Source organism: Herbaspirillum autotrophicum, assembly GCF_001189915.1.
Classification (GTDB): Bacteria; Pseudomonadota; Gammaproteobacteria; order Burkholderiales; family Burkholderiaceae_D; genus Herbaspirillum; species Herbaspirillum autotrophicum.
In genome coordinates this window covers 57,672-173,014 of sequence record NZ_LFLS01000003.1, presented here as the reverse complement: position 1 = coordinate 173,014, position 115,343 = coordinate 57,672, and the positions used below count along the sequence as shown (strand labels likewise).

At 57.7% G+C, this 115,343-nt stretch carries 103 protein-coding genes and 1 pseudogene (2 of these 104 cut by a window edge); 63 read left to right on the top strand and 41 right to left on the bottom strand.

The window, feature by feature from the left end; translation table 11 throughout:
* Together AKL27_RS03465 and AKL27_RS03460 are read left to right on the top strand one after the other, a co-directional pair.
* Positions 1-244: the 3' end of an SDR family NAD(P)-dependent oxidoreductase gene (locus tag AKL27_RS03465; protein WP_050461368.1), read on the top strand. The gene continues 554 nt to the left of window position 1, outside the view; the window shows 244 of its 798 coding nt (coding positions 555-798); the start codon falls outside the window, past its left edge; the stop codon is at positions 242-244.
* Between the two features lie 55 nt (positions 245-299).
* Positions 300-1,313 (top strand): TRAP transporter substrate-binding protein, encoded by a 1,014-nt coding sequence (locus AKL27_RS03460; RefSeq protein ID WP_050461367.1) that lies wholly within the window; start codon positions 300-302, stop codon positions 1,311-1,313.
* A gap of 94 nt (positions 1,314-1,407) precedes the next feature.
* On the opposite strand, the gene dmpH is transcribed toward AKL27_RS03460, so the two are convergent.
* The 4 genes from dmpH to AKL27_RS03440 all read right to left on the bottom strand — a co-directional run bounded on the left by dmpH (position 1,408) and on the right by AKL27_RS03440 (position 4,516).
* Complete coding sequence (dmpH, locus tag AKL27_RS03455) at positions 1,408-2,196, bottom strand: 2-oxo-3-hexenedioate decarboxylase (protein WP_050461366.1); 789 nt, start codon at positions 2,194-2,196, stop codon at positions 1,408-1,410.
* A 68-nt stretch (positions 2,197-2,264) separates the two neighbouring features.
* On the bottom strand, positions 2,265-3,050 hold the full coding sequence (gene dmpE / locus AKL27_RS03450; RefSeq protein WP_232310889.1) for a 2-oxopent-4-enoate hydratase: 786 nt from the start codon (positions 3,048-3,050) through the stop codon (positions 2,265-2,267).
* Positions 3,051-3,114: 64 nt separating this feature from the next.
* The gene (locus tag AKL27_RS03445) at positions 3,115-3,315 is read right to left on the bottom strand and encodes a tautomerase family protein (protein WP_050461364.1); all 201 of its coding nucleotides are present in this window, start codon (positions 3,313-3,315) and stop codon (positions 3,115-3,117) included.
* A gap of 61 nt (positions 3,316-3,376) precedes the next feature.
* The gene (locus AKL27_RS03440) at positions 3,377-4,516 is read right to left on the bottom strand and encodes an MFS transporter (RefSeq protein WP_232310888.1); all 1,140 of its coding nucleotides are present in this window, start codon (positions 4,514-4,516) and stop codon (positions 3,377-3,379) included.
* A 426-nt stretch (positions 4,517-4,942) separates the two neighbouring features.
* On the opposite strand from AKL27_RS03440, the gene AKL27_RS03435 reads away from it, so the two are divergent.
* The 3 genes from AKL27_RS03435 (at position 4,943) to AKL27_RS03425 (ending at position 7,597) form a co-directional block, all read left to right on the top strand.
* Positions 4,943-5,614, top strand: coding sequence for a hypothetical protein (locus AKL27_RS03435; RefSeq protein WP_050461362.1), 672 nt, complete (start codon positions 4,943-4,945; stop codon positions 5,612-5,614).
* A 244-nt stretch (positions 5,615-5,858) separates the two neighbouring features.
* Entirely contained in the window at positions 5,859-6,665 is an 807-nt protein-coding gene (locus AKL27_RS03430; RefSeq protein WP_050461361.1) for an IclR family transcriptional regulator, read from the top strand.
* A gap of 56 nt (positions 6,666-6,721) precedes the next feature.
* Positions 6,722-7,597 (top strand): serine hydrolase domain-containing protein, encoded by an 876-nt coding sequence (locus AKL27_RS03425; RefSeq protein ID WP_050461360.1) that lies wholly within the window; start codon positions 6,722-6,724, stop codon positions 7,595-7,597.
* Between the two features lie 2 nt (positions 7,598-7,599).
* On the opposite strand, the gene AKL27_RS03420 is transcribed toward AKL27_RS03425, so the two are convergent.
* Complete coding sequence (locus AKL27_RS03420; protein WP_050461359.1) at positions 7,600-7,815, bottom strand: DUF3820 family protein; 216 nt, start codon at positions 7,813-7,815, stop codon at positions 7,600-7,602.
* An 80-nt stretch (positions 7,816-7,895) separates the two neighbouring features.
* Complete coding sequence (locus tag AKL27_RS03415) at positions 7,896-9,443, bottom strand: sensor domain-containing diguanylate cyclase (RefSeq protein WP_232310887.1); 1,548 nt, start codon at positions 9,441-9,443, stop codon at positions 7,896-7,898.
* 266 nt (positions 9,444-9,709) lie between these two features.
* On the opposite strand from AKL27_RS03415, the gene AKL27_RS03410 reads away from it, so the two are divergent.
* Both AKL27_RS03410 and ppk2 read left to right on the top strand, forming a co-directional pair.
* Entirely contained in the window at positions 9,710-9,892 is a 183-nt protein-coding gene (locus tag AKL27_RS03410) for an oxidoreductase-like domain-containing protein (protein WP_050461357.1), read from the top strand.
* A gap of 98 nt (positions 9,893-9,990) precedes the next feature.
* Positions 9,991-10,881, top strand: a complete 891-nt coding sequence (ppk2, locus tag AKL27_RS03405; RefSeq protein WP_050461356.1) for a polyphosphate kinase 2 — start codon at positions 9,991-9,993, stop codon at positions 10,879-10,881.
* 57 nt (positions 10,882-10,938) lie between these two features.
* Here ppk2 and AKL27_RS03400 read toward each other — a convergent pair whose 3' ends face one another.
* The 3 genes from AKL27_RS03400 to AKL27_RS28090 all read right to left on the bottom strand — a co-directional run bounded on the left by AKL27_RS03400 (position 10,939) and on the right by AKL27_RS28090 (position 12,659).
* Positions 10,939-11,403 (bottom strand): hypothetical protein, encoded by a 465-nt coding sequence (locus AKL27_RS03400; RefSeq protein WP_332308324.1) that lies wholly within the window; start codon positions 11,401-11,403, stop codon positions 10,939-10,941.
* Between the two features lie 363 nt (positions 11,404-11,766).
* Positions 11,767-12,171 carry a cupin-like domain-containing protein gene (locus AKL27_RS27015; protein WP_232310891.1) on the bottom strand — a complete coding sequence of 135 codons (405 nt, stop codon included), beginning with the start codon at positions 12,169-12,171 and terminating at the stop codon, positions 11,767-11,769.
* Between the two features lie 122 nt (positions 12,172-12,293).
* A complete protein-coding gene (locus AKL27_RS28090) occupies positions 12,294-12,659 on the bottom strand; it encodes a hypothetical protein (protein ID WP_050461353.1) in 366 nt (121 codons plus the stop codon).
* Positions 12,660-12,683: 24 nt separating this feature from the next.
* Here AKL27_RS28090 and AKL27_RS03385 point away from each other — a divergent pair, with 24 nt between their 5' ends.
* Positions 12,684-13,817: a metallophosphoesterase gene (locus AKL27_RS03385; RefSeq protein ID WP_050461352.1), complete on the top strand. Its 1,134-nt coding sequence runs from the start codon at positions 12,684-12,686 to the stop codon at positions 13,815-13,817.
* Positions 13,818-13,820: 3 nt separating this feature from the next.
* Here the strand turns inward: AKL27_RS03385 and AKL27_RS03380 are convergent, their stop codons facing one another.
* A complete protein-coding gene (locus AKL27_RS03380; RefSeq protein ID WP_050461351.1) occupies positions 13,821-14,771 on the bottom strand; it encodes a GlxA family transcriptional regulator in 951 nt (316 codons plus the stop codon).
* Between the two features lie 85 nt (positions 14,772-14,856).
* Here AKL27_RS03380 and AKL27_RS03375 point away from each other — a divergent pair, with 85 nt between their 5' ends.
* The 11 genes from AKL27_RS03375 to AKL27_RS03325 all read left to right on the top strand — a co-directional run bounded on the left by AKL27_RS03375 (position 14,857) and on the right by AKL27_RS03325 (position 30,256).
* On the top strand, positions 14,857-16,128 hold the full coding sequence (locus AKL27_RS03375) for an MFS transporter (RefSeq protein ID WP_050461350.1): 1,272 nt from the start codon (positions 14,857-14,859) through the stop codon (positions 16,126-16,128).
* 105 nt (positions 16,129-16,233) lie between these two features.
* The gene (locus AKL27_RS03370) at positions 16,234-16,824 is read left to right on the top strand and encodes a TetR/AcrR family transcriptional regulator (protein WP_050461472.1); all 591 of its coding nucleotides are present in this window, start codon (positions 16,234-16,236) and stop codon (positions 16,822-16,824) included.
* A 65-nt stretch (positions 16,825-16,889) separates the two neighbouring features.
* The gene (locus tag AKL27_RS03365) at positions 16,890-17,954 is read left to right on the top strand and encodes an NADP-dependent oxidoreductase (RefSeq protein WP_050461349.1); all 1,065 of its coding nucleotides are present in this window, start codon (positions 16,890-16,892) and stop codon (positions 17,952-17,954) included.
* A 132-nt stretch (positions 17,955-18,086) separates the two neighbouring features.
* Positions 18,087-19,094 carry an LLM class flavin-dependent oxidoreductase gene (locus AKL27_RS03360; RefSeq protein ID WP_050461348.1) on the top strand — a complete coding sequence of 336 codons (1,008 nt, stop codon included), beginning with the start codon at positions 18,087-18,089 and terminating at the stop codon, positions 19,092-19,094.
* Between the two features lie 185 nt (positions 19,095-19,279).
* Positions 19,280-21,421, top strand: coding sequence for a diguanylate cyclase domain-containing protein (locus tag AKL27_RS03355; RefSeq protein ID WP_232310886.1), 2,142 nt, complete (start codon positions 19,280-19,282; stop codon positions 21,419-21,421).
* A gap of 335 nt (positions 21,422-21,756) precedes the next feature.
* Positions 21,757-21,846, top strand: coding sequence for a K(+)-transporting ATPase subunit F (gene kdpF, locus AKL27_RS03350; protein ID WP_050461347.1), 90 nt, complete (start codon positions 21,757-21,759; stop codon positions 21,844-21,846).
* Positions 21,846-23,630, top strand: coding sequence for a potassium-transporting ATPase subunit KdpA (kdpA, locus tag AKL27_RS03345; protein WP_050461346.1), 1,785 nt, complete (start codon positions 21,846-21,848; stop codon positions 23,628-23,630). The genes kdpF and kdpA overlap by 1 nt, the downstream gene beginning before the upstream one ends.
* A gap of 21 nt (positions 23,631-23,651) precedes the next feature.
* Positions 23,652-25,733: a potassium-transporting ATPase subunit KdpB gene (kdpB, locus tag AKL27_RS03340; RefSeq protein WP_050461345.1), complete on the top strand. Its 2,082-nt coding sequence runs from the start codon at positions 23,652-23,654 to the stop codon at positions 25,731-25,733.
* 79 nt (positions 25,734-25,812) lie between these two features.
* The gene (kdpC, locus tag AKL27_RS03335) at positions 25,813-26,388 is read left to right on the top strand and encodes a potassium-transporting ATPase subunit KdpC (protein ID WP_050461344.1); all 576 of its coding nucleotides are present in this window, start codon (positions 25,813-25,815) and stop codon (positions 26,386-26,388) included.
* Positions 26,389-26,805: 417 nt separating this feature from the next.
* Positions 26,806-29,550, top strand: a complete 2,745-nt coding sequence (locus AKL27_RS03330) for a DUF4118 domain-containing protein (RefSeq protein ID WP_083438844.1) — start codon at positions 26,806-26,808, stop codon at positions 29,548-29,550.
* Between the two features lie 4 nt (positions 29,551-29,554).
* A complete protein-coding gene (locus tag AKL27_RS03325; protein ID WP_050461342.1) occupies positions 29,555-30,256 on the top strand; it encodes a response regulator in 702 nt (233 codons plus the stop codon).
* Positions 30,257-30,313: 57 nt separating this feature from the next.
* Here the strand turns inward: AKL27_RS03325 and AKL27_RS03320 are convergent, their stop codons facing one another.
* Positions 30,314-31,084, bottom strand: coding sequence for a TorF family putative porin (locus AKL27_RS03320; RefSeq protein ID WP_050461341.1), 771 nt, complete (start codon positions 31,082-31,084; stop codon positions 30,314-30,316).
* A gap of 286 nt (positions 31,085-31,370) precedes the next feature.
* Here AKL27_RS03320 and AKL27_RS03315 point away from each other — a divergent pair, with 286 nt between their 5' ends.
* The 3 genes and pseudogenes from AKL27_RS03315 to AKL27_RS03305 form a co-directional block, all read left to right on the top strand.
* Complete coding sequence (locus tag AKL27_RS03315; protein ID WP_083438843.1) at positions 31,371-32,075, top strand: hypothetical protein; 705 nt, start codon at positions 31,371-31,373, stop codon at positions 32,073-32,075.
* Between the two features lie 169 nt (positions 32,076-32,244).
* On the top strand, positions 32,245-33,558 hold the full coding sequence (locus tag AKL27_RS03310) for a hemolysin family protein (protein ID WP_050461340.1): 1,314 nt from the start codon (positions 32,245-32,247) through the stop codon (positions 33,556-33,558).
* 449 nt (positions 33,559-34,007) lie between these two features.
* Positions 34,008-35,783, top strand: a pseudogene (locus AKL27_RS03305) (methyl-accepting chemotaxis protein); the annotation flags it as partial.
* A 23-nt stretch (positions 35,784-35,806) separates the two neighbouring features.
* Here the strand turns inward: AKL27_RS03305 and AKL27_RS03300 are convergent.
* Positions 35,807-36,589: a 3-hydroxybutyrate dehydrogenase gene (locus AKL27_RS03300; protein ID WP_050461337.1), complete on the bottom strand. Its 783-nt coding sequence runs from the start codon at positions 36,587-36,589 to the stop codon at positions 35,807-35,809.
* Between the two features lie 273 nt (positions 36,590-36,862).
* Here AKL27_RS03300 and AKL27_RS03295 point away from each other — a divergent pair, with 273 nt between their 5' ends.
* From AKL27_RS03295 to AKL27_RS28590, 5 genes are all read left to right on the top strand, one after another.
* A complete protein-coding gene (locus tag AKL27_RS03295) occupies positions 36,863-37,630 on the top strand; it encodes a GNAT family N-acetyltransferase (RefSeq protein ID WP_050461335.1) in 768 nt (255 codons plus the stop codon).
* Positions 37,627-38,487 (top strand): UDP-2,3-diacylglucosamine diphosphatase, encoded by an 861-nt coding sequence (locus AKL27_RS03290; protein WP_050461334.1) that lies wholly within the window; start codon positions 37,627-37,629, stop codon positions 38,485-38,487. The genes AKL27_RS03295 and AKL27_RS03290 overlap by 4 nt, the downstream gene beginning before the upstream one ends.
* Positions 38,469-39,512 carry a glycosyltransferase family 4 protein gene (locus AKL27_RS03285; protein WP_050461333.1) on the top strand — a complete coding sequence of 348 codons (1,044 nt, stop codon included), beginning with the start codon at positions 38,469-38,471 and terminating at the stop codon, positions 39,510-39,512. Before AKL27_RS03290 ends, AKL27_RS03285 begins: the two co-directional genes overlap by 19 nt.
* 103 nt (positions 39,513-39,615) lie before the next feature.
* Complete coding sequence (locus tag AKL27_RS27535; protein WP_157056774.1) at positions 39,616-39,768, top strand: hypothetical protein; 153 nt, start codon at positions 39,616-39,618, stop codon at positions 39,766-39,768.
* A gap of 17 nt (positions 39,769-39,785) precedes the next feature.
* A complete protein-coding gene (locus tag AKL27_RS28590; protein ID WP_408609751.1) occupies positions 39,786-41,915 on the top strand; it encodes a methyl-accepting chemotaxis protein in 2,130 nt (709 codons plus the stop codon).
* 105 nt (positions 41,916-42,020) lie between these two features.
* Here the strand turns inward: AKL27_RS28590 and AKL27_RS27530 are convergent, their stop codons facing one another.
* A complete protein-coding gene (locus AKL27_RS27530) occupies positions 42,021-42,260 on the bottom strand; it encodes a hypothetical protein (protein ID WP_157056773.1) in 240 nt (79 codons plus the stop codon).
* A gap of 25 nt (positions 42,261-42,285) precedes the next feature.
* Here AKL27_RS27530 and AKL27_RS03275 point away from each other — a divergent pair, with 25 nt between their 5' ends.
* From AKL27_RS03275 to AKL27_RS03260, 4 genes are read left to right on the top strand one after another with little or no spacing between them, the layout of a single operon-like run.
* Complete coding sequence (locus tag AKL27_RS03275) at positions 42,286-42,771, top strand: DUF2165 family protein (protein ID WP_050461332.1); 486 nt, start codon at positions 42,286-42,288, stop codon at positions 42,769-42,771.
* Positions 42,772-42,806: 35 nt separating this feature from the next.
* Positions 42,807-43,934, top strand: coding sequence for an efflux RND transporter periplasmic adaptor subunit (locus tag AKL27_RS03270; protein ID WP_050461331.1), 1,128 nt, complete (start codon positions 42,807-42,809; stop codon positions 43,932-43,934).
* Positions 43,935-43,956: 22 nt separating this feature from the next.
* Complete coding sequence (locus AKL27_RS03265) at positions 43,957-47,067, top strand: MexW/MexI family multidrug efflux RND transporter permease subunit (RefSeq protein ID WP_050461330.1); 3,111 nt, start codon at positions 43,957-43,959, stop codon at positions 47,065-47,067.
* A 9-nt stretch (positions 47,068-47,076) separates the two neighbouring features.
* Entirely contained in the window at positions 47,077-48,504 is a 1,428-nt protein-coding gene (locus AKL27_RS03260) for an efflux transporter outer membrane subunit (RefSeq protein ID WP_050461329.1), read from the top strand.
* A 31-nt stretch (positions 48,505-48,535) separates the two neighbouring features.
* On the opposite strand, the gene AKL27_RS03255 is transcribed toward AKL27_RS03260, so the two are convergent.
* Both AKL27_RS03255 and ppk1 read right to left on the bottom strand, forming a co-directional pair.
* Positions 48,536-48,994 carry a SixA phosphatase family protein gene (locus AKL27_RS03255; RefSeq protein WP_050461328.1) on the bottom strand — a complete coding sequence of 153 codons (459 nt, stop codon included), beginning with the start codon at positions 48,992-48,994 and terminating at the stop codon, positions 48,536-48,538.
* A gap of 56 nt (positions 48,995-49,050) precedes the next feature.
* Positions 49,051-51,162 (bottom strand): polyphosphate kinase 1, encoded by a 2,112-nt coding sequence (ppk1, locus tag AKL27_RS03250; protein WP_050461327.1) that lies wholly within the window; start codon positions 51,160-51,162, stop codon positions 49,051-49,053.
* 375 nt (positions 51,163-51,537) lie between these two features.
* On the opposite strand from ppk1, the gene pstS reads away from it, so the two are divergent.
* The 8 genes from pstS to AKL27_RS03210 all read left to right on the top strand — a co-directional run bounded on the left by pstS (position 51,538) and on the right by AKL27_RS03210 (position 58,869).
* On the top strand, positions 51,538-52,599 hold the full coding sequence (pstS, locus tag AKL27_RS03245; RefSeq protein ID WP_050461326.1) for a phosphate ABC transporter substrate-binding protein PstS: 1,062 nt from the start codon (positions 51,538-51,540) through the stop codon (positions 52,597-52,599).
* A gap of 111 nt (positions 52,600-52,710) precedes the next feature.
* Positions 52,711-53,712 carry a phosphate ABC transporter permease subunit PstC gene (pstC, locus tag AKL27_RS03240; protein ID WP_050461325.1) on the top strand — a complete coding sequence of 334 codons (1,002 nt, stop codon included), beginning with the start codon at positions 52,711-52,713 and terminating at the stop codon, positions 53,710-53,712.
* Entirely contained in the window at positions 53,709-54,596 is an 888-nt protein-coding gene (gene pstA / locus AKL27_RS03235; RefSeq protein WP_050461324.1) for a phosphate ABC transporter permease PstA, read from the top strand. The genes pstC and pstA overlap by 4 nt, the downstream gene beginning before the upstream one ends.
* Positions 54,597-54,613: 17 nt before the next feature.
* Positions 54,614-55,399 (top strand): phosphate ABC transporter ATP-binding protein PstB, encoded by a 786-nt coding sequence (gene pstB, locus AKL27_RS03230; RefSeq protein WP_050461323.1) that lies wholly within the window; start codon positions 54,614-54,616, stop codon positions 55,397-55,399.
* Positions 55,400-55,557: 158 nt separating this feature from the next.
* Positions 55,558-56,271, top strand: coding sequence for a phosphate signaling complex protein PhoU (phoU, locus tag AKL27_RS03225; RefSeq protein WP_050461322.1), 714 nt, complete (start codon positions 55,558-55,560; stop codon positions 56,269-56,271).
* 68 nt (positions 56,272-56,339) lie between these two features.
* Entirely contained in the window at positions 56,340-57,017 is a 678-nt protein-coding gene (locus AKL27_RS03220; RefSeq protein ID WP_050461321.1) for a response regulator, read from the top strand.
* 14 nt (positions 57,018-57,031) lie between these two features.
* Complete coding sequence (gene phoR, locus AKL27_RS03215; RefSeq protein WP_050461320.1) at positions 57,032-58,357, top strand: phosphate regulon sensor histidine kinase PhoR; 1,326 nt, start codon at positions 57,032-57,034, stop codon at positions 58,355-58,357.
* A 68-nt stretch (positions 58,358-58,425) separates the two neighbouring features.
* Complete coding sequence (locus AKL27_RS03210) at positions 58,426-58,869, top strand: hypothetical protein (protein WP_050461319.1); 444 nt, start codon at positions 58,426-58,428, stop codon at positions 58,867-58,869.
* A gap of 17 nt (positions 58,870-58,886) precedes the next feature.
* On the opposite strand, the gene AKL27_RS03205 is transcribed toward AKL27_RS03210, so the two are convergent.
* Positions 58,887-59,759, bottom strand: a complete 873-nt coding sequence (locus AKL27_RS03205; RefSeq protein ID WP_050461318.1) for a LysR family transcriptional regulator — start codon at positions 59,757-59,759, stop codon at positions 58,887-58,889.
* A 95-nt stretch (positions 59,760-59,854) separates the two neighbouring features.
* Here AKL27_RS03205 and AKL27_RS03200 point away from each other — a divergent pair, with 95 nt between their 5' ends.
* A complete protein-coding gene (locus AKL27_RS03200; protein WP_050461317.1) occupies positions 59,855-60,289 on the top strand; it encodes a multidrug/biocide efflux PACE transporter in 435 nt (144 codons plus the stop codon).
* Positions 60,290-60,407: 118 nt separating this feature from the next.
* Here AKL27_RS03200 and AKL27_RS03195 read toward each other — a convergent pair whose 3' ends face one another.
* The 4 genes from AKL27_RS03195 to AKL27_RS27525 all read right to left on the bottom strand — a co-directional run bounded on the left by AKL27_RS03195 (position 60,408) and on the right by AKL27_RS27525 (position 64,147).
* Positions 60,408-61,724: an MFS transporter gene (locus AKL27_RS03195; protein WP_050461316.1), complete on the bottom strand. Its 1,317-nt coding sequence runs from the start codon at positions 61,722-61,724 to the stop codon at positions 60,408-60,410.
* Positions 61,725-61,912: 188 nt separating this feature from the next.
* Positions 61,913-62,665 carry an SDR family oxidoreductase gene (locus AKL27_RS03190; protein ID WP_050461315.1) on the bottom strand — a complete coding sequence of 251 codons (753 nt, stop codon included), beginning with the start codon at positions 62,663-62,665 and terminating at the stop codon, positions 61,913-61,915.
* 81 nt (positions 62,666-62,746) lie between these two features.
* The gene (locus AKL27_RS03185) at positions 62,747-63,592 is read right to left on the bottom strand and encodes an ureidoglycolate lyase (protein ID WP_050461314.1); all 846 of its coding nucleotides are present in this window, start codon (positions 63,590-63,592) and stop codon (positions 62,747-62,749) included.
* A gap of 324 nt (positions 63,593-63,916) precedes the next feature.
* Complete coding sequence (locus AKL27_RS27525) at positions 63,917-64,147, bottom strand: hypothetical protein (protein WP_157056772.1); 231 nt, start codon at positions 64,145-64,147, stop codon at positions 63,917-63,919.
* 20 nt (positions 64,148-64,167) lie between these two features.
* Here AKL27_RS27525 and AKL27_RS03180 point away from each other — a divergent pair, with 20 nt between their 5' ends.
* Positions 64,168-65,064 carry a DUF5655 domain-containing protein gene (locus AKL27_RS03180; protein ID WP_050461313.1) on the top strand — a complete coding sequence of 299 codons (897 nt, stop codon included), beginning with the start codon at positions 64,168-64,170 and terminating at the stop codon, positions 65,062-65,064.
* A 199-nt stretch (positions 65,065-65,263) separates the two neighbouring features.
* Positions 65,264-66,178 carry a patatin-like phospholipase family protein gene (locus tag AKL27_RS03175; protein WP_050461469.1) on the top strand — a complete coding sequence of 305 codons (915 nt, stop codon included), beginning with the start codon at positions 65,264-65,266 and terminating at the stop codon, positions 66,176-66,178.
* A gap of 100 nt (positions 66,179-66,278) precedes the next feature.
* On the opposite strand, the gene AKL27_RS03170 is transcribed toward AKL27_RS03175, so the two are convergent.
* On the bottom strand, positions 66,279-66,836 hold the full coding sequence (locus tag AKL27_RS03170) for a C40 family peptidase (protein ID WP_050461311.1): 558 nt from the start codon (positions 66,834-66,836) through the stop codon (positions 66,279-66,281).
* 199 nt (positions 66,837-67,035) lie between these two features.
* Between AKL27_RS03170 and AKL27_RS03165 the strand changes: the two genes are divergently transcribed.
* The 4 genes from AKL27_RS03165 (at position 67,036) to greA (ending at position 72,675) form a co-directional block, all read left to right on the top strand.
* Entirely contained in the window at positions 67,036-67,443 is a 408-nt protein-coding gene (locus AKL27_RS03165) for a GlcG/HbpS family heme-binding protein (RefSeq protein WP_050461310.1), read from the top strand.
* A 295-nt stretch (positions 67,444-67,738) separates the two neighbouring features.
* Positions 67,739-68,902, top strand: a complete 1,164-nt coding sequence (carA, locus tag AKL27_RS03160) for a glutamine-hydrolyzing carbamoyl-phosphate synthase small subunit (RefSeq protein ID WP_050461308.1) — start codon at positions 67,739-67,741, stop codon at positions 68,900-68,902.
* Positions 68,895-72,116, top strand: coding sequence for a carbamoyl-phosphate synthase large subunit (carB, locus tag AKL27_RS03155; protein ID WP_050461307.1), 3,222 nt, complete (start codon positions 68,895-68,897; stop codon positions 72,114-72,116). Before carA ends, carB begins: the two co-directional genes overlap by 8 nt.
* Positions 72,117-72,198: 82 nt before the next feature.
* Entirely contained in the window at positions 72,199-72,675 is a 477-nt protein-coding gene (gene greA, locus AKL27_RS03150) for a transcription elongation factor GreA (protein ID WP_050461306.1), read from the top strand.
* A gap of 158 nt (positions 72,676-72,833) precedes the next feature.
* On the opposite strand, the gene yhbY is transcribed toward greA, so the two are convergent.
* Complete coding sequence (gene yhbY / locus AKL27_RS03145) at positions 72,834-73,304, bottom strand: ribosome assembly RNA-binding protein YhbY (RefSeq protein WP_050461304.1); 471 nt, start codon at positions 73,302-73,304, stop codon at positions 72,834-72,836.
* Between the two features lie 74 nt (positions 73,305-73,378).
* Between yhbY and AKL27_RS03140 the strand changes: the two genes are divergently transcribed.
* The 5 genes from AKL27_RS03140 to AKL27_RS03120 all read left to right on the top strand — a co-directional run bounded on the left by AKL27_RS03140 (position 73,379) and on the right by AKL27_RS03120 (position 79,202).
* A complete protein-coding gene (locus AKL27_RS03140) occupies positions 73,379-74,023 on the top strand; it encodes an RlmE family RNA methyltransferase (protein ID WP_050461303.1) in 645 nt (214 codons plus the stop codon).
* A gap of 228 nt (positions 74,024-74,251) precedes the next feature.
* Positions 74,252-76,141, top strand: coding sequence for an ATP-dependent zinc metalloprotease FtsH (gene ftsH / locus AKL27_RS03135; protein ID WP_050461302.1), 1,890 nt, complete (start codon positions 74,252-74,254; stop codon positions 76,139-76,141).
* A 137-nt stretch (positions 76,142-76,278) separates the two neighbouring features.
* Complete coding sequence (gene folP / locus AKL27_RS03130; RefSeq protein WP_050461301.1) at positions 76,279-77,127, top strand: dihydropteroate synthase; 849 nt, start codon at positions 76,279-76,281, stop codon at positions 77,125-77,127.
* Positions 77,128-77,157: 30 nt separating this feature from the next.
* Positions 77,158-78,498, top strand: a complete 1,341-nt coding sequence (gene glmM, locus AKL27_RS03125) for a phosphoglucosamine mutase (protein WP_050461300.1) — start codon at positions 77,158-77,160, stop codon at positions 78,496-78,498.
* Between the two features lie 5 nt (positions 78,499-78,503).
* A complete protein-coding gene (locus tag AKL27_RS03120; RefSeq protein ID WP_050461299.1) occupies positions 78,504-79,202 on the top strand; it encodes a winged helix-turn-helix domain-containing protein in 699 nt (232 codons plus the stop codon).
* A gap of 55 nt (positions 79,203-79,257) precedes the next feature.
* Here the strand turns inward: AKL27_RS03120 and AKL27_RS03115 are convergent, their stop codons facing one another.
* Positions 79,258-80,544, bottom strand: coding sequence for a c-type cytochrome (locus tag AKL27_RS03115; RefSeq protein WP_050461298.1), 1,287 nt, complete (start codon positions 80,542-80,544; stop codon positions 79,258-79,260).
* A gap of 13 nt (positions 80,545-80,557) precedes the next feature.
* The gene (locus AKL27_RS03110) at positions 80,558-81,301 is read right to left on the bottom strand and encodes a c-type cytochrome (RefSeq protein WP_232310884.1); all 744 of its coding nucleotides are present in this window, start codon (positions 81,299-81,301) and stop codon (positions 80,558-80,560) included.
* 234 nt (positions 81,302-81,535) lie between these two features.
* Between AKL27_RS03110 and AKL27_RS03105 the strand changes: the two genes are divergently transcribed.
* Positions 81,536-82,123, top strand: coding sequence for a sigma-70 family RNA polymerase sigma factor (locus AKL27_RS03105; protein WP_083438840.1), 588 nt, complete (start codon positions 81,536-81,538; stop codon positions 82,121-82,123).
* A gap of 21 nt (positions 82,124-82,144) precedes the next feature.
* On the opposite strand, the gene AKL27_RS03100 is transcribed toward AKL27_RS03105, so the two are convergent.
* Positions 82,145-82,939, bottom strand: a complete 795-nt coding sequence (locus tag AKL27_RS03100; protein ID WP_198155874.1) for a type VI secretion system accessory protein TagJ — start codon at positions 82,937-82,939, stop codon at positions 82,145-82,147.
* A gap of 6 nt (positions 82,940-82,945) precedes the next feature.
* On the opposite strand from AKL27_RS03100, the gene AKL27_RS28085 reads away from it, so the two are divergent.
* Positions 82,946-83,383, top strand: coding sequence for a hypothetical protein (locus AKL27_RS28085; protein ID WP_198155873.1), 438 nt, complete (start codon positions 82,946-82,948; stop codon positions 83,381-83,383).
* Positions 83,384-83,386: 3 nt separating this feature from the next.
* Positions 83,387-84,067: a type VI secretion system contractile sheath small subunit gene (locus tag AKL27_RS03090; protein WP_083438839.1), complete on the top strand. Its 681-nt coding sequence runs from the start codon at positions 83,387-83,389 to the stop codon at positions 84,065-84,067.
* Between the two features lie 454 nt (positions 84,068-84,521).
* Here the strand turns inward: AKL27_RS03090 and AKL27_RS03085 are convergent, their stop codons facing one another.
* Positions 84,522-86,924 (bottom strand): penicillin-binding protein 1A, encoded by a 2,403-nt coding sequence (locus AKL27_RS03085; protein WP_050461294.1) that lies wholly within the window; start codon positions 86,922-86,924, stop codon positions 84,522-84,524.
* A 271-nt stretch (positions 86,925-87,195) separates the two neighbouring features.
* On the opposite strand from AKL27_RS03085, the gene AKL27_RS03080 reads away from it, so the two are divergent.
* On the top strand, positions 87,196-89,097 hold the full coding sequence (locus tag AKL27_RS03080) for an ATP-binding cassette domain-containing protein (protein ID WP_050461466.1): 1,902 nt from the start codon (positions 87,196-87,198) through the stop codon (positions 89,095-89,097).
* Between the two features lie 32 nt (positions 89,098-89,129).
* Here AKL27_RS03080 and AKL27_RS03075 read toward each other — a convergent pair whose 3' ends face one another.
* Both AKL27_RS03075 and murJ read right to left on the bottom strand, forming a co-directional pair.
* Positions 89,130-89,969: a SirB1 family protein gene (locus AKL27_RS03075; RefSeq protein WP_050461291.1), complete on the bottom strand. Its 840-nt coding sequence runs from the start codon at positions 89,967-89,969 to the stop codon at positions 89,130-89,132.
* A 92-nt stretch (positions 89,970-90,061) separates the two neighbouring features.
* Positions 90,062-91,612 carry a murein biosynthesis integral membrane protein MurJ gene (murJ, locus tag AKL27_RS03070; protein WP_050461290.1) on the bottom strand — a complete coding sequence of 517 codons (1,551 nt, stop codon included), beginning with the start codon at positions 91,610-91,612 and terminating at the stop codon, positions 90,062-90,064.
* Between the two features lie 267 nt (positions 91,613-91,879).
* Here murJ and rpsT point away from each other — a divergent pair, with 267 nt between their 5' ends.
* Positions 91,880-92,146, top strand: a complete 267-nt coding sequence (gene rpsT / locus AKL27_RS03065) for a 30S ribosomal protein S20 (RefSeq protein WP_050461288.1) — start codon at positions 91,880-91,882, stop codon at positions 92,144-92,146.
* A 231-nt stretch (positions 92,147-92,377) separates the two neighbouring features.
* Here rpsT and AKL27_RS03060 read toward each other — a convergent pair whose 3' ends face one another.
* The 3 genes from AKL27_RS03060 to AKL27_RS03050 form a co-directional block, all read right to left on the bottom strand.
* A complete protein-coding gene (locus AKL27_RS03060; RefSeq protein ID WP_050461287.1) occupies positions 92,378-92,824 on the bottom strand; it encodes a DUF192 domain-containing protein in 447 nt (148 codons plus the stop codon).
* 92 nt (positions 92,825-92,916) lie between these two features.
* Positions 92,917-93,108 carry a hypothetical protein gene (locus AKL27_RS03055; protein WP_050461465.1) on the bottom strand — a complete coding sequence of 64 codons (192 nt, stop codon included), beginning with the start codon at positions 93,106-93,108 and terminating at the stop codon, positions 92,917-92,919.
* A 138-nt stretch (positions 93,109-93,246) separates the two neighbouring features.
* Entirely contained in the window at positions 93,247-93,813 is a 567-nt protein-coding gene (locus AKL27_RS03050; protein ID WP_050461286.1) for a pseudouridine synthase, read from the bottom strand.
* A gap of 273 nt (positions 93,814-94,086) precedes the next feature.
* Here AKL27_RS03050 and icd point away from each other — a divergent pair, with 273 nt between their 5' ends.
* On the top strand, positions 94,087-95,340 hold the full coding sequence (icd, locus tag AKL27_RS03045) for an NADP-dependent isocitrate dehydrogenase (protein WP_050461284.1): 1,254 nt from the start codon (positions 94,087-94,089) through the stop codon (positions 95,338-95,340).
* Positions 95,341-95,747: 407 nt separating this feature from the next.
* On the opposite strand, the gene cspE is transcribed toward icd, so the two are convergent.
* The gene (cspE, locus tag AKL27_RS03040; RefSeq protein WP_050461283.1) at positions 95,748-95,954 is read right to left on the bottom strand and encodes a transcription antiterminator/RNA stability regulator CspE; all 207 of its coding nucleotides are present in this window, start codon (positions 95,952-95,954) and stop codon (positions 95,748-95,750) included.
* Positions 95,955-96,279: 325 nt separating this feature from the next.
* Between cspE and clpS the strand changes: the two genes are divergently transcribed.
* Together clpS and clpA are read left to right on the top strand one after the other, a co-directional pair.
* Positions 96,280-96,594 (top strand): ATP-dependent Clp protease adapter ClpS, encoded by a 315-nt coding sequence (gene clpS, locus AKL27_RS03035; RefSeq protein ID WP_050461282.1) that lies wholly within the window; start codon positions 96,280-96,282, stop codon positions 96,592-96,594.
* Positions 96,591-98,897 carry an ATP-dependent Clp protease ATP-binding subunit ClpA gene (gene clpA / locus AKL27_RS03030; protein WP_050461278.1) on the top strand — a complete coding sequence of 769 codons (2,307 nt, stop codon included), beginning with the start codon at positions 96,591-96,593 and terminating at the stop codon, positions 98,895-98,897. The genes clpS and clpA overlap by 4 nt, the downstream gene beginning before the upstream one ends.
* Positions 98,898-99,032: 135 nt before the next feature.
* On the opposite strand, the gene AKL27_RS03025 is transcribed toward clpA, so the two are convergent.
* The 8 genes from AKL27_RS03025 to AKL27_RS02990 form a co-directional block, all read right to left on the bottom strand.
* The gene (locus AKL27_RS03025; protein WP_232310883.1) at positions 99,033-100,115 is read right to left on the bottom strand and encodes a M48 family metallopeptidase; all 1,083 of its coding nucleotides are present in this window, start codon (positions 100,113-100,115) and stop codon (positions 99,033-99,035) included.
* An 11-nt stretch (positions 100,116-100,126) separates the two neighbouring features.
* Entirely contained in the window at positions 100,127-100,576 is a 450-nt protein-coding gene (gene dut / locus AKL27_RS03020; RefSeq protein WP_050461274.1) for a dUTP diphosphatase, read from the bottom strand.
* 48 nt (positions 100,577-100,624) lie between these two features.
* The gene (gene coaBC / locus AKL27_RS03015; RefSeq protein WP_050461272.1) at positions 100,625-101,824 is read right to left on the bottom strand and encodes a bifunctional phosphopantothenoylcysteine decarboxylase/phosphopantothenate--cysteine ligase CoaBC; all 1,200 of its coding nucleotides are present in this window, start codon (positions 101,822-101,824) and stop codon (positions 100,625-100,627) included.
* A 79-nt stretch (positions 101,825-101,903) separates the two neighbouring features.
* Entirely contained in the window at positions 101,904-102,404 is a 501-nt protein-coding gene (lspA, locus tag AKL27_RS03010; protein WP_050461271.1) for a signal peptidase II, read from the bottom strand.
* A 64-nt stretch (positions 102,405-102,468) separates the two neighbouring features.
* Entirely contained in the window at positions 102,469-105,360 is a 2,892-nt protein-coding gene (ileS, locus tag AKL27_RS03005) for an isoleucine--tRNA ligase (protein ID WP_050461270.1), read from the bottom strand.
* Positions 105,361-105,449: 89 nt separating this feature from the next.
* Entirely contained in the window at positions 105,450-106,427 is a 978-nt protein-coding gene (locus tag AKL27_RS03000; RefSeq protein WP_050461268.1) for a bifunctional riboflavin kinase/FAD synthetase, read from the bottom strand.
* Between the two features lie 218 nt (positions 106,428-106,645).
* Positions 106,646-107,065, bottom strand: coding sequence for a YidB family protein (locus tag AKL27_RS02995; protein ID WP_050461265.1), 420 nt, complete (start codon positions 107,063-107,065; stop codon positions 106,646-106,648).
* Between the two features lie 226 nt (positions 107,066-107,291).
* Entirely contained in the window at positions 107,292-108,017 is a 726-nt protein-coding gene (locus AKL27_RS02990; RefSeq protein WP_050461264.1) for a 16S rRNA (uracil(1498)-N(3))-methyltransferase, read from the bottom strand.
* A 226-nt stretch (positions 108,018-108,243) separates the two neighbouring features.
* On the opposite strand from AKL27_RS02990, the gene tkt reads away from it, so the two are divergent.
* From tkt to AKL27_RS02970, 4 genes are all read left to right on the top strand, one after another.
* Positions 108,244-110,238, top strand: coding sequence for a transketolase (gene tkt / locus AKL27_RS02985; protein WP_050461261.1), 1,995 nt, complete (start codon positions 108,244-108,246; stop codon positions 110,236-110,238).
* A 57-nt stretch (positions 110,239-110,295) separates the two neighbouring features.
* On the top strand, positions 110,296-111,306 hold the full coding sequence (gene gap / locus AKL27_RS02980; RefSeq protein ID WP_050461260.1) for a type I glyceraldehyde-3-phosphate dehydrogenase: 1,011 nt from the start codon (positions 110,296-110,298) through the stop codon (positions 111,304-111,306).
* Positions 111,307-111,492: 186 nt separating this feature from the next.
* Entirely contained in the window at positions 111,493-112,068 is a 576-nt protein-coding gene (locus tag AKL27_RS02975; protein ID WP_050461259.1) for a hypothetical protein, read from the top strand.
* Between the two features lie 259 nt (positions 112,069-112,327).
* Positions 112,328-113,074 carry a class I SAM-dependent methyltransferase gene (locus tag AKL27_RS02970; protein WP_050461258.1) on the top strand — a complete coding sequence of 249 codons (747 nt, stop codon included), beginning with the start codon at positions 112,328-112,330 and terminating at the stop codon, positions 113,072-113,074.
* A gap of 17 nt (positions 113,075-113,091) precedes the next feature.
* On the opposite strand, the gene glnE is transcribed toward AKL27_RS02970, so the two are convergent.
* A protein-coding gene (glnE, locus tag AKL27_RS02965; protein ID WP_050461257.1) for a bifunctional [glutamate--ammonia ligase]-adenylyl-L-tyrosine phosphorylase/[glutamate--ammonia-ligase] adenylyltransferase crosses the window boundary here: on the bottom strand, positions 113,092-115,343 show its 3' portion. The gene runs 463 nt beyond the window's last position; the window shows 2,252 of its 2,715 coding nt (coding positions 464-2,715); its start codon lies off the right edge, out of view; the stop codon is at positions 113,092-113,094.

Sequence of the window (115,343 nt, the reverse complement as noted above, 5' to 3'; positions counted from 1 at the left end):
CCGAGCCAATTGCGTGTTGCCGGGTTTGATGAATACGCCGCTGATTCGTGCACCGCTGACCAAGACCTATGGCGGCAATGTCGATTCAATGATTGCCCAGCGCGACAAGATTTCTCCCACCGGCAAGATGGGAGATGCCTGGGATACCGCTTACGCCGCCTTGTTTCTGGCATCCGACGAAGCCCGCTATGTGAACGGCACCAGCATCATCGTCGATGGCGGCCTGACGGCGCGTTGCGCGTAATACGAGCGCTGACCGAATTATCACGCTGCACCCAATAAAAATCATGGAGACAAACATGCAACTCACTCGCCGTACCGTTTTGAAAGCCGCCGCCTCGGCGGTCGGCATCGCCGCCGTCGGCACCACCGGCGTGCGCGCCCAGACTGCCGTGTTCAACTACAAGGTGGCCACCAATGTGCCGGTGACGCATCCGATATACATCCGCCTCAGCGAAGCGGCCGAAAAAACCAAGGCGGAAACCGGTGGCAAGGTCGACATCAAGGTATTCCCGAATGGCCAGTTGGGTTCGGATACCGATTTGCTCAGCCAGGTACGCTCCGGCAGCGTCGAATTCCTGACCTTGCCCGGCGTGATCCTGGCCAATCTGGTGCCGATGGCTTCCCTCAACAGCGTCGGCTTTGCCTTTCACGATTACCCCTCGGTATGGAAAGCAATGGATGGCAATCTTGGTAAATACATTCGCGCCCACATCGAGAAAACCAATCTGCATGTATTCGACAAGGTATGGGATAACGGCTTCCGTCACATTACGTCGAACAAGCCGATCAACACCCCGGCCGAACTGACGAACATGAAAATCCGGGTGCCGGTCAGCCCCTTGCTGTTGTCATTGTTCAAATCGCTGAAGGCGGCGCCGACGCCGATCAATTTCAATGAGTTGTACAGCGCCTTGCAGACCCGCATCGTGGACGGCCAGGAAAATCCCTTCCCGATCATCACCACCGCCAAACTGTATGAAGTACAAAAATACTGTGCAATGACCAGTCATGCCTGGGATGGTTACTGGCTGCTGGCCAACAAACGTTCGTTCGCTGCATTGCCGGTGCCGCTGCAAGATATCGTCACCAAAAATTTCAATGCGGCAGGTGTCAATCAGCGTGCCGACAGCGAAAAAATGGCCGCCGATCTGCAACAGGAACTGGCCGCCAAAGGGTTGATCTTTTCCAAACCGGCCACCGCGCAATTCCGTCAGGCACTGCAACAAAGCGGCTTCTATAAGGAATGGAAAACCAAGTTTGGCGATGAAGCCTGGGCGCAACTGGAGGCAGCGGTCGGCAAGCTGGTTTGAGCGTGCTGGTAATCAATCCCGTTTGCTGAAACGAAAAGCCCCGCTGATGATGAGCGGGGCTTTTTTCTTTCGCCGAGATGGCGGCGATCCGGGCTCAGACGAAGCGGGTGGTAACGCCGCCGAGATGTTGTATCTGCAATGAAATGCTGTCACCGGCTTGCACCGGGATGGCTTCAGTGATGCCGCCGGACAAGATGATCGAGCCCGCCGGAATTTCTTCACCGCAGGCTGCCAGATGATTGGCCAGCATCGCCACGGCCGTCGCCGGATGACCAACCACTGCGGCGCCGGCGCCGACCATTTCGATCCGGCCATTCTTTTCCAGCACCACGCCCAATGCCGCCAGATCGAGATTGGTCACCGGTGTGGCTTTGCCACCGACGATGAAGCGCGTGGCGGAGGTGTTGTCGGCCACTACGCTGACCAGATCGAACTTGAAATCGCGATAGCGCGAATCGATTACTTCAATCGCCGGCATCACGAAATCGGTGGCTGCCAGCACCGTCGCAATATTGCAGCCCGGTCCACGGATCGCTGCCTTGGTGAAGAACGCGATTTCCGGTTCGACCTTGGGATGGATCAACGTTGCCATCGGTATCTCGCTGGCATCCTGTATCACGCAGGTATCGGTCATGAAGCCGAAGATCGGCGTTTCGACCCCCATTTGCTTCATCTTGGCGTACGAAGTCAGGCCGACTTTCAGGCCGACGATTTGCTCGCCTCGCGCCAGCTTGCGTTGTTTGATCTGGTTCTGGATGGCATAGGCATCCTCCATGCCGATATCGGGATAGCGATCAGTAATCTTTACGACTTCCCGTCGTTCCAGTTGTGCCGATTCGAGATATTCAGCCAGTTCGGCGATTTGTGCTGCGGTCAATTTCATGGGGTTTCCTTGGTGTGCGCGCGGCGTGATACGCCGCCGCAATATGCTTGCTCAATCCTGTCGATGCCTCAGTTGAAGCGAACCGTAACCGAACCGATACCGCCGATGCGCATGCGCATGTGGTCGCCGCCCTGCACCGGTACCAGCGCGCTCAAGGCACCGGACAAAATTACTTCGCCGGCTTTCAGGCCCATGCCAAGACGACCCAGCGTATTGGCCAGCCATGCCACTGCGGCTACCGGCGAACCGAGCGCGGCAGCGCCGGCACCGGTGCCGACGATCACGCCGTTTTTTTCGACCACCATGCCGCAATGGATGAAATCGACCTGGTCCGGCGCAATGGCGGTATGGCCAAGGACGAATGCTGCCGATGACGCGTTGTCGGCGACCGTATCCTGAATGCGAATCTTCCAGTCCTGGATGCGCGAATCGACGATTTCAAAACACGGCAGCACGCATTCGGTGGCGGCCAGTACATCGACATTGGTGATGCCGGGACCGGCCAGGTCGCGTTTCAGCACAAAGGCGATTTCTCCTTCGGCGCGCGGGGCGATCATGCGCGAGGCGGCAACGGTGTCGCCGCTGTCGAAGGCCATCGAAGAGGTCAGATGCCCGAAGTCGGGCTGATCGACGCCGAGCATGGTTTGCACGGCGGCTGAAGTGAGGCCGATTTTCTTGCCGACGATGCGTTCACCGGCTGCCAGATGGCGGTCGATCATGCGCAGTTGAATCTGGTAGGCATCGGCAATCGACAGTTCCGGAAAACGGCTACTGAGCGGCGCCACCGGACTGCAATTGATGAGTGCCTGATACAGCTCGTCGCCGAGCGTTGCGGCCATAGTTGAAGAGTTCATGAATGGAGTTCCAAAATACCTGCAAAGAAATTGCGCGCCGCAGCGCACGGGTAACGGCGGGTGCTCAAGTGTTGCCCGGCGCGGGATCGCTCTTGAGCCGGTCGCCGACGGCGAACCGCGCTGCCGGCACTTCGTTGACCATGACCCGGATGGTGTCGAGCGGGGCATCCAGCGTATCGGCAACGGTACGCGCCACCTCGCGGATGCAACGCTCGACTTTGGCGTTGTCTCGGCCTGCTACCAGCGTGATATGAATGATCGGCATATGCACTCCTTTCAGAAAAATTGAGAATGGCTATCCAGGCCGCGATTGCACCGGAAGCACGTCATTCCAGTTCGACACCCTTGGTTTCCGGCAAGAAGAAAAACACCAGCAGCGCCGCCAGCAGGAAAAAGCCGGAGGTCATGGCAAGCGCACTGCCGACACCATAATTACCCGACAGGAAACCCACCATTGCCGGTGCCAGCGCACTGGCTGCGCGGCCTGTGTTATAGATGAAGCCTTGTGCCGTGGCGCGGATCGCGGTCGGGAACAATTCGGCGAAGGTGGGGGCGAAGCCGCTGTAGAAGCCGGTGCCGAAATAGGCCACGATGGGGCCGAGAATCAACAGCATCTCAGGCGATTTCACTTTGGTATACAGCGGCACCAACAGGGCAGCGCCGACGAAGAAGAACATGAAGGCTTTCTTGCGGCCGATCTTGTCGGCGATATAGCCGAAGGTAATGAAACCGATGGCAGCGCCGACTTGCATGATCACCACCCAGGTGGTCGATTGCATCAGGTTGAAACCGGCGCCGCCTTCGCTGACCGGCGTGCTCAGATAGCTCGGAATCCAGGTGAACAAGCCCCAGTAGCCGCACATTGCTGCCGCCGTGAAGGACAGGCCGATGATGGTGTGCTTGCGATAAGAACCGAACAATTCACCGATGGTTTCAGAAAACGTCAGACGTTTCTTCTGGTTCAGCCAGATTTCCGGTTCCGCCACGTGGCGCCGCACCCACAAGCCGAACAGTGCCGGCAGCAAACCGACTGCGAACACCCAACGCCAGCCGAGGGTCGGCAATACGATGGCGGCGACGATAGCGGCCAGTGCATAACCGGAAGCAAATGCGCTCTGTACCCACGCCATGACCTTGCCGCGATGTTGCGCCGGCCAGGTTTCGGTAATCAATGCAGCGCCGGCCGACCATTCGCCGCCGACGCCGAGTCCGACCAATACCCGGAACGCGATCAGTTGTGCCAGCGAGTCTGAAAAACCGCACAAGGCGGTGCCGACCGAATAACAAAGAATACTGAGCACCATCGATTTGGCGCGGCCGATGCGGTCGGCCAGGAAACCGAAGATCAGGCCGCCGAAGGCGGTGGCAATCAAGGTCGCCGAGGCTACCATGCCGGACATGCCCTTGCTGAAGCCGAGGTCCTTGCCGACATACACGATGATCATGGCAAACAACATCAGATCCATGATGTCGAGCATCCATCCAATGTAAGAAGACCAAAAGGAACGCCACTGATTCTTCGATGCGCCCCGGTACCAAGGGGCCGGCTTTAGCTGCTGCGCAAGCGGTGCTGGGTGATTCATGATGTTGTCTCTCTCCATACGTTTCTTCCCGTGAGGCCGGGATCGGGTACGACTTACCTCGTTAATTTTGTATCGATAATCAATATATCTGTATCGACCACGGAATATTAAGCCACTGATTAACAAATCTCAAGCTTTTTGTATCGATTAAAGATATTTATGTATCGATCATCGATACATGTTTACAATGAGCCGCTGTGGCGAGGAGCCGGTCCGATTTATTCGGGGACCCGATCAGCGCACCTGCCGCCGGCGCGATTACGACAGTCGCGATTTCATTTTTCAGATCGCTATACAAGGAGTCAGGTTATGAGCAGTTATCTTTTGCGTCTTTATCAAGACAGTTTGCCGGCCAACAATGCGCCGATCTATCTGAATGCGGTACCGCGCTCGATCTATGTGGTCGAAGGCGACGTCAGTATCGACATGCCCGTCGCTGCGCAACATCATGCCCAAGGTTCGGCGTGGGTCGGACAAGAACCGCTGGTGCTGAGCGCGGGGCAGCATGGCGCCCGTCTGTGGCGCTGGGAATTGCTGGCCGCAAACGACAAGAGCGACGGCGCCTTGCGGGTTGCACCGGGTACCGAATCCACTTGCAAACTGGCAGCGGAAATCGAACTTGAAGAGGGGTTTGCGTGGTTGATGCGTATCGACCGCGTCGGCTTTCCGCAGGGCGGCGTCGCCTTGACGCATGTGCACCAGGGCCCCGGCATCCGTTGCTGCCTGAATGGCGAAATCACGATCGAAGCCGAAGGGCAGAAGAATACCTATCAGCCCGGTCAGGCCTGGCTGGAGCGTGGCCGTTTTCCGGTTTATGCGCCCACCACCGACGCCAGCGAAACGGAATTCATCCGCTGTCTGATCCTGCCGCGCGCCAGCAAGGGCAGCAGTTCAATTCGCTACGTGCTGCCGGAAGATGCCGGCAAGCCCAAGCGTCAGCGTTATCACGTGTTTGGCGAACGATTTATCGAATTGCCCTGAGGCAGCAGCGGGTTAGTGCCAGGCAGCGTCAAATGCATCGCGGCCGTCGCGGATCTCAATTCCACGACGGCCGCGTCGCATGGGCAGGTCGCGGTGCTAAAATCCACGCTGCAAACAACCTGTCCCCGCGCCCTGTTTTTGCCTTGCAACAGCAGCCAGCCGCGCAGGACAGCAGCGTCGGGCAGACGGCACATCGTGCAGATAAGCGCCATTACCTCACTTAACGCTACCAATAGGTCGTATCTTGAACCAAGAAACAGAAACCGCAGACAATGACGCCGATGCCGGATTGCCGACTGCCGTCATCTCGCTGCGCATCATGGAAATGCTGGCGGCCACGGACGAAGAGTTCGGCATCACCAATCTCGCACAAGCGCTCGGCATGCCCAAAGCGCGCGTGCACCGGCATCTGTCATCCTTGAAAAGTCATGGTTACGTGACACAGAATCCGGCCACCAACCGTTACAGCATCGGCTGGCGTTTGTATCTGCTGGGACAAAATCTGGTGAAACGGTTTCCGGTGGTGTCGTTGTCGCGGAAAATCCGCGAAGAATTGCGCGACAAGGTCGGGTTGACGGTTGTCATCACGACCCATGCCAACGATCACGTGATCGTGCTGGATTTCCTGCTCGGTAACAGCCCGCTGGAAATCATGCTGCGCGCCGGTTCGCGTTTCAATCTCAATGCCGCCGCGCAGGGCAAGGTGGTGCTGGCGTTCGGGTCGCCGGTGTTGCTGGAGCAGACGCTGAACGGCAATCTGAAACCGGACACCAGTCACACGATTACCGATCCGGCACGTTTGCAAACCGAAATAGAAAAAGTAAGAAAACAGGGATGGGCTGACGCTCCCGAAGAATTGTTTTTGGGCGTGAACGCGATTGCCGCCCCCATCTTCCTCGAAGACGGCAGTCTGTTCGGTGCACTCGCGGTGGTCGGATCGATTCATTATCTGCCGGCACAACCCGCCACGGAAACAATCGACGCGCTGTTGCTTGCGGCTGCCAATATTTCCGCGTTGCTGGGATATGGCACGGTGCCGCAGCCAAGCTGATACCGAATGACGTGCGGCGAGGGCTGACATCGCCAATCATCCATCAGGACCAACTCATGTCGTTACCGCTCAACTCCACCGCCATCGTCTGCGACGGCAAGCTTGTACAGGACGCTGTCACCCGCCCGGTACCCTGGTGGAGTTTCGGCAAGACCGTGCTGGCTGCTGCGGCAATGGTACTGGTGCGTGACGGCAAACTGGCGCTGGATATTCCGCTCGCGAACCAGCCTTACACGCTGCGGCAATTGCTGCAACATACAGCCGGCGTGCCGAATTATTCCGATCTCGACATTTACACCAAAGAGGTGGAGTGCGGTGCGCAGCCGTGGCCGATGGCTGACATGCTTGATCGAGTGCAAAGCGGGCAACTGCTGTTCCAGCCGGGGCAGGGATGGCGCTACTCAAACACGGGTTACCTGCTGGTGCGTCAGTTGATCGAGACCGCGCTCGGTACCGACCTTCAGCACGCGCTGCAACAACTGGTTTTCTCTCCGCTCGCGATTGCTGGCGTCACGGTCGCTGCGGCGCCTGCCGATTTGCTGACCACCGCGTGGGGCAATCCCGGTGGCTATCATCCGGACTGGGTCTATCACGGTTTGCTGGTCGGGTCGCCGGCATCGGCGGCCTTGCTACTGGACCGGTTACTGACAGGGCAGTTGTTGCCGGCCTCGCTGCTGGCAGAAATGATGGCGCGGGTCACACTGGGAAATGAATTGCCGGGCCGGCCGTGGTTCAATTTCGGCTATGGCTTGGGATGCATGATGGCACAGGCGGGGCCGGCAGGAAAATCATGCGGACATACCGGCGCCGGACCGGGCAGTGTCGCTGCGGTATACCACTTTCCGGATCACCGGCGCACGGTGGCGGCGTTCGCGCCAGCGGCAGATCAGTCCGTGGTTGAATGGGCCGTGGTTGAAGCGGCTGCCGGGTGAGGCTATTTGCGTTCGCGCAGCGGATCGAGCAAATGACGCAAGGCGTTGTGATCGAGTTCATACATGAGCGCCAGCAGCGCGCCCAGTTCGCCTTGCGGAAAACCGGCGCGCGCAAACCAGCCCAGATAGTGGCCGGGCAAATCGGCCAGCAGCCGGCCCTTGTATTTGCCATAGGGCATTTCGCGCGTCAACAGCAGTTGCAGATGTTCAGGAGTCATGCGAGCTTGGGCGGCGGAAATCAGACAATGGCGACATTGTAAGCGTTTGCCGGTAGCGACGGACTGTGCCCGGCCACGGTTCAGATGCTGTCGGCGATGGCGTTGATATCCGAAAATCTGGCGACCCGGTTGCGGCCGCGCGCCTTCGCGGTATACAGGGCAAGGTCGGCATCCTTGATCAATTGTGCCGGAACGTCTTCGGGCAAGACGGGAATGATGGACGCTACGCCGATACTGACGGTCACGATGCCGAACGGGCTGCCCTCATGGCGGATGGCCTGGGCATGGATTGCTTCGCGCAGGTTTTCCGCGAAGGCGGTCGCGGCATCCATTCCGGTTTGCGGCAACACCACCACCAATTCTTCGCCGCCATAACGGGCCGCCAGATCACCCGAACGATGAGTGGCCTGCAACAGCAGGACGCTGATGCGACGCAGACATTCATCACCGCCGACATGTCCATAGATATCGTTGAATTGCTTGAACCAGTCGACATCAATCATGATCAGCGCCAGCGGCGTCGCGTTGCGCAACGCGCGCCCGAATTCTTCTTTGAAGGCGAGATCGAAATGACGGCGATTGGCGAGCCCGGTCAGACCGTCTTCGAGCGCCATGTTATGCAGATGCTGATTCAGGTTGTGCAGCGAATCGCGCACCACCAGTAACTGGGCTTCCGCCTCCAGACGCAGCTTGACTTGTCTCAGCAGCCAGTTGCCGAGCAGCGCCAGCGGTATCAGCATGAAGATGATGCCCACGGTGTGTATCAGGGTGTCGTCGACCCAGCCTTCCAATGCTTCTTCCTTGGACAGCGCTACCGCAACAAACAGCGGATAGTGGGTGAGATGGCGATAGGCGTTGATGCGGTCTTTGCCATCGACAGTCGATGGCGCGGTATGCACACCGCTGTGATTGCGGGTCACATAGTCACGGAAGATCGGAACCTGCCTCAGGTCGGCACCGACATATTTGTCGAAGAATGGCCGTCTTACCAGCAGCGTGCCTTGATTCAGACCCAGAATGATCAGCCCGTTTTTGCCGATATCGAAGGTGCTGTAAAAATCCTTGAAATACTCGATATCAATGCCGGCCAGTACCACGCCGCTGAAACTGCCGTCGGCGCGGTTGATGCGCCGGCTTACCGTCAGCCGCCAGTTACCGGTCGAATTCTTGACCAGCGGACCGATGTGCGCGTTGCGTTCGTCGCTTTGACGATGGAACTGGAAATAGCTGCGATCGGCAACGTTTCTCGAAAATGGTTTGTTGTTGGAATCGGCCACCAGATCGCCGCGCTCATCGAAGATGTAAATCCCGCTGAGTTGCGGTAACTCTTCAACCCGTTTGCTGAGCATGTTGTGCAGGCGCGCTTTGGCGCGGTCGCCGGTGCCATCGTATTCGACCCGTTCCACCAGTCCGCTCAATATCAGATCGGCCGCCCGGATGGTATCGTCGGCATGTTGCGCCAGCGCCAGCGCCATGTTGGTGATATTGATTTCGGTATCGCGTAGTTGCTCGGTGCGTGCTTTCCAGGCTTGCCAGACATCGACGAAGGTCAGCGACAGACAGACCAGCAGAAAAAACACCCAGGCCGCAACGACGATATGCGTGCGGCGATCAGTGGGAAATGTCACTGCCTCTTTTATGCGCTGTAAGGCATTCATGGGTAGCGAGGTCTGTGGGTGCCGAGATACGAAGGGATATCTGACCAATGACACTTTGGTGGCAAAGTGTCATTTAAGCAATCCTACTCGCAATGGTGTAAAAATGTGAACATTTGCAGGCTTCGGGCGCAAATAACATTCCATCAGGAAATGTTTTGTGCTGGTCGCGGCGCCGGTGACGCTTGCCAGCAACACTCTATAATCAGATTTTCAACCCTGCTCTGGAGTCACCGCTCGTGCCTGTCAATGCCGATCCCCGTCCTGCACCGCCGCCGCAACCGGCATTGGAAGATTGCTGTCAAAGCGGATGCAACCCATGCATTTTTGATATCTATCAGGATGCATTGGAGCGGTATCAGACGGCGCTGGCGCAGTGGGAGCAACGGCAATTGAAAAGCAAACCGGCCAAACGGCGCTGACTGCCGGGCGGGTCATGGCGGGGTCATAATCCTGCGGTAGGGTGGCATCTGGATGTTGCCGTCCTGGCTATGCCGGGAATGACCTCGATGGAGAGAAGATGAACGAAGAAGAATTGGTACGCCGGATTCAGCGCGAACTGGCTGACAGCTACGACGAAGAACTGGAACTGGAAATCGAAGATCGCGATTACGGTGCCAACGCCGCCAGCACCGACAAGGAAGAGCGCCAGTTGTATTTCCGTGAATTGTTCCGCTTGCAAGCCGAGCTGGTCAAATTGCAGGATTGGGTGGTCAGCACCGGTCACAAGGTGGTGATTCTGTTTGAGGGGCGCGATGCTGCCGGCAAGGGTGGTGTCATCAAGCGCATCACGCAACGCTTGAATCCGCGTGTGTGCCGGGTGGCGGCATTGCCGGCGCCGAACGACCGCGAGCGTACCCAGTGGTATTTTCAGCGTTATGTGTCACACCTGCCGGCGGCCGGTGAAATCGTCCTGTTTGATCGCAGCTGGTATAACCGCGCCGGCGTCGAACGCGTCATGGGTTTTTGCAGTGACGATCAGTACGAAGAATTCTTCCGTTCCGCACCCGAGTTCGAACGCATGCTGGTACGTTCAGGCATTCAATTGATCAAGTACTGGTTTTCGATCACCGACGACGAACAGCATCTGCGCTTCCTGAGCCGGATTCACGATCCGCTCAAGCAATGGAAATTAAGCCCGATGGATCTGGAGTCGCGCCGGCGCTGGGAAGAATACACGCGCGCCAAGGAAGTCATGCTGGAACGCACGCACATTGCGGAAGCGCCGTGGTGGGTGGTGCAGGCGGTGGACAAGAAAAAGGCGCGTCTCAATTGCATTCATCACTTGCTGAGCCAGATGCCTTATGGCGAAGTCGAACATCCGCCAATTTCATTGCCGGAGCGGGTACGTCATGACGATTATGTACGGCGTGAAGTATCGGAGGAAATTCTGGTGCCGGAGATTTACTGATCCGCCATCGGCGGATCGGGGCGCGCTTGCCGGCACATCAGTGCCGGCAATGCGTGATCAGAAGTGACGTTTCAGGACTTCCGAAAATGCCGCTTCGGCAGACATGCCGCCGCGCATCAGCGTGGTGATTTCGTTGGAGTGTTCACCGATTTCGGCCGGCAGCATCGAACGGTTGTTCTTGAAGTACTCGTACTTTTCGGTATCGACCAGATCCTTGGCCTTGGTCGCTGCACTCGGACCACGGCTGCCAACGCCGGTAGCGCGCACTGCGCGCACGGTGCCGGTGCTTTTCGGGGCGCCGCCGGCCATCGCCAGTCTGATCTGATCCATGGTCATGACGCCGGTAGCATTGCTGCCGGTAAATTCTTCGCCTTCCGGGCGATACAGATGGTGGTTGCCGTCAAAGGCCATTTTCTTGCCATCGGCATTGATCACCTGATACAGCGGTTTTTGTCCTGGCCCGTTCAGTGCAAACTGCACGCGATCGCCATAGGCATCCATCTGTCCGATGACGCCGCTCAAATAGTCTGCTTTCAGGGTTTCCAGCCTGCCGTTCCAACGTTTGTTTCTAGTCGTGTTCAAAATTTGTGCTTCCAGTAATGATGGCGGGAGTCGGTCATACAGCGCGCGCGGCGCGGTCGCGACATTCGCCGATTAAATCAGCTGCCGGGGAGTATTGCGTGACCCGGAGTCAGCCCGACCTCGCATTATCCCCCGGAAGAACCCCGAAAGCGGATTTGCGGCAAAAAAAAATGGCAGCGGCGGTGCTTGTTTTTGCCGGAAGGAAACTCCGCGACTGCCGGCGGCGATATGCAAGGCCGGCCAGCGCAGTTTTAAAACGTGCGGTTTAGCCGGTAAAGCGGGGAGTTGGCGTAAGTTGTTGTATTACTTTGCGTGGCAGGTGCAATTGCCCCAACGGTAAAGATGGAGTTTGTGCAACAGGCTCCTGACCGAGCTGGGGCCGCCATCGAGCAGGATTTCCGGCGCGGTCAGTCCGAACACGCCAAGACTGATTGACGGTTCCAGCGCCAACACGGCGTGCCAGGTGCGTTTGGGAATGAACAGCGCATCCCCGGTCTCGACCCGGGCGTACAGGCCGCGGGTTTTCTCGAATGCTGCCAACTGCTGTGGTTGTTCCGGCAGCCGCGAAATATTGATGTCGCTCAGTGTGGCGCCCCAATCGTATTTTTCGCTGATGCACATGTTCGGCGTCTGTTCGGGGGGAAACAGGATGAATTCCTTGCTGCCCTGAATCTGACAAAACCAGTTGTGCGGGAAGTCGTAGTGCAGGCCGGTGACGGTATTGGCCGGTCCGACAAAAACATATTCCCAGGTCCAGCGCCGGACCGGCCATAAGTCGCGCCTTGTTCCACCAGGCCGTTTTGAAACTGGATGACAGGTTGCGTACCGTCCTAGTACCGCAGCGCGGCCATTTGTTCGAACGACCAGTTGTGGCGCGCCGGCCAGCGGTTGAGTGCACCTTTTACCAGCAAGGGCCGGGTGCGGGCGCCGAAGCCGCCGATCGTGTGCCGTTGTCCGGCGTCGACTTCTTCAACAAATTGGAATACAGGTCCGGTAACGGTGGTCATGGCAGGCAGGAAGAGGGGTAAGCAGCCCGCATGGTAGCGCAGGACAAGATTGCCGGCTGGCAGCATCGCGCTTGCCGGTTTGCCATTGAAAAAAGCAAATCCGCACTTACATGCGATGGCAGCAGGCGCCACATTGATCAGCGTGACTTTCAGACGCCTGCGCCGATGTCTTTTCCGGCGTCGTTCCAACGCTGCACTTTTTGCAGGAATTCCATGCCCTCACGTCTCTCCATTTTCATTGTGCTGTCGCTGCTGGCAGCGCTGCACGCATTCATCGGCTGGCGCATTTTGCCGGCGCTCGATATCGGCCATTTCCAATGGCTCGGTGCCTTGCTGTTGCTGGCTTCGCTAGTCTTGATTCCCGGTGGTCTGGCGGCTACCGGCATTCGCCGGCAGCCGTTGTCGGACCGGCTGGCCTGGGCCGGCATGCTGGCCATGGGCTGGTTTTCGTCGCTGTTGCTGTTGACCCTGTTGCGCGAAGTGCTGGTGCCGGTATTGGCATTGACCGGCGTACCGGCGACCACGCTGGCGCTGCCCACCGCGTGGCTGGTGGTGGCCGGCTCGGCAGTCTTGACGCTGATCGGATTTTTCAATGCCCGGCGGCTGGCGGCGGTGGTGGAAGTCGAGATTCCGATTGCCGGTTTGCCGGTTTCGCTGCACGGTTTCAGCATCGTGCAAATCAGTGACATCCACGTCGGCCCGACCATCAAACGCCGCTATCTGCAAGCAATCGTTGACCGGGTCAATGGCCTCACGCCTGACGTCGTTGCGGTCACCGGCGATCTGGTCGATGGCAGCGTGCAGCAACTGGCCAATCACACCGCACCGCTGGCGCAATTGCAATCGCGCCATGGCGCCTATTTCGTGACCGGCAACCATGAGTACTATTCCAATGCGCCGGCCTGGATCAACGAAGTGCGCCGGCTCGGATTGACGGTGCTGATGAATGAACATGTGGTGCTGGATCATGATGGCGGCGCATTGATGCTGGCCGGCGTCACCGATTACGGTGCCCACCATTTTGATGAAAGTCATCGCAGCGATCCGCATGCGGCCATCGCCGATGCGCGGGTGGCGACAGCGGTCAAAGTGTTGCTGGCACATCAGCCGCGTTCGGCCGCCGCTGCTGCCGACGCCGGTTTCGATTTGCAATTGTCGGGACACACGCACGGCGGTCAATTCTTCCCGTGGAATTTTTTCGTGCCGCTGCAACAACCCTATGTCGCCGGTCTCAACCGCTTGCGTAATCTGTGGATCTATACCAGCCGTGGCACCGGTTATTGGGGGCCGCCAAAACGGTTGCTGGCGCCGTCCGAAATTACCCGCTTGCGGCTGGTGCCGGCGTAACTGTCAGCCATTGCGGCTGGCGCGTCGCAGCGCCTGCGGCGGCTGACCGAACATGCGCAGAAACGCCCGCCGCATGCGTTCGGGATCGGCAAAGCCGACCATGCGCGCAATGCCTTCCAGTGATTCGTCACCGTTTTCCACGCGCACGCGTGCCGCTTCCGCCCGTAATCGTTCGATTGCCTTGGCCGGGGTTTGTCCGGTCTCGGCGCTGAAGGCGCGGTCAAACTGACGCCGGCTGAGGCAGGCAATTTCTGCCAGCCGTTCTGCCGACAATGCTTCATGCAGATGTTCGCGTGCATAGCGCAAGGCCTGGCGGATGCGACCGGACGGTGGTTCCATTTCCAGCAGACTGGAAAATTGAGATTGGCCACCGGGGCGGCGGTAATAGACGACCATTTCGCGCGCCACCGCATGCGCCAGTTCCTGTCCCAAATCCTGTTCGATCAGCGCCAGCGCCAGGTCAATGCCGGCCGAGATGCCGGCCGAGGTCCACAGCGCGCCATCCTGAATGAAAATCTTGTCGCTATCCACCAGCACCTGCGGATGCAGTCGTTGCAGCAATGCCGCCATGCGCCAGTGGGTAGTGGCGCGGCGGCCATCAAGCAAACCGGCAGCGGCCAGCACGAACGCGCCGGTGCACACGCTCGCAGTACGCCGGGCGCGCGCGGCGGCATGCCGGGTGTACGCCACCAGCGCCGCCGATAAATTGCCTGCGCGCGGACCGCTGCCGCCCGCCACGATCAAGGTATCAAGCACCGTCCGATCCAGCGCATGCGTCAGTATTTCGGTGCCGGAGGCACTGCGCAACACGCCGCCATGTTCCGACATTACTTGCAATTGATACGGCCGGCTGCTGCCTGGCGAAAGCCGGTTGGCGACTTCGAACACGGTCAGTGCGCCGCTGAAATCGAGCAGGCTGCAATCTGGAAAGATCAAAAACGCGATTTTTTGCATGATGTCTAAAAAGAAGGGAATGATGTCTTTTTAGTCGGATGCTGACATGCCAGACTGCACTTGTCAATTTACCGCCGAGGGTCTTATGCATACCGTTGTGAACAGTTCCGATCCGATCTTGCCAAGTCTTGCCGCGCCTGCTCATCGCTGGAAAGTATTGGCGACCGGTTTCATCGCCAATGCCAGTTTTGCCGTAGCGTTCGCCGGGATTCCGATGACCGGCATTCTGATGCGCACCGATTACCGGCTGGATAACGGCGATCTGGGCATGGTGCTGGGTTTGCTGGGACTCGGCGCGGCGCTCAGCGAATTGCCATGGGGCTGGCTGACGGATCGCTGGGGCGACCGCCGCGTGTTGTTGTGCGGCTTGAGTGCGACTGCGCTGAGTTTGCTGTTGATGGCATGGCTCGCGGTGCCGCATGCCGGCCATCTGCCGCATCCGTGGTGGTTGTGGGCCGGCATGCTGGCAGTTGGCCTGTTCGGCGGCAGTGTCAACGGCGCCAGCGGACGTGCTGTCATGGCATGGTTTGGTCCGGGCGAGCGCGGCCTGGCAATGAGCATTCGCCAGACCGCCGTGCCGGCCGGTGGTGCCCTCGGCGCCCTGGCATTACCGGCGCTGGCTGCGGGTCCCGGCTTTGCATGGGTGTACGGATTGCTGGCCTTGTTCTGCGCTGGCAGTGCTTTGCTCACCTGGTGCTGGTTGTATGAACCGGCATCAACATGGTCGGCCGGCAACGGTCAGCAGGCGGCAGGCGGGGCGATGCCGTTGCGTGCCTGGTCGGTATGGCGCGTGGCGCTGGCGATTGGCATTTTGTGTCTGCCGCAATTTGCGGTGCTGACGTTTGCCAGCATCTTTTTGCATGATGTCGGCGCGGTCGGTCTGATTGCGATCAGTGTCAGTATGGCGCTGGTGCAAATCGGCGCCGCAGTGACTCGCATCTGGAGCGGTCGCTGGACTGACCGTCATGGCAATCGTCGCCATTATCTGCGGCTGTGCAGCATGCTCAGCGTGGTGATGTTTGTCGTGCTGGCGTTGCTCACTGCGGTGGTCACACTGTTGGCGCCGGATCTGTCATTCATGCGTTCGCTGCTGTTGATGCTGGTAGTGGCCGCAGGCATCGTCGTCTCAGCCTGGCACGGTGTCGCCTATGCCGAGCTGGCAACCATGGCCGGCCCGCGCCACGTCGGTACGGTGCTCGGTCTGGGCAACACGTGCGTGTTCGTGATTTTCTTTTTGACGGCGCAAATGATCCCGTTTCTGGCGCGTCAATCGTGGAGTCTGGTATGGCTGGCCGCTGCCGTGGCAGCGCTGCTGGCATGGGGCTTGTTTCTCAAACCGGCAGCCGCGCACAACTGAGACAGTGCGAAATGAGGACGGCATGGCGGGTACAAGAAAAAGCAGAAATTCCCGCTTTTTGGCGATCTTAGACGACCGGTCTAATTTGCGGGTAGAATGCCCGACATGCGAGAAAACTATAGCGAAGTGAAGCTTCACATCATGCTGGCCGGGCGCGGCATCATTGCGCGCAAAGGCTTTGTCGGCGTCGGCCTGAGCGAGATACTGAGTGCCGCCGATATCCCCAAGGGTTCGTTCTATCACTACTTCGGTTCCAAGGAACAATACGGCCGCGAGTTGATCGAGCATTACGCCGCCGGTTATCTTGACATGCTGGAGCAAGTGCTGGGCAGCGGCGAGCAATCGGCGCGCGAACGGTTATTGTCCTACTGGGGCCACTGGATCGAAACCCAATGCTGCGAAGCGGCGGAACATAAATGCCTGGTGGTCAAACTGAGTGCCGAAGTGGCGGATCTGTCGGACGACATGCGCATTGCCTTGCATCAGGGTACCGAGCGCATCATTGCCCGCATCGCCGCCTGTATTGATGAAGGCCGGCAGGAAGCCTCGCTGCATACCGTACTTGAACCATTGCCGACGGCGCAGATGCTGTATCAATTGTGGCTGGGCGCGAGCCTGCTGAGCAAACTCAGCCGCGACCGGCTGCCGCTGGAAAATGCCATGGAAGTCACCCGCCGGGTATTGGTGGGGCCCTGAAGGCGGGCGCATTCAGTTGCGCCGCCTGACCATCAATGCCATCACCGTCATTACAAGGAAAAGCTATGTCCCAATCTGTCACGCAATCCTCCACGCAGTCGTCCACAATCAACCGCCGCATCGTGCTGGCTTCGCGTCCGTCGGCTGCGCCGACCACCGAAAATTTCCGTCTGGAACAGGCACCGGTGCCCGCACCCGGTGCCGGCCAGATCTTGCTGCGCGCCACCTATTTGTCACTTGATCCCTACATGCGCGGTCGCATGAGCGACGCGCCGTCGTATGCGCCATCGGTCGAAATCGGCGGCGTCATGACCGGCGGCACCGTGTCGCGGGTGGTGGCATCGCAGCATCCCGATTACCGCGAGGGCGATCTGGTGATGGCCTACACCGGCTGGCAGGATTACGCACTGAGCGATGGCACCGGCGTCACCAAACTGCCGCCCGCTATGGCCAGGCCGTCGTATGCGCTGGGTATTCTCGGCATGCCGGGCTTTACTGCCTACGCCGGTCTGCTCGACATCGGTCAGCCGCAAGCGGGCGAGACCGTGGTGGTGGCCGCAGCCACCGGTGCCGTCGGTTCGGTGGTGGGACAAATTGCCAAGCTGAAAGGCTGTCGCGTAGTCGGTATCGCCGGCGGTGAAAAGAAATGCCGGCATGCCATCGAGCGGCTCGGTTTCGATGCCTGCATCGACCATCATGCACAAGACTTTGCCCAACAATTGGCGGCGGCCTGTCCGCGCGGTATCGACGTGTATTTCGAAAATGTCGGCGGCCGGGTCTTCGATGCCGTCTTGCCCTTGCTCAATGTATTGGCGCGCATGCCGGTATGCGGTTTGATTGCGCAGTACAGCGGCGCTGTTGCCAGCGATGGTCCTGACCGTTCGCCGCAACTGATGCGAACCCTGCTGACCCGGCGTATCCGCATGCAGGGTTTCATCATTTTCGATTATTACCAAAAGCAGGAATTTCTGGCGGCATTTATCAAGGACATGAGTGCGTGGCTGGCTGCCGGCAAGATTTTCTATCAGGAAGATATTGTCGACGGTCTGGAAAATGCGCCGACAGCCTTCATCGGATTGCTGCAAGGAAAAAATTTCGGCAAGCTGATTGTGCGGGTGGCAGAAAGCTGAGCCCACTGGCGCCAGCGTGCAGGTCAAGGTGACGACCCTGCATGGGCAGGACCACCGTAATCAACTCAACCCACCCAGGCCGGCAGGTGTACATTGGCATCGCCGCCCGGGCATTGCATATCAGGACCAGGCATGATTCCGTTTTCCGTTCTCGATCTTTCCCCGATCAATCAAGGCAGCGATGCTGCGCAGGCGTTCCAGAACAGCAAGGAGCTGGCGCAGCATGCCGAGCGTCTCGGTTACCAGCGCTACTGGCTGGCAGAGCATCACAACATGCCGGGTATCGCCAGTGCTGCCACCTCGGTGGTGATCGGTCATATTGCGGCGCACACTTCAACCATCCGGGTCGGCGCCGGCGGCATCATGTTGCCGAATCATTCACCGCTGGTGATTGCCGAACAGTTCGGTACGCTGGAATCCTTGTTTCCGGGACGTATTGATCTCGGTCTGGGTCGTGCGCCGGGATCCGACCAGCGTACTGCGCGCGCGCTGCGCCGCAATATGGGCGACAGCGCCGACAGCTTTCCGCAGGACGTGGTGGAGTTGCTGGATTATTTCAAGGAAGCCATTCCCTATCAGGCCGTGCGGGCGGTGCCGGGTGCCGGACTGAAAGTGCCGGTGTGGCTGCTCGGTTCCAGTTTGTATAGCGCGCAAATGGCCGCCGAACTGGGTTTGCCGTTTGCCTTTGCCTCGCATTTTGCACCCGGCTTCATGCAGTCGGCGATCGAGATTTACCGCACCCGCTTCAAGCCATCGGAAACGCTGGCGCGTCCGCATGTCATGCTGGGCCTCAATGTATTCGCGGCTGACAGCGACGACGAAGCCCGCCGTTTGTTTACTTCCCTGCAGCAACAATTCGTCAATCTGGTGCGCGGCGTACCGGGACAATTGGCACCGCCGCTGGATCACATCGATGATTTCTGGCGTCCGGATGAAAAGGCGCATATCGAAAGGTCATTGTCGTGCTCGGTAGTCGGCTCTCCCGATACCGTGGCGCGCGGCTTGCAGGTGTTCATCGATGACACCGGCGCCGATGAACTAATGATTACGGCGCAGATGTATGACCATGCAGCACGCCTGCGCTCGTTCGGCATCGTGTCCGAGGTGCGGGCCTCGCTGCGCAACAACGTCAAGCTCTGAGGCTGCGGCCAGCGGTTTTCCGCCATGGAAATCCGCGCTTGACAAGGTGTCGTCGTCTTCCTGACAACGGCACCGGCAAATCAGCGACAAATTGCTGAAAAAAAGGCAATGCGCTGACGGTATCTGGCAAGATACGTTCTGTGACCTGTCGCCACGCAGGTTGGACAGGAGTTGCCGGAGCCATATTGAAAATCAAGAAAACCTCAACCCCGCTGAGCCTGTCGTCATGGGTGACAATCGCGATCGTGGTCACGGTTCTGGTCACCACTATTGCGATGCTGGTGCTGGTGAGCCAATACTCCCGGGATTACGCGCGCGGCGAAGCCGAGGCGCGTCTTGGTCAGCTGGCCTGGCAGGTGCAAGATACGATTGACCGCAGCATGACGGAGCGTTTCATCGACTTGCGCATGCTGGCCGAGCGGGTGCCGGTGCGCAGCGGCAGCGGTGCTGCGCGTGCGCGTACCGTATTCGAGGATTTGCAGCGCAAGGTCGGCAGCTACAGCGCCATCGTATTGGCCGGGCCGGATGGTCGCATCATCGCTGCCGCCGGCGGCAAGGACGAAGGACAAAACGTCAGCGGGCAACTCTGGTTTCGCCAGGGGCAGCAACATGAATACCTCAGTGACAGCCATGCCGGGCAGTTGCCACCGGCGTCAGCGGCTGACGGCGCCGCCGCTGTTTCATCCGCGCGTTATATCGATATAGCCTTGCCGGTAAGAGATGAGGCCGGCGCCTATTACGGGGTATTGGCCGCCCGTCTTGAATGGGGCTGGGTCCGCACTCTGGTGGAGACCCTGGCGGATGCTCTCAGTGGCCGTTACCGGGTGGAAATCCTGATTGTCCGCAATGACGGCCTGATCCTGCAAGGTCCGCCGGGCGTCGAACAGACCCGTATCAACAGTACTGCTTTTGACGCCTCGTTGCGGCTGGCGGCCGGCGCTGTCAGTGAACAGGATGCCAATGGCGAGCGCTTTCTCACCGGCTTTGCGCATACCGGGCAAAACCTTGATATCCCGGAATTGAAATGGACCGTGCTGGTGCGCCAGTCAGAGGCGGAAGCGATGGCCGGATTCAATGCCTTGCAACGCCAGATCGTGCTGGTAGGCAGTGCGCTGGGTCTGCTGTTGATGATCCTCGGTTTGTATCTGACGCGGCGTCTGGTGGCGCCGATGAATGCCCTGAGTGCGGCGCTGGAGCAACGCGCCGCCGGCATCGAATCCGGCAGCCTGCCGCTGGTGCGTACCTATCGCGAAATAGCCTTGTTGTCGTCGACGCTGACCAATATGGTGGCGCGCGAAGAAATCTATCTGAAGCAAGTCAAGTCGCTCAATGAAAATCTGGAGCAGCGGGTACAGGACCGCACCCGTCGGTTGCATGAATCGGCGATTACCTTGCAACAGGTATTGGATCGTCAGCGCGAAGACCGGATCCGGCTGGAAGAAAGCGAAAACGAATTGCGCGCCATTTTGCAAAACGCGCACGATGCCTTTATCGCCATCGATGAAAACGACATCATCCTGGAGTGGAATCGCGCCGCTGAACAATTGCTCGGCTGGACGCGCGCCGAGGCGCTGGGGCAGGCGATGGATCAACTGATCATTCCGCTCGATCTGCGGGAATCGCACCGGCGCGGCATGGAATTTTTTCTCCGGCACGGTACCGGTCCGGTGATCAATAACCGCATCGAAATCAATGCGCTGCGCAACGATGGCAGAGAATTGCCGGTGGAAATGACGGTCGGTCACATACAGCGCCGCGCCGGTCATCTGTTCATCGCTTTCCTGCACGATATCTCCGAACGGCAGGCCATGCGGGATTCACTCGAAGCCATGGCGCTGACCGATATGCTGACCGGCTTGCCGAACCGCCGCGCGTTTTCCCAGAAACTGCCGGAAGCGATGGCGCGCGCGTTGCGTGGCGATCATCTGATGGCCTTGCTGTTCATGGATATCGACGGCTTCAAATGCGTCAACGATCAATACGGCCATGAAGCCGGCGACGAATTGTTGCGCATCTTTGCGCAGCGCCTGTTGCATGCGGTGCGCGAAGTCGATACGGTGGCGCGGCTGGCCGGTGACGAATTTACCGTGATACTGGAAACGATACATGCGCCGGCGGACGCGGTCGCGGTCGCCGAGAAAATTCTCGATGTGATGCGCGAACCGTTCGTGCTCAGCGCCGCCACCGTCATGGTCACCAGCAGTATCGGCATCAGTCTGTACGGGCCGCAGTTGCAGCAGGAACCCGAGATCTTGCTCGATCGCGCCGATCAAGCCATGTACGCCGCCAAGAAGGCCGGCAAGAATGGCGTGAAATTGTACGTCTGACCCTTCTTTTTGCCAGGTGTCATCAACTGTCTGATTCCGCCGTCCCCTGAAAAAGAAAGTGCCGTCGCAAACGATACTATCGACGGCATTCCTTGCTGCCATTGCGGTTCCCCGCCTCGATGCAGTTTCTTCCCGCAGCGCTGTTTACACAAAATTTATACCCCCACACCGTAGTTTTATCCGGTTTTGATACCCCCGGCGCTATCGTTCCGCCATAGCCGCTTGGCTTAATCAAGGGAGTAGAACATGGAATTCGAATATATCGGCCTGCTGCTGTTATGCGGCGCCGCCATGTGGGCGTTCATCGTCGCCTGCGACAAACTGGGAGTCCAGCAATGACTACCATGCAAATCATCGGCCTGGCGGTATCGCTCGGCCTGCTTGTATATCTGGTGTATGCCCTGATCAAACCGGAGGCATTCTGATGACTGAATCCGTCACTCAACTGGCGATCTATCTGGTCGTCCTGCTGACTTTGTCGGTGCCGCTGGGCTGGTATATCGCCCGCGTCATGGAAGGCAAGTCAGTGATCAATCGCATTTTCGCGCGGCCGGAAAATTTCCTGTACCGCTTGTGCGGCATCAAGGCCGAGGCTGAAATGGGATGGAAGCAGTATGCGCTGGCATTGCTGCTGTTCAATTTCGTTGGCCTGTTGTTTGTCTATGCGCTGCAACGCCTGCAATTCTGGTTGCCGTTCAATCCGCAAGGCATGCTCAATGTCGGTATCGATTCGTCGTTCAATACCGCCATCAGCTTTGTCACCAATACCAACTGGCAGGGTTACGGCGGTGAGAGCACCATGGGTTATCTGACCCAGATGCTGGCGCTGGCAGTGCAAAACTTCGTCTCGGCAGCGACCGGGATTGCAGTGGCGTTTGCCTTGATTCGCGGTTTCTTCCGCCACGGCATGAGCAGCATCGGCAATTTCTGGGTCGACATGACCCGCGCGTGCTTGTACGTGTTGTTGCCGCTGTCGCTGATCGTGGCGGTGGCGCTGGTGAGTCAGGGCGTGATCCAGAACTTCAAGCCATATCAGGAAGCCAGCACGCTGGAAACTACCGTCTACACCCAGCCCAAGCTGGATCAGGCCGGTCAGCCATTGAAAGATGCCAAGGGCCAGCCGGTACTGGAAACACTGAGCACCACCAAGCAAACCTTGCCGATGGGACCGGTCGCCTCGCAAGAAGCGATCAAGATGATCGGCACCAATGGCGGTGGCTTCTTCAATGCCAATTCGGCCCATCCTTACGAAAATCCGACACCACTGTCGAACTTCCTGGAAATGCTGGCGATCCTGATCATCCCGGCGGCACTCTGTACCAGCTTCGGCGTATTGGTCGGGGACCGGCGTCAGGGACTGGTGATTCTGTCAGCGATGACGCTGTTGTTCATCGTCATGACGCTGACGCTGATGTACTTCGAACAGCAGCCCAATCCGACCCTGGCGGCAGCGCACGCGGCCCAGAGCAGCGGCATGATGGAGGGCAAGGAAACCCGCTTCGGCGTGATTGCCTCCAGTCTGTTTGCGGCAATTACGACCGCAGCTTCATGCGGTGCCGTCAATGCCATGCACGACTCCTTGTCGCCGATTGGCGGCCTGATCCCGATGCTGCAAATGCAGTTGGGTGAAGTGGTCTATGGCGGCGTCGGTGCCGGCTTGTATGGCATGTTGATCTTTGCGGTGCTGGCGGTATTTATTGCCGGTCTGATGATCGGCCGTACACCGGAATATCTGGGCAAGAAAATCGGCGTGTTCGACATGAAGATGATGTCCATCGCGATTCTGATGACGCCGGCGCTGGTGCTGATCTTTACGGCGCTGTCAGTGCTGGTCGAGGGCGGGCTGGCGGGGATTGCCAATCCCGGCGCGCACGGCTTCTCGGAAATTCTGTACGCCTACAGTTCTGCCGCCAACAACAACGGCAGCGCCTTTGCCGGCTTGTCCGCGAATACCCCCTGGTACAACATCACCACTGGCATCGCCATGTGGCTGGGACGCTTCGGCATCATCGTGCCGGTATTGGCGATGGCGGGATCGCTGGCGGCCAAAAAACGTCTGACGGCGACTTCCGGCACCCTGCCCACCCATGGCCCCTTGTTTGTGGCGATGCTGATCGGCGCGGTGATTCTGGTAGGTGCGTTGACTTATGTTCCGGCGCTGGCGCTGGGACCGGTGATCGAGCATTTGCAAATGCTGGCTACTCACTGATTACCTGATACGGAGAAAATAATGGGCAACTCTGCCACCCAATGGATGTTCGATCCGGTGATCGTCAAACCGGCCCTGATCGAATCGTTCAAAAAATTGTCACCCCGCGCCCAATGGCGCAATCCGGTGATGTTCGTGGTCTATCTCGGCAGTATCCTGACCACCGCCTTGTTTGTGCAGGCGCTCGGCGGCGATGGCGAAGCACCGGCCGGTTTCATTCTGGCGGTTGCGGTCTGGCTGTGGTTCACGGTGTTGTTCGCCAACTTCGCCGAAGCATTGGCCGAGGGCCGCAGCAAGGCCCAGGCTGCCTCGCTGCGCAGCGCCAAGAAGAATGTGCTGGCCAAGAAACTGGCAAGCGCCGACCGCACCAGCGAATGCATGATGGTGGAAGGCAACAGCCTGCGCAAAGGCGATTACCTGCTGATCGAATCCGGTGATGTGGTGCCGGCCGATGGCGAAGTGGTGGAAGGCGTGGCGACCGTCGATGAAAGTGCCATCACCGGCGAATCGGCACCGGTGATCCGCGAATCCGGCGGCGACTTTTCCGCCGTCACCGGCGGCACCCGTGTGCTGTCGGACTGGATCGTGGTACGGGTCACGGTCAATCCGGGCGAAGCATTTCTGGATCGCATGATCGCCATGGTGGAAGGTGCCAAGCGGCAAAAGACACCGAATGAAATTGCCCTGACCTTGTTGCTGGTGGCGCTGACATTGGTGTTTCTGCTGGTGACGGTAACGCTGCTGCCATTTTCGGTATTCAGCGTCAACGTCGCCCATGCCGGGGCACCGGTGACGGTGACCGCGCTGGTGGCGTTGCTGGTGTGTCTGATTCCGACCACGATTGGCGGTTTGCTGTCCGCCATCGGCGTCGCCGGCATGAGCCGCATGATGCAAGCCAATGTGATTGCCACCTCCGGCCGTGCGGTGGAAGCTGCCGGCGACGTCGACGTCTTGTTGCTGGACAAGACCGGCACCATCACGCTCGGTAACCGTCAGGCCTCGACCTTTTTGCCGGCCCCCGGCATCACCGAACAAGAGTTGGCCGATGTTGCGCAACTGGCTTCGCTGGCGGATGAAACGCCGGAAGGCCGCAGTATCGTGGTGCTGGCCAAGAACCGTTTCAATCTGCGTGAACGTGAAATGGCCAGCCTTGGTGCCGTATTCATTCCCTTCAGTGCGCAGACACGTCTGAGCGGTGTCGATATCGGCAGCCGCAAGATTCGCAAGGGCGCGGCCGATGCGATTCGCAAGCTGGCGCAACAACTGGGCCAGAACTTGCCGAATGAAGTCACGACTGCGGTGGAAACCGTGGCGCGTCGCGGCAGCACGCCGCTGGTAGTAGCCGAATTGCAGCACGACACGATTCGGATCCTGGGTGTGATCGAACTCAAGGACATCGTCAAGGGTGGCATCAAGGAGCGCTTTTCCGAACTGCGCCGCATGGGGATCAAGACCATCATGATTACCGGCGACAATCGTCTGACGGCAGCGGCCATTGCGGCTGAAGCCGGGGTCGATGATTTTCTGGCCGAAGCCACACCGGAAAACAAGTTGTCGCTGATTCGCCAGTATCAGGCCGAAGGCAAGCTGGTGGCGATGACCGGTGACGGTACCAATGATGCGCCGGCGCTGGCGCAAGCCGACGTCGCGGTGGCCATGAATACCGGCACTCAGGCGGCCAAGGAAGCCGGCAACATGGTTGATCTGGATTCCAATCCGACCAAGCTGATCGAGATCGTGGAAATCGGCAAGCAGATGCTGATGACACGCGGCAGCCTGACCACCTTCAGTATCGCCAATGACGTCGCCAAATACTTCGCGATCATTCCGGCCATTTTCGCCACCACCTATCCGCAACTCGGCGCGCTGGACGTGATGCAACTGCACAGCCCGTCGTCAGCCATCATGTCGGCCGTGATCTTCAATGCGCTGGTGATTGTGGTGCTGATTCCGCTGGCCTTGCGTGGTGTCCGCTATCGCGCTTTGGGGGCAGCCGTGCTGTTGCGCAGGAATTTGCTGGTGTACGGCCTTGGTGGCCTGATCGTGCCATTCGTCGGCATCAAGCTGATCGACGTGTTGCTGGCCGCGGCCGGTCTGGTGTAACAGGAGCGCGGCAGCAGTTGCCGCGTTCGCCGCCGGTTGTGTGCCGGCGGCATTTTGTAAATCCGTTTTGGAGATTGTCATGAAAACATTGCTGCGACCCGCAGTATCGCTGTTCATCCTGTTGTCGCTGATTTTGGGCGGACTGTATCCGGCGCTGGTGACCGGACTGGGACAAACCTTTTTTCCACAACAAGCCAACGGCAGTCTGGTTGAGCGCAAAGGCGTGGTGGTCGGTTCATCACTGATCGGGCAGAACTTCACCGGCGCCAATTATTTCTGGGGCCGGATTTCGGCATCCGGTACGTTTCCCTACAACGGCATGGCGTCCGGCGGCAGCAACTTCGGTCCGCTGAACCCGGCGCTGGCTGATGCCGCCAAGGCCCGGGCAGAAGAATTGCGCGCCGGCCAGGCGGGTGGCAAGGGCGAAATTCCGCTTGATTTGCTGACTGCCTCCGGCAGCGGCCTTGACCCGCATATCAGTCCGGCCGGTGCCGAGTATCAGGTCGAGCGCGTGGCGCAGGCACGCGGCATGACGGTGGAGCAGGTACGGGCGATCGTGTTGAGCCAGACCGAGGCACCGCAATGGGGCTTGTTCGGGGAACCACGGGTGAATGTGCTGGGGGTTAATCTGGCGTTGGATGGTGTGGCTAAGTAAGATGATTGATGGGGACGTGCTGCTTTTCTTTCCTCGGTGAAGCAAGCGGGGGGGGGGGAGGCGCAGCCACTCACTTTCTTTGCTTCGTCAAAGAAAGTAAGCAAAGAAAGACGACCGCAAAGCCGCTGCCCTTCGGGTTCCCGTTGGTGCCAGGCGGCAATCGGGAAGCTCGCTGCGCTCAGACAAGTTTCGCTTCTTTATCCGATTGCCACCTGCCCCCACCGGCAGCGTCTCAATGCGGAAGCGTAGAAACGGCTCGCCTTCGGCTTTGCCCGACCGAAGAGAAAAAAATCAAGACAAGGAAAATCCATCACTGACAACCGCGTCCCTCAGTTATCACGCCGGCAATGAACACCACGACATCAGTCGGTGCGCATTCCCTGCCTCAACCCCTTGATTTCCCACTACAATCCATCCATGACCCCTCATCGCCCCGATCCCGACGAACTGCTTGACCGTGTCATGCGCGAAGAAGACCGGCAGGCACGCGGGCGGCTCAAGATATTTTTCGGATTCTCGGCCGGGGTCGGGAAAACCTACGCCATGCTGGCCGCTGCGCAAACCTTGCGCGAACAAGGTATCGACGTGGTGGCCGGGATTGTCGAAACCCATGGTCGCGCCGACACCGAAGCCATGCTCGAAGGAATCGAGCGGTTGCCGCTGCAAACCATCAGTTATCGGGATCGCGCCCTGCGTGAATTCGATATCGATGCAGCGCTGACGCGACGTGCACAAGTATTGCTGGTCGATGAGCTGGCGCACTCCAATGTGCCCGGATCACGCCATGCCAAGCGCTGGCAAGACATCGAAGAGTTGCTGCACGCCGGCATCGATGTCTTCACCACCGTCAACGTTCAGCACATCGAAAGTCTCAACGACGTCGTAGGGCAGATCACCGGCATCCGCGTGTTTGAAACCATTCCCGATCACGTATTCGACCAGGCCGACGATGTCACGCTGGTGGACTTGCCGCCGGACGAATTATTGCAACGCCTGAAAGAAGGCAAGGTGTATTTGCCGCAACAGGCGGAGAAGGCCGGGCGCAATTTTTTTCGCAAGGGCAACCTGATCGCCTTGCGTGAAATTGCATTGCGCCGCACCGCTGACCGGGTCGATGCCGAGATGCGCGAATACCGCGCCGACCGCGCCATCGTCCAGTTATGGCAAACCAAAGAGCGAATCGTGGTGGCGCTCGGGATGGGCGCGGACGAAGACAAGCTGGTGCGCGCAGCGGCGCGTCTGGCTGCCAAATTGCAGGCGGACTGGCTGGCGGTGTATGTCGATTTGCCGATCTGGCCACGCGCCACCATCACCCATCGTGAACGTATTCTGAAACATCTCAAGCTGGCACAATCGCTCGGCGCCGAAACCGCCAGCATCAGCGGTGACGATCTGGCGCAGGCGCTGGTGCAGTTTGCCCGCAGCCGCAATGCCGGCAAGCTGGTGATTGGTCAATCGCGGCGCGCCGGCTGGCAACGGTTGTGGCGGCCGCAACTGGCGCAACGGCTGGCCGCACTCGGTGCCGATCTCGATGTCTACGCCGTGGCGCGGCCGCCGGCTTCGACGACGGCGATGGCATCCGATAAAACCAGTCGTGAAACGGATGCCGCATTCGGTGGCATGCATGGCAGCCGGCGCCGGCGCGCGCGCGGTTATCTGTGGGCCTGCATCAGTTGCGGCGTGACGACTGCATTGGCGTGGTGGCTGATCAGTTTCCTGCATCCGGCCAATGTCATCATGTTGTATCTGGTGGGGGTGATGATTGTCGCCATGCGTTACGGCCGCTCGGCATCGGCACTGGCTTCGGTGCTCAGCGTGGTGGCCTTCGATTTCTTTTTCGTGGCGCCGCGCTTTTCGATCAGCGTATCGGATGCGCAATATCTGGTGACGCTGCTGGTGATGCTGGTGGTGTCCCTGTTCATCAGTTCGCTGGCATCACGCATGCGACGCCAGGCCACCGTGGCGATGTTGCGCGAAGCCCGCGCCAGCAACTTGTATGTGTTGGGCAAGGAGTTGGCGGCACTGCTGACGCTGGAACAGATTCTGGAAATCGGCCGGCGTCATCTGGCGGCAGTGTTCGGCGCTCAATCGGCCTTTTTTCTGCCGGACAGCAATGAACAGATCCGGCTGGCCGGATTGAGCGACCATGATCCGCATGTGTTGCGCGACACCGATGCCGGCGTCGCGCAATGGGTCTATGACAATGGCCAGCCGGCCGGTCACGGCACCGCTACCTTGCCGGCGGCGCACGCGTTGTATCTGCCGCTGACCGCCACCATGCGCACGCGTGGCGTGCTGGCGCTGACGCTGGAACATGGCCGCGATCCGGCGCAACTGGCGTTGCCGGAAAATCGCCAGATGCTGGAAATCTTCAGTAACCAGATTGCCATGGCAATCGAGCGTTTGCACTATGCCGAAGTGGCGCAGGATGCCTTGGTCAAGATGGAATCGGAGCGCTTGCGCAATTCCTTGCTGTCGGCCATTTCGCATGACTTGCGCACACCGTTGACCTCGCTCGCCGGCAGTGCCGAAGCATTGGCTTCCAGTCCCGGATTGGCGGCGGAGCAGCATGACATGGCCTTGCTGATCAGCGAACAATCGCAACGCATGTCGGGGCTGGTGGTCAATTTGCTGGACATGGCGCGGCTGCAATCGGGCGGCGTCACGCTGAACCGGCAATGGAACGCGATTGAAGAAGTGGTCGGCACCGCGCTGCGGCTGTTGCAAAAGGCGCTGCGCGGACGCAAGGTCGAAGTACGGCTGCCGCCCGATCTGCCGCTGGTGCGATTTGATGCGGTGCTGATTGAACGGGTATTCGCCAATCTGATCGAGAATGCGCTCAAGTATGCACCGCAGCAGGAACCCATCGTGATTACCGCGCAAGCACAGGGGGCGACGATGAAGATTTGCATCAGTGACCGTGGCCCGGGTTTCCCGCCCGGCATGGAAGAGCGCGCCTTCGAAAAATTCACGCGTGGCAATGCCGAATCAAGTACGCCCGGGGTCGGCCTCGGGCTGGCGATCTGTCGCGCCATCGTGGAAGCTCACGACGGCCAGATCAAGGTCGAAAGCAATCCCGCATCTGCCGCTGGAACCGGTGGCGCCATGGTGTGTTTTACCTTGCCGCTGGAAGCGCAACCTCAATTGCCGGAAGAGAACTGAACCTATGCTGGAACACGCAGGCAATATCGTCCTGATCGAAGACGACACCCATATCCGCAAGCTGGTGCGCGGCGCACTGGAACACGAGGGCTTTATCGTGCATGAAGCCCGCAATGCCAGAGAAGGCATGGTGGAAGCCGGCACCCGCAAACCGGATCTGATCATTCTCGACCTTGGTTTGCCGGATCTGGATGGCAAACAAGTGATTGCCGACATCCGTTCCTGGAGTGATATCCCGATCGTGATCTTGTCGGCGCGTACCCAGGAGTCGGAAAAGGTGGACGCGCTCAATGCCGGCGCCGACGATTATCTGGTCAAGCCGTTCGGCATGCCGGAACTGGTGGCGCGGATTCGTGCCCAGTTGCGCCGCCGCACGCAATCCAGCAGCGGCAGCGGCCGTTTCCGCATGGGCAAGTTATTGATTGATCTGCCGGCACGTACTGCCGAGCGGGAAGGGGCGGCGGTCCATCTGACGCAGATCGAATACCGTCTGATTTCGACCTTGTTGCGTGACGCCGGCCGGGTCATCACGCACCGGCAATTGCTGGTGGCCGGCTGGGGGCCATCACATACTGACGATCATCACTATCTGCGCATTTACATGCAGCGTCTGCGCCAGAAGCTGGAAGATGATCCGGCGCAGCCGCGCTACATCATGACTGAAATCGGGGTTGGATATCGGGTGGTGGATGTGGAAGTCGTCTGAGCCGATGCAGTAACGATGAAGCGCAATGCCGGCATGGCATTGCGCTTGACGAGCAGGTTAAAAGCTGCGGCTGGCCGACAATACGATGCGGTCGCGGCCGAGATTCTTGCCCTTGACGGTATAGGCGGCATCGCTGGCGTTGGTGCCGGTGTAATACACACCCAGCACATAACCGGAGAAGTCCTTGTTCAGGCCCAGCTTCCAGTCGGTATAAGACAGATTGGATGCATTGGGGCCGGTGTAGCGTTGGCGGCCGATATGCGCAACACCGTTGACGCCGCCGGCGATTTCATGCGTCAGCGTGATATCGAGATAGCCGGAGCCGCGCGTATCGGCGCTGCCAAAGGTGTTGGTCAGGCTGTACGAATAACGGGCAGTGATCCATTTGCCATCCAGCGCGGCATAAATTTCCGTGGTGTCGGGATTGGTGAAGCCATTCGGATAGCTGCCCGGATAAGCGTAATGCAGCACGCCGATATCCCACGCCAGAAAATCATTGAACGGACGTTTGATGCCGGTATAGATATCCGCTTCCAGGCTGGCCGATGCGCCCGGCGTGGCGTCGCTGATCCAGCTGATATTGGACAGCCAGACGCCGCCGTACCAGCCGCTCTCATGGCCGAGGTCGAAGCCGCCTTGCAGTGCCGGTTTTTCATTGGTCTGGGTCAAGCCACGAAACACGTATTGACTGAATACGCCGACATTGGCGCTGCTGGTCCATGCCGGTTGCGCCTCTGCGGCAGCGGTTTCGGCATGGGCTGCCGGCAGCAGCAGGGGCAATGCGGCGATACTCAGTGAAATGGCAATGGCCCGATGTGTGACTGACATGATGTAATTTCCCTCGTTTGATGTGGAGCGTCACAGCATAGGGAGCGGCATGTTTAATCCTTATAAAATTCCTGCCCGTCTTCATTAACATGTCATAAATGCCTGTTACGCAGTGACGATTGCATCGCCGCATGAATAGTATTTGTTGTATCTGTCATTGATATTTTTTCTGGTTGAGCGATTTTTGATTGTTTGCACAAAAGCCCGGTGCTAGCATCACGCCGAGTCACTTTATCTGGCAAATTGGACTGCGCTTGTGACCGTATTGCTAACCAGCCCTGAATTCATGAAGAAAATAATCTCTGCCACGCTGGCAACATGTGCGCTGTCGATGACGCAGCAAGTGCATGCCGCCGGCGCAATGAATGTCGACGATGCGCAATTGCTCGGCGCGCACAAGTGCCAGCTCGAAACCTGGGGCCGCTTCAATCGCGGCGGTACCGAACGCTGGCTCATGCCATCCTGCAATTTCACCGGCAATCTGGAAGTGGCGGCCGGCGGTGCATGGCAACGCGATGCACAGGGCATGTACATGTCGGACGCACAAATTCAGGCCAAGACCATCTTCAAGGTACTGGAGACCAACGGGTACGGCATTGGCCTGCTGGCCGGCGCCAATCGCCAGACCAGCGCCGACGACCGCGAACGCAGCTGGAATTATTTCGCCAAGGTACCGATGACGCTGTCGTTGCGCGACGATGACATTCTGGTCCATGCCAATCTGGGGCTGAATCACGTTGGCGCTGAAAAGAGTACCCGGCTGACCTGGGGCCTCGGCAATGAGACCCGGCTGCTGGAGCGGTTGTCGTTCATCGGTGAGGTATTCGGTGAAAGCAAGGGCAAGCCCTCGTATCAGGCCGGCGTGCGGACCGTGCTGGTGCCTGAAAAGATTGAACTCGACCTGACCGCCGGCAATACCTTCGGCCGCGATACGCAGGGCCGCTATGTGGTGATCGGCTTGCGCTTCATCTCGCCCGAATGGTTTCGCTGAGCCGGTTTCTTCCTGTTTGCGGGCGCGCGCGCGTGGCTGGCTTGTCCTGGCCGTCGCAAAACCGGGCAGATTATTATTTTGATATCGTTTTCTGACGACGATCTGTGACGTGGTAAATTACGGTTCGTGCTTTTGCACGGCCTTTATCATTACTCAATAGGAAACTTCGTTGGAAAATATTTTACTGATCGTCGCGGCCCTCTTTCTGGTTGCGTTGAACGGTTTTTTTGTGGCGGCAGAATTCGGTCTGGTCAAGCTGCGTCAGACGCGTATCCGGGCAATCGTTAAAACACAGGGCTTTCGCGGCCGCATACTGGCAACAGTTCACAATCAGCTCGACGCTTATCTGTCGGCCTGTCAATTAGGTATCACACTGGCATCACTGGGATTGGGCTGGATCGGCGAGCCGGCATTCGCGCGCTTGCTGGAACCCTTGTTCGCCGTGCTGGGTGTGGCGTCGCAAGAGCTGATTCACGGCATTTCCTTTGTCTTCGCCTTTTTTGTCATTTCCTTCCTGCACATCGTGATCGGTGAACTGGCGCCGAAGTCGATGGCCATCCGCAGCCCGGAAAAGGTCGGCTTGTGGTGTGCCGTGCCGCTGTATGGTTTCTATTGGGGCATGTATCCGGTCATCTGGGTACTCAATGCCAGCGCCAACTGGGTATTGAAAGTTGCGGGCCTGGGACAGGTGCCGGGGCATGATGCCCACTATTCCTCCGAAGAACTCAAACTGATCTTGCGTGCCGGCAGCGGCGGCAAGCACGGCAAGTTCACTCGCGAAGAGTGGAAAGTGCTGGCGCAGTCGCTCGACTTCGGCGATCTCAATGTCGCCGATCTGATGCGCCCGGCCAATGAACTGGTCAGCCTGAGCGATGCCAACACGCTGGCCGAAAACCTGCAAATCATCTATCGCAATCGTTTCAGCCGTTATCCCTACTTCGATGAAGAAGAACAAAAGGTACTCGGCCTGCTGCATCTGAAAGACGTGTTCATTGCGCAGCAGGATGGCAAGGCGATCAGTAATCTGAAAGATTATCTGCGCCCGGTGCAGTACATTTCGCCGAGTCTGTCGGCGCTGGAACTGCTGCGCCGCTTCCGTCAGGGCATGCCGCACTTCGCCATCATCGGCCGCCAGGATCAGTTGCCGCAAGGTTTCATTACGCTGGATAACCTGCTGGGTGTGCTGGTTGGTGAAATCCGCGACGAATTCCGGCACGGCAACAACGAGTGGACCTTGCAGGAAGATGGCAGCCTGCTGGGCAAAGGCAGCTTGCCGATCGTGACGCTGGAGCATACGCTCGGTATCGACCTGGAATATGACGAAAGCGTGGATTCGGTCGGTGGCCTGATCATGGAAGCCTTGGGTGAAATACCGAAGGAAGGTCAGAAAGTCTCGTTCGCGGCATTCGATATCGTGGTGCAGCGGATGCAGGGCCCCAGAATCTTGCTGGTGCGGGTGTTCCCGCACGCACCGCAGACCTAGTCCGAGCACGACTGCCGGGGTTCCGGCTGTCGTGCAGACGTATCAATCGTCTCTTCAGGACGTAAATTCAGCAGACAAACAGTACGGGCTTGCCGTACCATTTCCGCATATCGCCTTGGCATTCATCTTGCCTGGGGGATTGTGTGTCCGCAGTGCAATGGCATCAGACCGGTAAAGCCGGCAGCGCTGCATGACGGACAGGGGTAAAACAAAAAGAATCATGGAAACGTTGCCGGCGACCAGATACGGCAACAGGAGAGGGTATGACAAGGTTTTTGCGGCGCATGAAGTTGTGGCACCGGTTCGCCCTGCTGGGTGTGATGGGGGTGTTGCTGACGGCGCCATCGCTGTATCTCTACGTGAGCGGTGCCAATGCATTGATTGCTTCCTCCGAGCAAGAGCAGTCGGCGATTGTTCCGGGACAGAAAGTCATGACGCTGTTGCAGAAAATGCAACAGCATCGCGGCATGTCGGCAGCGTATCTGAGCGGCGGCCAGATGAGCGAACAGCGGCGTCAGGCAGAGACCGAGGTCACTCAGGCGTTGGCCGAAGCCAGAGCGGCATTGCCGCCGACGGCCCAGCGTGAAACCGAAGCACTGGAAAAAATTCAATCGGGCTGGAATGAGTTGGCGCAGCGCTTTGCCGCCGGCGGCCTCGGACCGGATGACAGTTTTCAGCGCCATACCCGGCTGTGCGATGCGTTGTTGCTGCTCAACGAGCAAATCGCCGAGACCTATGCACTGGATCGCGATGCCGATGCCGACAGCTATTACCTGATCCGCGCGGTCTTTTTCGATTTCCCGCGTTATGCCGAATATCTGGGACGGGTACGCGGTCGCGGCACCGGCTTTCTGGCACTGGGCTCGATCGATGCCGAAGGCCGGGGCATCATGTACAGTTTGCTGGCCGAGGCCAACCTTGGCGCCAATGGCGTGACGCGTTCGGTCGGCAAGGCTTATACGGCAAATCACGCGTTGCAAGACCGCATGGGCAACCAGATGATGGCCGCCGCCAATGCCGGTCGCTCGGCATCGGAGCTGGGACGTCTCAGCGTGGCCGCCGCCGAGACTATTGATCTGGCGCCGATGGCGTATTTCGGGGTGCTGAGCAAAGCCATCGATCAACAGTTTGTGGCCGCGTTTGCCGCCATGCACGAACTCGATGCTTTGCTGTCTTCGCGCATCGAGCGGCAACGCGAGATGCGCAATCTGGTCACGGCCGGAGTGGCATTGATCGCGCTGTTTGCGGGGCTGATGTGCTGGGCCATCAGCCGCAGCCTGATCCGGCAATTGGGTGGCGAGCCGAATTATGTCGCCGGTGTGCTGATCCGGATCGCGCAAGGCGATTTCACTGCGCAGATCAAGATTGCGCCACGGGATAACGACAGTCTGGTGTACGCCATGAAGATCATGGTCGAGCGCCTGTCTCAGGTGGTGGAAGAAGTGCGCGGCGGGGCCGAAGCCGTGGCGCTGGAAGCCAACGCCATCAACGCCACCGCACAATCCTTGTCGCAGGCCGCCAGCGAACAGGCCTCCGGGGTTGAAATGGTGAGTGCGTCGATTGAAGAAATGAACGAATCGATTGCCGGCAACGCCGAAAGCGCAAAGTTTACCGATGGCATTGCCAGTCAGGTAGCGCAGGATGCGGCGGAAAGCGGGCTGACCGTACGCTCGACCGTGACCGCCATGAATCAGATTACCAAAATGGTTGGCGTCATTGATGACATCGCCTATCAAACCAATTTGCTGGCGCTCAATGCCGGTATTGAAGCAGCGCGGGCCGGCGAGCACGGGCGCGGCTTTGCCGTGGTGGCCGGTGAAATCAGAAAACTGGCGGAACGCAGCCAGACCGCAGCGCAGGAAATCGGCACGGTGACCAGCGCCAATGTGGAACTGGCGGATAAGGCGGGGTATTCATTGGATCAGTTGGTGCCGAATATTCGCAAGACCTCGGCGCTGGTGCAAAAGATTGCGTTGTCATCGCATGAGCAGGCGTCAGGCGTCGGCCAGATCAGTTCTGCGATTGAGCAACTGAGCCTGACCGTTCAGCATAATGCGGCAGGCTCGGAAGAACTGGCGGCGACCGCCGAAGAGATGAATGCGCAAGCGGAAAAATTGCAGCAGGTGGTGTCGTTTTTCAAGCTGACCGACACCGGCACTGACACCGGCAACCGCGCTGAAAAACGCGATGCCGGCCAGGTTACGGTCTGGCCGGCATCGGTCTGATGTTGCCTGGGACTGACTGCTGATTACTGCATGAACCAGCCATGGCTGACCACGATCGATTGACCGGTCAGTGCATTGGAGGGGAACGCTGCCAGGAAAATTGCGGTCTGGGCGACGTCATGGGTGGTGGTGAATTCACCATCCACCGTATCTTTCAGCATGATGGTCTTGACCACGGCATCTTCGGTGATGCCGAACTGTTTGGCCTGTTCCGGAATCTGCTTTTCCACCAGCGGCGTACGCACGAAGCCGGGACAGATCACATTGGCGCGAATCTTGTCCTTGGCGCCTTCTTTTGCCACCACTTTGGCCAGACCGATCAGACCGTGCTTGGCCGTCACGTACGGTGCCTTCAATGGTGATGCTTCGTGCGAGTGGACCGACCCCATGTAAATGATGGAACCGCCGCGGCCGGCCTTGATCATTTCACGCATGGCGGCGCGGGTGGTCAGGTAGGCGCCGTCGAGATGGATCGCCAGCATCTTGCGCCAGTTTTCCAGTGTGCTGTCGACGATCGGGCTGATGATCTGAATCCCGGCGTTGCTGATCAGCACGTCAATGCCGCCGAAGGCTGCCACGGCATCGGCAATTCCCTTGTCGACCTGCGCTTCGTCGGTGACATTCATGGCCACTGCCATGGCTTTGCCGCCACTCTTGTTGATCTCGTCTGCGGTCGCCTTGGCGGCATCGAGCGCCAGATCGGCGATGACTACCTTGGCGCCTTCCTTGGCGTACTCCAGAGCAATTTCCTTGCCGATACCGCTGGCAGCGCCTGTGATCAGAGCGACTTTGTCTTTGAGTTGCATAGCTTTCCTTTACGTTACGTTAGAGCAAGTGTTAAAGCAAAATAAGAGCGGCGGTGCGGGTGAATGGCGGTTCGATACGGATGGCGGCGCAAAGTTCGTCATGATTGCCGGGCTTTCGCCAACCGGTCGCGGCGTCTCTGCGACCATTCATGACAGCCATTGTAACGCCTCGCAGAGAGTGTTGTTGCGCCGCAATCAGGACCGGAATTGTCATTTCCCTGAAACAATCGCCGGTTACGCTCTGCAGCGTTGACAACTGAAAAAGGACGTTGCATGAGACTGCTGACCAACCCTGCCGATGCCACCGCAAGTCATTCCAAGTTGGCACTGAGTCTCGCCAGCACACCGGAAGAAGTACGCGAAGTACAGCGTTTGCGTTACAAGGTTTTCATTGAAAGCATGAATCTGTCGGCGCTGGCCAATCCGGAAGGACTGGACAAGGATGAGTTCGATACTTATTGCGATCACCTGATCGTGCGCGACAGCAAAACCCTGAGCGTGGTCGGTACGTATCGCGTCATGAGCCCGCACGCCGCACGGCGCATGGGGAAATTCTACTCGGAGCAGGAATTCGATCTGAGCCGCCTCGACAATCTGCGCAACGCGATTACCGAAGCCGGCCGCGCCTGCATCCATCCCGACTATCGCAGCGGCGGCGTCATCATGTTGTTGTGGGCCGGTATCGCAGCATACATGCGCAAGGAACGTTGCGATTACCTGATGGGTTGCGCCAGCGTCAGTCTGGCGGATGGCGGCCACAATGCAGCGGCCCTGTATCACGCGTTCCAGGAAAACAATATGGCGCCGCCAGACTACCGCGTCACGCCGCATCTGCCATTCCCGATTGCGGAACGCGAAGCCGGCCACCAGCCGCAAATTCCACCGCTGTTGCGCGGTTATCTGCGCAGCGGTGCATGGGTGTGCGGCGAGCCGGCCTGGGATCCTGATTTCCACTCAGCCGATTTTTTCCTGTTGCTGCCGCTGGCAAAACTCGATAGCCGTTATGCCAAACACTATCTGAAAGAAACGAGACCTGCATGAAACCACGCGATCCATTTCTTGATGCAAATATCTGGGATGGCCTTGGTAAAAAACGCGACCCGCTGCACTTCAGAACCATCTGGATTTCTGATGTGCATCTGGGGACCACAGGATGTCAGGCCGAGCGCTTGCTGGAGTTTTTGCGGGCGACTGAGTCGGACACCTTGTACCTGGTCGGCGATATCATCGATGGCTGGCAATTGAAACGGCGCTGGTATTGGGAACAGAGCCATAACAACGTGGTGCAGACGGTGCTGAAGAAAGCCAAGAAGGGCACCAACGTCATTTTTGTGCCCGGCAATCACGACGAAGCGATCCGGCAATTCATCGACCTGGATTTCGGCGGCATCAAGATTCGTGATGAACTGGTGCATACCACCGCGCAAGGAAAGCGCATGCTGGTATTGCATGGCGACCGTTTCGACGGCGTCATTGCCTGCGCCAAATGGCTGGCGTATGTCGGCGACAGTCTGTACACCATGATCCTGAAATTCAATCAATGGTTCAACGGCTGGCGCGCGCGTGCCGGCTTGCCGTACTGGTCGTTGTCGCAGTACCTGAAGCTGAAGGTCAAGAACGCCGTCAATTACATTTCCTCGTTCGAAGATGCCTTGGCTGCGGAGGCTGCAAAGAAGGGACTGGACGGTGTGATTTGCGGTCATATCCACAAACCGGAAATTCGCGACATCGGCGGTATCACTTACTGCAATGACGGCGACTGGGTGGAAAGCCTGTCGGCGCTGGTGGAAGATGCCAGCGGTGAATTGCGGCTGGTGACCTGGCAGGAAATCATGCAACTCAAACATGGCCTGAAAACGGCGGCAGCGAAAGAAGAACCATGCGCATTGCCATCGTAAGCGATGCCGGCGAGCCGCAAGTCAACGGTGTGGTCAATACGCTGCGCGCCACGCAGCGTTGCTTGCAGCAACTGGGGCATGAAGTATTGTTGTTGGCGCCACGCGATTTCCGCACCTTTGCCTGCCCCACGTATCCGGAAATCCGTCTGGCATACAAGCCCTATGGCAAGATCGCATCGACACTGGATGCCTTCGCGCCGGATTGCATTCATATCTCCACTGAAGGCCCGATGGGACTGGCGGCACGTCGTTACTGCATGCGTCGCGGACTCGATTTCACCACCGCCTATCACACCCGTTTTCCGGAATATCTGAGCGCCCGCTCGCTGTTGCCGCGTTTTGTTACCTATGCCTTGCTGCGCTGGTTTCACGGACCATCCAAAGCGGTCATGGTGCCGACCCCGAAGATGCAAGAGTCATTGCTGCAGCATGGTTTTGAACATGCCGTATTGTGGGGGCGCGGAGTCGATACCGAAGTCTTCAAGCCAGTGCCGGAAGATCATGCCTGCATCGTGCGGCCCTTGTTTCTGTATGTCGGCCGGGTGGCGGTAGAAAAAAACATTGAAGCATTTCTGCGGCTTGATCTGCCCGGTACCAAATGGGTGATTGGCGATGGACCGCAGCGCGAAGAACTGGAAGCGCGCTACCCGCAGGTGCGTTTTCTCGGCGGTAAAGAACATGGCGAATTGCCGGCGTATTACAACTGCGCCGATGTATTCGTGTTCCCGAGTCGCACCGATACCTTCGGTCTGGTGCTGGCCGAAGCCATGGCGTGTGGCGTGCCGGTTGCCGCCTATCCGGTCGAAGGACCGCTGGATGTGGTGGCGAATGGCCTTTCCGGGGTGCTTGATGCAGATCTCGGCCTGGCTTGCCGGGCCGCTCTGGATATGCACCGCGACGACGTGCGGCAGCATGCGCTGACGTATTCGTGGGAGGCCGCCACTCAGCAATTTCTGCAACATTTGCATCCGGCCCGTCAGGCGCAGGCTACGGCCCGTCCCGCGATTCCGGTATTGGCGGATTGACAAGATAATGCCCGTTGCTGTCTCATTTTGGTAAATCCCCGCCGCTGATTATTTCCCACCCCTTATCGCCGTCAGTCCCAGTGTACGTTCCGTTCAGGTGTTCTTGGAACGTTTATTGCATGCAAGAGCGGACGATATATTTGGTTTTCAAGCGGTCGAAAAAAGTGTAAACATCACGATTGATCAGCAGAAAAAAGCTGGCAATCGTTTGCGCACGCATCGCACTCAAGGGGGCTTGAGCCATTTCATGGAATGAGACAGGGGGATGGGGAAATGTTGAAAAATTTATTTGCCAGCATGCAGTTGTGGAAAAAATTCACTTTGCTTGGCGTCATCGGTATCGCCTTGTTCGGGGTACCTACAGCGTTGTATGTCATCAGTGCGGAAAAACTCATCGCACAAAAAAATCTGGAAATTCAAGGTGTACAGCCGGCCCGTCTGTTGTTGCGGACCATGCAACTGATGCAGCAACATCGCGGTTTGTCGGCGGTATTGCTGGGCGGCAATGACAGCGTTGCAGCGCCACGCCAGGCCAAGGCGCAGGAGGTCGACAAGGCGTTTCAGGAACTGACGGCGCAACTGCTGCTGACCGGCACCCGCAACCCGGACATCAATCGTGAGGTGACGGCGGCGCAAACCGCGTGGAACACTTTGCGGGATGGCGTGGCAGGCGGCAAGCTCGATTTGCCGCAAAGCTTTGGCACGCACAGCGATACGATTGCCAAACTGTTCGAGATCAACGATGCGCTGCTGGATGATTTCAAACTTTCGCTGGACGCAGATCTGGATAGCACCAAGCTGATCGCCGGCGGCTTCGTGGCATTGCCGGCGCTGACCGAAGAGCTCGGCAAGATGCGGGCACGCGGCGCCGGTATCCTGAGCAAGAAGACCGCCACTGCTGAAGACCGGCTGGCGGTCATCCGGCCCAGCCAGCGTGCCCAGGAGCGTCTGAAGCAAGCAGACAAATTGTTCGAGCAGGCGTTTGCGATCAAGGCGGCACTCAAAGACACGCTCGGCGCAACTGTCGGCGAAGCCAAAAAACAAGCTGCCGCCGCCATCAGGCTGGCCGATGAAAAAGTGATCAAAGCGGAGACGCCGGACTATCCTCCGCAGGAATATTTCACGCAATTCACTCAGGCAATCGATGCCCAGTTCAAGGTGCTCGATGCCGTGATCGGCAGCCTCGAAACGGCGCTCGGACAGCAAACCGCTGAACTGCGTCGCAATGAAATAGTGCTGCTGGCAATCATCGCTGCGCTGGCCTTGTTTGCGGCCTGGATCGGCACCATGGTGTCGCGCTCGATCACGGTGCCGATTTCGGAATCGGTGAGCATGGCGCGGCGGGTGGCATCCTGCGATCTGACGTCGCGGGCGCAGGTGGTGGGCAGCGATGAGTCGGCGCAGTTGCTGCACGCCTTGAATGACATGTCCGGCAGTCTGGTCGATATCGTGGCCGATGTCCGTACCAGTATCGATGTCATCAATGTGGCGTCACGCGAAATTGCCAGCGGCAATTCGGATTTGTCGAACCGCACCGAATCGCAGGCATCCAGTCTGGAAGAAACCGCCAGTTCGATGGAAGAGCTGACCTCGACCGTCAGGCAGAATGCCGATAACGCCCGGCAAGCCAATCAGCTGGTGCATTCGGCATCGGCGCTGGCGGTCAAGGGCGGCGACGTGGTCGGTCACGTGGTCAATACCATGGGCTCGATCAAGGAAAGCTCGGGCAAGATTGTCGACATCATCAGCGTGATCGATGGCATCGCTTTTCAAACCAATATCCTGGCCTTGAACGCGGCGGTGGAAGCGGCGCGTGCCGGCGAACAGGGACGCGGGTTTGCGGTGGTGGCGAGCGAAGTACGCAGTCTGGCGCAGCGTTCTGCCAGTGCGGCCAAGGAAATCAAGGAATTGATCAGCGACTCGGTCAGCAAGGTCGACGCCGGTGGCAAACTGGTGGATGAAGCCGGCGCCACCATGACCGAGATCGTGACGTCGGTGCGGCATGTGGCCGATATCATGGGTGAGATCTCGGCCGCCAGTCAGGAACAAAGCGCCGGTATCGAACAAGTCAATCAGGCCATCACGCAGATGGACGAAATCACGCAGCAAAACGCCGCGCTGGTGGAGCAGGCTGCGGCCGCAGCCGAAAGTCTGCAAGAGCAGTCCGAAGTATTGGCGAAGGCGGTCAGCGTCTTCAAGTTGTCGGCAGCAGATACACACCACCTGACGTCATCGCTGCCGTCGCCCGTGGCGCCGGCGAAGAAACTGCCGGCGCCGTTGCGCAAAGCGCCGGCACCCAAGGCAGTGCCGGCAATCAACCGGGCGCCAGCCAAAGCGACAGCCGGTAATGTACCGGTGAAAGCCGGTGCCGATGTCGACGGCGATTCTTGGGAAACATTCTGAGTCTGTCGCGGGCGGCTTTGCCGCTGTCGTGATTTTTGCTGAGCCGTTGTAAACAACCTCGCGCCATTTTGCCTGGCGCGAGGTTTTTTTTCGCGCGCAGCCGGTTCACGCGATCACCCCGATTTCCCTTTCATCACCTCGCGCCTTGTCCGCATACAGGGCGCGCAATGCTGTTCGTCCGTTTTTCTGCGGATGGAGAATCTTTCTTTTTAATTTCCAAGTATTTGCTTGTTTAATTTGCGTCAGCAATCTATTATGCAAGCGTTTGATTGCGTAATTATCTGCGCCGTTGATCGCGTACCGCGCGCATTTTCCGCGCGCCCGGCCTTGGCGAAATACCGCCACCTGCTGACTGAAAGAGACGTCTCACATGGGTTTGCCTGCTTCCATCTTGCTGTTTCAACTGCTACACGCGGCCGGCCTGGCGCTGTGGTTCTCGGTTGTCGCGCTCAATAACCTGCGCGCCTTCGCGGCGTCGGCCGGGGCGGTCGGCGCCACCATGGCGATGACACCGTTGAAACAACCTCCCGCTATCGATATTCCCTTGCTGTCCCGCGCCATCAATTCGTCGCTGATCGCGCGCCTCGCGTTGTTGCTGATCTTGGGATTGCAAATCGCCGCTGCCTGCGCGTGCTGGATCGGCTGTTATCACTTGCTGGCAGCCGGCGATCTGGTGGCGGCACGAACTTGGCTCAATCTGGCGCTGAGCACGGCCGTGGCATTTTTGCTCGCGATGCATCTGGGGGGCTTGTGGTTTGGTTACTGGATGCGTCAGGAAAGTTTGCAAATCACGCATCTGGTGATGCTGATCTGGATGGCCGCAATGTTCTTTTTATTCAACGCTGACTGGGCATGACCCAGCCTCATTTCACGCCCCGAGAGGCAACTGCCATGGTTAACAAAAAACGGGCCGTATTGGTCCTCATCTCAGGCATCGCGGTACTGGCGCTTGGCTGGCGTTTGCTTGCCAGCGGCAAGCTAGCCACCGCAGCGCCGGTACCGGCGCCGGTGATCAAGGTGGCGCTGGCACCGGTGACCCGCACCAATATCGCCCAGGCATTTGCCGGTGTTGGCGAACTGGAAGCGATACGCCAGGTGCAGGTGGCAGCCGAAGTGAGTGGCCGCGTCAGCACGATCGCCTTTGTTTCCGGTCAGGCGGTCAAGGCCGGTCAGGTACTGGTGCGCCTCAACGATGCGCCGGAACAGGCAGAGCAGTTGCGCCTGCAAGCGCAGCTGCGCAATGCGGAGTCGGTCCATGCGCGGTTGCAAAAACTGGTGGCGGCCAACGCTGCCACGCAAGAACAACTGGAGCAGGCACTGGCGGCACGCGATACCGCCAGCGCAGAACTGCAACGGATACAGGCCATGCTCGCACAAAAGATCATCCGGGCGCCATTTGCCGGCGTGCTCGGTATTCGCAAAGTACATGAAGGGCAGTACCTGAAGGCGGCCGACGCCATCGTGTCGCTGATCGACAGCAGTGCACTGTATGTGAATTTTTCGCTGGATGAACAAACCAGTGCGCAGTTGCACCCGGGGCAGAAGGTCGAGGTACAGGTCGATGCTTATCCCGGCCGCCGTTTCAGCGCCAGCATCAATGCGCTGGATCCCTTGATTGCGCGGTCACGTATGGTGCAAGTGCAGGCACGCGTGCGTAATCCGGATGGCGTACTGAAAGCCGGCATGTATGCCAGCATCCGGGTCGAACGGCAGCATGACGGCGGCGCGCTGACGGTACCGGAAACTGCGGTGACCTATACCGCGTATGGTGAAACCGTGTTTGTCGCCCACGCGGATCCGCAACAACAACTGACGGTGAAGCGGGTCGCGGTAAAAGTTGGCGAGCGCCAGAATGGCCGGGTGGAAATCACTGCCGGCTTGCGCGAGCACGATCGGGTTGTCACCTCCGGTCAACTCAAACTCAGCGATGGCGTGGCAGTGCAGGCCGTCAGTCAGGACACCGTCGCGATTCCGCTCAAAGCTCCGGCTGCGGCTGCCCCGGACACCCCCGCCGTCTGATTTTTCCCATTGAGGTGCGTTCATGAAATTCACGGATATCTTTGTCCGTCGTCCGGTGCTGGCGCTGGTAGTCAGCATGCTGATCCTGTTGCTGGGCGTATTGTCGCTGAGCCGTTTGCCGATCCGTCAATATCCGATGCTGGAAAGTTCGACCATCACGGTCACCACCGAATATCCCGGCGCATCCGCCGAACTGATGCAGGGCTTTATCACGCAGCCGATTGCGCAAGCGGTGTCGGCGGTGGAAGGCATCGACTATCTGTCGTCGTCATCGGTGCAGGGGCGCAGCGTGATTACCGCCCGCATGGAATTGAATCGCGATTCGACGCAGGCGCTGACGGAAGTCATGGCGAAGGTCAATCAGGTGCGCTACAAGTTGCCGCAGCAGGCTTACGATCCGGTCATCGCCCGTTCGGCGGGCGAGGCGACCGCGGTGGCGTATGTCGGCTTTGCCAGCGATACCATGTCGACCGCGGCATTGAGCGATTATCTGGCACGCGTGGTGGAACCGATGTTTTCCACCATCGACGGCGTAGCCACGGTCGAGGTGTTTGGCGGTCAGCGGCTGGCGATGCGCCTGTGGCTGGATCCGGCCAAGCTGGCCGGGCGTGGCCTGACCGCCGCCGATGTGGCGCAGGCGGTGCGACAAAACAATTATCAGGCAGCGCCCGGCAAGCTCAAGGGCATGTTTGTGGTGTCCAACATCCGCGTCAATACCGACCTCACCAGCATCGAAGAATTTCGCGATCTGGTGCTGCGCAATGATGGCAATGGTCTGGTGCGCGTGAAAGATATCGGCACCGTAGAACTGGCGGCAGCGGCCACCGAAACCAGCGCACAAATGAATGGCAAGCCGGCGGTGCACGTCGGCTTGTTCCCGACGCCGGCCGGCAATCCGCTGGTGATTGTGGACGGCATCCGTACATTGCTGCCGGCGGTACGGCAGACCTTGCCGCCCGGTGTGCATGTCGAACTGGCGTTTGAAACCGCACGGTTCATTCAGGCCTCGATCAATGAAGTCTCGCATACGCTGATCGAAGCCTTGTTGATCGTGGTACTGGTGATTTATCTGTGTCTGGGATCGTTGCGCACGGTCTTGATTCCGGTGGTGACGATTCCGTTGTCGATGCTGGGTGCTGCCGGTCTGATGCTGATGTTCGGCTTCAGCATCAACTTGCTGACTTTGCTGGCCATGGTGCTGGCCATCGGGCTGGTGGTCGATGATGCCATCGTGGTGGTGGAAAACGTGCACCGCCATATTGAACAGGGAAAAACGCCGGTGGTGGCGGCACTGATCGGCGCGCGTGAAGTCGCCGGACCGGTGATCGCCATGACCATCACGCTGGCGGCGGTATATGCGCCGATTGGACTGATGGGCGGGCTGACCGGCGCCTTGTTCCGCGAGTTCGCCCTGACCCTGGCCGGTGCCGTGGTGGTGTCCGGCATCGTGGCGCTGACCCTGTCGCCGGTGATGAGTTCGTTTCTGTTGCCGGCGCAACAGGCGGAAGGGCGCATGGCGCATGCAGCCGAATGGTTTTTCGGTGGCTTGAGCCGGCGCTATGGCAGCTTGCTGTCGTTGTCGTTGCGGCATCGCTGGGTCAGTGGCGGGATTGCCCTGCTGGTGTTGCTGAGCCTGCCATTGCTGTATCAACTGCCGCAACGAGAATTGGCGCCGCAAGAAGATGAGGCCAATATCCTGACCGTGATCAAGGGGCCGCAGCATGCCAATCTGGATTACATGGAACGCTTTTCCGACAAGCTTGATGCGGTCTATACCCGCTTTCCCGAAACTATCGGCCGCTGGATCATCAATGGCAGCGATGGTCAGGCGGCTGGCATCGGCGGCATTGACCTGTCCTTGTGGGGCGAGCGCAAACGCAGCGCCACGGAAATCCAACAAGCCTTGCAACAGGCCGTCAATGAAGTCGAAGGCACCAGCATCTTTGCCTTCCAGTTACCAGCGTTGCCGGGTTCCACCGGTGGCCTGCCGGTGCAGATGGTGCTGCGTACCTCGCAAGATTACAAAGCGCTGTACCAGACCATGGAAGAGATCAAGCAGCGGGCGCGGCAAAGTGGTTTGTTTGCGGTGGTGGACAGCGATCTGGATTACAACAACCCGGTAGTGCAGGTGCGCATCGACCGCGCCAAAGCCAATAGTCTGGGCATCAGCATGCAAGATATCGGCGAGTCGCTGGCGGTGCTGGTGGGAGAAAACTACATCAATCGCTTCGGCATGGATGGCCGCTCCTATGACGTCATTCCGCAAAGTCTGCGCGAGCAGCGCCTGACGCCGCAAGCGCTGGCGCGTCAATATGTACGCACCGGCGATGATGCCCTGGTACCGCTGTCAGCATTGGTGCAGGTGTCAATGCAGGTGGAGCCGAATCAGTTGACGCAATTCAATCAACAGAATGCCGCAACCTTTCAGGCGATTCCGGCACCGGGCGTGTCGCTCGGCGATGCGGTGGCATTTCTGGATGGCATCGCCCGCAGTTTGCCGGCCGGTTACAGCCACGACTGGCAATCCGATGCCCGGCAATATGCGCAAGAGGGCAACGCACTGATGCTGGCATTCTTGTTTGCGATCATCATCATTTATCTGGTGCTGGCCGCGCAGTATGAAAGCCTGGTCGATCCGCTGATCATTCTGATCACGGTGCCATTGTCGATCTGCGGTGCCTTGCTGCCGCTGGCGCTGGGCTGGGCCACCATCAATATTTATACGCAAATCGGACTGGTGACGCTGATCGGCCTGATCAGCAAGCACGGCATTCTGATGGTCGAGTTCGCCAACGAATTGCAGGCCAGTGACAAGCTCAGCCGTATCGAGGCGATCAGTCAGGCGGCGCGGATTCGCCTGCGGCCGGTATTGATGACGACGGCGGCGATGGTGGTCGGGCTGGTGCCGCTGCTGTTTGCCACTGGCGCCGGCGCCAACAGCCGCTTCGGACTTGGCGTGGTGATCGTGTCCGGCATGCTGATCGGCACCGCGTTTACCTTGTTCGTGTTGCCGACCGTCTACTCGCTGCTGGCGCGTGACCATTCCCGTGCCGGCGCTACCGCGCGCGCTCGCCAGCTGAACAGTGCCGATGAGGTGCCGGTATCGGTGACGCCGTCAGCCGTTCATCATTGAAGAGAAATCATGTCAAAACTTGTCGCCATTCCATTCACTGCTTTTTTGCTGAGTGCCTGCGCCGTCGGACCGCACTATGTCACACCTGCCACTGCGCCGATCACGTTAAGCAATCCGCATGTCGCCGGCTTCGCCAGTCCGCAGCCGCAGCCAACACCGCCACAGCAATGGTGGAGTTTCTTTGAGGATCAGCAACTGACGCAACTGATCGACAGTGCGCTTGCGCATAATCACGATATTCGTCAGGCATGGGCCAATGTGCAGGCGTCGCGTGCGGTGTTTGATCAGCAACGGCTGGAGCAATACCCGACGCTGACCGCACAAGCCGGTTATCAGCGTAGCAGCCGGCAACAAGCCGATAGCAACGGGATAGTGCAGCGAACGCTGGCAGAAAGTTATCGGGTGGGTGTCGATGCGCAGTGGGAGCTTGATCTGTTCGGACGCTTGCAGCACCTGACGGCATCCGCGCAGGCGCGTTCGCAAGCGGCGCAGGCTGAGCTGGCGCAGATGCATCTGACGATTGCTGCCGAGGTCGGCCGTCATTACTATGCGCGCACCGGCATTCGCCAGCAACTGGCGCTTGCCACCGCACAGGTGCAAAGCTGGCGCGCTACCTTGCAGTTGACGAAGGCCCGGGTCGAACTTGGCAGCGGTTTGCCGGAAGATCAGGAAAACGCCCATGCCAACCTGCTGCGCAGTGAAGCCGCGCTCGGTCCCTTGCAGGTGCGTCTGCAGGAAGAACAATACCGGCTGGATGTGTTGACCGGTAACCGGCCGGGACAACCGGCGGCGATGACGGCGGCGGAGATCAATCCGTCACCGTTGGCCCGGCAATTGCCGTTGGGTGATGTCGATGCGCTGATCCGGCAGCGGCCCGATGTGGTGCGGGCGGAGCGCTTGCTGGCGGCCAGTACCGAAGATATCGGCGCGGCCACGGCAGAGTTGTATCCGCGTCTGAATCTGGCTGGTTTCATCGGTTTTTTTGCCTTGCGCGGTGGTGCACTGGGCAGTGCCTCCTCACAGGCATTCGAGATCGCTCCCGGCGCAAGCTGGCCGCTGCTGCCGATGGGCAGCAGTCGCGCACGCGTGCGGGTTACCGAGGCACAAGCCGAAGGCGCATTGGCGCGCTATCAGCAAGCGTTGCTGGTGGCGCAAGAGGAAGTGGAAAATGCTGTCACGCGTCTGGTGCAACAGCAGGAACGCTTGCGCGCATTGTTGCAGTCGGCGGCGCATGGCGCGGCTGCGCTGGAGATTGCCGGGCACCGTTATCGCTCCGGCGCCGGCAGTTATCTGGCGGTACTGGAAAACCAGCGCGCCTTGTATGAGATCAGAACAGAACTGGCCGCTGCCGATACGGCCTCCTGCGTCAACGTGATTGCCTTGTATCAGGCGCTCGGGTGGGGCGGCGCCGCGGCAACCGCGCAGGCAACCGAATAACGTCAATAAATGAGGTTGCAGCGCAGGCGTTTCATTTGGCGATCAGTTCCGGCGCCATCACCGCGCGCAGATAATTGCTGGTGATGTCGCCGCGTTCGCGTTGGGCGATCCACCACACATTGCCTTTGCGGATCGACCACTCCTGTTCTTGCTGGCCGATCAGTTGCGCCGCGACATGACCCAGCGTCGGTTGATGACCGATGATCAGCACCGGTTCCCGGCTGTCGGGCCAGTTGGCGGCCGCCAGCAATTGGGCGGCGGTCTTGTCCGGCGCCAGATCGGGGTGGACCTTGAATTTGCGTCCCAAGGCTTCTGCCGTTTGCAAGGTGCGGGTCGCCGGGCTGACCAGGATGCGGCAGGTTTCCGGCAAATTGCGATCCAGCCAGTCCGCCATTTTCCAGGCTTGCTTGTGACCTTTTCCGGTCAGTGCCCGGCCTTCATCGGGTTCGCCCAATTCGGCTTCGGCGTGACGCCACAGGATGAGTTCCATTGTTTATCCGTCGCTGTTGGTCATTCGTTGCAGCAGGCGGCTACCGGGTGCCGGGATCATCCTTCGTCCATTGCCGCCGGTATGCCGAGCGTGTTCATCAGATATTGTTGGGCGCTGAATGCTGCCTGCTTGGTACGCGCCTTCTTTAATATATAGTTGCCGTCAGCGCCCAGATGCCAGGCGTTGGTGTTGTCTTTCAGATACGGATCCAGACCTTCGGTGATGACGCGCTTCTTGAGCGCCTTGTCCAATACCGGGAACGCGACTTCGATACGCCGGAACAGATTGCGGTTCATCCAGTCGGCACTGGCGAGGTAGACGTCATGCGCCAGATCGTTGCGGAAGTAATAAATCCGCGAATGCTCCAGATAGCGGCCGATGATGGAGCGTACCTTGATGTTTTCCGACAGGCCGGCGACGCCGGGTCGCAAGGCGCAGGCACCGCGCACGATCAGATCGATCTTGACGCCGTCGGCCGAAGCCGCATACAGCGCGCGGATCACCGATTCATCCACCAGTGCATTCATTTTGGCGATGATGCGCGCCGGCCGGCCTTCGCGTGCGATGTGCGCTTCATTGCGAATCGCATGGATGATTTGTTTTTGCAGGGTAAATGGCGCCAGCCACAAATGCGTCAGGCTCTTGGGTTTGGTCAGGCTGGTCAAATGAATGAACACCTCGTTGACTTCAGAGGTCAGTTCGCGGTTCGAGGTCAGCAAACCGAAGTCAGTATAGAACTTGGTAGTGTTCGGGTGGTAATTGCCGGTGCCAAGGTGGGCATAGAAATGCAGCGCATTGTCTTCACGACGAATCACCAGCGCCAGCTTGGCATGGGTTTTCAGTCCGACCACGCCGTACACTACCTGGGCTCCGGCCTGCTCCAGCTTGACTGCCCAGTTGATATTGGCTTCTTCATCGAAGCGCGCCATCAATTCCACGATGACGGTCACTTCCTTGCCGTGGCGGGCCGCATAAATCAAGGCTTCCATCAGCTCCGAATTCATGCCGGTACGGTAAATGGTTTGCTTGATGGCGACCACCTCCGGATCGTGGGCGGCGCTGCGCACGAAGTCGACTACCGGCTGGAATGACTGGAACGGATGGTGCAGCAGCACATCGCGTTTTTTCAGAACGGCGAAAATGTTTTCGTTGAGCAGATGCGGCGGCAGCGTCGGCGAAAAGGGCGGGAAGCGCAGTGCCGGTTGCGATACCAGATCCACCAGTTCCGACAGCCGTACCAGATTGACCGGCCCCTGTACCGCATACAGACGGTTCTTTTCGATGGAAAATTGTTCCAGCAGGAATTGCGACAAATGCGGCGGACAATTGCTGGCTACTTCCAGCCGCACGCCGACGCCGAACTGGCGGCTTTGCAATTCGGTCTGCAAGGCCTGCCGCAAATTCTTGACTTCTTCTTCGTCGACCCACAAATCACTGTTGCGCGTGACCCGGAATTGCGAATAGGCGGTAATTTCCCGGCCGCTGAACAGGTCGGCGATATGCGCGTGAATCACCGAGGACAGCAGGCAGAACGACACGCCTTTTTTGTCCGACAGTTCGGCCGGCAACTGAATCACCCGTGGCAGTACGCGCGGTGCCTTGACGATGGCAATCCCGGTGCCACGGCCAAATGCATCCTTGCCCGACAATTCAATGATGAAATTGAGACTCTTGTTCAATACCTGCGGGAACGGATGCGCCGGGTCAAGGCCGATCGGCGTCAGCAACGGCCGCACATTCTGATCGAAAAAGTGTTTTACCCAGGCCCGCTGCGCTTCATTGCGATCTTCGTGGCGCAACAGGTGAATGCCTTTGGTCGCCAGTTGCGGCAGAATTTCCTTGTTCAGCAATTCATATTGGCGCGCCACGATCTGGTGGCATTCGATGCTGGTACGTTCCAGCGCGGCATGCAGTTCCGGCGGGTCGATATGTTCGCCTTCGATGCGGTTGGCCAGCAGACTGGCAATGCGCACTTCAAAGAATTCATCGAGGTTGCTGCTGCAAATGCACAGATAGCGCAGACGTTCCAGCAGCGGCACGTTCTTGTCTTCCGCCTGTGCCAGTACCCGGCGGTTGAATGCCAATTGTGACAATTCACGGTTGAGATAGATCGCGGTGGGTACGACATCCGTATGCGAAGTGTCTTCAGGCCTGACTTTTTTATTCATGCGCGCCTCTGTCCATGCGTAATTTGCCCGCAGTGTAAGGTGGCTGTATGACAAGTTAATGACATGAAAATGCGGCTTTGTCACAATCCCGTCAGCCGCCTGTACCGGTGTTTCCATACGGAACAATGTGGCTTGATTCTACCGCAGCCCCTGCCAAAACGGGGTTTTGCCCGGGGCTTTCCTGATCTGGCGCAAACCGGCGTGTTTTATTCGCCGGGTGCAAAGCGCGTCATAAACTCGTCACAATTGCTGGTTACAGTTCATCCCGTCATAGAGTGCATTGCAACATTGAGCTTCAGGCCGGAGATACCGGCGATACCGATGGTCCTGCGATGCACTCCGGACCAACTATCTCTTCAATCACAGGAGTATCAAATGGGATTCAATCAGGGGTTTAATCAGATCGTCAAATCGGTAGCGGTCGCGGTATGCGGTACGGTAGCCTTTTCTGCAGCAGCACATGCCGCAGAAATCACTGGCGCCGGCGCATCGTTTCCTTATCCGATTTATGCCAAATGGGCAGAATCTTACAAAGCAGCAACCGGTAACAGCCTGAACTATCAATCGATCGGCTCCGGCGGCGGTATCAAGCAAATCAAGGCCAAGACTGTCGACTTCGGTGCTTCCGATGCGCCGTTGAAGCCAGAAGAGCTGGAAGCCGATGGCTTGACACAATTCCCGGCAGTGGTCGGCGGCGTGGTGCCGGTGGTCAATCTGGAAGGCGTCACACCAGGTCAACTGAAGTTGTCCGGTCCGGTTCTGGCCGACATCTACTCCGGCAAGATCGCCAAGTGGAACGCACCTGAAATCGCTGCACTGAACGCCGGCGTCAAGCTGCCAGCGGAAGATATCACTGTTGTGTACCGTTCGGATGGTTCGGGCACATCGTATGTGTTCACCAGCTACCTGTCGAAAGTCAGCGCTGACTTCAAGTCCAAGGTTGGTGCCGGTACTGCAGTCAAATGGCCGGTCGGCGTCGGTGGCAAGGGTAACGAAGGTGTTGCTGCCAACGTACAAAAGGTCAAGGGTTCGATCGGTTACGTTGAATACGCTTACGTAAAGAAGAACAAACTGCTGTACACACAACTGAAGAATCGTGACGGCGGCTTCGTGTCCCCTGACGATACAACGTTCAAGGCCGCAACTGCTGCTGCTGACTGGGCCAAGACACCAGGCTTCGCAGTGGACTTCACTGATGCCGCCGGCAAGAACAGCTGGCCTATCAGCAGCGCTACTTTCATCCTGTTGCACAAGGCACAAGCTGCTGACGGCGCCAAGGGCAAGGAAGTCCTGAAATTCTTTGACTGGGCCTACAAGAATGGCGGCCCTGCAGCTTCCGATCTGGACTACGTGCCACTGCCAGCTTCGGTCGTGAAACTGGTTGAAGATTCCTGGAAAGCAAACCTCAAGGATAGCGGTGGCAAGGCAATCTGGTAATTCAGTGACGCAGTAACACATTGACTGTGTTGACTTGACTGGCCGTCGCAGCCGCGGCGGCCAGCATTGAATGGTAAAAAAATCATGAGCGCAAATATCTCCGCCACTACCATGTCGAATACCGATCTGGAACAGAAAGCCGCCGCAGCCAATCAACAGCACCAAAAGCTGTTGGCAACGATGGGCAAGCAACGCATACAAGATTTCCTCTTTCATAAAGTCACGCTGACTTTCGCATTGACCGTGTTGTTGATGCTCGGCGGGATTATCGTTTCCCTGTTTATCGGTGCCTGGCCGGCGTTTCACGAATTCGGCCCCGGCTTCATCACGCGTGTGGAATGGGATCCGGTCAACGACCAATACGGCGCACTGATCGCCATCGTCGGCACCTTGTCGACGTCCATCATTGCCCTGGTGATCGCGTTTCCGGTCAGCTTCGGCATCGCCTTGTTCCTCACTGAAATCTGCCCCAGCCGCCTGCGTCGTCCGTTAGGTACTGCAGTAGAGTTGCTGGCCGGCGTGCCGAGCATCATTTACGGCATGTGGGGTCTGTTTGTATTTGCACCGCTGTTTGCCGAATACGGCCAGCCCTTCATGAAAGCCACACTCGGCCAGTTGCCGGTGATCGGCATGTTGTTTCAAGGCCCGACCATGGGTATCGGCATTTTCACTGCCGGCCTGATCTTGTCGGTCATGATCATTCCGTTTATCGCCTCGGTCATGCGCGATGTGTTTGAAGTGGTGCCGGCAGTCTTGAAAGAATCGGCTTACGGCCTCGGCTGTACCCGTTGGGAAGTGGTGCGCAAGGTGGTGCTGCCTTACACCAAGACCGGTGTGGTCGGCGGCGTGATGCTGGGACTGGGACGCGCGTTGGGCGAAACCATGGCGGTCACGTTCGTGATCGGCAACTCGCATCGCCTGTCGTGGTCGCTGTTCGCCGCCGGTAACAGTATCGCCTCGACGCTGGCCAATGAAATCGCCGAAGCGTCGTCGACGTTGCATGTGTCGTCACTGTTCGCACTCGGCCTGATTCTGTTCGTGATTACATTTATCGTGCTTTCCGCAGCCAAGATCATGCTGATGGGAATGTCGCGCAAGGAAGGCGCCAAATGAGCCAGACTCCAGTTACTACTGCCGAAGCCGCGGCACCGATGAATCCGGTGTATCGCAAGCGTCTGATGCAACACCGGGTCGGCATGATCTTTTCTTTTCTCGCCATGGCGCTGGGTCTGCTTGTGCTGGCCTGGATTCTGCTGACGCTGGTGGTCAAGGGTTTCGGCGCACTCAACTTCGGTCTGCTGACACAAAATACGCCATCGCCAGGCGGTGAAGGCGGCGGTTTGCTGAATCCGATTGTCGGCAGCTTCATGATGGTCGGCGTCGCCACGCTGATCAGTACCCCGATCGGCATTCTCGCCGGCATCTATCTGGCGGAATACGGCGAAGAAAGCAAACTGGCGCAAACCACGCGCTTCGTCACCGACATCATGCTGTCGGCACCATCGATCGTGATCGGTTTGTTCATCTACGCGATTTATGTCGCCAACGTCGGTCACTTTTCCGGCTGGGCCGGTACCTTCGCGATCTCGCTGATTGCGATTCCGGTGGTGGTGCGTACTACCGACAACATGCTCAAGCTGGTGCCGAGCAGCCTGCGTGAAGCCGCGTTCTCGCTCGGCGCGCCGCGCTGGAAAGTGGCGCTGCTGGTGCGTCTGCGTGCGGTCAAGGCCGGTGTGGTTACCGGTGTGCTGCTGGCGGTGGCGCGTATTTCGGGTGAAACGGCGCCGCTGCTGTTCACTGCGCTCAACAACCAATTCTTCAGCACCAACATGAATCGTCCGATTGCCAACCTGCCGGTGGTGATCAACCAGTTTGCCATGAGCCCTTACGATAACTGGGTGTCGCTGGCATGGGGCGGGGCGTTGCTGATTACCTTCAGCGTTCTGGCATTGAATATTTTGTCGCGGACCTTGTTCAGCCAAAAAGTCCCGGGCTAACCTTTTAAGTGAACGATATGACTACTCAAACAGCAACGTCAGCAGACAAGAAAACGACCATTGAAGTGTCGCAACTGAATTTTTACTACGGCGGCTTTCAGGGTCTCAAGAACATCAATCTGAACATCATGGAAGGCAAGGTGACTGCGTTCATCGGCCCGTCCGGTTGCGGCAAGTCGACCCTGTTGCGCACCTTCAACCGCATGTATGACCTGTATCCGGGACAACGCGCCGAAGGCAAGATCATCTACGCCGGCAAGAACATCCTGGAAGCCGGCCAGGATCTGAACATGTTGCGCGCCAAGGTCGGCATGGTGTTTCAGAAGCCGACCCCGTTCCCGATGTCGGTCTACGACAATATCGCCTTCGGTATCCGTCTGTATGAAAACCTGCCCAAGGGCGAAATGGACGAGCGCGTCGAATGGGCGCTGAACAAGGCCGCCTTGTGGGGCGAAGTCAAAGACAAGTTGAACAAGAGTGGTCTGTCGCTGTCCGGCGGTCAGCAACAGCGTCTGTGTATCGCCCGCGGTGTGGCGGTCAAGCCGGAAGTGCTGCTGCTCGATGAACCGACGTCGGCACTTGATCCGATTTCGACTGCCAAGGTGGAAGAACTGATCGGTGAACTCAAAAAAGACTACACCATCGCCATCGTCACCCACAACATGCAGCAAGCAGCGCGCTGTTCGGATTTCACTGCCTACATGTATCTGGGCGAGTTGGTGGAATTCGGTGAAACCGACCAGATTTTCATGAACCCGGCGCGTAAAGAAACACAAGACTACATCACCGGCCGCTTCGGTTGATGGGGCGCGGCATAAGCTACTGCGCGTGCCGATCTCCGAGTGACGATGCGCGCCGTACCCCAGTACGGCTGCGCTTCTCACTCAGACCTCGGTACTGCTCGCGACGCTACTGCCGCACCCTGTGAGTTCTACCAATTTAACTATTTTAAGGACGTGACATGACAGGCGATCACTCTTCCAAGCAATACGACGCGGATCTGGAGACCATCCGTTCCAAGGTGCTGGCCATGGGCGGCATGGTGGAGCGGCAGTTTCAGGACGCGATTGCGGCATTCCGCACCGGCGACGTCGAACTGGCCAAGCGCGTGATGAAGGACGACGAAAGCGTCAACCGGCTGGAAGTCGAACTGGATGATGCCTGCAGCCACCTGATCGTGCGCCGCCAGCCGACCGCCAACGATTTGCGTACCGTGATGGCGACCATCAAGAGCATTACCGATCTGGAACGGGTCGGCGATGAAGCGACCAAGATTGCGCGCAGTGCGATTCACCTGCACAAGCGTGGCGGCATGACGCTGATCAATCATTATGAAACCGTGCGCAGCATCGCTGAAGAAGCGTCGGAAATGTTGCGCAGCGCGCTGGATGCTTTCGCCCGTCTGGACGACAAGCAAGCCGAAGCGCTGATCGCACAGGACGCCAATATCGATCACGGCTTCCGTTCCATCACCCGCAGTCTGGTGACCTTCATGATGGAAGATCCGCGCACGATCTCGACTTCCATCGATACCTTGTGGGTTGCCAAGGCGATTGAACGCATCGGCGACCACGCCAAGAACATCGCCGAATACGTGATTTACGTGGTGGGCGGCAAGGATATTCGTCACACCGACTTCGGCGCTGCCAAGATCGTGCCGGCGGATAGCGAATAAGAATCCTCCGGCCCCGGCAGCGGGGTCGGTCAAGACCATCAAGAATCTGAAGTGATAACCGCAAATACATGACTACCATCCTGATCGTTGAAGACGAACCGTCGATTGCCGAACTGATCGCGTACACGCTCAAGGAAGCGGGGTGGTCCAGTTTTGTCGTCTCCAACACCGCAGCGGCCTGGGAATTCGTGCAGCGCCGCGCGCCGCAACTGGTGCTGCTGGACTGGATGCTGCCGGATCGCAGCGGCTTGCATCTGTTGTCGCGCATTCGCGGCGACCGCCAGTTGCAGCAATTGTCGGTGATCATGCTGACCGCCAAAAGCATGGAAGAAGACAAGATCGCCGGCCTCGACAACGGCGCCGACGATTACATCACCAAACCGTTTTCGCCGCGCGAACTGACGGCCCGCATCAAGGCCTTGTTGCGCCGCAAGAGTCCGGAATTCGCCCAGGAAGAAATGCGCATCGGTCCGGTCACGCTCGATCCGGCCAGTTGTTCGGTGTCGCTGGCCGACCTCAAGATCGATATCGGCCATGCCGAATACAAGTTGCTCAAATTCTTCATGGCGCACCCGGACCGGGTATTTTCCCGCAGCCAGTTGCTGGACCGGGTCTGGGGCGATCACGTGGTGATCGAAGAACGCACCGTGGATGTTCACGTGTTGCGTTTGCGCAAAGCCTTGCGCGAAGCGGAATACCTCATCAAGACGGTACGTAGTGTAGGCTATATGCTTTCAGCGAAATAAATCGAACCGTCGTCATGAGTCCACAATTGCTGTTCTGGGTGCCGGCCGCCTTGCGCTTTCTCGTTTGCGTGGCCGGCGTCGGCATCATCTGGTTTTTCTTCGGGGCCACCGCCGGTTTGCTGGTGGCCTTGCTCAGCATGGGTGCGCTGGCGTTTACCCAATTGCATTACCTGTATCGGCTGGGTAGCTGGCTGGATAATCCGGGCCAATCGAAATTGCCGGATGGCTGGGGCGCCTGGACCGACATCTTTGCGCGCCTGTATCGCCTGCGCCGCGACGATGAAAAGAATCAGACTGAACTGGCCGAATGGCTGGCGCGCTTTCGTCAGGCCATGAGCCTGCTGCCGGACGGCGTCGTCATCATGGATGACGTGCTGTTTCTGGAATGGTGCAATCCGGCCGCGCAAAAGCATCTGGGTTTGCAACTGGACCGCGACAAGGGCATGCGTGTCACCAATCTGATCCGCAACCCGGCCTTCATCGATTACATCATTCTCGGCCGTTACGAACAGCCGCTGATTCTGAGCTTGCAGGAGCGCAAGCTGATCGTGCAAATCATTCCGTTTGAAAACCGCCGTCAGATTCTGGTCACGCATGATGCGACCGAGTCGGAACGGATCGACATGATGCGCCGCGATTTCATCGCCAACGCCTCGCACGAATTGCGCACGCCGCTGACCGTGATCAACGGTTTTCTCGAAATTGCACTGGCTCAGCCGAATCTGGCGCCGGAGACCCGCACTGCGCATCTGACGCTGATGACCGAGCAAGGCCAGCGCATGCAGAACCTGATCGGCGATATGCTGACCCTGACGCGGCTGGAGTCGGTCGACTATCCGCTGCGCCCCGAGCGGGTACAGATGAAGCCGTTGCTGGAAGGCATACTGGAAGAAGCGCGGGCGCTGTCGGCCGGCAAGCATGTCATCACGCTGGATGTGGATGGTCCGGATTTGCAGGGCAGTCTGGATGAATTGCGCAGCGCGTTCAGCAATCTGGTCTCGAATGCCATCCGCTACACGCCGCTGCACGGCACCATCAGTATCAGTTGGGAACGCAAGGGCGATGGCGCGCAATTCAAGGTGCGCGATACCGGCATCGGCATCAGTCCGGAGCACATCTCGCGCCTGACCGAACGGTTTTACCGGGTCGACAAGAGCCGCTCGCGCGAAACCCAGGGCACCGGTCTCGGACTGGCGATTGTGCGGCACGTACTGATCCGCCATCGGGCCACGCTCGGGATCGAATCCGTGCCGGAAGTGGGCAGTACGTTTGCCGTCTTGTTTCCGGCCAATCTGCTGATCGAAGAGTTCGTGCCGCAAAAAGACAGCGTTTCTCGTTAACTGTCGGTTGTCGTTAATGTAACTTTTGGTTATCGTCTCGCGGGTAGTTGAATAAGGATCCCGCGCAGATGACGCACTTCCCGGCAGCACGACATTATCCCGACACCACCTTTATCAATGCCGACCTGGTACTCGTCTGCCATGGCGAACTGACGAGTTTTTCGCAAGAGCTGGAATCTCGCGGATTCCTGGTCCTGGGCGTGCATCAAACTGATGACGGACTGTGGAAAGCATGCTTTGCGCTCGATCATGAAAGCGGCGAAGCCAACTTTCAAGTCCTGCTGCAACGCCTCTTGAGTGGCCTCGAAGCGTTGCCCCAAGGCTGGATGAACCGCTGGAACACACTAAGCTGCCGCAGTCTGGATCTGGGCTTCGAAGCCGGCACCGAAACCCGTCACTACAGCCGTCGGATCAGTACCGGGCTGTTGCGGCGGATGGTGGCGCTGGACATCGAACTGGTCATCACGATCTATGCGCCGGTACCGGAGCCACTGAGCCTGGCCGTGATCTGAGCGCTTCAGGTTGCGCTTCAGGCCGACGGCGCATGCGCCAGAAAAATATCGCGCAGCCAGTTGCCGGCTTGTCCCAGTCCGCGCTGGCGCGACCAGATCGCGTGTACCTGAATCCGGCGCGGCCAGCCGGGCGCGTTGAGTTCCATCAGTTCGGCGGCGGCAAAGCGCTGCACGATCCAGCGCGGCAACGCCGCCCAGCCGAAACCGAGCTCGGTCATTTCCAGCAAGATCAGATAACTCGACGACGACCAGCGTATGCCGCGCTGATCGGGACGCACATCGTCGCGATAGGTTTTCAGCCGCAATTCGCGCGTGGCACGCAGCATGTCGCCGCTGACCGACGCGTGTTGTGCCAGTACATGGCTTTTGCTGACATACAAACCGATTTCCGATTGCGAGGCGATGGTTTCAAAACCGATATCTTGCGGGTACGACTGTTGCGCCGCCACCAGCGCCAATTGCACGCGGCCCGATTGCACCAGCGCCACGGCGTCTTCATCCTCGGCAATCATGCATTCCAGTTCGAGATCGGGATAGCGCCGTTCCAGTTCTTCCAGATTCTTTTCAAACACATCCGACTGATAAGTATCCGACAAGGCAAAGCTCAGTTGCGCTTCCAGTCCGCCGGCCAGACGCTGCGCCGAGCGATTCAGGCGGTCGGTGGCGTCGAGCACCTGCTGCGCATGCGCCAGCAAGGCATAACCATGTTCACTCAGGGTCGGCCGGCGCGTGCTGCGGTCGAACAAGGTGACGCCGAGATCGATTTCCAGATTGGCAATCGCCTCGCTGACGGTGGATTGCTGTTTGTTCAGTTTGCGCGCGGCAGCCGAGAACGAGCCCAGCGTGGCGGCTTCGACAAACATCAGGAGGGCATCGAGAGAATGGGTCATATCGGTTATTCCGATGGTAATTGATTTAATTCTATCAGCTTGGTCGATCATAATGATGACGTTAATGAACATGATCAAGATCAGGGGAGTATCCGATGTTGTCGCAAAAGACGATTTATGAACGCTGTTTCCATGCCGTATTGTTTGAAATCCTCGCCTTGCTGCTGTGCGCGCCGGTGGTGTCCATGGTGCTGGGCGTATCGATGACGCACGCCGGCGCACTGACGCTGATGATTTCACTGGTGGCAATGACCTGGAACATGATTTTCAATGCGCTGTTTGAACGGCTGGAGCGGAAGCGCGGCTGGACCCGTACCTTTGCCGTGCGCAGCGTGCACGCTTTGCTGTTTGAAGCCGGCCTGATTCTGGCGGTAGTGCCGCTGGCGGCGTGGTGGCTGGATATTTCGCTGGTGCGGGCGTTTGTTCTGGATATCGGCCTGGTATTGTTTTTCTTGCCGTACACCATGCTCTACAACTGGGCTTATGACGTGGTACGTGCCGGCATCATGCGCAAACGGCTGCAAGCCTGAACGCCTGAACCCTCCGCGTGAGTCGGGTAATAAAAAACGTCCGTTACGGTAATTGCCGTAACGGACGTTTTTGTTACCGGCGATCAATACCAACATGATCGCCGCCAGCAACAGCGATTTATTTCTGCACCGGTTCGCGGAAGTAGATCTTCTTTGGCAAGGCCCACAGCAACAGGGTCGCACCCAACAGGCATTCCAGCGCCACCACATACAAGCCCAGCGACGCACTGCCGGTCACGTCGCGAATCTTGCCGACCATGTAAGGGGTGATGATGCCGCCCAGCTGACCGACCGAGTTGATCAGCGCAATACCGCCGGCAGCCGCCGCGCCGCTCAACACCCGCGGTGGCAAAATCCAGAACAGACCGATGCCGGCGATGATGCCGGTGGCAGCGACCGACAACCCGATGACCAGCACGATAGTCTGGTCGCCGAAGTAGGCACTGACGGCATAACCGACCGCGCCGGCCAGCGCACAACCGGCCAGATGCCAGCGACGTTCACCGGTGCGGTCCGAGCTGCGGCCGATCAGGATCATGCCGATGGCGGCCGACAGATATGGAATCACGGTGATCAGACCAATGATGAACGTATCGTCAGTACCGGCGGTCTTGATCAGTTGCGGCATCCAGAACACCAGACCATAAATGCCCGAGGCCAGCACCAGATAAATCAATGACATGGTGATGGTCGACGGTTGCCTGAGCGCGTCGCGGAACGAATGCACGGCATCGCTTTTCGGTTCTTCGGCCAGGCGTTGCAGCAGCAATTTCTTTTCAGCGTTGGTGAGCCACTTGGCATCTTCGATCTTGTTATCGATGACGATCCAGCAAATCACGCCGAGCACGATGGATGGAATACCTTCGAGCAGGAACAGCCATTGCCAGCCGTGCAGCGAACTGACGCCGTGGGTGAACTTCATGATGCCGCCCGAGATCGGGCCGCCGATCATGCCGCATACGGCAATCGCCGCCATGAACAGCGAATTGATGCGGCCGCGCTGCCTGGACGGGAACCAGTTGGTGAAGAAGTACAGGGCGCCCGGAACGAAGCCGGCTTCCAGACTGCCGATCAGAAAGCGCAGAATGTAGAACGAGGTTTCACTGGTGACAAACATCATGGCTGCCGAGGCGATACCCCAGGTAATCATGATGCGGGCGATCCAGCGTTTCGGACCGACCTTGTGCAAAATCATGTTGCTCGGAATTTCAAACAGAAAATAACCGACGAAAAAGATGCTGGCGCCGAGACCGTAGACGGCATCGCTGAAGCCGAGGTCGCTTTGCATTTGCAACTTGGCGAAGCTGATGTTGACACGGTCCAGATAAGCGAACACAAAACAGACCACCAGAAGGGGCACGAAGCGCAGCGTGATGCGACGATACAGTTTGGCTTCTGTATCCTGCGCGACGGCTGAATTGGGTACTGCTGACATTACATTTCTCCTCTGAATCTCAGGAACGGGGACGCAAGTCACCAGCCAGCGCTGTGGTAGCAGGCCGGCAGTGGCTTTGGTTTTTTTTATTCGGGACCGGCACACGGCGGGTAGCTTGGTGCGGGTCTGGTTATTGATGCTATCCGCCGCAGCGGATAGCAGGTGTAGTACGACTGATCAGTGCGTGATCAGTAAGTGGCGCGACCGCCGGACAAATCGAATACCGATGCCGTGGTAAACGAATTTTCTTCCGATACCAGCCAGGCCACCATGGCAGCGATTTCATCGACTTTGACAAAACGACCACGCGGGATTTTCGACAGCATGTAATCGATATGCTGTTGCGAAACCTGTTCCAGAATGCGGGTTTGCGCCGCTGCCGGAGTGATCGCGTTGACAGCGATATTCTTGGTGGCGGTTTCCTTGCCCAGACTCTTGGTCAGTGCAATCAGGCCCGCCTTGGCGGCGCTGTAAGCCGACGCCGTCGGGTTACCTTCCTTGCCGGCGATCGAAGCGATGTTGACGATGCGGCCATAGTTTTGCGCGATCATGCGTTGCACCACCACCTGATTGACATAGAACGCGCCATTCAGATCGATGTTGATTACGCGTTGCCATTCTTCCGGCGAGTAATCGGCAACCAACGCATTTTGACCGGCGATACCGGCGCTGTGCACCAGAATGTCGACCGACTGCGTGACTTTTTCAGTGGCTTCCATGGCGCGTACCACGGCAGCCTGATCGGCAATGTCGACCGACACGGTTTCAACGTGGCCGAGCGGCTCCAGCCTGGCGCGTGCTTCTGCCAGCATGGCGTCGTCCAGATCCCACAGTACGACCTTGGCCTTGCCTTGCAGCAGACGTTCGGCGATGGCATAGCCAAAACCCTGAGCACCGCCGGTAATGACGGCGCTGCGACCTTGAAAATCATAGTGATTCATTGCTTGCTCCACTGGATGAGAGGATATGCATTCGGACCGACCGCGCACGACGCCGGCGCGCGGTCAGCAAGCCTGGGGGAATCAGGCGTTGATGGTCTTTTGTTGCTGTTCGCCCAGACCTTCGATGCTCAGACGCATGGTTTGACCCGCAGTCAGATACACCGGATTCGGCTTGACGCCCATACCCACGCCTGGAGGCGTACCGGTCGAAATCACATCGCCAGGTTGCAGGCTCATGAATTTGCTCAGGTAGGAAATGATGAACGGCACGTTGAAAATCATGGTGTTGGTATTGCCGTTCTGATAGCGCTTGCCATCCACTTCCAGCCACAATTGCAGATTGTTCGGATTGGCGACTTCGTCGCGTGTCACCAGCCATGGGCCGATCGGACCGAAGGTATCGCAACCCTTGCCCTTGTCCCAGGTGCCGCCGCGTTCTGTCTGGTATTCGCGTTCGGAAACGTCATTCACCACGCAATAGCCGGCGATATGCGACAGCGCATCTTTTTCTTCGATGTAGCTGCCACCCTTGCCGATGACCACGCCCAGTTCCACTTCCCAGTCAGTCTTCTTGGAGCCGCGTGGAATCTTGACATCGTCATTAGGACCGACCACGGCCGAAGTCCACTTGTTGAACACCACTGGCTCAGCCGGAATCGGCAAGCCGGATTCGGCAGCGTGATCCGCGTAGTTCAGGCCGATACAGATGAATTTACCGATATTGCCGACACAGGCACCGATACGCGGATTGCCATCCACCAGCGGCAGGCTTTGCAGATCCAGCGCGCGCAGCTTGGCCAGGGTCGCGTCGTCCAGTGCGGCACCGTTGACGTCCTTGATATGTGCCGACAGATCGCGGATGTTGCCAGCCTGATCCAGAACGCCAGGTTTTTCTTGGCCAACAGGGCCGTAACGGAGTAATTTCATTGCTCTTCCTTTGAGTGAAAACTTGCTAAAGAATAGGTGATGTCAATCGTCATGCCGTCTTTGTGAATCTGCGGCGTACTGGTCCTGCTTGGGAATCGAGATAATACCAATTAATTGGTAAGACCACCAAACAAGTTTGGTTTGCACCTGATGAAAAAAAGGAATCACCGGTGTTTCGTTTGAGATTCTTTTGACCCGGTATTTGATTCAGTTATCTTTGGGCGGTGATCTTGATACTGTCGTTGTTAATATTGCCATTTGATTACATTTTTAAATTAATGGTTTTTAACTTAGTTGAAAAATATTTGACAATGAAGGAGCGATTCACGGATCGCTCATGCGGTAAGGAAAACGATAAATCACGATATGCCAACCAATTTTGAGCAATCCCGAGTTGGCCGCATTTAGCTGGCGCAACTTGGATTTCTTGCGGAAATAACTCCTGCGCTCCTGGCGCAAGTATTTCGTGGTGATCGGGTGATAAAGAATCCTAACGACGAACCAGCGAGCGTCTTGTTGGATAAAATTGCGAATTCGGTTCAACAAAACGCTCACTCAAGAAAGCTGCTTGATATATGCCCATATTCAAAGTTAACACCGGTAAGCTGAAGAAGCTCAGTGCCATTCCCCTCGACAAGGAAAAAAATCTTCAGCAACTCTTGGAAGCCAACTTGATGGAGGTACTGGAGCTGCGGTTTCTGGCGAGCGAGTACGCAACAACCTTTGGTGGCCGTATCGACACGATTGCAGTAGACACTGATGGTGCGCCGGTCATCATTGAATACAAGCGCAATAAAAATGACAATGTGATCAATCAAGCGCTTTCTTATCTGAAATGGCTAAAGACGCAAAAGCCCGGATTCTTTGAAAAGTTGATGATGGACACACTTGGCAAGGAGATTGCCGATAGCATCAAGCTCGACTGGAATAATCCACGCGTGATTTGCATTGCCGAGTCGTATAGCAAATTTGATACTGATACGGTGGAGGTAGTCCCGCTACGTATTGAACTATTCCGGTACCGTTACTATGAAGACAATGTCTTTGCGCTGGATCCCGTGACTTTAGCAGAGCCGCCATTGCCGCAGCTTATCCAATATCCTGATTTGAAGACAGTAGAACAGAATACGCCGTTACTAGAGGAGCTCCGTAGCAAGGGATCTGATGCCGTACGCGATTTGTTTGATGAGCTTAGGGAGCGAATATTGGCTCTCGATGAATCGATCAGCGAAAAAGCCAACACGCTCTATGTCGCCTATCGGATATCGAAAAATTTTGCTGATGTGCACATCGGTAAAAATCACTTGAAAATTCACCTTCGCCCCATCGATTTCAATGACCCACTGGGCATGGTCGAAAAAATCCCGGAAGGTTATAACTGGACCATGGATCGGAGAGTGTACGTAAAGACGTCCGATGACCTCGAATATGTGATGGGCTTGATCGAGCAATCGTACAAAAACGTGCTTTAAGGGGGCAGGACGTCGCATGACGTGGTTACTTCGTAGTTCTGATCAATTCGGAACTCCAACTGCGGCGAGAAGGCGTATGCAGGTCCTTTCCAGTTGCACTGCGCGATTGAGGAAGTTGGCTTGCTTACCTTTGCCGCTGCCGGCTTTCAGCTACAATGGCAACGCCCGTCCGGGCTGCGATTTCCCTATTCAGAATGTCATGCTTGCTCGCCGTCGTTTATTCCTCGTTTCTCTGGCTGCACTCCTTTCCGCCTGTTCCACGTTTTTACCGACCGGCAGCACGCCCGGCGACACTGCGCCAGTCGCCGTAGTCAAGCCGCCGCAGCGCATCAAGATCGCGCTGGCATTGGGCGGCGGCGCGGCGCGGGGGTTTGCGCATGTTGGTGTGATCAAGGCGCTGGAGTCGCAGGGCATTTTCCCGGACATTGTGGTCGGCACCAGTGCCGGCAGTCTGGTCGGTGCTTTGTATGCGGCGGGCAACAATGGCTTTGCCTTGCAAAAGATGGCGCTCGATATGGATGAGGCCGCGATCTCGGACTGGTCGGTGCCGTTTTTCTCGAAAGTCAGCGGCGTCTTGAAAGGCGAGGGCGTGCAGGCGTATGTGAATCGTGCCGTCAATAATTTGCCGATCGAGAAATTCAAGATTCCGTTCGGCGCCGTGGCGACCGATTTGCGCAGCGGTCAGCCGATTTTGTTCCGGCGCGGCAATGCCGGGATTGCAGTGCGAGCGTCGTCGGCGGTGCCGGGAGTGTTCCAGTCGGTCAAGATTGGCGATCACTATTATGTCGATGGCGGTCTGGTGGCGCCGGTGCCGGTCAATTTTGCGCGCGAGATGGGGGCGGATTTCGTGATCGCGGTGAATATTTCGGCGCAGCCGGAAGCGCAGGGCTCATCGACTTCGGTTGATGTCATGCTGCAAACCTTCGCGATCATGGGACAGAGCATCAACAATTACGAACTCAAGGGTGCTGACGTGGTGATACAGCCGAGTCTCGGCGCCATGAAAGGAAGCGATTTTGCCGGCCGCAACGTGGCGATTCTGGCAGGTGAACAGGCGGCGATGAAGGCGATGCCGGAAATCAGGCAAAAGCTGAAACTGAAAAGCGGGAATTGAACTGCGGAAACTGAGTGGAGGCCTCAGCGGATGAGGTCAGGTACTTGAGGGAATGTGGCGATCCGGTGCCGGATCGCCGTGCTGCTGCTACCGAGACAGATTATTCTTCGCCGTCGTTGATGATGCGACGCGCGCCATTGAAGCGCTTTTTCCAGTACGCCACATCCATGTCTTCGATGCGCACCTGGCCGCCGGCCGATGGCGAGTGGATGAATTTCTTGTCGCCGAGATAAATGCCGACGTGCGAGAAACCGCGACGCAGCGTGTTATAGAACACCAGATCGCCGGGCTGCAAATCGACCTTTTCCACTTTTTCGCCGACGCGGCTGATTTCAGCCGAGGTCCGTGGCAAATCAGTGCCCCATGCTTCCTTGAATACATAACGCACCAGGCCGCTGCAATCGAGGCCGGTTTCCGGGGAGTTGCCGCCGTAGCGATAATTGATGCCCAACATGCTCAATGCCTGCACTGCCAGTTCCGACGCGCGGTTGGTAATGTCGTGCAGTTTGGTCAGGGCGATCTGGGTCTTGCTGGAAGAGGGGTCTTGCAGTGGAGGAGTATCGATGCTCCAGGCGGCGCTACTGAACCAGAATCCGGCAGCCAGCACGCAGGCTTGTGCGAGATGTCGTCGGGTTCGGGTAGGTCGGGATGTTGTCATCAGGCTACTTCCATTCAATATGACTGGAGGAATGTAAGCGAATTCCTACATCATGTCAAAAGCTAATTTCATGCCAGGTTGGCAAAGAAGCAATGCCGGCGCAGTTCCCAGGGCTGTTTTGCAGGGCTGGTAAATCTATATTGCGTGTCAAATCATTATTCTCGCCGTACAATCAGCGTTCATTTTTATGGGGATATCTATGCAATCGAAACCTTTCCTGTCTTTGGACGACCTGAAGAAAATCGCCGCCGCCGCGGAAGCTGAAGCCAAGGCCAATAACTGGGCCGTCACCATTTCCATCGTCGACGACGGCGGTCACTTGCTGTGGTTGCAACGCCTGGACGGCGCGGCACCGATTTCGGCGTACATTGCACCGGCCAAGGCCAAGACTGCCGCACTGGGTCGTCGCGAAACCAAGATTTACGAAGACATGATCAATAATGGTCGTTTTTCTTTCCTCAGCGCACCAGAATTGGAAGGCCTGCTCGAAGGCGGCGTGCCAATCGAAGTCAATGGTCAGTATGTTGGCGCCGTTGGCGTGTCGGGCGTGAAGTCGTCCGAAGATGTACAGATTGCCAAGGCCGGTATTGCCGCATTGGGTCTGTAAACAGCAGTTTGCCAGCCGCAAGGCCGGGCGTGAGGGTGCTCCGTCCTGACTTGTTTGCAGTGCATCAAGATGCGCGTTCCGGCGATCTCAGGATTGCTGGGGGGCGCATCTTGCGCTATAATTGCGCGGTTTAGCCAATTTATTCCGCCGTAGCGCATACCATACTTCCACCTCGTTCCGACAGACTCTGAAGACCGACCCGATTGGCAAGAATTTGCCGACAAGGCGCTTTCCCGGAGGTCGTTCTGGCGCGTCTGGTCCCACTAGCGGCGGTAACAATTCTCAGGAGTTACCCTTGCTGCCTTTTCTTTCCGGTCCATCCGTTCCGGCCATCCTCGCGCTAGCAGACGGGTCCATTTTTCTTGGTGAGTCCATCGGTGCCGCCGGTACCACCACCGGTGAAGTCGTGTTCAACACGGCCATGACCGGTTACCAGGAAATCTTGACCGATCCCAGCTACAGCCGCCAGATTGTTACCCTGACTTATCCGCATATCGGCAATACCGGTATCAATACCGAAGACGTCGAAGCGGCACAAATTCATGCTGCCGGCCTGATCATCAAGGATCTGCCGCGTCTGGTATCGAATTTCCGTTCCAAACAAACATTGAGTGAATATCTGCAAGCCAGCAATATCGTGGCGATTGCCGGTCTCGACACACGCAAGCTGACACGTATCCTGCGCGAAAAGGGTGCGCAGGGTGGCGCGATTGTCACCGGCGAGAAAGATGTCGAAGTCGCCAAGGCCAAGGCGCTGGAACTGGCGCGCGGCTTCCCGGGACTGGCCGGCATGGATCTGGCCAAGGTGGTGTCGGTCAAGCAAGCCTATAACTGGACTGAAACCGAGTGGAAGCTGGGCCGCGGTTATGGTCAGCAGATCACGCCGAAGTATCACGTGGTCGCCTTCGACTATGGCGTCAAGTACAACATCCTGCGCATGCTGGCCGAACGCGGTTGCAAAGTCACGGTATTGCCGGCGCAAGCTACGGCAGCCGAAGCACTGGCCCTGAATCCGGATGGCATTTTCCTGTCCAACGGTCCCGGCGATCCGGAACCTTGCGATTACGCCATCGCCACGTCCAAAGAATTGATCGAACGCGGCATTCCGACTTTCGGTATCTGCCTCGGCCATCAGATCATGGCGCTGGCCTCCGGTGCCAAGACCCTGAAGATGAAGTTCGGTCACCACGGTGCCAACCATCCGGTACAGGATCTGGATACCAAACAAGTATTGATTACTTCGCAAAATCACGGTTTCGCCGTCGATGCTGCCACGTTGCCTGCCAATTGCCGCGTCACGCACGTGTCGCTGTTCGATGGTTCGCTGCAGGGTTTTGCGCGTACCGACAAGCCTGCGTTCTGTTTCCAGGGTCACCCGGAAGCATCGCCAGGGCCACACGACATCGCCCCCTTGTTCGATAAATTTGTGGCGATGATGGAGAAAAAGAAACATGCCTAAGCGTACAGATATTAAAAGCATCCTGATCATCGGCGCGGGTCCGATCATCATCGGTCAAGCCTGTGAATTCGACTACTCCGGCGCGCAAGCCTGCAAGGCCCTGCGCGAAGAGGGTTACAAAGTCATTCTGGTCAACAGCAATCCGGCCACCATCATGACCGACCCGGAAATGGCCGATGTTACTTACATCGAGCCGATTACCTGGCAAGTGGTGGAGCGCATCATCGCCAAGGAAAAGCCGGACGCGATCCTGCCGACCATGGGTGGACAGACTGCGCTCAACTGCGCACTCGATCTGCACCGCAACGGCGTGCTGGAAAAATACGGTTGCGAACTGATCGGCGCTTCGCCGGAAGCCATCGACAAGGCGGAAGACCGCTCCAAGTTCAAGGACGCGATGACCAAGATCGGTCTCGGTTCGGCACGTTCCGGTGTGGCGCACACGCTGGAAGAATCATGGGCCGTGCAAAAGGGTCTCGGTTTCCCGGTCATCATCCGTCCGTCGTTCACGATGGGTGGCACCGGCGGCGGTATCGCCTACAACTCGGAAGAGTTCGAAACCATTTGCCGTCGCGGCCTGGAAGCATCGCCGACCTCCGAACTGCTGATTGAAGAATCGCTGATCGGCTGGAAAGAGTACGAAATGGAAGTGGTACGCGACAAGGCGGACAACTGCATCATCGTGTGCTCGATTGAAAATCTGGATCCGATGGGCGTGCATACCGGTGACTCGATCACCGTGGCGCCGGCGCAGACGCTGACCGATAAGGAATACCAGATCATGCGTAACGCCTCGCTGGCGGTGCTGCGTGAAATCGGTGTCGATACCGGCGGTTCCAACGTGCAGTTTTCGGTCAATCCGGCCGATGGCCGCATGATCGTCATCGAAATGAATCCACGCGTGTCGCGTTCGTCGGCGCTGGCGTCGAAGGCCACCGGTTTTCCGATTGCCAAGATTGCCGCCAAGCTGGCAGTCGGCTTCACGCTCGACGAATTGCGCAACGAAATCACCGGCGGTGCTACGCCGGCTTCGTTTGAGCCATCAATCGATTATGTGGTCACCAAGATTCCGCGTTTCGCATTCGAAAAATTCCCGCAAGCCGACAATCATCTGACAACCCAGATGAAGTCGGTCGGTGAAGTGATGGCGATTGGCCGTACCTTCCAGGAATCGTTCCAGAAAGCACTGCGCGGTCTGGAAGTCGGCGTCGACGGCATGAACGAAAAAACCACCGACCACGAAACCATCAAGGAAGAACTGGGCGAGCCGGGACCGGATCGTATCTGGTATGTCGGCGATGCATTCGCGCAAGGTTTCACGCTGGAAGAAGTGCATCAGCTGACTCACATCGATCCGTGGTTCCTGTCGCAAATCAAGGAAATCGTCGACATCGAATTGTGGTTGGAAGATGGTCAGACGCTGGAAGCGCTGGACAAGGAACTGTTGTTCAAGCTCAAGCAAAAGGGGTTTGCCGACCGTCGTCTGGCCAAGCTGCTCAAGACGACCGATACTGCGGTGCGCGAGAAGCGTCATGCACTCAATATCCGTCCGGTCTACAAGCGCGTTGATACCTGCGCCGGCGAATTCTCGACCAACACTGCTTACATGTACTCGACCTATGAGGAAGAGTGTGAATCGAAGCCGACCGACCGCAAGAAGATCATGGTGCTGGGCGGTGGTCCGAACCGTATCGGTCAGGGTATCGAATTCGATTATTGCTGCGTGCATGCGGCGCTGGCAATGCGTGAAGACGGCTATGAAACCATCATGGTCAACTGCAATCCGGAAACCGTGTCGACCGACTATGACACGTCCGACCGTCTGTATTTCGAATCGCTGACGCTGGAAGATGTGCTGGAAATCGTGGCGCTGGAAAAGCCTTACGGCGTGATCGTGCAGTACGGCGGCCAGACACCGTTGAAGCTGGCGCTCGATCTGGAAGCCAATGGCGTGCCTATCGTCGGTACCTCGCCGGACATGATCGATGCCGCTGAAGATCGCGAACGGTTCCAGAAGCTGTTGCACGATCTGGGTCTGCGTCAGCCGCCGAATCGTACTGCCCGGACCGAGGCCGATGCCTTGCGTCTGGCGCAGGAAATCGGTTATCCGCTGGTGGTGCGTCCTTCCTACGTGTTGGGTGGCCGCGCGATGGAAATCGTGCACGAGCAGCGCGACCTCGAGCGTTACATGCGCGAAGCCGTCAAGGTGTCGCATGATTCGCCGGTGTTGCTGGACCGCTTCCTCAACGATGCGATTGAAGTGGACGTCGACTGTCTGTCGGATGGCGAGCGTACCTTCATCGGCGGCGTGATGGAGCATATCGAACAAGCGGGTGTGCACTCGGGCGACTCGGCGTGCTCGTTGCCGCCCTATTCGCTGTCGAAGGAAATCATTGAAGAACTGAAGCGTCAGACTGCGCTGATGGCCAAGGGCCTGAACGTAGTTGGTCTGATGAACGTGCAGTTCGCGATTCAGCATGTCGATGGCCAGGATGTGGTGTTCGTGCTGGAAGTCAATCCGCGCGCTTCGCGTACCGTGCCGTTCGTTTCCAAGGCCACCGGTTTGCAACTGGCCAAGATTGCGGCACGTTGCATGGTCGGTCAGTCGCTGGAAAGCCAGGGCATCCGCAATGAAGTGATTCCGCCTTACTTCAGCGTCAAGGAAGCCGTGTTCCCGTTCGTCAAGTTCCCGGGCGTCGATACCATTCTCGGACCTGAGATGAAATCGACCGGCGAAGTGATGGGCGTGGGCAAGACTTTCGGCGAAGCGTTTGTCAAATCGCAACTCGGTGCCGGCGTTAAGTTGCCGACCTCGGGCAAGGTGTTCCTGAGCGTCAAGGGCAGCGACAAGCCGCGCGCAGTACAGGTTGCCAAGGATCTGGTGGCGCTGGGCTTCTCGATTGTGGCGACCAAGGGTACCGCAGCGGCAATCAGCGCTGCCGGCATTCCGGTCACGACCGTCAACAAGGTGGTCGAAGGTCGTCCGCATATCGTTGACATGGTCAAGAACAACGAGATTTCTCTGGTCGTCAATACGGTCGAAGAAAAGCGTACCGCGATTGCCGATTCGGGCGCGATCCGTACTTCCGCACTGGCAGCACGGGTGACAACCTTCACCACGATTGCCGGCGCCGAGGCTGCGGTCGAAGGTATGCGCCATCTGGATGCGTTGGATGTGTATGATTTACAAGGGCTGCATAAAGCTATACACTAAACCCACATTTCCATTTCATTGCTAAGTCACAGAGGGCATCTGAGTATTCGATGCCCTCTGTGACTTTTTAACTTGGTCGAGAATTATGAGTGTTCCACTTACAAAGTACGGTGCAGAGCTGCTGAAAGAAGAGTTGCAGCGCCTTAAAACCAAAGAACGTCAGGCAGTCATCAGTGCCATTGCGGAAGCCCGTGCGCACGGCGATTTGTCTGAAAATGCCGACTACGATGCGGCCAAAGAACGTCAGGCCTTTATCGAAGGCCGGATTGCCGACCTCGAAGGCAAGCTGGGCGCAGCGCTGATCATCGATCCGGCGACGCTGGCCGATGATGGCCGCGTGGTATTCGCATCGACTGTTGATCTGGAAAACCTCGACAGCGGCGAAAAGGTGACCTATCAGATCGTCGGTCTCGATGAAGCGGATATCAAGGAAGCCAAGGTCTCGGTAACGTCGCCGATCGCGCGCGCATTGATCGGCAAGAGCGCCGGTGATGTCGTCGCGGTGGAAGCGCCGTCGGGCGTGCGCGAATATGAAATTCTGCAAGTGCGTTACGTTTGATTCAGGTTTGATCTGATTGTGATTTGACCGGAGCCTGAAACAGGCGATCCGCAGCGAGCCGGGCAGGTGCCGGTACCGCGTTGAACGGATCGTTTTTCAGGCGGCAAATAAAAATGCCCGCGATTGCGGGCATGTTGTTTTCAGTCGCAGCGGGTTTGTCATTTACCCAGTTGCGATTTCTTCACACTCTTCTGACGCGGCTTGGCGCGTTTGATCGAGCCGCCGGCGGTAACGCGTTCGTTGCCCTTGAGCATGACCTTGCTGACGGTTGGCCGCTTGGTGCCACTCGGGCTCGGCTTGACGATGGTGACTTCGCGCATGCCCTTGCCACGGGTTTCGCTGCGTTCCTTGGCAGCATCCTTTTTCGGGCGGAACAAGACCAGCAATTTGCCGATGTGTTGTATCGGCGCTGCCTTGAGTTGTTCGCAGATGGTCTCGTAAATGGCAACGCGCGCTTCGCGGTCGTCGCCGAATACGCGTACCTTGATCAGGCCGTGTGAGCCCAGGCTGGCATCGATTTCCTTGACGACTGACGGTGTCAGTCCGCCTTCGCCGATGATGACGACAGGATTGAGCCCATGGGCTTCGGCGCGCAGTTCACTGCGCTCGGCGGGAGTAAGTTTCAGCATGAATGATGTCCGGGGACTAAGCGTTGATGCACTTAACTCTGTCCCTCAATATTTAAAACCAGTATTCTACGCGAATGGCAAAGAACAAATTAAACAAAAACTGGTTGCACGACCACATTAATGACCCGTATGTGAAGTTGGCGCAAAAGGAGGGCTATCGTGCCCGGGCCGCCTACAAGCTCAAGGAAATCGACGAAGACGAAAAGTTGATCAAGCCGGGCCAGGTGATTGTCGATCTCGGCAGCACCCCGGGCAGCTGGTCGCAATACGCGCGCAACAAGCTGGCCGGACTTGAGGGGGGCGGTATCCGCGGCACCATCATCGGCCTTGACCTGTTGCCGATGGAGCCGATTGCCGATGTGCATTTCATTCTCGGCGATTTCCGTGAAGACGATTCCGTGCGGCAACTGGAAGCGGTGCTGGATGGCCGTAAGGTCGATCTGGTGCTGTCCGACATCGCGCCCAATTTGTCGGGTGTGGCAATTGCCGATGCGGCGCGGGTCGAGCATATTATCGATCTGGCAATAGAATTCGCGCAATTGCACATGAAGCCGACCGGCTCGCTGCTGGTGAAGTGTTTCAATGGCACCGGCTATAACGAGTTATTGCATAAATTCCGTGCCGAATTCAAAGTTGTCATGTCCAAAAAGCCGAAGGCCAGCCGTGATAAATCCTCGGAAATTTTCCTTTTGGGGAAAATATTGAAAAATCCGCGATAAGTCTGCCGATTCCGGCATCTTTGTCCTTGATTTTGCGGTTTGCAGCCGCATATCCAGACAAGGAGATTGTCCGGTGCCCGCATGGGGCCGGAACAGCTTGTCCCGTATTGACATTGCCGCCGGTGCACGATTGACCGGTGCAGATGGTTTTCTAGTAAGCGCAGGTGAATCCGAGTAAAATCGGGCATATACAAGCTAAAGCGGCGCGTTCGCGTCGGAGGAGTTCTAGTGAACAACATGTTTTCCAAAGCCGCCATCTGGGTGGTGATCGCCCTGGTGCTGTTTATGGTCTTTAAACAGTTCGATAGCCGCAGTCTGGCAGTCGGGGCCAATCCGATCGCGTATTCCGACTTTATCAGCGAGGTCAAGGCGGGGCATATCAAAGATGCAACGATTGAAGATCGCAGTATCGTCGCCACAACGCAGGACGGCAAAAAGGTCAAGACGGCAGCAACTTATCTCGACCGTGGTCTGGTCGGCGATCTGTTGAACAATGGCGTCAAGTTCGATGTCAAGCAGCCTGAAGAACAGTCTTTCCTGTCGCAAGTGTTCATTTCCTGGTTCCCGATGCTGTTGCTGATCGGCGTCTGGGTATTCTTCATGCGTCAGATGCAGGGCGGCGGCAAGGGCGGCGCGTTTTCCTTCGGCAAGTCGAAGGCGCGCATGCTCGATGAAAACAGCAATTCGGTCACTTTCGCCGACGTCGCCGGTTGCGACGAAGCGAAAGAAGAAGTCTCCGAGCTGGTTGAATTCCTGCGCGACCCGACCAAGTTCCAGAAGCTGGGCGGCCGCATTCCTCACGGCGTGCTGATGGTGGGTCCTCCGGGTACCGGTAAGACCTTGCTGGCACGCGCTATCGCCGGCGAAGCAAAGGTACCGTTCTTCACGATCTCGGGTTCCGACTTCGTTGAAATGTTTGTTGGTGTCGGTGCATCGCGGGTGCGCGACATGTTCGAAAACGCCAAGAAACATGCACCTTGCATCATCTTCATCGATGAAATTGATGCGGTTGGCCGTCATCGCGGCGCCGGCATGGGCGGTGGTAACGATGAGCGCGAACAGACACTGAACCAGATGCTGGTCGAGATGGATGGTTTCGAAGCCAACTCCGGTGTGATCGTGATTGCCGCAACCAACCGTGCCGATGTACTGGACAAGGCGCTGCTGCGTCCGGGTCGTTTCGACCGTCAGGTGATGGTCGGTCTGCCGGACATCCGTGGTCGCGAACAGATTCTGTATGTCCACATGCGCAAGGTGCCTATCGCACCTGACGTCAAGGCCGATATCCTGGCCCGCGGCACACCCGGTTTCTCCGGTGCCGATCTGGCCAACCTGGTCAACGAAGCTGCATTGTTTGCCGCACGCCGCAACAAGCGTCTGGTCGAAATGCAGGATTTCGAAGATGCCAAGGACAAGATCGTCATGGGTCCGGAACGCAAGTCTGCCGTGATGCGCGAAGAAGAACGCCGCAACACTGCGTATCATGAATCGGGTCACGCCGTGGTTGCCAAGTTGCTGCCGAAGGCCGATCCGGTGCACAAGGTAACGATCATGCCGCGCGGCTACGCACTGGGTCTGACCTGGCAGTTGCCGGAACATGACCGCGTCAATATGTACAAGGACAAGATGCTGGAAGAAATCGCCATCCTGTTCGGTGGACGTATTGCCGAAGAAATCTTCATGCATCAGATGTCGACCGGCGCTTCCAATGACTTCGAGCGCGCCACGAAACTGGCACGGGCGATGGTCACCCGCTACGGTATGTCCGAAACACTGGGCACCATGGTGTACGAAGATACCGAGCAAGATGCGTATTTTGGTCGCATGGCTTCGAAGACCGTGTCGGAAGCGACACAACAAAAGGTGGATACCGAAATCCGCAATATTCTGGATACCCAGTACGCGCTGTCGCGCAAACTGCTGGAAGAAAATCGCGACAAGGTTGAGTTGATGGCGCAGACCCTGCTGGATTGGGAAACCATTGATGCTGATCAGATCAATGACATCATGGACGGCAATCAGCCTCGGCCACCGAAAGCCGGCCTGCCAGTCAAGAAGTCGTCGTCTGACAACAACACACCTGGCGATGTCTCGCCAAGTGCCACGGCACCAGCCTGATACGATCAGGATGCGTCGCGGTAACTAAGCAAGCACGCCCCCGGGGTGAGGAGTAATCCTCGCCCTTTTTCTTTGCTGCAACGGTTTGCGGGCATCGCCCCGGACTGGCAGCCCCCCAGCCGGATGCACCACCCAGAATGAGTCAACAGTTTCTTCAATGCGGACGTTATCGTCTGTCCACGCAGCCGGGGCACAAGCCGCTGGTGATGGGTATTCTCAATGTCACGCCCGATTCGTTTTCGGACGGCGGCAATTTCTATTCGCTGGAATTCGCTTTATCCCGTGCCGAGCAAATGATCGCCGATGGTGTCGATATCATCGATATCGGTGGCGAGTCGACGCGACCCGGGATTGCCCCGTTGTCGCTCGATGAAGAATTGCGGCGAGTGATGCCGGTCATCTATGCCTTGCGCGATTGCGGCAAACCGCTGTCAATCGATACCTATAAACCGCAAGTGATGCGCGAAGCACTGCTGGCCGATGTCGACATGATCAACGACATCAATGGCTTCCGTGCGCCTGGTGCGATTGAAGCCGTGGCCGACAGCGATGCCGGGCTGTGCATCATGCACATGCAAGGCGAACCGCAAACCATGCAGCAGCAACCGGTCTATGCCGACGTGGTGCAGGAAGTCACCGCCTTTCTGCAACAACGCGTGACAGCGCTGGAAGCCGGCGGCGTGCGGCGTGAGCGCTTGTGTATCGACCCGGGCTTCGGCTTCGGTAAAAGCCTGGAACATAATCTGGCGTTGCTGACTCATACGCGTCAGATGATCGATACCTTGCAATTACCCTTGCTGGCCGGGATGTCGCGCAAATCGATGATTGGCGCGCTTACCGGCAAGCCGCTGGAGCAGCGTCTGGCCGGCAGTATCGGCGCCGCCTTGGCAGCGGCGGCGCAAGGTGCGATGATTATTCGTGTGCATGATGTGGCGGAGACGGTCGATGCCCTGGATGTCTGGCGTGCAGGCATGGGCGCGGTGTGAATTGATTAACGACAAAAACAGAGAGTGACTATGGCTGCAAAATATTTCGGTACCGATGGCGTGCGCGGACTGGTCGGTGAATTGCCGATCACACCGGATTTTGTGATGCGCCTGGGCTATGCCGCAGGCAAGGTACTGACCAAGTCGGTGCCGCAGTCGACCAAGCCGACGGTACTGATCGGCAAGGACACGCGGATTTCCGGTTATATGCTGGAAGCCGCACTGGAAGCCGGATTCGCCGCTGCCGGTGTCGATGTGATGCTGGCCGGCCCGGTGCCGACGCCGGCCGTAGCGTATCTGACACGCGCCTTGCGCTTGTCCGCCGGGGTCGTGATTTCAGCCTCGCACAATCCGTTTCACGACAACGGCATCAAATTTTTCTCGGCATCCGGCAATAAATTGCCTGATGCAGTCGAAGCGGAAATTGAGGCTGAACTGGAAACGCCGATGGCGTGCGTATCGTCGGAAAAGCTGGGCAAAGCCCGGCGTCTCGACGATGCCCAGGGCCGCTATATCGAATTTTGCAAGAGCACTTTCCCGAACGCGCTGGACTTGCGCGGCATGACGATTGTGGTCGACTGCGCCCACGGCGCCGCCTACAACATCGCGCCGCATGTATTCCATGAGCTCGGTGCGGAAGTCATCGTCATCGGCAATCAGCCCAACGGACTCAATATCAACGACGGCTTCGGCGCCACCGCGCCGGATGCGCTGGCGAAGTCGGTACGCGCCAATCACGCCGATGTCGGCATCGCGCTCGATGGCGACGCCGACCGTCTGGTCATGGTCGATGCCGCCGGTCGTATCTATAACGGCGATGAGTTGCTGTACGTGATGGTGAAAGATCGCATGAGCAGCGGACCGGTGGCCGGTGCAGTCGGCACGCTGATGACCAATATGGCGCTGGAAGTCGCCTTCAAGAAAATGGGCATCGGTTTTGCGCGCGCCAAAGTGGGTGACCGTTATGTGCTGGAAACGCTGCAGGAGCGCGGCTGGCAATTGGGTGGCGAAGGTTCGGGACACTTGCTGTGCCTGGACAAGCATACGACCGGCGACGGTATCGTCTCGGCCCTGCAGGTATTGTCGGCGCTCAAGCGTGCCGGTCAGTCGCTGGCGGAATTGACTGCCGATATTCGTCTGTATCCGCAATCGCTGATCAATGTCAGGATCGCCCCCGGTTTCGACTGGAAAAACCATGCCGGCATGCAGGCAGAAAAAGATGCTGTTGAGCAAGAGTTGGGTGACGCCGGGCGGGTCTTGATCCGGGCCTCGGGCACCGAGCCGCTGATCCGTGTCATGGTTGAGGCGCAGAATGCCGATACCGCGTACAGCATGGCCAGACGCATTGCGGATAAAGTTACGGCGGTCTGACGCGCATGTCGAAAAATCAGGTCCATATATTATTGGTTGAGGATGAGCCCAGCATCGCCGAGTTGTTGCGCTTCACCTTGCATGACGCAGGTTTTCTGATCAGTATCGCCAGCGACGCGGCACAGGCGCGCAAGCTGGTGGCGGCATCCTTGCCGCATGCAGTATTGCTGGACTGGATGCTGCCCGATACTTCCGGTCTGGGGTTGCTGTCGGAATGGCGCAGGGATGCGCGTACCGCAGCGTTGCCGGTCATCATGCTGACCGCCAAGGGCATGGAAGAAGACAAGGTCAAGGGACTCAACGAAGGTGCCGACGACTATGTGACCAAGCCATTCTCGCCGAAGGAACTGGTAGCGCGGGTGCAGGCTTTGCTCCGCCGCAAGATGCCGGAAGTCGGGCAGCAAACGCTGACCTACGGTGTGGTGGGAATCGACAGCGATGGACATCGGGTGACGATCAATCAGCAGGAAGTGGAGCTGGATCAGGCTGAGTTCAAATTGCTGCGCTATCTGGTCGCGCATCCGGAACGGATTTTTTCACGCTCGCAATTGCTCGACAAGGTCTGGGGTGATCACACGTTCATCGAAGAACGGACCGTCGATGTGCACATCATGCGTTTGCGCAAATCGCTGGGTGCCGCTGCTGACTACGTCAAGACGGTGCGCGGCATCGGCTACAAACTGAGTATGGATGACAAGGGCTGATCAGCCTGATTGAGGTGCAGGAATGCGATCTGCATTCCTGCACTTGTGCACCAGCTCAATCCAGAGGAATCGACCGGTAGCGGTTGACTTCAACCGGCGACACGAAACCGGCGCGATTATTCCAACTGTTGCGTATGTAGGACACCACGGCCGCCACTTCCTGATCGCTGAGTACCTGACCGAACGGCGGCATGCCGTAAGGACGCGGATTGCCGGTGGTCGATGGCGGGTAGCCGCCGTTGAGCACCATGCGGATCGGATTGACGGCGGAGTTCATGGTGAGCGCGCGGTTGCCATTGAGTGGCGGATACGCGGGCGGGATGCCTTCGCCGCCAGCCTTATGGCATTCCATGCACTGGTTTTCATAAATCTTGCCGCCCAGCGCCATAATGCGATCCGCTTCGCTTTTGCTCGGCTGGCCGCTGTCACTGGCGGGTGGCGGATCATTTTGCGGCAAGGACTTCAAATATACCGCCATCGATTTGACATCGTTGTCGGTCAGATGCTGCAAGCTTTGGCTGACCACTTCCGCCATCGGACCGAACACGGTGCTGCGTTCCGAGACGCCGGTCTTGAGCAGGGCCGTGATGTGGTCGATTTCCCAATTGCCGAGACCGGCTTCGGCATCCGAGGTCAGCGAGGGCGCGTACCAGTTCATGATCGGAATCAGGCCGCCGGCCAGATCGGATTTGTCGACCGTAGCGCCGAATGCATTGCGCGTGGTGTGGCAGGCGCTGCAATGACCGAGACCCTGTACCAGATACGCGCCACGATTCCATTCGACCGACTGCGTGCCTTCCGGACGATAGACGCCCGGCGTGAAATACAGTGCGCGCCAGCCGGCCAGCAAGATCCGGTAATTGTAGGGAAAACGCAAGGCATGTTCGGCGCTGACCTGATTCACCGGTGGAATGGTTTTCATGTAGGCAAACAGCGCATCCGAATCTTCGCGGGTCACTTTCGTGTAGTTCGGATACGGGAAGGCCGGATAGAGAAAACGTCCGTCCTTCGATTTGCCGTTGTGCAGGGCGCGCCAGAAATCATTGGTGCTCCAGTTGCCCAGGCCATGTTCCGGATCAGAAGTGATGTTCGGTGCATACATGGTGCCGAACGGTGTCGGGATGGCACGGCCACCGGCATATTCCTTGCCGCCGCGGGCAGTGTGGCAAGCCATGCAATCGCCGGCGCGCGCCAGATAGCTGCCGCGTTCGATCTGTTGTGCGGAGGTCAGTGTGCTCGGTGTCGGCGGTGGGCCGCTGTCTTCGTCAAAAAACTGCTTGCCGATGAGAATGACAGGAACGGCAATGATCAGCGCCAGGATTAACAGCAAAATTCGTTTCATCGATGGCCCCTTGTTATTCTGGAACACTGCCGCAAGCGATCGGCAGTTTGGTGGTCAGGGCGGCAGCCGGCTTGGCGCCGGCCGGAACTGACTGGGCCGCGAGCCAGGCGCTGGCGGCGTTGATGTCTTCCAGTGACAATTTTTCCGTGATGTGCGACATGCAATCCGGTGCCTTGGCTTTGCGTACCCCGTTTTTCCATGCGCCGAACTGGGCGTTGATGTAGTCGCGCGGCAAGCCGATCAAACCGGGAATGGCCGGAGCCACGCCGGTCAAGGCTTGACCGTGGCAGGCTACGCAGGCCGGGATTTTTTTGCCGGCATCACCATTCCAGACCAGTTCGCGTCCGCGTGCCAGCGTGGCGGCAGACGCGTCGGTTGGTTGCGGTGCCGGATACGGCGGATGCTGTTCAGAAAAATAGCGTGCAATTTCATGCAGATAGGCATCAGACATGTGATCCAGCATGTAGGTCATCAACGGGTATTGACGCCGGCCATCGCGGAAATTGGTGAGCTGGTTGTAGAGATAGCCTTCCGGCTTGCCGGCGATGCGCGGATAGTAACCGTCGGTGGTCGCGCGGCCTTCTTTGCCATGGCAGGCGGTACAGGCCACGGCGCGTTGCGCAATGGTGTCCGGCAAGACGGATTCGGCGCGGCTGCCGGTGGCTGTGGCGAGACCGCCAAGCAGCAGTGCGGCGCACAGAAAACCTCCGCGTAAAGCGGTCAGGCTGGTGGTAGTTTGCATAATCAGGCGAGCCATATAAAAAGCAGTATCAGAAACGGGAGAGCGATACCGTACCGGGGACGTGTCGCACCGGTCTTGTTGCCGGTTGCCGGTAGTTGTTAGCATAGCGCCGCCATTGTATCGGATGTACGCCATCCGGTAGCCTTACACAGGCTGGCGGAAAAAGACAGTACAGTACTGTTCTGCCATGAGGCTTGGTGGTATCGTGACAGTCGCCAGTGCAGTGGCCCACGATTTTGGAGAAATATCATGTCCGCCGACATTCCGGAGACCAATCCGGCAGATTCCCGGAAGTTCGAGCAAGCCTTGATCGCCGAGCGGCCGATGCTGGTCAAGTTTGCCCGTCTGCATCTGAGCGAAGCGCTGGCCGAAGATGCCGCTCAGGATGCGATCATTGCGGCATTGCAAAGTGCGGCGTCATTTAGCGGCAAATCGTCATTGCGCACCTGGCTGGTCGGTATCCTCAAATACAAGATCATCGATCTGATCCGCAAGGAAAAGAAGTACGTGCATGCCGGTGCCGATGAGGTCGGCGACCCGGCCGACTTCGATGTCTTGTTCGATGCCTCCGGTCACTGGGAAGAGGCGCCCGCGGACTGGGGCAACCCGGCCGATACCTTGCAGCAGTCGCAGTTTTTCGATGTCATGGATTTTTGCGTCAACAAGCTGTCGCCGGTGATGGCGCGCGTATTTTCCATGCGCGAAATTTTCGATTTCGAGATCGCAGAAATCTGCACGGAGCTGCGCATCACAACCAGTAACTGCAGCGTATTGTTGTATCGCGCCCGCATGCAATTGCGCCTGTGTCTGGATAAAAACTGGTTTGCCGGCACCTGATGCCGAATGATGGCGGTGGGTTCAGCTGATATTGAATACGTCGAACTCGCAGTTTCTGATGCTGAACAGCGGCAGATCACAGGTATCGGTATTCCAGATTTTTTGCCCGGCGCCAAGAATGCAGGTCTTGCCGATTTTTTTCCACTGCGTCTGCTTTCCCAGCTTGAGTGCATCCGGAGTGGATGCCGAGATCGGATAGCGCGCCGGAATGAACCCGCTGATGCTGGCATTGTTGCGCAGACGAATGCGAGCCGGCAGCCAGATCAGTTCCAGCAACGAGCTCGGTTGCGACAGAGAAAACTCACGTATTTGCGCAAACGGCAGCCACAGGTATTGGCCATTGAACACCAACTCACAGGCTGGACCCAGACGGGTATCGCCGTCGGTCATCCAACTGAAACGGCCCAGATTGCATGCGCCGGGCGTGTCTTTTATCAGTGAGAACGCCGTTTCACGCGCCGCATCTGCTAAATCTGTAGCGCCATTTTCCTGATGTTGCAAGGCGGTGATCCAGTGCGGTCCCCAATTCGGGGTCGTATTGAAAAACGTCGGCGGACAATGCCCTTGCAGGATTTCAGTACGCAGATTTTCGCTGCGCAACAGTTGGCGATACGCTTGCGCAAGCTTGTGCATGTCAGGATTGAGTTGGGCACAGAGCTGCAATTGCCTGACCGCACGCGACCATGAACCATCGATACACAGACACTGGAACAGCACCAGCCGCGCTTCAAGGCTGGCGGGCATGGCGACGACACGCGACTCCATTTCCGCAATGGCGGCGGCAATCGATTCCTTGAGCAACGAATCGGAAATCACGCGGCTATGAAGCGCCCGGTTTTTGTCACTGATCATTTTCAGCAGGTTCATGTATTTGCAAGCAGTCCGGTGGTCGGTGGTGATAATCCAAAATCTGCATCGGCGGTTTTTTGCTCTGCGAGGTATCCCGATGCAACCTCAATCCACTCCCATACTTCGTCTTTTCCGGCGCGTGAAATATCAATATATGTCGATTTCTGCCGTGTTTTTATTCCCGCATCGACAGCGTCGCCTGCAGGCATGGAAACGCCCGCCCGAGGGGAGAGGAGTGGCGTGCTTGCCAATAATAAAACGCTTGTCAGCCGCTTCGGCGGGAATGTCGGACGGCAGGTTCTTTTTGAGAAAATTCTTATGTTGGCGGTTTCGCTGCATCTTGATAATCAATACATCGGAGCAAACGATGTATTTCAGGCGTCTGCATTGCGGGTTTGGAGCAAGGAGTGATGCATGTCTTCAGGGTTACTGACTATTCTGATTTCCAGTGCGCCGCGGCGGTCATCACTGTGGTGTCGCGTGATGGCATTTCGCTTTCGCGTACGTTGCGATGCAGGTATGCCGCGTCAGGGGACTGGAACGGCAGGAGTGGATGGCGCAAAGAAATTTTTGAAACGAAACCGCAAGGCCAAGCGTCATGGAGGGCATGCAGTGAAGATATATCGATGTGAAAAAGAGTTGGGTTTGCCGTTCCTGCAGGCCGGATTTCCTGATGTCGGACGCAATGCGGATGACCTGTTGCCAGCCATCGATGACGAGAAATTCATCGACATCGATATCGATAATTTTGATGAGCGGATCAAAGCCATGAAGCCGCGCAACAACGCTCCTGAAGCGAATGTTGCTGGCGTCAACCTGCCATTGAGTCCGAATGCCGGTGCTGATAACCTCGATCGCCTGTTGGCGGTGGATATGGCCAACAAAGTGGATATATTGAGAAAGCTGCTCGATACCCGGTTGCAACCGGGGCAGTTGCAGCGTTATGCCGATGGCGGGCAGGGCGCGCAGGCGTTGCTGTTGCAATTGTCGAACGACAAGGCGCTGCTGAATTTTCTGGTGCAGATGGGGCAATGGTATGACGAAGATGAATCTGCCGCAGCGCCGTTGCATCCGGATGATATCTCGGGCAGGTGAGGCGCCTGGCGCCGCGGTGGAGTCCGGTTGCGGCCTGACCGGTGTCAATTGCAACTTTCCATCCTTTCCGCCAGCGGCTACAATAGCAAGCTGTTGCCCCCGTAGCTCAGTGGATAGAGCGATCCCCTCCTGAATGTTGGGCACCGGCCTCCGAAAGGTGCCGTGTGAATGGAGTCAAATTCGGTGAACCCTGACAGCGTCAAGGCTGCTGGCAATACCGAGCCAAGCGGTGCGGAACATTGCACTGAAGGTGTAGAGACTAGACGGCTCCGGCCTTCGGATTGAGGTCCATGGTCAAGGTATAGTCCAGACCACAAACAACTTGTTGGTGGCGGAAGCCATAGTGGTATGAAGGGATAGGTCACACGTTCGATCCGTGTCGGGGGCACCAGAGTTAAAAAAAAGCGCAGAAGAAATCTTCTGCGCTTTTTTGTTTTGTGCGACGCCGCTGCGGTCAATGCCCCTGATAGGTTTTGTCGCGTTCGATTTGTTCCGGTGTCGGCGCTGGTGTATTGCTGTTCCAGCCACTCTGGCCCGGATTCCAGCCAAAGAAGCTGGAAATCGCATCCACCGCATCAAGTCCCAGATTGGTGTTGAAACCATTGCCGGGCGTGAAGTTGTCGTAATACGGTTCGTTGTCGATGAACTTGATGCCGGCCGGTACCGGCATGTCGAAATTAGGCGTGCCTTTCAGGGCTTGTCCCATGTAATCGACCCAGATCGGCAACGCCAGTTGCGCGCCAAATTCCTTGGTGCCCAGGCTCTTCGGTTGATCGTAGCCCATCCACACGACGGTCGCCAGTGTCCGCTGATAGCCGGCAAACCAGCCGTCGATGGCGTCATTGGTGGTACCGGTTTTACCCGCCAGATCGGCCCGCCCCAGGGTATTGCTGCGAGCGCCGGTGCCGCGCTGGGCAACGCTCTGCAACAAGCTGGTCATGATGTAGCTGTTGCGGGCATCGATGGCGCGTGGCGCATTGACTTCCACCACCAAGGGATCGGCCTTGGACAACACCTTGCCCCGGGCATCGGAAATCTGGGTAATCAGATAGGGGTTGACCTTGTAGCCACCGTTGGCCAGTACCGCATAAGCCGCCGTCAGTTGCAGTGGCGTGGTTTGCCCGGCGCCGAGTGCCATTGGCAGATACGGCGGCGTCTTGTCCAGATCGAATCCGAAGTGACTGGTGATGAAGTCCTGCGCATACTTGACGCCAATGGCGTCGAGCATGCGGATGGCGACCAGATTGACCGATTTTTGCAAGGCTGTGCGCATCGATATCGGGCCGGCCGGAGTTTCATCGTCTTTCGGTTCCCAGTTCGGCTGACCGGCACCGGCAGGATAAGAGGCCGGCGCATCGTTGATGATACTGGCCGGGCCGTATCCTTTTTCCAGTGCCGCCGAATAGATGAATGGCTTGAATGTCGAGCCGGGTTGACGCCAGGCTTGCGTGGCGTGGTTGAAGTTGTTTTGGGTGAAGTCGAAGCCGCCCACCAGCGCCCGGATTGCACCGTTTTGCGGGGTGACCGATACCAGCGTGGCTTCGACTGCCGGCAATTGCACGATTTGCCAGTTCTTCTTGTTGTCTTGCATGACGCGGATCACGGCGCCGGGTGCAATCTGCACGTCTTTCTTGGCCTTCGGGCTCAGTGCTGCTGCCACGAAACGCAAGGCCTCGCCGCTGATATTGATCCTGTCGCCGCTGCGCAGTACTGCCTGCACCTGTTTGCTGTCGGCGGCCACGACGACGGCGGCCAGAATGTCGTCATTGTCGGGGTGATCGTCCATCGCGTCATCGATGGCCTGACTGCGTTCGCTTTCATCGGCCGGCAAGACGATGGTTTCTTCCGGGCCACGGTAACCGTGACGGCGGTCGTAATCCAGCACGCCCTTGCGCAAGGCATCGTAGGCGGCTTTCTGATTGGCGGCGTTGATGGTGGTGGTGACGATCAGGCCGTGGGTGTAGGTGTCTTCCTTGTATTGGGCGTAGACCATCTGCCGCACCATTTCGTTGACATACTCGGCGTGCACATTGTATTGATTGCCCGGGCTGCGCACCTTGATGTCTTCCTTGATCGCGCTTTCATATTGCCCCGGCGTGATGTATTCCAGATCGCGCATGCGTTGCAGGATGTATTGCTGACGAATATGGGCGCGTTTCGGATTGACCACCGGGTTGTACGCCGAGGGGGCCTTGGGCAAGCCGGCCAGCATGGCGGCCTGGGCCAGCGTCACATCTTTCAGGTCTTTGCCAAAATAGGTGCGTGCTGCTGCGGCAAAGCCGAATGCGCGTTGTCCCAGATAAATCTGGTTCATGTAGACCTCCAGAATCTGGTCTTTGGTCAATGCGCCTTCGATCTTGTTGGCGAGCAATACTTCATACAATTTGCGCGACAGGGTTTTTTCTTTGGTCAGAAAGACGTTGCGCGCTACCTGCATGGTGATGGTGCTGGCGCCCTGGCTGGCGTGACCGCGCAGGACATCGGTCGCAATCGCGCGGGCAATGCCCAGATAATCAATGCCGCCATGTTGGTAAAAGCGCGCATCTTCAATTGCCAGCACCGCATTTTTCATGTCGGCAGGAATATCGTCGAGCTTGACCAGATTGCGTTTTTCTTCCCCGAACTCGCCCAGCAGGACGTTATCGGCGGAGTAAATGCGCAGCGGGATTTTGGGCCGGTAGTCAGTAATCACGTCCAGCGAAGGCAGGCGTGGCGTAATGAAGATCAGGGCGTAAGCGATGATGAGCGCACCGGCGATCACCAGGCCCAAAAACGAAAGCAGCAGGAATTTCGCGATATTGGGATTGAGAAAGCCGCGTTGCCGGGCGATAACGCGCAAAGATGGGATAAAACGCATGTGTATGTGTGGTCGAAGGGGTGCCGTATCTTACAACAGGAGCCTGACCCGCGACGAAATGGATAGTGCCAGTTGGGAGTCAGGTCACGGGAAATCGTTCGGCTGATGTTGTTTCCAGATGTGAGGGACTTTGCTTATATGGCAACATGTTGACGACATGCAATTGTTTTTGCTGCTACTGCGCGCGTGGAACCCGGGCAATCGGTACAATGCGGGCTTCATTGTTCAATTGCCCGTCGTTTCAAGCGGTTCGGGCGTCAAAGTTACTTCTATGGCAGTCATCTCTCTCTCCAATGCGCAACTTGCATTCGGCCACGTTCCACTTCTCGATCATGCTGAGTTTTCGCTGGAGGCAGGGGAGCGGGTTGGTCTGATCGGTCGTAACGGCACCGGTAAATCGTCATTGCTGAAAATCATCGCAGGCGTATCGAAGCTGGATGATGGTTTGCTGGTGATGCAACAAAACCTGAAGATCGCTTACGTCGATCAGGAACCGCATTTCGCACCCGAGATGACCGTGTTTGACGCGGTTGCTTCCGGCCTCGGTGAGTTGCCGGCGTTGCTGAATGAATATGAAGCGCTGACCGGGCAGTTCGGTGGCGACAATGATGACGCCATCATGGAGCGCATGCATGACATTCAGGTCAAGCTCGATGCGGCCGATGCCTGGAGTCTGAATAACAAGGTCGAGATTACGCTGGACAAGCTGAACCTGAATCGCCATGCGCTGGTCGGCGAATTGTCGGGCGGTATGCAAAAACGCGTGGCGCTGGCCTGCGGTCTGGTCGGTGGTCCTGATGTATTGCTGCTCGATGAACCTACCAACCATCTGGATTTCGGTTCCATCTTGTGGCTCGAAGGTTTGCTGCGCGACTACAAGGGCAGCGTACTGTTCGTCACCCATGATCGCAGTTTCCTGGATAACGTCGCCACCCGCATCATTGAACTGGATCGCGGCAAGTTATTGTCGTTCCCCGGCAACTTCACCACCTATCAGGCGCGCAAGGCCGATTTGCTGGCCAATGAGGAAGTCGAAAATGCCAAGTTCGACAAATTCCTGGCGCAGGAAGAAGTCTGGATACGCAAGGGTGTGCAGGCACGTCGTACCCGTGACGAAGGCCGCGTGCGTCGCCTGGAAGCCTTGCGGCAAGAGCGCAGCGTGCGCCGTGACCGCCAGGGACAAGTCAAGCTGGAAGTGTCGTCCGGCGAGCGCTCCGGCAAGATCGTGGCTGAACTGACCAATGTCGACAAGTCGTATGGCGACAAGATCATCGTGCGCGACTTTACCGGCACTATCATGCGCGGCGACAAGGTCGGCCTGATCGGTCAGAACGGCGCCGGCAAGACTACCTTGCTGAAGCTGATTCTCGGCGAAGAAACACCGGACGCCGGCACGGTGCGTCAAGGGACCAAATTACAGGTGGCGTACTTCGATCAGATGCGTACCCAACTGAACGAAGAAGCCAGTCTGGCCGATACCATTGCCCCGGGCAGCGACTGGGTCGAAGTCAACGGTCAGCGCAAGCATGTGATGACCTACCTGTCGGACTTCCTGTTCGCGCCGGAACGCGCCCGTTCGCCGGTACGGACTTTGTCGGGCGGCGAGCGCAATCGTTTGTTGCTGGCGCGTCTGTTTGCCAAGCCGGCCAATGTACTGGTGCTCGATGAACCGACCAACGATCTGGATATCGATACGCTGGAATTGCTGGAGGAGTTGCTGGAAGACTACGCCGGCACCGTGTTTCTGGTCAGCCATGATCGCACCTTCCTGGATAACGTGGTGACGCAGGTGATCGCCTCTGAAGGTGACGGCATGTGGCGTGAGTATGTTGGTGGCTACAGCGATTGGGAGCGGGTGCGCGCCAGTGCGCCGGCAGCCAAAGGCAAGAGCGACGGCAAGCCGGAAGTCAAGGCGGCCGAGCCGGCGCCGGTGGCTGCCAAAGCCAAAAAGCTCAGCTACAAGGAACAGCGCGAGCTGGATGAGCTGCCGAAGCTGATTGCCCAACTGGAAGCGGAGCAAAAGACGATTTCAGCGCAATTGGCTGATGCCGGTCTGTACAAGAAGAATCCGGATGAAGTGGTGCGTCTGAACGCGCGCTTCAGCGAGATCGACGGCTTGTTGCTGGAAAGTCTGGAAAAGTGGGAAGCGATCGAAGACCGCTCCAAGACCTGATCTGTCGGGCAGGAAAAGCCAGCGACGCCGCTTCAGTTCGGGCGTCTGCTGGCGTGACGCAATTCCGGCAGCATGTCGCGCATGCTGTCTGCATCCTCGGCATCCGGACGCATCGCCAGATAAGCTTCGAGGTCATCGAGTGCCGCCTGTGGCGATGACAGATTGGCATGTGCCAGCCCGCGGTCGCGGCGTTCGGTAATTTCATCCGGCAGCAAAATCACCAGCCGCTCCTGTACCCCGAGTACATCCTGCCAGCGCTGCGCTTCCGTAAAAATGGCTTTCAGATTACGCAACATGCGCGCCAGAATTTCGCGCGGATGGGCGGCGCGCAGATATGCGGCCAGCGGCAGCTCGTCGCCATAATCCTGTTGTTCCAGATACGGTTCCAGCCGCTCTTCCAGTTCTTCGCGTGACAGGCTGGCGCCGTTCATCGGGTCGAGCACGATATCGCCCGATTGCACTGACAGCTTCATCAGGAAGTGACCGGGAAAGGAAATGCCTTTCATGTTCAGACCGATCTGCTGGCCCAGTTCCATGTAGAGCACGGCGAGCGAAATAGGAATCCCGCGGCGTGTGGCAATCACGCGATGGATGTAGCTGTTGTCGGGATCGTAATAATTGTTGATGTTGCCCGCAAACGCCAGCTCCTGAAAAAAGAAATGGTTGAGCATGCGCAGCTTCTGGATATGCGAAGCATCGGTTGGCAGACGCTGTTTCAGCTTGAGCGCCTGGGTATCCATTTCGATCTGAAGCGAGGAAAAGTCCAGATCAGGATACACATCCTGACCCAGCGTCAGCGCTGATTCGAATAACGGAATCGAGTCGTCCTGACGAACCAGCGAAGCAAAGTATTCAAGAGATGTGAGCGTCATATGACACCCATGCTATCAAAATAAGCGCCCTTGTGAAATGCTTTGCTTGCGATTGCTGCGATGCGAAATTGCTGCGGTGAAGATTGACGAGATCAGCGTGATATGCGTTTGAAATCGCGGAAGCGGAATCCCATCGCTGCCAGTGATCCGAAGTAAGCCACGGCGCAGGCGGCCAGCACCAGCAGCAGGGCACCGACGCGTGTTGCCGGATGGGCGCGCATGGCGATCCAGTCGAAATGGCTGGCGACAAACAGGGCAACCCCGGCCAGCAAGAATAAGGCGCCGGTCAGCTTGATCAGGAACATGCGCCAGCCCGGTTGCGGTACATAGATGTTGCGATGACGCAAGCCCCAGAACAGGAAGCCGGCATTGAGGCAGGCACCGAGACCGATCGACAGTGCCAGTCCGGCATGGGCGATCCATGGCACGAACACATAATTCATCAACTGGGTCGTGATCAATACGCCGACGGCAATCTTGACCGGTGTCTTGATATCTTGCTTGGCATAAAAGCCGGGCGCCAGAATCTTGACCAGAATCAAGCCGATCAGGCCGACGCCGTATGCAATCAAGGCATGGCTGGTCATGGTCACGGCCAGCGCATCAAATTTGCCATAGTGAAACAAGGTCGCCGTCAGCGGCTCCGACAGTGTTGCCAGACCGACTGCGCATGGCAGTGCCAGCAGGAAAGTCAGGCGCAAGCCCCAGTCCAGCAGCGAAGAATATTCTTGCAAATCGTTGGAGGCGTGCGCATTGGATAAGCTCGGTAGCAGGATGGTGCCGAGCGCCACGCCGAGCAGGGCGGTAGGGAACTCCATCAGGCGATCAGCATAGGACAGCCACGATACGCTGCCGTGCACCAGCCGCGAGGCGATGTTGGTATTGATCATCAGGCTGATCTGGGCAGCCGAGACCGCGAACACCGCCGGTCCCATTTTCTTGAGTACCCGTTTGACGCCGGTGTCACGCAAGCCGATCATCGGATTCAGATACAGGCGCGGCAACATGCCGATCTTGATCAGCGCCGGAATCTGCAGCGCTACCTGCAACACGCCGCCGACAAACACCGCAAATGCCATGGCGTAGATCGGCTGGTCCATGTACGGAGCGACAAACAGCGAGGCAAAGATGAATGAAACGTTGAGCAGGACCGAGGTGAAGGCCGGAATCTTGAACTCGCGCCAGGTATTCAGAATGCCGCCTGCCAACGCCACGAAGGACATGAAGCCGATGTACGGAAACATGATGCGGGTCATGATCACCGAAGCATCGAAGGCCTTTTGATCGTATTTCAGACCGGTGGCGATGGAGTAGACGATGAGTGGCGTGGCCAGAATGCCAATCACGCAGGTCATCAGCATGACCCAGGTCAGTACCGTGGCGACATGATCGACCAGATGTTTGGTGGCGGCTTCGCCTTGCTGGTTTTTGTATTCGGCCAGAATCGGCACGAAGGCTTGGGAGAACGCGCCTTCGGCAAACAGGCGGCGCAGCAGATTGGGAATGCGGAAGGCCACATTGAATGCATCGGTGTATGCGGAAGCGCCAAATGCGCGTGCAAACAAAATCTCCCGGGCCAGTCCTGTAATACGGGAGAGCATCGTCATGCCAGAGACGGTGGCAAGCGTTTTATGCAAGTTCATGGAGCGGCATTATAGCGGTAGCAAAGGGGGTAAAGGCTGTGCCCAGGATGATCAGTTACAATCGGGCCGCGTCGGTGATCGGGCAGGTTGTGTCTTTTTTGCAATGTTCCGGCGCCGATTCGGGGTGTTAGCAACAGAATCGGACGGAATCTCAGGCGGGGTTTGCCAGTGCCTGAAAAAATGGTTATAATCCGTGGCTTTACAGAATTCCGCCTCGCAAGTTATCAGGATTGCGATGCTCACGATCTCGATTTAGGATAATTATTCATGGCAAATACCGCACAAGCACGCAAGCGTGCACGTCAAGCTGTTAAGCAAAACGCGCACAACTCCAGCCAGCGTTCGACGCTGCGTACAGCTATCAAGGCTGTCCGTAAGGCAATCGAAGCAGGCGACAAGGCTGCGGCGACTTCGGTGTTTCAGTCTTCGGTTTCGACCATTGACAGCATCGCCGACAAGAAAATCATTCACAAGAACAAGGCTGCTCGCCATAAGAGCCGTCTGGCTGCTGCTTTGAAGGCACTGGCTGCTTGATTTTTCAGGCGCAGTAACTTCGCAAGACCAGTACGCATTGTTCTGACACCGGCCCGGCCGGTGGGATGTAACTTAAAAACCGCCCGAGCGATCCGGCGGTTTTTGTGTTATCCAGCCATTTGTCGCGGCGTCATCACATCGCGCATGCTGCAGATGTTGGCAAGACAATAAAAAACCGCCCGGTAAATCAGGCGGTTTTTTTATTGTCTGTTGCTGTTGTTGCTACTGTTGTCAGTGCGGCAAGCCTTCGATGGTCATGCCGGGTTTGATGTTTTTTTGCCGGAACCAGCCCTTGTTCATCTCCAATGCATAGGTCGCGGGTTTGGTCGCGCAATGGGAGTCGGTGGTCTGTTCCTTCATTTCTTCGATATTGATGATCTTGCCCTTGTCGTCGAGGAATGCGACCGACAGTGGTATCAGGGTATTTTTCATCCACATGCAAACGCCGGCGGGCGCGCCGAACAGGAATACCATCCCTTCGTTGGGGCCCATCTTTTCGCGAAACATCAGACCCTGTTCGCGTTCTGCTTCGTTCGAGGCTACTTCGGCCTTGATCAGATACAGCCCGGCGTTGAGGGTGGTGGTCTTGAATCTGGCGGCTTGCTGGGCGCTGGCCGTTGCTGTCAGCGACAGGCTGAGTGCGGCAGAGAGGGCGAGCAGTGTGGAAAATCGACGCATGATGTCATCCTTGAGTTCAAGGAATTATACAGAGTGAAACGGAAATAAAAAAAGGCAGGACGAGCCTGCCTTTCAGTCGAGCGATTGCTAAATTACTTAGCTGGTGCTTCTGCGGCTGCAGCAGCTTTTTTCGCTTTCTTTGCCTTGTGGGCTTTTTTCGCTTTCTTTGCCTTTGGAGCGGCAGCAGCAGGAGCATCTGCTGGTGCAGCAGCAGGAGCTGCAGCTTGAGCGAAAACGGAAGTGGCGAACAAGCCAGCGATCAGAGCGGCGATCAATTTATTCATTTTGCAGTCCTTCAAATTAACATGTTAGGAAACCGACGATTCTTCTGAATCATTGCCAATAACGAAGAGCAGAGGGCTTGGTTGACACAAAACATCAAAAAAATAGTTTTTCCTGCCTGAGAGGAGAATTTGCTGGTTTCAGCGGGGATTATCCAGTGCTTCCGGCGCGACTTCTTGCCATTCGCCTGGCAGCAAGGGGTGACTTTGCAATGAAAAAGGGCCGATTGCGATCCGGATCAGGCGCAGCGTCGGCAGGTTGACGGCAGCGGTCATTCGTCTGACCTGGCGATTTTTGCCTTCGGTGATGCGCAGCGTGAGCCACGATGTGGGTTTGTTCTGGCGTTCCCGTATCGGCGGGTGGCGTGGCCACAGCCAGTCTGGCGCCTGCACATGCTTGACTTCGCATTCCCGGGTAGTGAAGTCGCCCAGATCGAGCGGATTGCGCAGGCGCTCCAGCGTTGCCGCGTCAGGTTCTCCTTCGACCTGCACCAGATAAGTCTTGGACTCCTTGCGCTTGGGATGGCTGATCGCATGCTGCAGCTTGCCATCGTCGGTCAGCAGCAGCAGTCCTTCGCTGTCGGCGTCCAGCCGGCCGGCCGGATAGATGTCCGGTATGTCGAGATAATCTGCCAGTGTTTCGCGTTCCGGTTGAGCGGAGAACTGGCACATTACCTGAAAAGGTTTGTTGAATAAAATAAGTGGCATGCAGGCTTGCTCGTAATCAGATCTTTGATGAGGTGGTGCAAAGGGTGTCAGTGTCTCAAAGACATGGCGTCCAGTAAAATACTAGTGCATAATACGAAACGATTGTCTTATGTCTTATATAAGACTTCCGGGCGTGATGTCAAATGTGACTCTGTGCTGCTGACAGAGCAAGCCCGTCCGCCCTGTGGTGCTTTTAATGCCGCCGCAACTGTCCGGCGCAGAATTGAAGTGCAACAAACTCCCCCATTTTCCGTTTTAACTCTCGGAGACACCATGTACCAACATATCAAAGTACCGGCTGAAGGTAAGAAGATTACCGTAAATGCTGATTTTTCCCTGAACGTTCCTGATAATCCGATCATTCCTTTCATTGAGGGCGACGGTACCGGTGTGGATATCAGCCCGGTCATGATCAAGGTGGTGGATGCTGCCGTTGCCAAAGCGTATGGCGGCAAGCGCAAGATCAGCTGGATGGAAATCTTTGCCGGTGAGAAGTCCACCAAGGTATATGGTCCGGATGTCTGGTTGCCGGAAGAGACATTGGATGCGGTGAAGGAGTATGTGGTGTCCATCAAGGGGCCGCTGACGACGCCGGTCGGTGGTGGTATCCGCTCGCTGAACGTGGCATTGCGCCAGCAACTCGATCTGTATGTCTGTCTGCGTCCGGTGCGTTATTTCAAGGGCGTGCCATCGCCGGTGCGTGAGCCGGAAAAAACCGACATGGTGATTTTCCGTGAGAACTCGGAAGATATCTATGCCGGAATCGAGTGGCAAGAAGGCTCCGAAGGCGCCAAGAAGCTGATCAATTTCCTGATCACTGAGCTGGGCGTCAAGAAGATTCGCTTCCCGGATACGTCCGGCATCGGCATCAAGCCAGTGTCGCGCGAAGGTACCGAGCGTCTGGTGCGCAAGGCAATTCAATACGCCATCGACAACGACAAGCCATCAGTGACGATTGTCCACAAGGGCAACATCATGAAATTCACGGAAGGTGGTTTCCGTGACTGGGCCTATGCGCTGGCGCAAAAAGAATTCGGTGCCGAGCTGATTGATGGCGGACCGTGGGCCAAATTCAAAAATCCGAAGACCGGTCGCGACATCATCGTCAAGGATTCGATTGCCGATGCCTTCCTGCAGCAAATTCTGTTGCGCCCGAATGAGTACAGCGTGATTGCCACGTTGAATTTGAACGGCGACTATATTTCCGACGCATTGGCGGCGCAAGTCGGTGGTATCGGTATTGCTCCGGGTGCCAATCTGTCGGACTCGGTCGCCATGTTTGAAGCCACGCATGGTACCGCGCCAAAATATGCCGGCAAGGATTACGTCAATCCGGGTTCGTTGATTTTGTCGGCGGAAATGATGTTGCGTCACATGGGCTGGATTGAAGCTGCTGATCTGATCATCACATCGACGCAAAAATCGATTGCGTCGAAGAAGGTGACCTACGACTTCGCTCGCCTGATGGAAGGTGCGACGCAAGTATCCTGCTCGGGATTCGGTGACGTCATGATCGAAAATATGTAATTGCCATGGTGTTGCCGTCTTCTGGCCGGCATGCATGATGGAAAACAAACCGTCCGTTTATCGCGGACGGTTTTTTTATGGGCAACCGGATATGGCGGCGGATGCGTCTGACGGCAGCACGATGTGCGTGGGCATTCCAGGTCACGTAACGCGGATGGGACAGGAGTTGCCGGATGGCATGGGGGCAGCAGGTCGGAGGCGCGAGGGGGAGGCGTTGTGACGCGTTAAACGGGAACGTGACCGGAGCAAGGCAGAGGGGGCGAGATGGAGGGGGGCCAACGAGAAACGACCCGGTCGCGCAAGCGATCGAGTCGTCAAGGGTAGCCCAGCGCGATTCCCGTATGGCCTGATCTGAATCAGGCCGGACGGCGTAGCTAAAAGAGGAGGGCTGTTACCAGGCGGGCAGCTTAGGCCGGTGCTTGGATGTTGGAAGCCTGCTTGCCTTTAGGGCCTTGCGTGACTTCGAACTGCACTTTTTGACCTTCTTTGAGCGTTTTGAAACCGTTCATCTGGATTGCCGAGAAGTGTGCGAACAAATCTTCACCGCCGTCGTCCGGAGTGATAAAGCCGAAACCTTTGGAATCGTTGAACCACTTGACTGTACCTGTTGCCATAAAAGCATCTTTCATTAAAAAAAATCACACGAGCCGTAAAAGCAAGAAGCGTCGCGTTATGCTGCCCCCCTTTAACTTGCCCCCTTCGTATTGACAAGCAGTAACGACTTACCAATGAATCTTATTGTTCTCGTTAGAAAAATAAAAGTCAAGTGATTTTGAGTGCAAATAATGTGCTTTTGTTTGCGAGATCGAAATTCCAGCTCTTGATTTACGATAAATCAGCGTTATCTGCGTAACATCGGGAAAACGCGTAATATCTATTTAATTGGTGATTTTCTCATCGGTGCGTTGCACAGTTGAACGAAGGTTTTAGAACAGACGCATGGCAACCAAGCACGAGAATGATGACGGTACGGTCCTGGCGAGGAAGGAGCAAAAGCTCAAGCCTCCGCCCATGTACCAGGTATTTTTGTTAAACGATGACTATACGCCGATGGAGTTCGTTGTCGCAGTCATACAGGAGTATTTCAACAAAGATCGTGAAACTGCGACGCAGATCATGCTCAAGGTTCACCGGGATGGCAAAGGTATGTGTGGTGTGTATCCCAAGGATATTGCATCCACAAAAGTGGAACTCGTTTTAACCCACGCTCGAAAAGCAGGGCACCCCCTGCAATGCGTGATGGAGGAAGCATGATTGCGCAGGAATTAGAAGTCAGTTTGCACATGGCGTTTGTCGAGGCTCGTCAATCCCGCCATGAATTCATTACAGTGGAACACCTGCTGTTGGCGCTGCTGGATAATCCGTCGGCGGCAGAAGTGTTGCGCGCGTGCTCAGTCAATATCGATGACCTGCGCAAGACGCTGACCAACTTCATTACGGACAACACGCCGACCGTGCCTGGCACGAACGAGGTCGACACGCAGCCGACGCTGGGATTCCAGCGCGTGATTCAGCGTGCGATCATGCATGTGCAGTCCGCTTCCAACGGCAAGAAGGAAGTGACGGGCGCCAACGTGCTCGTGGCGATCTTCGGCGAGAAGGATTCGCACGCTGTCTACTATCTGCACCAACAGGGCGTCACCCGCCTCGATGTGGTCAACTTCATTTCTCACGGCGTGCGCAAGGATCAGCAGATTGATTCGCAAAAAGCGCCTGAAGGTGCGGAAGACGTGCAGGCCGAAGGTCAGCAGAAGGAAAGCCCGCTCGATCAGTTCACGCAGAACCTGAACAAGGCTGCACAGGAAGGCAAGATCGATCCGCTGATCGGTCGCGATGCCGAAGTTGAACGCGTGATCCAGACACTGTGCCGTCGTCGCAAGAATAATCCGCTGCTGGTCGGCGAAGCCGGGGTCGGCAAGACTGCCATCGCCGAGGGGCTGGCATGGCGCATCACCCAGAACGATGTGCCGGAAATCCTGCGCAACGCGGTGGTCTATTCGCTCGATATGGGCGCGCTGCTGGCCGGCACCAAATATCGCGGGGACTTCGAACAGCGCCTGAAGGCAGTATTGAAGCAATTGAAGGACAGCCCGCACGGGATTCTGTTCATCGATGAAATTCATACCATCATCGGCGCCGGTTCTGCATCCGGCGGTACCCTCGATGCATCCAATCTGCTCAAGCCGGCATTGTCGAGCGGACAGCTGAAGTGCATCGGTGCGACGACTTATACCGAATATCGCGGGGTCTTTGAAAAAGACCATGCGCTGTCGCGTCGTTTCCAGAAGATCGACGTCAATGAGCCGACTGTCGAACAGACCATCCAGATTCTGCGTGGCCTGAAATCGAAATTCGAAGAGCATCATGGCGTCAAATATTCGGCATCGGCGCTGACTTCCGCTGCCGAGCTGGCAGCGCGCTTCATCAATGACCGTCACTTGCCGGACAAGGCGATTGACGTGATTGACGAAGCCGGCGCAGCGCAACGCATTTTGCCGAAGTCGAAGCAAAAGAAGACCATCGGCAAGAGCGAGATCGAGGAAATCATTTCCAAGATCGCGCGTATTCCGCCGCAGTCCGTCAATCAGGATGATCGTACCAAGTTGCAGACGATCGACCGCGATCTGAAGAATGTGGTGTTTGGTCAGGATCCGGCGATTGAAGCACTGGCATCGGCCATCAAGATGGCGCGTGCCGGTCTCGGCAAAACCGACAAGCCAATCGGCTCGTTCCTGTTCTCGGGTCCGACCGGTGTCGGCAAGACCGAAGTGGCCAAGCAACTGGCCTTCATCATGGGTATCGAACTGATTCGTTTCGACATGTCCGAGTACATGGAGCGTCACGCGGTCAGTCGTCTGATCGGTGCGCCTCCGGGTTATGTCGGTTTCGATCAGGGCGGTTTGCTGACCGAAGCGATCACCAAGAAGCCGCATGCGGTTCTGTTGCTCGATGAAATCGAAAAGGCGCATCCGGATATTTTCAATATCCTGCTGCAGGTCATGGATCATGGCACGCTGACCGATAATAACGGCCGCAAGACCGACTTCCGCAATGTGATCATCGTGATGACCACCAATGCGGGCGCCGAGAGTTTGCAGAAGCGTTCCATCGGCTTCACCGAAAAGAAGGAAGCCGGCGACGAAATGGCGGATATCAAGCGCATGTTTACGCCTGAGTTCCGCAACCGTCTGGACGCCATCATCAGCTTCCGTGCGCTTGATGAAGACATCATCCTGCGTGTGGTCGACAAGTTCCTGATGCAGCTCGAAGAGCAATTGCACGAAAAGAAAGTGGAAGCCGTATTCACCGACAATTTGCGCAAGTTCCTCGGCAAGAAGGGCTTCGATCCGCTGATGGGCGCACGGCCGATGTCGCGTCTGATTCAGGACATGATTCGCAAGGCGCTGGCAGACGAACTGTTGTTCGGCAAGCTGGTGACCGGTGGTCGTATCACGGTGGATATCGATGAGAAGGATCAGGTCAAGCTGGAATTCCCGGAACGGGATGACCCGACACCGCCGCCTGAAGAGCCGCAGGAAAAGCTCGAAGTCGAGTAATGCAATGCAACCGGCCATCTGCATGATGGCCGAAAAAAAGCCGGAACGTTTTCAAACGTTCCGGCTTTTTTTGTCGCCAATTTCTTGCAGGTTCTGGCTGAACCAGCCCCTGCATCACGACTTCACATCACGAATTCAAGGCGCCAGCGGTTTGCCGGCGGCCTGCTTGGCCTTCACGATTTGCGTCACTTTGCCGATCATGGCCAGCCGATAGCTGGTTGCCGGGTGAATCGCAGTATGGCCGTTGGGCACACTGGCAGGATACTGCGTCGCCAGGCGTTGCCAGAATGCCGGCACGTTGTCGATGCTGTAGCCGGCGCGCACCAGCATGTAGAGTGACAGCGAGTCGGCGGCCGCATCGAGATCCTGTGGAAACGGACGGATGCCGGCAGTACCGGCAATCGCCGTGGCATCGGGTTGCGTGCGCAGCAGATTGTCGATGACGCCGGCAGTGGTTGCCACCATGCGCTGACGAATCGCGTGACCGAGCGAATTGTGGGCCATTTCCTTGGCAATCAGATACGCCAGTTCTTCATCGCTTTGCGCAAACCGGAGCATGCCGCGGGTGATCAGTACACGTCGGCCGTCGGCATAAGTATTGACGTTATCGCTGTTGCCCAACTCGATACTGAACGCGCAGGCCAGTGTCAGCGGCACCGTTACCGTCTGTGTGGTCTTGTTGCGCAACAAGGTCAGCTTGATCGGCGTCTTGCCGGTCATCAGCGGGCTCAGCAGATTGGCTGCTTGCCGTTCGGCATCAGGACCTTGCTGCATCGGTTTGTCGGCGACGGCGACCAGAATGTCGCCGCGTTGCACGCCGCTGCGGGCGGCGCCGCTACCGGGCAGGACGCCGGTGACTTGCAGGCGCTCACCAAAACCGAGGCTTTGCGCCGCAGTGGCGAATTCACTCGGGTAGGAATACTTGTTCTTGGCAGTAAAGCCCAGCAGGTTGCGCGCATTGCCTTTGCACAACTGCGCGTTGGCAGTCAGCAACGGCGCGGCGACGCGATACAGGCGATCCTGTTCTGCGGTCAAGGTACGCAACGCGGCTTGTTCCGGCGTGTCGGCCGGTGGCCGGGCGGCTGGCGGCGGCGTGTTGGACTGAGGGGCTGTCGAAGTGGTCGGCGCTTGCGTGGCGCAAGCTGCGAGCAGCGCCAGCGGAGCGAGAACCAGACAGGTTTTCCATGACTGTCGGCGCCCCTGATTTTTTACTGCCATCAAGTTCTCCATTAGTGTTTGCCGGTGCTGCCGAAGCCGCCCGCGCCACGTTCGCTGGAATCGAATTCTTCGACGATATTGAATCCGACTTGCAATACCGGAACGATGACCAGTTGCGCCAGACGTTCCATGGGATTTAAGACAAATTCGGCTTGACCACGGTTCCATGTCGAGACCATCAATTGTCCTTGATAGTCAGAATCAATCAGTCCGACCAGATTGCCGAGCACGATGCCGTGTTTGTGGCCGAGACCGCTGCGCGGCAGAATCATGGCTGCATAGCCGGGATCGGCGATATGAATCGCGAGGCCGGTCGGAATCAGATGCGTGGCACCCGGCGCAATCGTCAACGGGGCTTCCAGGCAGGCGCGCAGATCGAGTCCGGCGCTGCCGCCGGTGGCATACGCCGGCAATTGGTCTTGCATGCGTGGATCGAGAATTTTGATATCAATGGTTTTCATGTGCTTCGTGCTGAAAGTGAAGGTAAGGGGTGGGCCGCAGAGCGCTTGTCAGGCAGCGCTGAGGCGGCGTGCTATTTCGCGTATCAGTTGGCGCGCCAGCGTTTGTTTATCGGCGCGCGGCAGCGCCACATGGCCCCGGGCGTCGAACAGCAGCAAGGCGTTGTCATCTTTGCCAAAGGTCTGGTGACCGATATTGCCGACCAGCAGCGGAATGTTTTTCTTCAGGCGTTTGGCGGCGCCGTGTTGTTCCAGGTTTTCTGATTCGGCGGCAAAGCCAACGCAATAGGGCCGTGTTTCCAACGCGGCAACCTCCGCCAGAATGTCCGGGTTTTGCTCGAACGCCAGCTGCGGCGCCTGGCCGTCGGCTTGCTTTTTCAGTTTCTGATCGCTGACATTGGCCACCCGCCAGTCGGCGACGGCAGCCACCGCGATGAAAATGTCCTGCCCGCTGACGTTGCCGTGGACTGCGGCATGCATGTCGCGTGCGGTCTGAACGTCGATGCGTTGCACGCCATAAGGCGTATCGAGTGCGGTCGGACCGGAGATCAGTACGACTTCGGCGCCAGCCTCGCGCGCTGCACGCGCCAATGCGTAACCCATTTTCCCGGAGGACAGATTGGTGATGCCACGTACCGGATCAATCGGTTCGAACGTGGGGCCGGCGGTCAGCAACACGCGGCGGCCGGCCAGTACCTTGGTTTGAAACGCGGCAACGATTTCTTCCAGCAGTTGCGCCGGCTCCAGCATCCTTCCGAGACCGGTTTCGCCGCAGGCCTGGGCGCCGGCTTCAGGGCCCAGCAGCAGAATGCCATCGCGGCGGATTTGCTCGACATTGCGCTGGGTAGCCGGGTTCTGCCACATTTCCACATTCATGGCCGGCGCTACCAGCAACGGCACCCCGGCCGGGCGCGCAATGCACAAGGTGGACAGCAGATCGTCGCAGGCGCCGTGCGCCAGTTTGAAAATGAAATCGGTGGAGCAGGGCACGATCACGATGGCGTCGATGCCGCGCGTCAGATCGATGTGCGGCATGTTGTTGGCGATGCGCGCATCCCACTGGTCGGTATAGACCGTGTTGCCGGTCAGCGCCTGCATCGTCACCGGGGTGATGAACCGGGTGGCAGCCTGCGTCATCACGACTTGCACCGAAGCGCCGGCCTTGCCGAGACCGCGTGCCAGTTCGGCCGCTTTGTAGCAGGCGACGCCGCCGGTCAGGCCGAGTAAGATTTTTTTGCCAGCGAGATCCATGTTGCTGCTCCCGGAATGATATTGCAATGAAGTTCGGCGCCGATGATGGGGCCGGTGCTGTCCGCGCCGGTCGCCGCGCCTATTTTCCTACGCGGCGCAGTTCGTCCACGACAAACAGTATCGCACCGATGCAAATGGCGCTGTCGGCGATGTTGAAAGCGGGCCAGTGCCAGCGGCCAACATAAACGTCGAGAAAGTCGATCACATGACCATAGACGATACGGTCGATCACATTGCCGATTGCGCCGCCGAGAATCAGGGCCAGCGCCCAGCAAAACATGCGCTGACCGGCATGACGCCGCAGCAGGTAGATGATATAAATCGCGGCGCCGATGCCGATGACGGTAAAGAAATGGCGCTGCCAGCCGGATTCCGACGACAGAAAGCTGAACGCCGCACCCTTGTTATACACCAGTACCAGATTGAAGAACGACGTGACCGCCATTGATTCACCGTAATGGAACAGCTTCGTGATGGTGATCTTGGAGAGCTGATCCAGCAACAGGATGATGGTAGCGATGCCCAGCCAGGGCAGCAGCGAATTGCCGGAGGAAGAGAGGGAACGTTTTTTGGTTGCCATGGTGTGATAGAAGGAACGTGGTGCCGTCCCGCGATGCACTCAGTGCAACGCAGGACGGCGTGGATCAGGCAAAGTGGCGCGATTCGCCCTGGCCGAACAGATTGGATTCGCAGCGTCCGCACAGGCCCGGGTGTTCCGGGTGTGAGCCGACATCGGCGCGGTAATGCCAGCAGCGTTCGCATTTTTGCTCGGTCGATGGCGTCACGATGATGGTTTCTTCAGCAGCGCTGGCGACTTGCGTCACCTTGGCGGCAGACGTGATCAGCACGAACTTCAGGTCATCGCCGAGACTTTGCAGCAGGGCATATTTGCCGGCATCGACCTTGAGTTCCACTTCGGCCTGCAACGAGGAACCGATGTTGCCGGCCATGCGCACTTCTTCCAACTGCTTGGTGACGGTGGCGCGCACTTCATGCAACAGCTTGAACTTGGCCAGCAATTGCTCGCCATCGGCGACTTCCGGCAAGGTGTAGTAAGTCTGCGTGAAGATGGTTTCATCGCTGGCGGCAAAGGCTTCCTTGTCGGCGAAGAATGACCACGCCTCTTCCGCCGTGAACGACAGCGTCGGCGCGATCAGGCGCAGCAGCGATTGCGTGATGTGCCAGATCGCGGTTTGCGCCGAACGGCGCGCGGGCGAGTTGACGCCGCTGGTGTACAGCCGGTCTTTGAGGATGTCGAGGTAGAACCCGCCGAGATCTTCCGAGCAATACATTTGCAGCTTGGATACCACCGGATGGAATTCGTAAGCATCGTAATGCGCCAGAATATCTTTTTGCAGCGCCGCCATGTCGGCGATGGCGTAGCGATCGATTTCCAGCATCTCGGCCACCGGCACGGCATGCGTGGCCGGCACGAAGTCGGAGGTGTTGGCCAGCAGGAAGCGCAAGGTATTGCGGATGCGACGATAGGCTTCCACGACACGCTTGAGGATTTCATCGGAGATCGAGATTTCGCCCGAGTAGTCGCTGGAAGCCACCCACAGACGCAGGATTTCCGCGCCCAGCGAATCGGCTACCTTTTGAGGCTCGACGCCATTCTTGAGCGACTTCGACATCTTGCGGCCTTCGCCGTCGACCACGAAGCCGTGCGTCAGCAAGGCCTTGTAGGGCGCGCAGCCATTGAGCATGGAAGAGGTCAGCAGCGACGAATGGAACCAGCCGCGATGCTGGTCCGAACCTTCCAGATACAGGTCGGCCGGGAATTGCAATTCCTGCTTGTGCGAACCGCGGATGACGGTCTGATGCGTGGTGCCGGAGTCGAACCAGACGTCCAGCGTATCCTTGTTTTTCAGATACAGGTCGGCTTCATCGCCGAGCAACTCTTTCGGGTCCAGCGTTTGCCAGGCTTCGATGCCATGCTGTTCGATGCGTTGGGCGACTTGTTCCAGCAATTCCGGTGTACGCGGATGCAGTTCGCCGGTTTCCTTGTGCACGAAGAAGGCCATCGGCACGCCCCATTGCCGTTGACGCGACAGCGTCCAGTCGGGCCGGTTGGCGATCATGCCGTGCAACCGGGCTTTGCCCCACAACGGATAAAACGCCGTCGCTTCAATTGCCGCCAGCGCCGTTTCGCGCAAGCTGGCGCCGCCATCTTTCGGCGTGTTGTCCATGCTGGCGAACCACTGTGATGTGGCACGGTAGATGATCGGTGTTTTATGACGCCAGCAATGCATGTAGCTGTGATCGAACATGACCAGCTTGAATAAAGATCCGGCAGCATCCAGTGCGGAGCAGATCGGCTTCGACGCTTCCCAGATGGTCATGCCGGCAAACAGCGGCAACCACGAGGCGTAACGACCGTCGCCCATGACCGGATTGATGAAGTCATCATCCTTCATGCCATGTGCTTTGCAGGAGATAAAGTCTTCGATACCGTAGGCCGGTGCCGAGTGGACGATACCGGTACCGCTGTCCGCCGTGACATAGTCGCCCAGATAGATTGGCGACAAACGGTCATAGCCGCTGTCGGCTTTCGCCAGCGGATGTTTGAAACTGATCAGCGACAACGCTTCGCCCTTGGTGGTGGCGATCACTTTGCCTTGCAGGCCGTAGCGTTGCAGGCTGGCTTCGACCAGATCGTTGGCAAGGATCAGCAGCAGCGGTTCGCCGTTGCGTTCGGTTTGCACCAGCGCGTAATCGAATTCGGGATGGACATTGAGCGCCTGATTGGACGGGATGGTCCAGGGCGTGGTGGTCCAGATGACGATGTAACCCTGTTCGGTCGGCAATGCGGACAGACCGAATGCAGCAGCGATCTTGGCCGGCTCGGCAAACGCAAAGCCGACATCGATGGCCGGGTCGCGTTTGTCCTGATACTCGACCTCTGCTTCGGCCAGCGCCGAACCGCAATCGAAACACCAGTTGACCGGCTTCAGGCCGCGATAGACGAAACCCTTTTCCAGAATGGTGCCGAGCGCGCGCAGTTCATCCGCTTCGTTCGAGAAATTCATGGTCTTGTATGGGTTGTCCCATTCGCCCAGTACGCCGAGCCGGATGAAATCCTTTTTTTGCAATTCGATCTGTTCATTGGCATACGCGCGGGCCTTGGCCTGCACTTCGGCGATCGGCAGATTCTTGCCGTATTTCTTTTCGATCTGGATTTCGATCGGCATGCCATGGCAATCCCAGCCCGGCACATATTGGGCATCGAAACCCGCCATGTTGCGCGCCTTGACGATCATGTCCTTGAGGATCTTGTTGACTGCGTGGCCCAGATGGATTTCACCGTTGGCATACGGCGGACCGTCATGCAGGATGAACTTGGGCCGGTTGGCGGATGCCTTGCGGATGCGGTTATAAACTTTCCGGGATTGCCATTCCTTGACCCATTGCGGTTCGCGCCTGGCCAGGTCGCCGCGCATCGGAAACGCGGTTTCGGTCATGTTGACCGGATATTTGCTCGGGGTCTTGCCTTCTTGCTTTGCAGGCTTGTTCGGTTTTGTCGGTTCGTTGGACATAAATTTTCTTCAATTAAATTCCATGGGGCCGTGCCGTCGGGCAGGGCGAGAGGCCGGGAGTACCGGCCGGCAATCAGGGTTGACCAGCGTCAAATTCGATCTGTTGCAGAAATGGCGAAACTCGCCTGTTCGGTAAAGTAGGCGCGGGCGTTGACGGCGTCGCGTTCGATGGCGGCGGTCAGTGTCGGCAAATCGACGTACTTTTCTTCGTCGCGCAATTTCTTGAGAAATTCAATGCGCAGCAGTTTGCCGTAACAGTGTTGGTTGAAGTCGAATACATGCGTTTCGAGCAGCACGCGGCCGCTGTCATCCACGGTAGGACGCACGCCGAGACTGGCGACCGCCGGCAGCGGTTGCGGCCCCAGACCGTGTACCTGCACTACAAAGATGCCGCTCAGGGCAGGACGTTTGTGGCCAACGCGCATGTTCAGTGTCGGAAAGCCGATGCTGCGACCGAGCTTTTTGCCGTGGATGACATGTCCCGAGATGGCATACGGATGTCCCAGCAATTGCCGGGCATGCTCAAAATCGCCGGCGGCCAGTGCGGTGCGCACTGATGACGAGGAGATGCGCACGCCCTGATTGTTCACATTCGGCATGGTGTGCACTTCAAAGCCATATTTCTTGCCGGCTTCGATCAGGGTGGCGATATTGCCGGCGCGCTTGGCGCCGAAGCAGAAATCTTCGCCGACCAGCAGCCAGCGCACATGCAATCCTTGCAGCAGGATTTTTTCGATGAAGTCTTGTGGCGACAGTCCCGCGAAATTGCTGCTGAAATGTTCGACGATGACGCGGTCGATACCGGCGTTGGCCAGTGACTGCAACTTGTCGCGCAGATTGGCAATGCGTTGCGGTGCCTTTTCGGGCATGCCGGCGCGTTGCGCAAAGAATTCACGCGGATGAGGCTCGAAGGTCATGACCGCCGCGTCGAGGCCGAGGCGTGAGGCGGCCTCGCGCACTTGCGCCAGCAGCGCCTGGTGGCCACGGTGCACGCCGTCGAAGTTGCCGATCGTCAAGGCGCACGGGGCGCGCGATTCAGCATTGGGAAGTCCGCGAAATACCTTCATGGAAGAAGAGGAAAGTGGTTCTGTCGCAAAAACCTCCCATTATAGATGCTTTCGGGAAGTTTCCTTGTATTGCCGTGCCAATCAAATTCGTCCGGCTGATCCGGGTGTGGCAATAGTTGACTGTTTTGACATGTTTGCGGTGTTGATGCTGATCCGGCCGTTGCGGTCGTCGAAACGACGGCAACGGCCGGATAGCGTGTTGCAGTGCGCGGTGGTGTTCAGGCGCGTGAAGAGCCCAGCAAGCCGCTCAGCAGCCCGCCCAGTTCAGAGGACAGGTCGCTGCCTGCTTCCGGCACCTTGCCGGCGGGAGTCAGTTTGTCCACCAGGCCCGGCAGAATCTGCGCCAGATGTCCGGCCGTATCAACTTGCGACAGACCGGCAGCCTGTGCCAGTTCGCTCAGTTTGTCTTCGCCGATGGCCTGCTGCACCTGATCGCCGGAAATCGGTTTGTTTTCACCGGTGCCGACCCATGAATCGGCAATGTGGCCGAGGCCGGCATTTTGCAGGTTGCTGAGCAAGCCGCCCAGACCGCCACCGGAATTGTTCAGCATGGATAACGCGGCTTGAATCAGCGCCGCTTTGGGATCGTTGCCGCCCTGTTGATTCAGTGCGCCAAGTACGCTGTCGAGTAAGCCCATTGCATTCTCCTGAGTAAGATGATTTGCAGCAACGCGAGTGGTTGCTGCAAGGGGGGGAAACCGTTGCTGTACGGCTATTTGCGAGGATTGCAATGCCGCCATCAGCAATATATCGGGAATCAGGAAAGTTGTACAAATGTTATTTAAAAAGCATGTTTTCCGGCAGCAGATTGTCGATATCGATGTCCATCATTTGATGATCACCTTCTCGATTACCTTTGGGCGCTCACATCTCGCCCCAAATCGCATTGAGTGCCGCCATGGCACTCAGGCCAGCGGTTTCAGTCCGTAAAATGCGCGGCCCCATTGACAGCATCAGTGCGCCGTTGGCGACCGCCAGATTTTCTTCGGCTTCGGTAAAGCCGCCTTCCGGGCCGACCATCAGGCCCACCGCCTGTGCCGGCTGATGCCGCGCCCAATCGGACAGCGGTTGCTGCGCGCGCGGCGACAACAGCACGCGTTTGTGCAAATCGCTCTGGGCAATCCAGCTATTGAAATCATTGAGTGGCGCCAGTTGCGCCAGCCGGTTGCGGCCGCTTTGTTCGGCTGCGGCGTTGATGATGCCTTGCCAGTGCAATTGCTTTTTCTCTGCGCGCTCGCTGTTGAGCCTGACCACGCAACGCTGGGCAGACAGCGGCTGGATGGCGGTAACGCCCAGCTCCACGGACTTCTCGATGATCCAGTCCATCTTGCCGGCTTCCGGCAATGCCTGCGCCAGCATGAGGGCATAGGGCAACTCGGCTTCGCGGGCGGAGAATGTTTTCAGTTCAACGTGAACCCGTTTTTTTTCGAGCCGGGTAATGCTGGCGGTGTATTCGCCGCCGGCACCATTGAACAGCGTGACCGCTGCACCGGGTTGCAGGCGCAATACCTGAATGTGATGCGAAACCTGCTCCGGTAACGCGAGTTCCATGCCAATGGTCATGGCATCCGGACAATAAAAGCGCGGCATGATGAATATCCTGATACAGATGACAGCAAGCGGCAAGAGCGTCCGATGATCGTCTGCGATTAGCCGCTGCCAGAGATTTTGGGCCTTCCCGGCGATTTCAGATTTTAATTCTTCAGCGCGCTCTCTGGTAAAATACTTGGCTCTGTAATAGTAGGCCGAAGACTGGGCGCATTGTTGTCTGATCGCAACTTCTCCGGCCGCAACTCTGCAACTCTTTGACACCGACATGACTTCCACACTCCCAACCGACAAGATGGCCAACGCAATCCGCGCTTTGGCAATGGATGCAGTACAAAAAGCAAATTCAGGGCACCCAGGCATGCCGATGGGAATGGCGGAAATCGCTGTTGCATTGTGGGCCAAGCACTATCGCCACAATCCGGCCAATCCGCAGTGGAGCAACCGTGATCGCTTCGTGTTGTCAAACGGACATGGTTCGATGTTGCACTACGCGTTGCTGCATCTGACCGGTTACGACCTGTCGATGGATGAAATCAAGAACTTCCGCCAATTGCACTCCAAGACTGCCGGCCATCCGGAAGTCCACATTACACCGGGTATCGAAACCACTACCGGCCCATTGGGTCAGGGCGTGACCAACGCGGTCGGCATGGCGCTGGCAGAAAAACTGCTGGCAGCGGAATTCAACAAGCCTGATCTGGCAGTGGTCGATCACTACACTTACGCGTTCGTCGGCGACGGTTGCCTGATGGAAGGTATTTCCCACGAAGCCTGTTCGCTCGCCGGCACGCTGCGCTTGTCCAAGCTGATCGTGCTGTACGACGACAACGGCATTTCCATCGACGGTCATGTCGAAGGCTGGTTCAAGGACGATACCCCGAAGCGTTTCGAGTCGTATGGCTGGAACGTGATTCCGGCGGTCGACGGTCACAGTGTGGAAGCCGTCAATGCGGCCATTCACCAGGCCAAGCTGGCCGACAAGCCGACCCTGATCTGCTGCAAGACCGTGATCGGCAAGGGTTCGCCAAATCTGGCTGGTACCGACAAGGTGCACGGCGCGGCATTGGGCGACAAGGAAATCGCGGCCGTGCGTGAAGCGCTGGGCTGGACTTCGGCACCGTTTGAAATTCCTGCCGACATTTATTCGGCATGGGATGCCAAGGAGCAGGGCAAGCAGCTCGAAGGCGACTGGAACAAGCTGTTCCAGAGCTATCAGTCCAAGTATCCAGAGCAAGCCGCCGAACTGGCGCGCCGCATCAAGGGTGATTTGCCGGCAACGTTTGATCAGACCGTGCAGGCATATCTTGCCGCTACGGTCGAAAAGAAAGAAAACATTGCTACCCGCAAAGCCAGCCAGAATGCGATTCAGGCTTATGCACAAGTGTTGCCTGAATTCCTCGGCGGCTCGGCCGATCTGACCGGTTCCAACCTGACCAACTGGAAAGAGTCGGTTGCGGTGCGCGCCGATCAGGCTGGTAATCACATCAACTACGGTGTGCGCGAATTCGGCATGAGCGCGATCATGAACGGTATTGCCCTGCACGGCGGTTATATCCCGTTCGGCGCGACCTTCCTGACATTCTCCGATTACAGCCGCAATGCATTGCGCATGGCGGCACTGATGAAAATCCGTTCACTGTTCGTGTTCACGCATGACTCGATCGGCCTCGGCGAAGATGGTCCGACCCATCAATCGGTGGAACACGTGTCGAGCCTGCGCCTGATCCCGAATCTGGACAACTGGCGCCCGTGCGATACCGTGGAATCGGCGATTGCGTGGGAGCAGGCCGTCAAGCGGGCGGATGGTCCGAGCACCCTGATCTTCTCGCGTCAGAACCTGCCATATCAGGAACGTACGCCGGCACAGATCGATGGCGTGCGTCGCGGTGGCTATATTCTCAAGGACGCCAAGGATGCCAAGGTCATCCTGATCGCCACCGGTTCCGAAATCGAACTGGCAGTGAAAGCGGCCGACGAACTGACAGCGCAAGGCATTGCTGTGCGCGTGGTGTCGATGCCAAGCACCGATGTGTTTGATCGTCAGGATGCAGCCTACAAGGCCGGCGTTCTGCAGCACGGCGTGCCGCGCGTGGCGATTGAAGCCGGCGTGACAGCATTCTGGTACAAATATGTGGGTCTGGAAGGCGCCGTGATCGGGATTGATACATTCGGCGAATCGGCACCTGCCGGCGTTTTGTTCAAGCACTTCGGCTTCACCGTGGAAAACGTGGTGAACAAGGTCAAGCTGGTCCTCGCCTGATCAGCCGGCTGCGAATAAACGCATACAGCTTTTTTTATCACTACCATCGGAGAAAACATGACTATCCGCGTTGCAATCAATGGCTATGGCCGCATCGGCCGCAACATCCTTCGTGCGCATTATGAAGGTGGCAAGAAACACGACATCGAGATCGTTGCCATCAACGACCTCGGCGATCCGAAAACCAATGCGCATCTGACGCAATACGATACTGCCCACGGCAAGTTCCCTGGCACGGTGGTGGTCGATGGTGATTCGATCGTAGTCAATGGCGACCGCATCAAGGTACTGGCACAACGCAACCCGGCAGAACTGCCATGGGGCGAACTGGGCGTTGATGTCGTGCTGGAATGCACCGGCTTCTTCACCACCAAGGAAAAGGCCGGCGCCCACATCAAGGGCGGCGCCAAGAAGGTGATCATTTCCGCACCGGGCGGCAAGGATGTGGATGCGACAGTCGTGTTCGGCGTCAACCATGACGTGCTCAAGGCAAGCGATACCGTGATTTCCAACGCATCGTGCACCACCAACTGCCTGGCACCGCTGGTCAAGCCGCTGAACGACAAGATCGGTCTGGTCAACGGTCTGATGACGACAGTCCATGCCTACACCAACGATCAGGTGCTGACCGACGTCTATCACGAAGATCTGCGCCGCGCCCGTTCCGCCACCATGAGCATGATCCCGACCAAGACCGGCGCTGCTGCCGCGGTCGGTCTGGTATTGCCGGAACTGAACGGCAAGCTCGACGGTTACGCCATCCGCGTGCCGACCATCAACGTATCGGTGGTTGACCTGACGTTCATCGCCGCGCGCGATACTACCGTGGAAGAAGTCAACAGCATCCTCAAGGAAGCATCCGAAGGCGCATTGAAGGGTATCCTGACCTATCAGACTGAACCGCTGGTGTCGGTCGACTTCAACCACAATCCGGCTTCCTCGAATGTGGACTCGCCATTGACCAAGGTTTCCGGTCGTCTGGTCAAGGTCGCTTCGTGGTACGACAACGAATGGGGCTTCTCCAACCGTATGCTGGACACGACCGTGGCGCTGATGGCAGCAAAATAATCGTCATTTGCGATTGATCTGGCCCAAATCTGCTTCTTTTCATCGCATGCGTTGCAGGCGATGTCTTGGAAAATGTCAGGGCCTGATCGATAAATCATCGAGAGGCTGTTGCAAAACCTGGTTTTGCGACGGCCTTTTGTGTTTTTAGCGCTATCGCCATCGTCCAACTGATCATTGAGGGATCAAATGTCATCAACGTCATCCAGCATGCGCGCCACTTGCGTCAATATCATCGCCGTCCTCGGCCTGAGTTTCGGACTCGGCGGTTGCGATTATATCGGCAGCTTTGGCAAGCCCAGGCAGACGCCGGAAGAGGCGCGTGCCGAAGGCATTGCGCTCGGTGCCGGATGCCGCCAGGCGGGACAGACGCTGGAAGACTGCTTTCAGCGCAATCCGGAGAGCCAGAAGGCCGGCATGTTCACCGGCTGGAAAGAAATGCATGAATACATGGCGGCCAAGAATATCCAGACCGCCATGCCGACTCCGGTGAAGGATGAGGCAGAAGCCGATGCCGCCACCAAAGAGGGCGGCAAGGACGACAAGTCTGCCAGGAAAGACAAGGATAAGGACGGCAGCAAGGATAAAGACAGCAGGGAAAGCCGCAACCGCGACCGCGACAGCGGCAAGGATAAGGATAAAGACAGCAGCCGTTCGGCCCGCAATCGCGACAAGGACAGCAGCAAGGACAAGGATAGCGCCGGCAGCGACCGCAACAGCAAATCTGCCAGCCGCGATGACGCACCGCGCAAAGACCGCTATTGATCGCTTGCATCCGGCGTATTTGCCATCTTCCCCGGTATCTGCGGATGCCGCCGTCACAGGCCCGCAGATTCTGCCGGGCCTGTTTTCATGTCGGCGGCTGCCAACCGATATGCGGTGCGACCGACAAGTCGCATTCATTCTGCAATAGCGGCATGCAAACCAGCGACTGCCGATCCAATGACTCCCGGTCTGCCCGGCATTTTTGCATTTCACGACAATGCGGTGCATCATGCACGCTGTTTCCGTTGCCATCTACCGTATGAATGCCCCCCTTCTCAAGTCGCAAGAATTACCGCCGCATGTGCCGGAAACGGCTTTCGGTATCTGGTTTCTGCAAACGCATACCTGGACTGTACACGTGCTGGAGCGGGCATTTCGCGATCTGGAGCCACTGATTGCGGCGCGCCGTGACAGCTATCCGGTAGTGGCGGACGTCGGCTGCGGCTGGGGGCGCTCACTGCCGAAACTGCATCAGCGTTTTGCGCCGCAACGGCTGATCGGGATGGATATCGATGCCGACATGCTGGCCGCGTCGGCGCGCGAAGTGCAGGCTGCGGGGATCGCGGCCGAATTCATCCAGTGTTCGAGCTCGGCGCTGACGCTGGACGATAACAGTGTCGATTTGCTGTTTTGTCACCAGACCTTTCACCATCTGATCGAGCAGGAGCAGGCGATTCAGGAATTTTTCCGGGTGCTCCGGCCGGGTGGCATCTTGCTGTTCGCCGAATCTACCAAGCGTTACATCGATTCATGGATGATCCGCTTGCTGTTCCGGCATCCGATGCAAGTACAAAAGACGGCAGACCAGTATCTGGCGCTGGTGCGCAGTGCCGGCTTTCAGGTGGCGCCGCAGGCGATCTCTTATCCGTATCTGTGGTGGAGCCGCTCCGATCTGGGATTGATGGAGCGCTTGTTGAAAATCGCTCCCAAGCCGGGGCATGAAGAAACCCTGATCAATCTGGTGGCGGTCAAACCTGATCCAGCCACCCCGGCGGCCATCGTCTGAGCCGGTATTGACGTCGCTCAGACGATGGCAAAGGTCTTGGCCCACAAACGCCGCACACTGCCGGCTTCCTTCGATACGCGTTCGACTTCGGTGCGCGCACGTTCTTCACCCTGCAAGCGAATCTGATGCTGCAATTTGCGGAACACCCGATAGGCATTGGCCACGTCGGCTGCCAGTTCGGCATCGATCAGGCCCAGCTCGCCGCATAATTTCAGCAAGGCGATATTGCCGATATCGGCCGTCAGTTGTTCGTATTCCGGGGCGTAGCGCAACACCAGAAATTGCACGATGAATTCGATGTCGATCATGCCGCCGGCATCGTGCTTCAGATCGAACAGCATGCTGCGGTTGGGATGCGCCTCCTGCATTTTCTTGCGCATCGTCAGCACTTCGTCTTTCAGCTTGTGCGGATCGCGCTGCTGCCGCAATACCTTCTCGCGCAAGGCTTCAAAGCGTACGCCGATGGCGCTGTCGCCGGCGCAGAAACGGGCCCGCGTCAGGGCCTGGTGTTCCCACAGCCAGGCCGAATTCAACTGATACTTTTCAAAGGTGGCGAAGGACGACACCAGCAAACCGCTGGCGCCATCCGGACGCAAGGCGATATCGATGTCGAACAGGTTGCCGGCCGGCGTCAGGGCCGTCATCCAGGTGATGAAGCGCTGTGCCAGTTTGGCGTACAAACCGGGGGCTTCCTGATCGTCGTCCTCGTACAGAAACACCACGTCCAGGTCGGAGACATAACCGAGTTCCTTGCCGCCCAGCTTGCCATAGGCGATCACCGCAAATTGCGGTATTTCGCGATGACGGTTGGCGATGGTTTGCCAGACCGCCTGAACGGTGGCGGCCACCAGAATGTCGGCCAGTGCCGACAGGTAATCGGCCAGCCGCTCGACGCTCAGATCGCCTTCCAGATCCTGCGCCAGCAAGCGGAACAATTGCGCATGGTGCATTTCGCGCAAGATATCCATCTGGCGTTCGGTATCGCCCGGCGCGGTATCGAGCTGGCGCTGGCAATCCAGTGCAAAGGCGGGCCAGTCGGCGGGCGCCTTGAGGGTACGGTCGTCCAGCAATTCATCCAGCAAGATCGGATGCTGGGTCAGATACTTGGCGGCCCAGTCGCTGGCGGCGATCATGCGGATCAGGCGCGTCAGTGCATGCGGGTATTCGGTCAGCAGCGCCAGGTAGGCAGCGCGACGGGCGATGGCTTCGAGAAAATCGAGCAGGCGCCCGAGTGTTGCCAGCCGGCCTTGCGGCATGCGACCGATGATCGGCAACGCCGCATTGATCAAGGCCGTCAGACGCACGCGGCTGGCTTCCGGCAGCGATTGCAGGCGCGGCGATTGCCAGGTCAGCAGCAAGCGTTGCGAGGCGGTCGCCACTTCTTCGAAGCCCAGTGCGTGCAGTACCGACGTGATCGATTCCAGATTGTCGTGTTCATTCAGTTCGCACAGTTCCTTGCCATCACTGTCTTCGTCGGCTTGCTTGTCGTTGAAGATGGTGTCGAATTGCAGCGCCACGATACGCCGGTGTTCTTCGAGCGCGGCCAGCAGCGCAGCGGTTTCGCGGTAACCCATCATGTTGGCTACGAGCAGGCGGTCGCTGTCGCTGACCGGCAAGGTGTGGGTCTGGGCATCGTCCAGATATTGCAAGCGATGTTCCAGATTGCGCAGGAAGGTATAGGCACTCAGCAATTGTTCGACCACTTCCGGCGTCAGCAGATTCTTTTCGGCCAGCGTGCGCAAGGTGGTGCGGGTCGAGCGATCGCGCAGATCGGTCTCGCGGCCACCGCGAATCAGTTGGAATACCTGGCTCACGAATTCGACTTCGCGAATGCCGCCGCGTCCCAGTTTGACGTTATTGCTGCGTTCCGGATGCAATGCTTCCTGCCGTTTCACCTCAGCGCGAATCTGGCCGTGCATTGAACGCAGTGCATCAATGGAGCCGTAATCCAGATAGCGCCGGTAAATGAACGGCCGGCTGATCGACTCCAGCGCCGCAATGTCATGCTCCTTGCCGGTCAGGGCGCGGGCCTTGGTCCAGGCATAGCGCTCCCATTCGCGGCCTTGCCGTATCAGATACTCCTCCACCATATTGAAACTGGCGACCAATGTGCCGGAGCCGCCGTTGGGGCGCAGCGCCATATCGACGCGGAAGGTGAAGCCGTCTTCGGTAATTTCGGCCAGCGCGGCGATCAGCTTTTTTCCGAGCCGGGTGAAAAATTCGTGATTCGACAATGAACGCTGCTCGGGCAGCCCGGCGCGGGTATCGC

Bases quoted from the DNA above. Each gene is read 5' to 3' on its own strand.
- AKL27_RS03460 (WP_050461367.1), top strand. From the start codon at position 300: ATGCAACTCACTCGCCGTACCGTTTTGAAAGCCGCCGCCTCGGCGGTC.
- dmpH (WP_050461366.1), bottom strand. From the start codon at position 2,196: ATGAAATTGACCGCAGCACAAATCGCCGAACTGGCTGAATATCTCGAA.
- dmpE (WP_232310889.1), bottom strand. From the start codon at position 3,050: ATGAACTCTTCAACTATGGCCGCAACGCTCGGCGACGAGCTGTATCAG.
- AKL27_RS03445 (WP_050461364.1), bottom strand. From the start codon at position 3,315: ATGCCGATCATTCATATCACGCTGGTAGCAGGCCGAGACAACGCCAAA.
- AKL27_RS03440 (WP_232310888.1), bottom strand. From the start codon at position 4,516: ATGGATCTGATGTTGTTTGCCATGATCATCGTGTATGTCGGCAAGGAC.
- AKL27_RS03435 (WP_050461362.1), top strand. From the start codon at position 4,943: ATGAGCAGTTATCTTTTGCGTCTTTATCAAGACAGTTTGCCGGCCAAC.
- AKL27_RS03425 (WP_050461360.1), top strand. From the start codon at position 6,722: ATGTCGTTACCGCTCAACTCCACCGCCATCGTCTGCGACGGCAAGCTT.
- AKL27_RS03420 (WP_050461359.1), bottom strand. From the start codon at position 7,815: ATGACTCCTGAACATCTGCAACTGCTGTTGACGCGCGAAATGCCCTAT.
- ppk2 (WP_050461356.1), top strand. From the start codon at position 9,991: ATGAACGAAGAAGAATTGGTACGCCGGATTCAGCGCGAACTGGCTGAC.
- AKL27_RS03385 (WP_050461352.1), top strand. From the start codon at position 12,684: ATGCCCTCACGTCTCTCCATTTTCATTGTGCTGTCGCTGCTGGCAGCG.
- AKL27_RS03380 (WP_050461351.1), bottom strand. From the start codon at position 14,771: ATGCAAAAAATCGCGTTTTTGATCTTTCCAGATTGCAGCCTGCTCGAT.
- AKL27_RS03375 (WP_050461350.1), top strand. From the start codon at position 14,857: ATGCATACCGTTGTGAACAGTTCCGATCCGATCTTGCCAAGTCTTGCC.
- AKL27_RS03370 (WP_050461472.1), top strand. From the start codon at position 16,234: ATGCGAGAAAACTATAGCGAAGTGAAGCTTCACATCATGCTGGCCGGG.
- AKL27_RS03365 (WP_050461349.1), top strand. From the start codon at position 16,890: ATGTCCCAATCTGTCACGCAATCCTCCACGCAGTCGTCCACAATCAAC.
- AKL27_RS03360 (WP_050461348.1), top strand. From the start codon at position 18,087: ATGATTCCGTTTTCCGTTCTCGATCTTTCCCCGATCAATCAAGGCAGC.
- kdpF (WP_050461347.1), top strand. From the start codon at position 21,757: ATGACTACCATGCAAATCATCGGCCTGGCGGTATCGCTCGGCCTGCTT.
- kdpA (WP_050461346.1), top strand. From the start codon at position 21,846: ATGACTGAATCCGTCACTCAACTGGCGATCTATCTGGTCGTCCTGCTG.
- kdpB (WP_050461345.1), top strand. From the start codon at position 23,652: ATGGGCAACTCTGCCACCCAATGGATGTTCGATCCGGTGATCGTCAAA.
- kdpC (WP_050461344.1), top strand. From the start codon at position 25,813: ATGAAAACATTGCTGCGACCCGCAGTATCGCTGTTCATCCTGTTGTCG.
- AKL27_RS03330 (WP_083438844.1), top strand. From the start codon at position 26,806: ATGACCCCTCATCGCCCCGATCCCGACGAACTGCTTGACCGTGTCATG.
- AKL27_RS03325 (WP_050461342.1), top strand. From the start codon at position 29,555: ATGCTGGAACACGCAGGCAATATCGTCCTGATCGAAGACGACACCCAT.
- AKL27_RS03320 (WP_050461341.1), bottom strand. From the start codon at position 31,084: ATGTCAGTCACACATCGGGCCATTGCCATTTCACTGAGTATCGCCGCA.
- AKL27_RS03315 (WP_083438843.1), top strand. From the start codon at position 31,371: ATGAAGAAAATAATCTCTGCCACGCTGGCAACATGTGCGCTGTCGATG.
- AKL27_RS03300 (WP_050461337.1), bottom strand. From the start codon at position 36,589: ATGCAACTCAAAGACAAAGTCGCTCTGATCACAGGCGCTGCCAGCGGT.
- AKL27_RS03295 (WP_050461335.1), top strand. From the start codon at position 36,863: ATGAGACTGCTGACCAACCCTGCCGATGCCACCGCAAGTCATTCCAAG.
- AKL27_RS03290 (WP_050461334.1), top strand. From the start codon at position 37,627: ATGAAACCACGCGATCCATTTCTTGATGCAAATATCTGGGATGGCCTT.
- AKL27_RS03285 (WP_050461333.1), top strand. From the start codon at position 38,469: ATGCGCATTGCCATCGTAAGCGATGCCGGCGAGCCGCAAGTCAACGGT.
- AKL27_RS28590 (WP_408609751.1), top strand. From the start codon at position 39,786: ATGTTGAAAAATTTATTTGCCAGCATGCAGTTGTGGAAAAAATTCACT.
- AKL27_RS03275 (WP_050461332.1), top strand. From the start codon at position 42,286: ATGGGTTTGCCTGCTTCCATCTTGCTGTTTCAACTGCTACACGCGGCC.
- AKL27_RS03270 (WP_050461331.1), top strand. From the start codon at position 42,807: ATGGTTAACAAAAAACGGGCCGTATTGGTCCTCATCTCAGGCATCGCG.
- AKL27_RS03265 (WP_050461330.1), top strand. From the start codon at position 43,957: ATGAAATTCACGGATATCTTTGTCCGTCGTCCGGTGCTGGCGCTGGTA.
- AKL27_RS03260 (WP_050461329.1), top strand. From the start codon at position 47,077: ATGTCAAAACTTGTCGCCATTCCATTCACTGCTTTTTTGCTGAGTGCC.
- AKL27_RS03255 (WP_050461328.1), bottom strand. From the start codon at position 48,994: ATGGAACTCATCCTGTGGCGTCACGCCGAAGCCGAATTGGGCGAACCC.
- ppk1 (WP_050461327.1), bottom strand. From the start codon at position 51,162: ATGAATAAAAAAGTCAGGCCTGAAGACACTTCGCATACGGATGTCGTA.
- pstS (WP_050461326.1), top strand. From the start codon at position 51,538: ATGGGATTCAATCAGGGGTTTAATCAGATCGTCAAATCGGTAGCGGTC.
- pstC (WP_050461325.1), top strand. From the start codon at position 52,711: ATGTCGAATACCGATCTGGAACAGAAAGCCGCCGCAGCCAATCAACAG.
- pstA (WP_050461324.1), top strand. From the start codon at position 53,709: ATGAGCCAGACTCCAGTTACTACTGCCGAAGCCGCGGCACCGATGAAT.
- pstB (WP_050461323.1), top strand. From the start codon at position 54,614: ATGACTACTCAAACAGCAACGTCAGCAGACAAGAAAACGACCATTGAA.
- phoU (WP_050461322.1), top strand. From the start codon at position 55,558: ATGACAGGCGATCACTCTTCCAAGCAATACGACGCGGATCTGGAGACC.
- AKL27_RS03220 (WP_050461321.1), top strand. From the start codon at position 56,340: ATGACTACCATCCTGATCGTTGAAGACGAACCGTCGATTGCCGAACTG.
- phoR (WP_050461320.1), top strand. From the start codon at position 57,032: ATGAGTCCACAATTGCTGTTCTGGGTGCCGGCCGCCTTGCGCTTTCTC.
- AKL27_RS03210 (WP_050461319.1), top strand. From the start codon at position 58,426: ATGACGCACTTCCCGGCAGCACGACATTATCCCGACACCACCTTTATC.
- AKL27_RS03205 (WP_050461318.1), bottom strand. From the start codon at position 59,759: ATGACCCATTCTCTCGATGCCCTCCTGATGTTTGTCGAAGCCGCCACG.
- AKL27_RS03200 (WP_050461317.1), top strand. From the start codon at position 59,855: ATGTTGTCGCAAAAGACGATTTATGAACGCTGTTTCCATGCCGTATTG.
- AKL27_RS03195 (WP_050461316.1), bottom strand. From the start codon at position 61,724: ATGTCAGCAGTACCCAATTCAGCCGTCGCGCAGGATACAGAAGCCAAA.
- AKL27_RS03190 (WP_050461315.1), bottom strand. From the start codon at position 62,665: ATGAATCACTATGATTTTCAAGGTCGCAGCGCCGTCATTACCGGCGGT.
- AKL27_RS03185 (WP_050461314.1), bottom strand. From the start codon at position 63,592: ATGAAATTACTCCGTTACGGCCCTGTTGGCCAAGAAAAACCTGGCGTT.
- AKL27_RS03180 (WP_050461313.1), top strand. From the start codon at position 64,168: ATGCCCATATTCAAAGTTAACACCGGTAAGCTGAAGAAGCTCAGTGCC.
- AKL27_RS03175 (WP_050461469.1), top strand. From the start codon at position 65,264: ATGCTTGCTCGCCGTCGTTTATTCCTCGTTTCTCTGGCTGCACTCCTT.
- AKL27_RS03170 (WP_050461311.1), bottom strand. From the start codon at position 66,836: ATGACAACATCCCGACCTACCCGAACCCGACGACATCTCGCACAAGCC.
- AKL27_RS03165 (WP_050461310.1), top strand. From the start codon at position 67,036: ATGCAATCGAAACCTTTCCTGTCTTTGGACGACCTGAAGAAAATCGCC.
- carB (WP_050461307.1), top strand. From the start codon at position 68,895: ATGCCTAAGCGTACAGATATTAAAAGCATCCTGATCATCGGCGCGGGT.
- yhbY (WP_050461304.1), bottom strand. From the start codon at position 73,304: ATGCTGAAACTTACTCCCGCCGAGCGCAGTGAACTGCGCGCCGAAGCC.
- AKL27_RS03140 (WP_050461303.1), top strand. From the start codon at position 73,379: ATGGCAAAGAACAAATTAAACAAAAACTGGTTGCACGACCACATTAAT.
- folP (WP_050461301.1), top strand. From the start codon at position 76,279: ATGAGTCAACAGTTTCTTCAATGCGGACGTTATCGTCTGTCCACGCAG.
- glmM (WP_050461300.1), top strand. From the start codon at position 77,158: ATGGCTGCAAAATATTTCGGTACCGATGGCGTGCGCGGACTGGTCGGT.
- AKL27_RS03120 (WP_050461299.1), top strand. From the start codon at position 78,504: ATGTCGAAAAATCAGGTCCATATATTATTGGTTGAGGATGAGCCCAGC.
- AKL27_RS03115 (WP_050461298.1), bottom strand. From the start codon at position 80,544: ATGAAACGAATTTTGCTGTTAATCCTGGCGCTGATCATTGCCGTTCCT.
- AKL27_RS03110 (WP_232310884.1), bottom strand. From the start codon at position 81,301: ATGGCTCGCCTGATTATGCAAACTACCACCAGCCTGACCGCTTTACGC.
- AKL27_RS03105 (WP_083438840.1), top strand. From the start codon at position 81,536: ATGTCCGCCGACATTCCGGAGACCAATCCGGCAGATTCCCGGAAGTTC.
- AKL27_RS28085 (WP_198155873.1), top strand. From the start codon at position 82,946: ATGAAGCGCCCGGTTTTTGTCACTGATCATTTTCAGCAGGTTCATGTA.
- AKL27_RS03090 (WP_083438839.1), top strand. From the start codon at position 83,387: ATGTCTTCAGGGTTACTGACTATTCTGATTTCCAGTGCGCCGCGGCGG.
- AKL27_RS03085 (WP_050461294.1), bottom strand. From the start codon at position 86,924: ATGCGTTTTATCCCATCTTTGCGCGTTATCGCCCGGCAACGCGGCTTT.
- AKL27_RS03080 (WP_050461466.1), top strand. From the start codon at position 87,196: ATGGCAGTCATCTCTCTCTCCAATGCGCAACTTGCATTCGGCCACGTT.
- AKL27_RS03075 (WP_050461291.1), bottom strand. From the start codon at position 89,969: ATGACGCTCACATCTCTTGAATACTTTGCTTCGCTGGTTCGTCAGGAC.
- murJ (WP_050461290.1), bottom strand. From the start codon at position 91,612: ATGAACTTGCATAAAACGCTTGCCACCGTCTCTGGCATGACGATGCTC.
- rpsT (WP_050461288.1), top strand. From the start codon at position 91,880: ATGGCAAATACCGCACAAGCACGCAAGCGTGCACGTCAAGCTGTTAAG.
- AKL27_RS03060 (WP_050461287.1), bottom strand. From the start codon at position 92,824: ATGCGTCGATTTTCCACACTGCTCGCCCTCTCTGCCGCACTCAGCCTG.
- AKL27_RS03055 (WP_050461465.1), bottom strand. From the start codon at position 93,108: ATGAATAAATTGATCGCCGCTCTGATCGCTGGCTTGTTCGCCACTTCC.
- AKL27_RS03050 (WP_050461286.1), bottom strand. From the start codon at position 93,813: ATGCCACTTATTTTATTCAACAAACCTTTTCAGGTAATGTGCCAGTTC.
- icd (WP_050461284.1), top strand. From the start codon at position 94,087: ATGTACCAACATATCAAAGTACCGGCTGAAGGTAAGAAGATTACCGTA.
- cspE (WP_050461283.1), bottom strand. From the start codon at position 95,954: ATGGCAACAGGTACAGTCAAGTGGTTCAACGATTCCAAAGGTTTCGGC.
- clpS (WP_050461282.1), top strand. From the start codon at position 96,280: ATGGCAACCAAGCACGAGAATGATGACGGTACGGTCCTGGCGAGGAAG.
- clpA (WP_050461278.1), top strand. From the start codon at position 96,591: ATGATTGCGCAGGAATTAGAAGTCAGTTTGCACATGGCGTTTGTCGAG.
- AKL27_RS03025 (WP_232310883.1), bottom strand. From the start codon at position 100,115: ATGGCAGTAAAAAATCAGGGGCGCCGACAGTCATGGAAAACCTGTCTG.
- dut (WP_050461274.1), bottom strand. From the start codon at position 100,576: ATGAAAACCATTGATATCAAAATTCTCGATCCACGCATGCAAGACCAA.
- coaBC (WP_050461272.1), bottom strand. From the start codon at position 101,824: ATGGATCTCGCTGGCAAAAAAATCTTACTCGGCCTGACCGGCGGCGTC.
- lspA (WP_050461271.1), bottom strand. From the start codon at position 102,404: ATGGCAACCAAAAAACGTTCCCTCTCTTCCTCCGGCAATTCGCTGCTG.
- ileS (WP_050461270.1), bottom strand. From the start codon at position 105,360: ATGTCCAACGAACCGACAAAACCGAACAAGCCTGCAAAGCAAGAAGGC.
- AKL27_RS03000 (WP_050461268.1), bottom strand. From the start codon at position 106,427: ATGAAGGTATTTCGCGGACTTCCCAATGCTGAATCGCGCGCCCCGTGC.
- AKL27_RS02995 (WP_050461265.1), bottom strand. From the start codon at position 107,065: ATGGGCTTACTCGACAGCGTACTTGGCGCACTGAATCAACAGGGCGGC.
- AKL27_RS02990 (WP_050461264.1), bottom strand. From the start codon at position 108,017: ATGCCGCGCTTTTATTGTCCGGATGCCATGACCATTGGCATGGAACTC.
- tkt (WP_050461261.1), top strand. From the start codon at position 108,244: ATGACTTCCACACTCCCAACCGACAAGATGGCCAACGCAATCCGCGCT.
- gap (WP_050461260.1), top strand. From the start codon at position 110,296: ATGACTATCCGCGTTGCAATCAATGGCTATGGCCGCATCGGCCGCAAC.
- AKL27_RS02975 (WP_050461259.1), top strand. From the start codon at position 111,493: ATGTCATCAACGTCATCCAGCATGCGCGCCACTTGCGTCAATATCATC.
- AKL27_RS02970 (WP_050461258.1), top strand. From the start codon at position 112,328: ATGAATGCCCCCCTTCTCAAGTCGCAAGAATTACCGCCGCATGTGCCG.